Origin of the sequence: Pandoraea pnomenusa, assembly GCF_040391475.1 — a bacterium.
In the GTDB taxonomy this organism is placed as follows: domain Bacteria; phylum Pseudomonadota; class Gammaproteobacteria; order Burkholderiales; family Burkholderiaceae; genus Pandoraea; species Pandoraea pnomenusa_C.
Genome location: NZ_JBEBXS010000004.1, coordinates 115,344 through 229,713, shown reverse-complemented (window position 1 = coordinate 229,713; position 114,370 = coordinate 115,344). Strand labels below are relative to the sequence as shown.

Genomic DNA, 114,370 nt, shown 5'->3' with positions numbered 1-114,370 from the left:
CTGCAGGCCGTCGCTTTGCAGATGGTCGCGCTCGCGTGCGGCGATCACGGCGGTCGGCTCCTGATGCGAGTCGGCCAGATAGGCGATCGGCGCGAAGGTCGCGCTTTCGCCGTCGTCACTGTGACCTTCGAGGGCGATATCGCCACCCGACATGCGCGTTTCCATCTCGATGACGTCTTCACGCTTGACGTTCAGGTCGCGTGCGACCTGATCGATTTCTTCCGGCGTGAAGGCCTGCAGGCCTTGCTTCTGGCTGCGCAGGTTGAAGAACAACTTGCGCTGGGCCTTGGTCGTGGCGACCTTGACCGTGCGCCAGTTGCGCAGCACGTACTCGTGAATCTCGGCCTTGATCCAGTGCATGGCGTACGACACGAGTCGGACACCCTGCGTCGGGTCGAAGCGCTTGACGGCCTTCATCAGGCCGATATTGCCTTCCTGGATCAGGTCGGCATGCGGCAGACCGTACCCGAGGTAGTTACGCGCGATCGATACCACCAGACGCAGGTGCGAGAGCACCAGCTGACGAGCAGCTTCGAGATCGTCGCTCTCACGCAGGCGCTTGGCGAGCGACTGCTCTTCCTCGGCGCTCAGCAGCGGAATGCGGTGGACAGCCTGAATATAGCTGTCGATATTGCCCAGACTGCCCGGCAGCATCAAAGCCGACGGGGCAAGAGCTAGGGCACGCGAAGTCGGCGCCGTGCCGGTGGCCGGCGTCGTCGGATGCAAAGTGGCGGCAGTACTCAAGTGGTGGACTCCTGGTTAGCCTCTGGGAAAACATTTTAGCACTCTCTTTCGATGAGTGCTAAAGACGTTAGAACCCTTACCGGACGGGAAGTTTCCGGCATCTCGGGGTTTTCCAGCACCCTCCGTCAAACGGTAGAAAGCACTGGCGCAAACGTCACGTGGATGGTGTAAATTGCAACCCAAGCCGCGCGCGTTTCGGGTGGCGAAGACGGGAGGTCAGCATGGCTGGGACGCATATTGACGCGGTACGTGAGCTCGAATCGGCGCGCTTTGACGCGATGATCGAGTGCGACGTCGAACAACTGGACGCGCTGCTGGCAGACGGTCTTCACTACGTGCATTCGAACGGCAAACGCGAGACCAAACGCGAATTTCTCGACGCGCTCAGCTCGGGCCGCCGACGCTACATCGACATCGACGTCAAGGCGCAGGAACTGCGCCAGTTCGGCGATACCGTGGTGGTCACCGGCAAGCTGCGTGTCGAGCTGGAAACGGCGACCGGCTCGCTCGAATCGCAAATGACCTATACGGCGGTTCACGTGCTCGAGGCCGATGTCTGGCACCTCATCTCGTGGCAGGCGACGCGCATGGCGTCGGCCGACTGAACGGCATACCCACTTCACACGACATCCGGCAATCGCCGGATTTCCCTTTCAAACAGGATGTTTGACGTGTTTCGGAATAAAATGTTCCGGAAAGTGCGTTAGCTTCTGTGAAGTTAAACGACGTGTTCGAATATCGGGCGAACGATGGTCCGGTGCGTCCGATGAATGTCCGAATGTCGACTGCAGGACATTTCGACGCCAGCCGGTGGGTTCAGGCAAGCCCCAATGCCTGACGGATCACTTCGACCTGCCGTGCGATCGGGGCCGGGACGGCGACGTCACCGGCCAGGACGGCCTCGATCCACCGGGCGGTGGTCGGGGCGTCGGCTGAGGGCAGCGTCGGTGGCGCGCCCGTAGCGCCTTCTTCTGCCGCTTGCCACAGCCGATGCGTGCCGTCGGAGAAGCCATCGATGGCTGCCTGGCGGCGGGCATCCGCGACGGGTTCACCTTCCGTGCCGCGCGAGAGCAGGACGCCCGGCGCCGGGCTGTTGACGGGCACGGCAAACAGCTCGCCGAGCGTGTCGTGATACTCCGGGTGTGTGTAGTTCACCAGCCGCAGGGCCGGTCCGGCGAACGGTTGCAGCAATTTCACGACCGTATGCCCGGAGTTGCGCACCCCCAGCGTGGCGCGCATTTCCAGCAGGCGTTCCAGCGCGGGCGACAGCGCCGCGATCGGCAGGTAGGCTACCCGGCGCGAGCGCAGCGCCGCTTCGGCCTCGTCGGCCGACTGGCAGGCGGCGTGGCCCAATTCGGCGAAGATGGCCTGCGTGCCGACGCGATTGGCACCGCTGTGATGCTGGCCGTGCACGAGCACGGGAATGCCCTCGCGGGCGAGCAGCAGCGCGAGCAGAGGCGTCAGGTTCGGTTGCTTGCGCGCGCCGTTGTAGCTGGGCAGCAGCACGGGCGGCGGGGCGTCGGCAGGGGCGGCGAGCGGCGTGAAGGTCGCATGCGCCGCATCGAGCATCGCGCGCAACTCGACGGGTGTCTCGCCCTTGATCCGGTAGGCGATCAGCACGCCGCCCAACGCCGCCGGCGTCACGCGGTCGGCGAGGATGGCATCGAAAAGCGTACGCGTTTCCTCCGCGCTGAGCGCGCGCGCCCCCTTGGCCCCGCGGGCGATGATTTTCAGAAGCGGCGCGCAGGCGAACGGCTCGGCAGAGGTCATGACACGTGGAGTCCGGATGGGTGAAGCGCCGGCGCGACACAGGTCGACGTTCCGGCACGAATCGATCCGCTCATGATACGCACTTGAGTGTCCCTGCGCCCAGCGCTTGCAGTACCATCTCGTGTTCGGACGCGACGCCCGATGCGCGCCATCGTCGCCAATGTTGCCGGGGTTCCCGGACTCCGGTGCCTGCCGCGTCCTCCCGTCGATTGCCCAACGTTAAACGCTTTCCGATTACCGAGGTTTGTCATGCCTACGCTGTACAGCTATTTCCGCAGTTCCGCCGCCTATCGCGTGCGGATTGCCCTGAACCTGAAGGGACTCGATTACGACACGGTGCCGGTGCATCTGGTGCGTGACGGCGGCGAGCAGCTCAAACCGGCGTATCGCGCACTGAACGTCAATGCGCTGGTGCCCACGTTTGTCGACGATGGCGTGAATCTGCACCAGTCGCTGGCCATCATCGAGTATCTGGAAGACGTGCACCCGACGCCCGCCCTGCTGCCGGCCGATCCGGTCGCACGCGCACAGGTGCGTGCCTTGTCGCTCGACATCGCCGCCGACATCCACCCGATCGACAACCTGCGCGTGCTGCGCTACCTCAAGCACGACCTGGGTGTGAGCGAGGACCAGAAGAACGCGTGGTACGTGCATTGGGTGACGGAAGGTTTCAAGGCGCTCGAGGCACGTCTGGCCGCACGTCCGACGCCGGGGACGTTCGTGTTCGGCGACACGCCGACGATGGCCGATTGCTGTCTGGTGCCGCAGGTGTACAACGCCACCCGCTTCAAGGTGGACATGACGCCGTTCCCGAACATCGCCGCCATCGACGCCCATTGCCAGACGCTCGACGCGTTCCGCCGCGCCGCGCCGGAAGCGCAACCGGACGCCGAGTAACCGGGGAGCGAGTCAGATTCAGATGATCGATCCGGCTTACTGGCGGGGCATGGCGCTCGGCGCCAGCCTCATCATCGCCATTGGCGCGCAGAATGCGTTCGTGTTGCGCCAGGGCATTCTCAGGCGTCACGTGGGCGTGGTCGTTGCCGTGTGCGCGATCTGCGACATGGTGCTGATCGCGGCGGGCGTGGCGGGCATGGGCGGGCTGATCGCGGCCTATCCGCGCTTCCTCACGGCGGTCACATGGGGTGGTGCGGCGTTCCTGTTCTGGTACGGCCTGCGCGCGTGGCGGGCGGCGTTTCGCGGTGCCGGCGCATTGCAGGCCGACGGCAGCCGCGCGGCCACGCAGGACATGAGCTGGCAGCGTGCGCTCGTGCTGGTGCTGATGCTCTCGCTGCTGAACCCGCATGTCTATCTCGACACGGTGATTCTGCTCGGCGGCATCGGTGCGCGCGAGGCGGCGCCGGGCAACGTCTGGTTCGCCGCGGGTGCGATGACGGCGTCCGTGCTGTGGTTCACCTTGCTGGGCTACGGGGCGCGCCTGCTCGCGCCGCTGTTTTCGCGAGCGCGCGCCTGGCAGATTCTCGATGGCGTCGTCGGTACGATGATGTGGGGACTCTGCGCGGGACTCATCGCCCAGCAACTGTAGCGACACTCGAGGCGGCGCTGTCGTCTCGCGTCACCCTGAAAACACAACGGCCCGCCACGTGAAGTGTGCGGGCCGTTGTGTTTTGCGGCATTACGCTCCGTTCGGCTCCGATGGGCGTCGAGGCGCGCTGGTGCCTGGCGCTTACCCGAGCAGGGCGTCGGCGAATTCGCGCGCCGAGAACGGCTGAAGGTCTTCGACCTTCTCGCCCACGCCGATGAAGTACACCGGCACCGGGCGTTGACGCGCAATCGCGGCCAGAATGCCGCCCTTGGCCGTGCCGTCGAGCTTGGTGACGATGAGGCCGGTGAGTTGCAGCGCGTCGTCGAAGGCCTTGACCTGCGCGAGAGCGTTCTGGCCGGTGTTGGCGTCGATCACGAGCAGCACTTCGTGCGGGGCGCCTTCGGCCGCCTTGGCCAGCACGCGCTTGATCTTCTTGAGCTCTTCCATCAGGTGAAGCTGCGTGGGCAGGCGACCGGCGGTGTCGGCCATCACGATGTCGATCTTGCGCGCGCGTGCGGCGTTCACGGCATCGAACACCACGGCTGCGGGGTCGCCACTTTCCTGTGCGACGACGGCAACGTTGTTGCGTTCGCCCCAGATCGTCAGTTGCTCGCGGGCCGCCGCGCGGAACGTGTCGCCCGCAGCGAGCAGCACGGACTGATCGTAATGCTGGAAGTGCTTGGCGAGCTTGCCGATGCTGGTCGTCTTGCCTGCGCCGTTCACGCCGGCAATCATCACGACCATCGGGGCGTCGCGGCCCAGCACGAGGCTCTGTTCGAGGGGTTGCAGCAACTCGACGAGCAGATCGTGCAAGGCACGCTTGACCTGTTCGCCTTCCGTCAGTCGTTCGGCCTTGACCTTCTTGCGCAGGGCGTCGATCAGGAACGCGGTGGCTTCCACACCGGCGTCGCTCATCAGCAGCGCGCCTTCGAGTTCTTCGAACAGGTTCTCGTCGACCTTCACGCCAACGAAGATGCCGGTGAGTCCGGCGCTGGTCTTGGACAGCCCGGCCTTCAGGCGGGTGAGCCACGAGCGCTTGGCCGCCGGCGCCGGGGCCGGGGCGGCCACGATCTCGCCGATGGCTTCACCGCTGGCGTCCTTCACGACGACCGGTGCAGGCGCAGGCGCCGGTTCGGGCGCAGCGGCCGTTGGGACATTCACCTTAACGGGTTCGGACTGCGCCGCATTTTCGGGGGCAGGCCGGGCCGTGCTTGCCGGGGCGGGGGCCGGTTGCGGGGCGGCGGGCGCCGGGGCATTCACCGGTGCTACGGGGGCGACAGGCTCGACGGGGCGGACCGGCTCGATCGGTGCGGCCGGGACGACAGGCGTGGCCGGCGCTTCAGGCTCCGGCGCAGGGGGCGGGGCGCTGTCGGGGTTGACGGTGCCGCCTTGCGGGACGGGCGATTGCGGTGTTTCCGGGGTTTGCGACCGGGCGGCCGTCGCGGCCGGTTCAACCGGTTCAATCGGCGCCACGGGCTCGACTGGTGCTACGGGGGACGCGGGGGAATCGACCGGTGCGGGACTCGTCTCGGCGGCTTTGTTACCGCCCGACTTGAAGCGCTTGAAGAAGCTGAACATTGGGTGACGAACTCGACGTGGGGGCGCGCAATCGGCGTGCGACTGTGATTTGACTAGCGATTCGCGCCGCACAAAACGCCCTACAATGGGCGGGTCGTTGTTTCCGACGCGGGAAATGCGACGTATTTTATCAGACGCGAATCGACGTCCACGACGGGCGAAAGGGGATCCATGACGGGAACCATGCGCTGGCGGCATGCCTTGGTCGGACTGACCGTGGCCGGGGTAATGAGCCTGAGCCATGCGGCCGACACGACGGGCAGCAAAACGACCGACAACACGTCGGAATTCACGTTATCGAACGGCCTGCGGCTGATCGTGCGCGAAGATCACCGGGCGCCGACGGTGGCCCATGTGGTCTGGTACCGCGCGGGCTCGATCGACGAGTTCAACGGCACCACGGGCGTGGCCCACGCCCTGGAGCACATGATGTTCAAGGGCACCAATACGGTGGGCGCGGGCCAGTTCTCGCGTCAGGTTGCCGCGCTCGGTGGACGTGAGAACGCCTTCACGAGCAAGGATTACACCGGCTACTTCGAGCAGACCGAGAAGTCGCGTCTGCCGGAAATGATGCGGCTCGAAGCTGACCGCATGGCCAACCTGACGCTCTCGGCGGAGGAATTCGCCAAGGAGATCCAGGTTGTCATGGAGGAGCGGCGTTTGCGGACCGACGATCAGCCGCGTGCGCTGCTGTACGAGCAGCTCATGGCGTCGGCATTGATCGCCAATCCGTACCGCCGTCCTATCGTCGGCTGGATGGACGATCTCCAGCACATGACCGTGCAGGACACGCGCGATTGGTACGAGCGCTGGTATGCGCCGAACAACGCCGTGGTCGTGGTGAGCGGCGACGTGGACGCCGCGCAGGTCAAGCAGATGGCGGAGAAGTACTACGGTCCGATCAAGTCGCACGTGTTGCCCGAGCGGCGCCCGCAGAACGAACCGGGCCAACTCGGCGTGCGTCGCATCTTCGTGAAGGCACCCGCCGAGAATCCGCACGTGATGCTCGCGTGGCGTGCGCCGCGGCTGACCGACATCGAGAAGGACGACGACGTCTATGCCCTGCAGGTGCTCTCCGCTGTACTCGACGGCTACGGCAATGCGCGTCTGACGAGCCGCCTGGTGCGTGAGCAGCGCATCGCGAACGACGTTGGTGCGAGCTATGACGGCGTGGGCCGCGGACCGCAGTTCTTCCTCCTTGACGGCACGCCTGCCCAGGGCAAGACCCCGGAGCAGATCGAGAAGGCGTTGCGTGCGCAGGTGGCCGATATCGCGGCGCACGGCGTGACGGAGGCGGAACTCAAGCGCGTGAAGGCGCAGGTGATCGCCGGGCAGATTTACAAACGCGACTCGGTATTCGGTCAGGCGATGGAAATCGGCGTGAACGAGATGTCGGGGATTTCCTGGCGACAGATCGACCGCATGCTCGAAAAGGTGAAGGCGGTAACGCCCGCACAGGTGCAGGCGGTGGCCGGCAAGTACTTCGGCGAAGACTCGTTGACGGTGGCGACACTGGTGCCGCAGCCGATCGACGAAGCGACACGCAAGCGCCGCGCCCAAGGGGCGGAAGACCTGAAGAACATGCGCTGAGAGGGCCACACGATGATGAAGATTTCTGCACTGTTGCGTGCGTTTTCCGTCCCCGCGCGCACGGGGTTGATGGCGGGTGTCGCCGCTGGCGCGCTCGTGGTTGCTGCGCCGTCGGCGCAGGCGGCGCTGCCGATTCAGAGCTGGATTGCGCCGTCCGGCGCGAAGGTGATGTTCGTGGAGAGCCGTTCGATCCCGATGATCGACCTGAACATCGATTTCGACGCAGGCAGCCGTTACGATCCGGCGGGCAAGTCAGGGCTGGCGCTGCTCACGGCCGGTCTGCTCGACTCGGGCGCGGCGGCAGCGGGGGGGCGTCCGGCAATGACCGAGGCGCAGATCGCCGACCGTTTCGCCGACGTAGGCGCCATGGAAGCGACGAGCGCCGGTCGCGACGCCGCGACGGTGACCATGCGCACGCTGTCGTCTGCCACCGAGCGCGATGCGGCGGTCAGTACGCTGGCGCAGTTCCTGCAGCACCCGACGTTCCCCGACGCCGTACTCAAGCGCGAAGCGGCGCGTCTGTCGGCGGCGATTGCCGAATCCGACACCAAGCCGGAGGCGATTGTGGAGAAGGCATTCCGCAGCGCCATCTACGGCAGCCATCCGTACGGCGTGACGCCCACCGTGGCCAGCGTGGGTGCGGTCAAGCGTGACGATCTCGTGCGTTTCTACCGCGATATGTACAGCCCGAAGCGGGCCGTCGTGACCATCGTCGGGGACATCGATCGTGCGCAGGCCGAGAAGCTCGTGTCATCGCTGACCGACGCCATGCCTGCGGGTATCACGCCGCCGGCCATGCCGCCGGTGGCGCCGCTGCGCAGTGCCGTTCAGATCGACCTGCCGCACCCGGCGGAACAGGCGCATATCGTGACGGGGCAGGCATCCTTCGCGCGCAACGACCCCGACTACTTCCCGCTGCTGGTGGGGAACTACGTGCTCGGTGGTGGCGGTTTCGTGTCGCGGCTGACGGCCGAAGTGCGCGAGAAGCGTGGCCTGACGTATGGCGTGTCGAGCAGCTTTTCGCCGCAGTTGCAGGAGGGGCCGTTCGAGATCAGTCTGCAGACGCGTCGCGAGCAGGCGCCCGAAGCACTGCGCGTCGTGCGCGAGACACTGGCGACGTTTGTGCAGGGCGGTCCGACCGATGCCGAGATTCAGGCCGCGAAGGACAACCTGACCAACGGGTTCCCGCTGCGCCTCGACAGCAACCGCAAGTTGCTGGCGAACGTGGCAGCCATCGGCTTCTACAACCTGCCGCTCGATTACCTCGACACGTGGACGCGCAATGTCGAGGCCGTGACTGCCGCGCAGGTGAAGGCGGCGTTTGCACGTCATGTGCAGCCGGATCGACTGGCCACCGTCGTGGTGGGGCCGAGCAACGTCTTCGGCACGGCGAGTGCCGGGGCGGCGGCGCCGAGCGGCGCTCAGCCTGCGACTGGCGCCAAAGCGAAATGATGGCGGCATCGTGAATGCGCGTGCGTCGCGCTGACGCACGCATCGCGGCACTGTCATCGCGCAGATCGCGCTAAAGGCAAAACGGCACCGGGGTCTTTCCGGTCCCGGTTTGCATTAATGCCTGCGATGCCTGCGATGCCTGCGATGCCTGCGATGCCTGCGATGCCTGCGATGCCCAGGGCGACTGCGACGCGCCGTGGCGCTACCGCAAGATTCGGCGGCGCAGGAGCACGAGCGCAACGGCGAAACCCACCACCGCGTAGACGAGCAGCGCGCCCGCGTGCAGCCACGGCAGATCGATGGTGCGTCCGAGCATCGCGGGGCGGATCAACGCCACGGCGTGCGCGAGCGGCAACCACTCCGTCACGTGACGCGCCGCTGCAGGCAATTGCGATAGCGGGAAGAAGACCCCCGAGAGCAACAGCATCGGTGTCATGACAAGCGTCTGGTAGAACATGAAGAAGTCGTAGCTCGGCGCGAGTGCCGTCATGACCATCGCCAGACTCGCGAACGCCAGACCCGCGAGGGCAATCGCGGGTAACACGACGGGCAGGCTGTCCAGGCGCGCGTAGCCCAGCACGCTGGCCACCAGCAGGATCGCAATGCCCGAGAGCACCGCCTTGCTCGCCGCCCACACGACTTCACCGAGTACGACGTCGCCCAACGTGAGCGGCGTGTGCATGAGTGCCTCCCACGTACGTTGCACATGCATGCGCGAGAAGCCCGAATACATCGACTCGAAGCTCGCCGAGAACATCACGCTGGAGCCGACCGTGCCCGCAGCGAGAAACGCGATGTACGACGTGCCGTCGACTTCGCCGACCATCATGCCGAGACCGAAGCCGAGACCGAACAGGTAGATCATCGGGTCGGCCAGATTGCCGAACATCGATGCGATGGCGAGCTTGCGCCAGACCAGGAAGTTGCGCCGCCAGACTCCCATCCAGGACATCGCATTCGGCAAGTAGCGCGGCGTTTGCGGCGAGCGTATGTGCGACGCGGTGGCAGCTGCCGGTCGTGCGCCGTGACGGTTCGCGTCCGTCGCTTCAGTCAGCCCGCCGGGTGGCTGGCGATCATCTTCAGTCATCGCGCATCTCCCGTCCGGTGAGTTTGAGGAAGACGTCCTCGAGGTTGGCGCGTCGGTGGAGATAACGCACACCGGGTTGATCCTGCAGAGCGTTCACGAGCGGCGCGGCATCGCGCACGTAGCAGAAGTGCGTCTCGCCGCTCGTCTCGATGCGCACGGCCAGCGGCGCCAGGTGTGCGAGCAGCGCGGGCGGTACGTCGCCGAAGACTTCCACGACGTCGCAACCGATCTCGCGTGCAATGAGTTCGGGCGGGGTGCCTTGTGCGATCTTGCGTCCGGCATCGATCACGCACAGCCGATGACACAGACGCTCGGCTTCCTCCATGAAATGGGTCGTGAGCAGAATCGTCTTGCCTTCGTTCATCAGCGACTTGAGACGCTCCCAGATCAGGTGCCGCGCCTGCGGATCGAGACCCGTGGTGGGCTCGTCGAGGATCAGCAGGTCGGGGTTGTTGATGAGGGCACGCGCGAGCGTGAGACGCCGCTTCATGCCGCCCGAGAGCTGGCCCACGCGGGCATCGGCCTTCGATTCGAGGCGCGCAAAGGCGAGCAGGGCGGGCACGCGCTCGCGAATATCGGCGGAGGAGAGTCCGAAATAGCGACCGAACACGGCCAGATTCTCGCGAACGGTGAAGTCGGGGTCCAGATTGTCGAACTGCGGCACGACACCGACTCGACGCCGGGCTTCCGGGGCGAGGCGAGGGACGGGCATGCCGCCGAGGCGTATCTCGCCGGCGTCCGGGGTGACCAGGCCGAGCATCATGCGCAGCGTGGTGGTCTTGCCCGCGCCGTTGGGGCCCAGCAGGCCGAAACACTCGCCGGGCGCCACCTGCAGTGACAGATGATCGACGACAGGGCGGCCGTCGTAGGCCTTGCATAGCTCAACTACCTCGATGGCGGCTTCGGTCATGGCGGATCGGGCGGTCTCCTGTGGGGCGGCCGGGCGTTCTCATGCGTTCACCCGCCGGGATTGGCGCATCGTCGTGTTCCTCGTTAGCCCTTATGGGGCATGGGACAGGGGCGATGTGGTATGTTTCGCCTCAACAATGTAGCGTGAATTGTCATGATTTTGGATTTTGTGCGTGCGCCGTGGGGCGTGCGATCTCATTCTCGCACCGGTGATGGTGCGTCCGGCAACGCTGCGCAACGGGGGAAGGTATGAAGTCCGGGGCAGGCAACGTGGCTCGCGGCGCACCGCAGCAGGTGCGCATCATCGGCGGACAGTGGAAACGAACGCCCCTCCCGGTGCCGCCGGGGGACGGGCTGCGTCCCACGCCGGACCGTGTGCGCGAGACGCTCTTCAACTGGCTCGGGCAGGACCTGAGCGGCATGCAGTGCCTCGACGCATTCGCCGGCAGCGGTGCGCTGGGTTTCGAGGCGGCTTCGCGTGGTGCCTCGCGGGTGCTGATGGTCGAGTATGCCGCGCCGGCGGTGCGTCAGTTGCGCGCGAATCAGGCCAAACTCGGTGCCGATCAGATCGAGATCGTGCAGGCCGACGCGAGACGCCTGATAACCACACTGGCGCCCGGGGCTTTTGACGTGATCTTTCTCGATCCGCCGTTTGCCAGCGGATGGCTGAACGACTTGCTGGCTCCGGCGGCACGGCTGCTCACGCCGAACGGCGTGATCTACGCGGAATCCGACGTGCCGCTGGAAGACGACGCGCTGGCCGCGCTCGACCTTGCGTGTCTGCGCCGGGCGAAAGCCGGAGCGGTGCATTATCATTTGCTTGAATCGATTCCGAAAACCTAGAGACCACAATGAACAAGTACGCAGTATCGGTCCCCAGCCGCGAGGAGACGTTGGCATGGTAGTGGCGATCTATCCGGGGACGTTCGACCCGCTCACCCGAGGACACGAGGATCTGGTTCGCCGCGCGGCGGGCATCTTCGACAAGCTCATCGTGGGCGTGGCGGACAGCAAGAACAAGAAGCCGTTCTTCACGCTGGAAGAGCGCATCGACATTGCACGTGAAGTGCTGGGTCACTATCCGAACGTCAGCGTCGAAGGGTTTTCCGGGTTGCTCAAGGACTTCGTGCGCAAGCACCAGGCCCGCGTGATCGTGCGTGGCCTGCGCGCCGTGTCGGACTTCGAGTACGAGTTTCAGATGGCGGGCATGAACCGCTACCTGCTGCCCGATGTGGAAACGATGTTCATGACGCCGTCGGACCAGTACCAGTTCATCTCGGGCACGATCGTGCGCGAGATCGCGCAGTTGGGCGGCGATGTCAGCAAGTTTGTGTTCCCCTCCGTCGAAAAATGGCTGGTGACGAAAGTCGGCGGCCAGGCGTCGCAGGGATAAGTATCGTGCGCCGGTCCGGTCCTTGCCGCTGACCGGCGTCGCGATACGGCTGGAGGTGCCGTATGGCCTTGATGATTACCGATGAATGCATCAATTGCGACGTGTGCGAGCCGGAGTGCCCGAACGACGCAATTTCGATGGGGGTCGAGATCTATGAGATCGATCCGAACAAGTGCACCGAATGTGTCGGGCACTTCGATGAACCGCAGTGTGTGCAGGTATGTCCGGTGGAGTGCATCCCCATCAATCCGGAACATGTCGAAACGCCCGAGCAGTTGCTCGAGAAGTACACGCATCTGCAAGCGGCCAAATCGGTCTGAGCGGTGCGTAAGCGGGCCGCTACGGCCTGCCGAGTTCTCGCTGAGGGGCTCCCGTGCACCGAGAGGCGGCACGGCGTAGCGCCCTGAAATGAGCGGCCTGTGCGCCGCTCATTTTCATTTCCGGTCTTACTTCCCCGGCGTGGCGTGCAAACGCATCATCGCCTTTTCCATGTCGCCCTTGACGACCAGATCGACGATGTCGAGCGAGCGCGACATCGCGTCGTCGATTTGCGCCTGCTCTTCCTTGCGCGGCGGCTTGAGCACGAAGTCCACCACCTGCTGCTGGCTACCGGCAGGCTGAAGCGTGCGCGGGTGACCGATGCCCAGACGCAGGCGCCAGAATTCGGGCGTGGTCAGGTGCGCGGCAATGTCCTTCAGGCCGTTGTGACCGCCGCTGCCGCCCCCGCGCTTGAGCTTTACCGTACCCGGCAGCAGATCGAGCTCGTCGTGCACCACGAGGATCTCGTCCGGCAGGATCTTGTAGAAGCGCGCGAGCGCCACCACCGATTGCCCCGAGCGGTTCATGAAGGTCTGCGGTTCGAGCAGCCACACTTCCTGACCGGCGATGCGCGCACGCGCGGAGAAGCCGTGGAAGCTCTTCTGATGGGAGAGCGATGCACCGCATTGCTGCGCCAACGCGTCGACGAACCAGAAGCCCGCGTTGTGACGCGTCGCTGTATATTCGGCGCCCGGGTTGCCGAGCCCTACGATCAGCTTGATCATTTCGGTATCAGGTTGCTGGCGCGCACCGCCATGGCTTGCGCGCCGCCATAAAAAAACCCGCCGGACATGAAGTCGCGGCGGGTCTTGCGTCCAGCGTCGCCGCTGAAGGCTAACGCGCGAGGCTTAGGCAGCCGGCGTTTCGCCTTCGGCAGCCGGAGCGGCCGCTTCGTCAGCAGCTGCGCCAGCCGGTTGGACGGCTTGTGCCACCACCGGGTTTTCCTGCTCGACGTGCAGCGTCAGCGTCACGCCGGCGGGCAGCTTGACGTCCTTGGCGTGCACCGTCTTGCCGGCTTCCAGCGTCGACAGGTCGACTTCCAGGAATTCCGGCAGCTTGCCCGGCAGGCAGCTGACGTCCAGTTCGTTCACGGTGTGGCTGATCACGTTGGCAGCCAGCTTCACGGCCGGGGCGTTCTCGGCGCCCAGGAAGTGCAGGGGCACCTTCACGTGGATCGGCTTGTTCGGATCGACACGTTGGAAATCCACGTGCAGAACCAGCTGCTTGAACGGGTGATATTGCACATCGCGCAGCAGCACTTGTTCGGTCTTGCCAGCGACTTCCAGCTCGAGGATCGACGAGTGGAAGGCTTCCTTGCGGAGGGCGTGCCACAGTGCATTGTGATCCAGCTCGATCAACTTCGGATCGACGTTACCACCATACACGATGCCTGCGGTCTTACCGGCATTGCGCAGGCGGCGGCTCGCACCCGTACCTTGCAGATTACGCTCAAAAGCGACGACTTTCATAACAACTCCTTGGACTGCCCGCGACCAGGCAGCGATTTCTTCCTGAAAAACACGTCAAAAACGCGAGCTTCAGGAACGACAAAGGCGGGGATGTGCTCCCCGCCAACATAACAACGGCGCCAAACCGGCGCCGTCGCAAAATTCTACCGAACGCTTACTCCGCGAACAGCGACATCACCGAGTCGCCACGACGGATACGCGAGAACGTCTCGGCCAGCAGATTGGCGCAGCTCAGCTGGCGAATCTTGCCGCCCTTCGAGTCGTCGCGCAGCGGGATCGTATCCGTCACGACCACTTCGTCGAGCTCCGAGGCGTTGATGCGGGCGGCTGCACCGCCGGAGAGCACCGGATGCGTACAGTACGCATACACCTTCTGTGCACCACGCTCCTTGAGCACTTGCGCGGCCTTGCACAGCGTACCGGCGGTGTCGACCATGTCGTCCATGATGACGCAGGTGCGGCCTTCGACTTCACCGATGATGTTCATCACTTCGGCGACGTTCGCCTTCGGACGACGCTTGTCGATGATGGCCAGATCGCAATGCAGCTGCTTGGCAAGGGCACGGGCACGCACCACGCCGCCAACGTCCGGCGACACCACCAGCAGGTTTTCGTGGTTCTGCTCGCGCACATCGGCCAGCAGCAGCGGCGATGCGTAGATATTGTCGACCGGGATATCGAAGAAGCCTTGAATCTGGTCGGCGTGCAGGTCCATCGTGATGATGCGCTCGACGCCTGCGATTTGCAGCATGTTGGCCACGACCTTCGCCGAGATCGCCACGCGCGCCGAACGGGGGCGGCGATCTTGACGGGCATAGCCGAAATACGGAATGGCAGCAGTGATGCGACCGGCCGAAGCGCGCTTGAGCGCGTCGACCATGATCATCAGCTCCATCAGGTTGTCGTTGGTCGGTGCGCAGGTCGACTGGAGGACGAAGACGTCCTTGCCGCGCACGTTTTCCTGGATTTCAACCTGAATTTCACCGTCAGAGAACCGGCTGGCCATGGCTTTGCCGAGCGGGATTCCGAGGGTGTCGACGACCGCTTGGGCCAGGGCGGGATTGGCGTTCCCGGTGAATACCATTAGGTTATCACTACTCATCTGGCTACCTGCGGGACGTTTGGATGCTGAAACTTTACGACAGAGAAATTGGCAGGGGAGGAAGGACTCGAACCCTCGCATGCCGGAATCAAAATCCGGTGCCTTAACCAACTTGGCGACTCCCCTACACTAACCATTGCCCTTGTTGCATCGTAGGAAATGCAACAAAGTAAAACCTTTTCACGCGAAGGCGAACAGCGGGTGTTCGGCCAGGCTGGTGGTCACCTGACCGATCCAGCGCTCTGGCAATCGCTTGCATGCCGCTTCCGCACCTGCCTTCGTGTCGAATACTGCAAACACGCTGGCGCCGGATCCCGTCATGCGTGCCGTGGTGAAGGTTCTGAACCAGTCAATCACAGCAGCGACTTCCGCGTATTCTCGAGTAACTACCGCCTGCATGTCGTTACGGAAGATTTCATCCGTTTCGAACACGTTTTTGTTGGCGTGCTCAAGAAAGAACGCCATTGTGACGATCTTCGAATCCCTTGTCAACAGGGGATCGCGAAATATTTTGTCGGTTGCGACGTGTACGCGCGGGTTCACCACGAGGAAGTGCCACTGAGGCAGATCCACCGCGTGCAATTCCTCGCCCAATCCCTCGGCAAACGCGTTACGGCCGAACACGAAGAACGGCACGTCGGCGCCCAGCTTCATGGCAAGCGCCTGAAGTTCGGCGCGCGGCAGGTTCAACTGCCACATGCGGTTCAGTGCCAGGAGGGTGGTGGCCGCGTCGGAACTGCCGCCGCCGATACCGCCGCCGGCCGGCAGGCGCTTCTCGATGGCGATATCCACCCCGAAGCGCACGCCGCAGTGGGCTTGCAGAAGACGCGCCGCACGCACCGTCAGATCGGTCTCGGGCGGCACGCCCGGCAGCGGATTCGTATGCACGATCTCACCGTCGTTGCGACGCTCGAAATGCAGCGTGTCGGCCCAGTCGATCAGTTGGAAGACGGTTTGCAGTTCGTGATAGCCATTCGGCCGGCGTCCCACGATATGCAGGAACAGGTTCAGCTTGGCCGGGGCCGGACAGTCGCGCAGGATTTCGTACATGGCGAGGCGAAACGAAGGTTACCGAATACCGTTGAAGCCACTGTCGGCAAGCGATAACCGGAAATGAGGTGAGTTGCGAGTTGCCCAATGGCGCGCAATGCGCGGGATCGGGCGGCGCCAAGGATAGCACCGACCGGTCCTGAGTGTCCGAAGTGTCCGGAAGCGGCGCGCCCGTCGGCCGGTGCGCGCCGATGACATGCCGGAGACTTATTCGTCGATCACGAGCCGCACCGCGAGCGGCGAGCCGTCGAGATCGCGCGACAGATCGATGCGTTTGACGCGCAGCGGCGTGCTGTCGAAATATGCCTGATAGTCGATTGTCCAGCCGTCCTGCTTCAAATGCACCGGACGTTGCGTTTGCGGGTCGCGCTCGATGCTGGCCTGCGAGCCCGGGGCACTTTGCATGCGCAGCCAGTAGCGCAGGCCACCAACGGGCAGTGCGAACCCGAGCGCGTCGTGCATCACATCTTCGAGACGCGGCCCCGTCAGGGGCGCCTTGCCGGGCAATTCGAGCGACGCGCTGCGCGGATTCTCGCGCACGATTGCCTGCGTCTGCCCCAGCGGGTCGAGCAGTTGGACGGTGGCATTCTCGCCGTTTTGCTGCCAGTCGAAATTGCCGTAGGTGTTGCGCGGCTCGCCATTCTGCTCGTAGCGCACGGAGAAGCGGCCGCGGTAATGCTCGACGCTCGCGCCCGCCGACGTATCGACGGGCGAGGGCGGTGCGAGACTCGCGCAACCGGTCGCGAGTACCGCGACCGAGCAGGCCAGCGCCACGGCCGCGGCACGCGTGACGCGAATCACGGCAAACGAAGACGACACGTCGGACAGCGAAAACTTCAACATCTCACGCATGCGCTGCCTCAGGGTGCCACGTTGTAGCGCTTCATGGTCGAGCGCAGCGTGTCGTCGTCACTGTCGAGCTTGAGGGCCTCGCGCCAGGTCTTGCGCGCTTCGTCCTGCTGGCCCGTTTCCCACAGCACTTCGCCGAGGTGCGCGCCGATTTCGGCCTGCGCCTGGATGCCGTAGGCGCGGCGCAGCAGTTCGAGCGCCTGCTGCTTGTCGCCGAGGCGGTACTTGACCCACGCCAGGCTGTCCATGATGTACGGATCTTCCGGTGCGAGCGTCGACGCCTTCTGCAGCAACTTGAGCGCTTCCGGCAAACGCGTATTGCGCTCGGTGAGCGAATAGCCCAGCGCGTTGTAGGCCTGCGCGTTTTCCGGCTGCGACGTCATCACGCGGCGCATCGCCTTTTCCATGACGTCGTAGTGCTTGTTCAATTCGGCGACCATGCCGTACTGATACAGCAGGTCCATGTCGTCAGGATGGTCCTTGACCTCGGCCGCGAGCAGCTTCTCGGCCTCGTCGTAGCGCTTGGCCTTCACGAGCAGGTCGGATTCGGCGCGCTTGAGTGCGAGTTGCTCACGCGGGTCGCTCGACTTGATGCCGTGAAGCAGCGTGCGGCCTTCGTCGACCTTGCCCTGATCGGCGAGCAATTGTGCGCGTCCGATTTGCGCCGGCAGGTACGCGTTGCTGTCCTCGCGAATCTTCGAGAGCCACTTGTCGGCGGCCGGATAGTCCTTGCGGTCCTGGGCGATCTGCGCGAGGTACACGTAGGCTTGTGCGCCGTCGGTGTTTTGCGCTTCGGCTTCGGTCGCGTACTTCTGCAGATACTGCTCGGAGACTTCCGGATGCTTTGCGTGCAGGTTGAGCAACGCCAGCGCCATCAGCGTGGAGAGTTCGTGCGGGTAGCGCTTTTCCAGCGTTTCGAACTGCTTCTGCGCAGCATCGAGCTGGTTATCGGCAAGCAGCAGTTTCGCGTAGGCGAAGCGCGCTTCCTTGGCGTTCGGATTGCGATCGAGGAACGTCTTGAGTCCGGCGATGGCGCTGGTGCGCTCCTCTGGCCCCATCTGTCCGTAAAGCAACGCGGCGGCTTCGTAATCGGGCTTGAGCTTGAGCGCGGTCTCGAGCGACGCACGCGCGCCGGCGGTGTCACCGGCGTCGAGTTGCGAGCGGGCGATGGCCAGTTGCGCTTCGGGGCGCTGCATGTCGTTGGCCAGCATGCGCTTGAGCGAGTCGATGCCTGTCGCTCGCTCGGGGCCGCGCGCGATCATCTGCTGGAGTTCCAGGATGGCCTGGCCGCGGCGCGCTTCCGGCACCTTGTTCAGTTCATCGGTGAGCAGGGGCTCGGCTTCGGCGAGATGGCCGGTGCCGACTTCGAGGCTGGCGAGCAATTGCGTGCCCGGACGCCACGACGGATCGAGCTGATGCCACAGGCGCGCCGCGATGAGCGCATCGCCGAGCTGACGCGCGCCGAGCGCGATCTCGACGGCGCGGCGGGCCATGCGCGGGTCTTTCGTGCGATTGGCCAGTGCGATGTAGGTATTGAAGGCGGGGGCGAGGTTGCCCTGTTGCAGGCTCAGCTCGGCGGCCGTCACTTCGAAGACGATCTCGCTCGACAGCGCGACGTTCGGGAGTTTCTCGTGCGGGACGTTCGCATTGGGCGGCACGTCTTCGCTGTCGACATCGTCATTTGCCTTGGCGTCGCTGGCGGCGCCCGGTGCGCCGGTCTTGGCGGGGGCTGCGGCCGGAGCACTGGCCGGCCCGGGGGCTTTCGGCGCGCTCTGGGCGGCCGGTCCGGTCTGCGCGAAAGCACTCGAAGATGGCAGAAATGCCATGATGGCGCTCGCACAGGTCACGCCAAGCGCCGTGGCGCCGGCCCAGGCCCCGCGCGACAAGGCGCCGCGAAGGCGCAAAACCACGGGTGCCGCCGGGTTGGCGACGGCGGAAATGGACTGGATTCGGGTGTTCGGCATAGGGATCCACGGCAGGTTTCGAGCGATTGTAGCGCGCCCGATACAATAGAGTCTAAATCCTCAGCAAACGTTCGCAGGCATGCCTGAACTCCCGGAAGTCGAAGTCACCCGCCGCGGTATCGTGCCGCACGTGGCGGGCACACGCATCGCCCGCATCGACGTGCGCAATGCCGCATTGCGCTGGCCGGTACCCAGCGGCCTCGACGCGCTCCTGCGGGGCGAAACGCTCATCGGCGTTACCCGTCGAGGCAAATATCTATTGCTCGAATACGCACCCGGCTGGCTGCTCGTGCATCTGGGCATGACGGGGACGCTGCGCGTCATGCCCGAGCCCGAAGCGCTCCCGGCCGCGGGCGTACACGACCACATCGATCTCGTGTTCGAGCGCTGCGCGCTGCGCTATCGCGACCCGCGCCGCTTCGGCGCCGTGCTGTTCCACCCGCGTGCGTCGGGCGACGTGCTGGCGCATCCGCTGCTTGCCAGCCTCGGCGTCGAACCGCTGACGGACGACTTCGACGGTCCGTGGCTTTACGCAGGCACACGCGGGCGTACCGTCTCGATCAAGCAGGCGTTGCTCGCGGGCAGCATCGTGGTCGGCGTGGGCAACATCTACGCCTCGGAGAGCCTGTTTCGTGCGGGCATCCATCCGCGCATGCCGGCGGGTAAGCTTTCGCGTCCGCGTGCGGAAAAGCTCGCGAAGGCCGTCAAGGACGTCCTCGCCGCCGCGATCGAGAAGGGCGGCAGCACCTTGCGTGACTTCGTCGGCAGCGATGGCAAAAGTGGCTACTTCCAGCAGGAGTACTTCGTCTACGATCGCGCCGGCGCGCCGTGCCGTGTGTGCGGCACGGCGATCCGGCAGATCGTGCAGGGCCAGCGCTCCACGTTCTTCTGCCCGCATTGTCAGAAATAACGCACGTGTGATGCATGCGGCGGCGGCTTTCACGAGCGTCGTCCACTGCACATGACGTCCCCCCGAAAACGCATATGACCGATTCCCACAACGCCGCCGACTCGCTGGCCACCACCTTCGCCGAACGGCTGATCGCCTGGCAGGCCGAACACGGCCGCCACGATCTGCCGTGGCAGAACACGCGCGACGCCTATCGCATCTGGCTCTCCGAAATCATGCTGCAGCAGACGCAGGTCGCCACGGTGATCCCGTATTACGCGCGTTTTCTCGAGCGATTTCCCGATGTCGCCGCGCTCGCCGTCGCGCCGCAGGACGACGTCATGGCGCTGTGGAGCGGCCTGGGCTACTACTCGCGCGCGCGCAACCTGCATCGCTGCGCACAGGTCGTGGTCGCAGAGCATGGCGGACATTTCCCGTCCGATCCCGAGACGCTCGCCACGCTGCCCGGCATCGGCCGGTCGACCGCTGCCGCGATTGCCGCATTCGCCTACGATGCGCACGCGGCGATTCTCGACGGCAACGTCAAACGCGTGTTGGCCCGGGTGTTCGGCATCGAAGGTTTTCCCGGTACGCCGAAGATCGAGCGTGAGATGTGGGCACTGGCCGAATCGCTGCTGCCGGAACGCGACCTGCCGGCCTACACGCAAGGGATGATGGATCTGGGGGCCACGCTTTGCGGCCGCGGCAAGCCACGTTGCGGCGAGTGTCCGTTCGACAGCGACTGCGCGGCCCACGCTACGGGACGCGAGCGCACGTTGCCGACATCCAAGCCGAAGAAGGTGCAGCCGCAGCGTTATGTCGACGTGCTTGTGATTCATGCCGGTGAGCGGGTGTTGTTCGAGCGTCGCCCGGACAGCGGCATCTGGGGCGGTCTGTGGAGTCTGCCGGAACTCACGCCTCCCGCCGACGCCGCCGAGACCGACGACGCTTCGCTACGCGAGCGCCTGATCGCGCATGCCGTGGGTTTGCGTGCCGAAGGGGACGCGGGGGCGCGAATGGCCGGTGAGCAGACGACGCCGTCGCTCGTCCCGTTGCAGGGGCTCACGCACGTTTTCACGCACTTCAAATTGCATTTGCGCCCGTGGCTGGTGACCTTCCCGACAGACCGCGCAGATGACGGAAACCGGGGGAACGGGGGGCGCTACGCGTGGTTGAGTACGGATGGCGTTGCCGCCGCAGGTTTGCCGTCGCCGATTCGCAAGATCGCTGACGCGCTCTCACTGGCCACGCAAGATGATGGGCAACTTCGCTTGCCCGCCTGAGGGCACGCTTCACGCCGAATTCCCGCCGAACGCGCGCGGGACGAGATCGCCTTGGGGCTTGCTTTCGTCGCTCAGGGGGCCTCGACAGGCGAAAGCTCGCGATGCCGCACCAGCACGCTGGCTTCGCTGCGAAAGCGCTCGCTCAGCCGTTCGGCAATGAAGACCGAGCGGTGCTGCCCGCCCGTACAGCCGATGGCAACCGTCAGATAGCTGCGGTTGTCGCGCATGTAGCTCGGCAGCCATTTCATCAGGTAATTGCCAATATCGTTGATCATCTCGTCGACTTCCGGAATGGCCGAGAGGAAGTCGATGACCGGCTGATCGCGCCCGGTCAGCGGACGCAACTGCGTGTCGTAGTACGGATTGGGCAGCGAGCGGACGTCGAACACGAGGTCGGCGTCGAGCGGCACGCCGTGCTTGAAGCCGAACGACTCGAACATCAGCGTGAGTCCGGTGTGATCGTGCTGCACGAATTCGCGTATCCAGCGGCGCAGGGCACTGGCGCGCAGGTTGCTGGTATCGATCTGGTGACCGAGTTCGGTCACGCTGTTGAGCATCTCGCGCTCTTTCTCGATGGCCTCGATGAGCGAGCCGTTGGCCGAGACGGTATCGTCGCCCACTACCGACAGCGGATGCCGACGGCGGGTCTCGGAGAAGCGCTGCACGAGCGTTTGCGTCGTGGCGTTGAGGAACAGCACGCGCACGTCGTGGCCGAAGCGTCGCAGGCCACCGATGATGGGCGGCAGATCGGCGAGCGAGCCGCCGCTGCGCGCGTCGATGGCGACTGCGAGACGAGTGTAGTTCTGGGTTTCGAGGTATTCGGCGAGTTCAGGCAGGAACCGCGACGGCAGATTGTCGACGCAGTAGTAGCCCGCATCCTCGAGCACATTCAGTGCGAGCGATTTGCCGGAGCCTGAAACGCCGGTAATCAATACGATCTTCATGACATTTCCCGGATACAACCATCATGGTAAGCGATTGTGTCGTACGGGTGTCGAGCCGCAGAAGACGAGAATGTTCCGTAAGTTTTCTTACGGATGACGCCAAACGGCGCAACGCCAACGAAAACGGCGCCCGCTGGGGGCGCCGTCAGGCAGAATTCGGCGCGTGAAAACCCTCAGGCTGCCGGCTTGTTCGACAGGCAGGACTTCATGAACGCTTTGCGATCGTCGCCCTTCTTGTCGCCAGCTTGCGCGTTGCAGGTCTTCATTTTTTCCTGCTGCGTCTGCTTGGCCGCCGGGGCGGGCTTGTTCGACAGGCATTCCTTCATGAACGCCTTGCGATCGTCGCCCTTCTTGTCGCCGGCCTGTGTGTTGCAGGCGCCCATCTTGTTCTGCTGGGCATTGGCTGCCTTGGGGGCAGGGGCGGGTGCGGCCGTCTGGGCAAACACGGGCGATGCGAGCAGCGGGGATACCAGGAGCAATGCAGCAAGTGCTTTCTTCATGATCGTCTCTCCATAAGGTCGACACGCACGGGAAGGAACCGCGTGGCGATTACAACATGAAAGAAAACGCGCCGCAATCGCGCGGCGTTGACAGAAAAACGCAGAAACTGCGGTAAACCCGGGGAAATCGCCGCTCAGAGCAGCTTGCCCTGCATGCCGTCCGGATCCTGCATGGCCTGACGCTGGCGCTCCATGAAGTCCTTGAGCGTGTCGATGCCGCGCAGTTGCAGGATCGTGTTGCGTACGGCGGCCTCGACCAGCACGGCGAGGTTTCGCCCGGCCGCCACTTGCAGAATCACCTTGTTGATGGGCAGGCCCAGCACGTCGACGGTCTGCGCTTCAAGCGGCAGGCGCTGGAACTCACCGTCGGGGCGGCGTACCAGTTGCACGATCAGCTTGAGCTTCATCTTTCGGCGCACGGCGGTCTCACCGAAGATCGTCTTGATGTCGAGAAGCCCCAGGCCGCGCACTTCCAGCAGGTTCTGGAGCAGCGGCGGGCAGCGGCCTTCGACAAAATCGGGCCCGAGACGTACGAAATCGACGGCATCGTCCGCCACCAGTCCGTGGCCACGGCTGATGAGTTCCAGGCCGAGTTCGCTCTTGCCCAGGCCGGAGTCGCCGGTGAGCAGCACGCCCATGCCCAGAATGTCGATAAAGACCCCGTGCATCGTGCATCGCGGGGCGAACACGCGCGAAATGTACAGGCGCAGGCTGTCGATGACGGCTGCCGTCGACATCGGGGTGGTGAACAACGGGGTGGAGGAGCGGGTACAGCGCAGCACCAGGTCGGGCGGCGCTTCCAGGCCATCGGCGACCACCAGGAACGGCGGTTCGAGCGCGATGACTTCGCCCATGTGACGCTTGCGGTTTTCGTCGGTCAGCCGCTGGTAGTAGCGCAGTTCGGCTTCCCCGAGCACCTGAATCCGGTTCGGGTGGATCAGGTTCAAGTGGCCCACGAGGTCGGCGCTCGACGTGGCGGTAGCCACGCTCTCGGGGGTGAAGCCTCGCTCCCATCCCTCATGCCCGGTCAGCCACGACAAGCGCAGCGTGGCGGCGTTGTCGTCGAAAATGCTCTGCGCGTTGATGCCGGTCAGTTCCACCGCGTCGCCTCGTTGGGTTGGGTGTGGGGGCTACGGAAGTCGTCTGCCGTTGGGCGGCGATACCGTGAATCTCGAAGCCAATCGGTGCACCGGCGCCGGCTCAGGGCTGCCAGTTCGCCAGCGCCGTGTGAATCTCGTCCGCGCTCGGCGCGCTCGTCAATGTCTCGCGCATCGAGCGATCGGAGAGCAACTGTGCGATTTCGGACAGAATCTCCAGATGCTGCTGCGTCGCCTGCTCCGGTACCAGTAGGAAAAACAGCAGGGAGACGGGCTGGCCGTCGGGTGCTTCGAAGGGAATCGGGTCGTCCAGGCGGATGAACGCGGCCATCGGGTGCTTCAGGCCCTTGATGCGGCCGTGCGGAATGGCAACGCCTTCGCCAAGCCCGGTGGAGCCGAGGCGCTCGCGCGCGAACAGGTTGTCGGTCACAAGGGCGCGGGTCAGGCCGGCATTGCTCTCGAAGAGCAGCCCGGCTTGCTCGAAGACGCGCTTCTTGCTGGTGACGGACAGTCCAAGCAGGATGTTGGACGCAGGTAAGAGTTTGACTAAACGATTCATCTTGTAATGCGGGCGAACGCTAGTCGCCCTCCAACCCCCGATTGACCTCGCATTATAGACCACCCGTCGCTGTGCTCACGCCAAAGCGCGGAACTCGGCGGGACCATACAAAAGGGGCCGTTCAACGGCCCCGCGGTGGGTGATGCCAGACTTATGACAGACGTCGCTTTGCGCGTGAGGTTCCGCGCGGCGTTTCGTCAGTGTCGGTCAATGCGACGACCACGCCCGGACGAACTTATTGCAACGGTTCAGCCTCGGGTGGGTTTTGGTGCTTGAGCGCCTCGCGCCCGTGGTCCTGCAGCCTTTCCTTGCGCTCCATGACCTTGCGGTCGAGCTTGTCGATCAGCAAATCGATCGCGGCGTACATATTTTCGTCACAACTCTCGGCGAAAATGTCCTTGCCCTTGAGATTCAGCGTGACGCTGGCGACCTGCCCCTTGGATTTCTCCTTACTCTTGTCGACAGTAAGAATCACCTCGGCGCTAATCACCTGATCGAAATGCCTCAACACGCGTTCGAGCTTGTTGATGACAAATTCGCGCAGTGCAGGCGTAACTTCGACGTGATGTCCACTGATCTTCAGATTCATAGCTGCTCTCCTTGCTGAAATGCCGAAGTGCAGGCCGCGTCACGAGCGACGCCGGCTACGAGAGCCATTGGCGTGACGCAATGTCGCACTGCGGCGTAATGCCCCAGCGAGCCAACATGGCGCACCAGGACCGTACTACAAAGATTTGCGCAAGTTCACTGCGGGGATTCGCATGGCCTCGCGGTACTTCGCGACAGTGCGCCGCGCCACCACGAACCCTTGCTCTGCCAGCAGTTCCGCGATACGGCTATCGGAAAGGGGGCTCTGCGGGTCTTCTGCTCCTATCAGTTGCTTGATGAGGGCGCGGATGGCGGTCGATGACGCTGCGCCCCCCGCTTCCGTGGCCACATGTGAACCGAAGAAGTACTTAAGCTCGAAAGTTCCGAACGGAGTGAGCATGTACTTACTTGTCGTCACCCGTGAAATCGTGGATTCATGTAAACCCAGCGTATCAGCAATCTCACGTAAAACCAAGGGCCGCATGCCGATTTCGCCGTGCGTAAAGAAGTTCTTTTGACGCTCGACAATGGCCTGTGCGACACGCAGGATCGTGTCGAACCTTTGCTGAATGTTCTTGATCAGCCAGCGTGCTTCCTGAAGCTGCTGTTGGAGGTTGCCGGTACCCGGGTCGTTGCGGTTGTTGCGCAGGATTCGCGCGTACATCTCGTTGATGCGCAGGCGCGGCATGACCTCGGGATTGAGCTCGGCGGTCCAGTTGCTGCCCTGCTTGCGCACGAGCACGTCGGGCACGACATAGTCGGCCTGCGGCGCGCCATAGGCGGCGCCCGGGAACGGATCGAGCGAGCGAATCAGGTGATGCGCCGCGCGCAGGCCGTCTTCGCTCACGCCCAGCAGGCGGCGCAAGCGCGTGTAATCGCGCGCAGCGAGCAATTCCAGGTGATCGGAGACGATGCGTAGCGACAGCGTGCGAACGCTGCTCGCGGGCAGGCGTTGGAGCTGCAGACGCAGGCATTCGGCCGGGGTGCGGGCACCTACGCCTGCCGGATCGAAGCTTTGCAGCAGCGCCAGTGCGGCGTTGATCTCTTCGGTTTCGAGGGCCAGCTCTTCGGGCATGTCCGCCTGAATCTCGTCGAGCATCGTGCCGAGATAGCCGTCTTCGTCGAGCGATTCGATCAGGAATTCCACTAGCGCGCGGTCGCGCGGACCGGCCTTGGTCAAGCGCAATTGCGCCAGCAGGTGTTCCCGCAGATTCGGATGGTCGACGTGCAGTTGCGGACGCGCGTTGTCGTCGTCGTCCGAGGCGCTGCCCGAGCGGGCGAAATCGTTAAGACTCCAATCGCCGCCGTTGTCCTGCGCGTTATCGTCGAAGCGGGCTTCGCCGTCGAGTTCGCGGGCCTCGTCGTGGCCGTTGGTCGACTCCGGGCCATCGCTGCCGTTGCTGGTCGACGTGCTCCGCTCGTTGCGCAGGGACCCGTCGGTGCCCACACGTACCGAACCCGCGAGCCAGTCGTCCTCGCGTTCGAGCATCGGGTTCTGGGTGAGGGCGTGCTCGACTTCCTGCTGAAGTTCGAGCGTCGACAGTTGCAACAACCGGATCGATTGCTGCAACTGCGGCGTGAGGGTCAGGTGCTGCGAGGTGCGGAGTTGAAGAGTCGGTTTCATAGCGTGTCTCGCCTTCATTGTAGAGGCTTTGTCACGCCAGCGGAACCGGCCTTGCCCCCTATCGGAGGCAGGGTTTACATGCGAAAAATTAGCTTTACATCCGGAAATTTTCGCCCAGATACACGCGGCGGACACCCTCGTCGGCCACGATCTGGTCAGGCGTGCCGGCGGCGAGCACCGAGCCTTCGCTGATGATGTAGGCGTGGTCGCAAATGCCCAGCGTTTCACGCACGTTGTGGTCGGTAATCAGGACACCGATGCCACGATCCTTCAGAAAGCGCACGATCCGCTGAATCTCCAGCACTGCGATCGGATCGACGCCCGCGAACGGCTCGTCGAGCAGAATGAAGCGCGGTTGCGTGGCCAGTGCGCGGGCGATTTCCACGCGGCGGCGCTCGCCACCCGAGAGCGACATGGCCGGATTCTCGCGCAGATGGCTCACCTGAAGCTCGTCGAGCAGCGCTTCGATGCGGCGCTCGATCTCGTCGCGCTTGAGCGGTTTGCCGTGTGCGTCGACCTGCAATTCGAGCACGGCGCGAATGTTGTCCTCGACCGTGAGCTTGCGGAATACCGACGCTTCCTGCGGCAGGTACGAGACCCCCATGCGGGCGCGTTCGTGAATCGGCAGTTCGCTGATCAGGTTGCCGTCGAGCTGGATTTCGCCGTCGTCGGCGGGCACGAGACCCACGATCATGTAGAACGACGTGGTCTTGCCTGCGCCGTTCGGCCCGAGCAGGCCCACGACTTCGCCGCTCTTCACATCGAGCGACACGTCCTTGACGACCGTACGGGCACCGTACTGTTTCTTGAGCGAGCGCACGACGAGCGCGCTCGGCTTGCCCGCCGGGCCGGCGCCCGGATTGATGGCCGAGGCGTTGCTGTTCTCAGAATTACTCACGCGGATTCCCGATGCTTTTGGAGGGAGACAGCGGCGGCAGATCGCCCTTGGGCGCTGCGGCCGGCTTGCTCGCGCCGCCTTGTTGCGCAGGGCCACCCGTCGCATTGCGCGGGGCGAGCGTGGCGCGCACACGTCCGCTCGGATTGTTGGCGTTGACCTGATCGGGTCCGCTGTTCGCCGTATAGACCTCGTTGTACGTGTCGTACGTGATCACGCTGCCGTGGATCTCGTCGAGCACACGCGTGCCGCCGGCCAGGCGCTTGAGCGTGGCCTGCGTCGTCAGCGTGGCGATTTCGGTCTTGCCGTCGTAGTGAATCGTCTGGGCCCAGCCGTCGATGTACTCGTCGAGGCCGTCGCGCTTCTGGCGCATGTAGGCGAGCGGGCCGCCCGGCTTGTAGAACGCCGTGGCGTACTGGTAGCCCTCCGGGTCCTGGGTCACTTCGACGCGATCGGCCTTGAGGATGATCGTCCCCTTGGTCATCGTCACGTTGCCGGTGAAGATGTTGACCTGCTTGAGGTCGTCGTAGCTCATGTGGTCCGACTCGACATTGAGCGGCTTGTCGCGGTCGGCACGTTCGGCGTGCGCCAGCGGCGACGCGAGTGCACCGAGCACGGCGAAGGCGGCGGCCAGCGCGCGCAGGGCGCGCAGCGATGCGGAAACGGGTCGCGGGTTGCGGCGATCGGTCATGGGGTCTTGGAGCCCTGATTGGTCTGGGATGGCGCACTGGGCGCGGCGGGCGGTGCCGGGGGATTCTTGCTGCCCAGCTCTGCCGGCTGAATCGTGCCGTGCACGTTGCCGAGCAATTGTACGGCGCGCGAGATGTTATTGAAAATCATGCCGTCGCCGTACATCACGGAGGCCCCGCGGAAGAGCTGAACCGGCAATTCCGTGCGTACGATGTCTTCGTTCACGAGCACCTGGAAGTGCTCCGACAACGCGCGCATTTCCGGGTCGCGCGGCCCCGGCTGGCGTACCACGACGGCGTTCTCGTAGAGGTCGACGACCGACATGTCGGCATTGAGCGTGCCGCGCTTGCCGGTGGCGGTCACTTCCGGCTGGTCCGGCGTGAAGGCCCGCACGGCGGGCATCGTCATGGCCGTGGTCTGGTCGTCTTCGAAGTGCGTCATGTGCACGGCGTTGACGCGGTACTGCGTCATGCCGCTGGCCGACAGCATGGAGATCACCATGTTGTCGGCGTAGTAATCCGGAATGTGCTGCTTGACGTATGGCGCGTGGTCGTCATCGGAGGGCAGCGTGCGCTGCACCAGCCAGTAGGTGCCGGCGGCGAGGCCTGCCAGCACGGCAATGGCGATGAGCGAGGCGGGCGAGACACGTTGAATGGCCATGAGTGATCGGTTCCCTCGACGCGTCAGGCCAGCGCTTCGGCGAGCAGGGCGTCGTAACGTCCCTGGGCACGCAGGATGAAGTCGCACAGTTCGCGCACGGCGCCTTCGCCGCCACGGGCTTGCGCGATCCAGTGTGTGCGCGTCTTCACTTCAACATGGGCATTGGCGGGGCAGGCGGCAAAGCCCACGCGCGTGAGGACGGGCAGATCGGGCCAGTCGTCGCCGACATGGCCGCAGACATCGGCGCTCACGCCGAGCTTGCCGCACAGGTCCTCAAAGGCGGCGCGCTTGTCGTGCACACCCTGATAGACATGGGCGACGCGCAGATCCGCCGCGCGTTTGGCCACGATATCGGACTGACGCCCGGTGATGATGGCCGTGACGATACCCGCCTCGGCCAGCAGCTTCAGGCCGTGGCCGTCGAGCGAATCGAACGTCTTGATGACCTCGCCGGCCGGACCGTAACGCAGGCCGCCGTCGGTGAGGACACCGTCGACGTCGAACACCATGACCCGGAGCCGGGCGGCGCGCTCGGTCGCAGCAACGAGATCGACCGCGAAGGCGGCGGGTTGGGCGTGGGCGATACTGGAGTGACTCATGGACAGAAGACTCACACGACCTTGGCGGCGAACAGATCGTGGACGTTCAGCGCACCCACGAGGCGGCCGTTCTCGGTCACGAGCAATTGCGTGATGCCGAAACGCTCCATCAGCTCGGCGGCTTCTGCGGCGAGCTGATCGGGGCCGATGGTGCGCGGGCCGGCCTTCATCACATCGGCCAGCTTGAGCGTGCTGAAGTCGAGTGTACGCTTGAACAAACGGCGCAGATCGCCGTCGGTGAAGATACCCACGACGTGGTCGTCGCCGTCGACGATGGCCGTCATGCCGAGACCCTTGGCGGTCATCTCGAGCAGGGCCTCGGACAGGCTGGCGTCGGAGCGTACGCGCGGAATCCGGTCGCCGGTGCGCATTACGTCGCGCACGAAAGTCAGCAGACGGCGGCCGAGCGCGCCGCCCGGGTGCGAGCGGGCGAAGTCGTCGGCGCCGAAGCCGCGGGCGTCGAGCAGCGCGACGGCAAGGGCATCGCCCAGCGCCAGCGCGGCGGTCGTGCTGGCCGTGGGGGCGAGCCCCAGCGGGCAGGCTTCGCGGTCCACGTGCGCGTCGAGGTGGACGTCCGACAGGCGTCCGAGGCTCGATGCGGCATTGCCCGTCATGGCGATGAGCTTGGCGCCGATGCGCTTGATCATCGGCAGGATGCTGACGATTTCGCCGGTTTCGCCGGAGTTGGACAGGGCGACGACAACATCGCCGGCCGTGATCATGCCCAAGTCGCCGTGGCTGGCTTCGGCGGGGTGAACGAAGAATGCGGGCGTGCCGGTGCTGGCGAACGTGGCGGCCAGTTTGCGGCCGATGTGGCCCGATTTGCCCATCCCGGTGACGACCACACGTCCGCGGCACGCGAGCAGCAGCGAGACCGCTTCGAAGAAGCTGTCGTCGAGGTGCGCGGAGACGCGTTCGATGGCGTCGGCTTCCGTGCGCAACACCTCCCGGGCGACCTCGAGTGCCCGGCCTGGATTGATTTTCGCTATCATGCGCGGAGTATATCAAAACGGACGCCACGCGCAGGACAGCCCCACCGGGCTTGACCTTGCGCGATCCGGGCCTTCGCCCGGCGCGTCCCGGTTTTTCCTTCGGGCAGCCGTGCAAGCACGAACTGGCACGGGCCTTGCATGAGACGTGCCACGCCTTCCGAACCACTCAGGAAACCCGCCCCAGCCGATGGCATCTCCCCTCGAACTCACTCTCGTTCTGCTGTTTGCCGCCTGCGTCGGGGTGGTGCTGTTCCGCATGCTGCATCTGCCGCCGATGCTTGGCTACCTGAGTGTGGGCATCGTCATCGGCCCGCATGCACTCGGTCTGGCGTCCGACTCGCAGCGCGTGCAGTACCTCGCCGAGTTCGGCGTCGTGTTCCTGATGTTCTCCATCGGCATCGAATTCTCGCTGCCCAAGCTCAAGAGCATGCGGCGCGTGGTGCTCGGACTCGGGGTGTCCCAGGTGATGGGAACTCTGCTCGTGGCCGTGGGACTCGGGGCGCTCGTCAATCTGTTCTGGTCGTTCTCATGGCAGGCGTCGGTGGCGCTGGGCGGCGCGCTGGCCATGTCGTCGACGGCCATCGTCACCAAGATGCTGGCCGAGCGGCTCGAACTGGAGACGGAGCATGGCCGCAACATCATGGGCGTGTTGCTGTTCCAGGATCTGGCGGTCGTGCCCTTGCTGATCGTGATTTCCGCACTGGGCGGTAATCCGAAGGCGCTGGTGCTCGCGTTGTCGCTCGCCGCGCTCAAGATCACGGGCGCGCTCGCCCTGCTGCTGTGGGTCGGCCAGCGAATGGTCGGCCGCTGGTTCCACATCGTGGCGGCGCGACGCTCGCAAGAGCTTTTCATGCTCAACCTGCTGTTGCTCACGCTGGGGCTGGCTTACGTCACCGAGCATCTCGGCCTGTCGATGGCGCTGGGCGCGTTCATTGCGGGCATGCTGATCGCCGAGACGCCGTTCCGCCATCAGGTGGAAGACGACATCAAGCCGTTTCGCGACGTGCTGCTCGGCCTGTTCTTCATCACGACCGGCATGTTGCTCGACCCCGCCATCGTCATGAAGCAGCCGCTGCTCGTGCTGCTGTTCTTCGTGGGGCCGCTCGTCGTCAAGTTCACGCTCATCGCGGGATTGGCGCGGCTCTTCGGCAGCCCGCCCGGCACGGCGATCCGTACCGGCCTGGGACTGGCGCAGGCCGGCGAATTCGGCTTCGTGCTGCTCAATCTCGTGATCGACCGACACCTGCTCGACCCGTCGCTCTCGCAGGCGGTGCTTGCGGGCATGCTGCTTTCGATGCTGTGTGCGCCGTTCCTGATCATCAACGCCGATCGCATTGCGCTGCGCTTCGTCGCCAACGAATGGATGATGCAGTCGTTGCAGATGACGAAAATCGCCACGCAGAGCATCAAGACGTCGGGGCACGTCATCATCTGCGGTTACGGCCGTTGCGGCCAGAACCTGGCGCGCATGCTTGAACAGGAAGGCATCGGTTACGTGGCGCTCGATCTCGATCCCGACCGCGTGATGGAGGCGGCCAGTTCCGGCGAGACGGTCGTATTCGGCGACGCCGCCCGGCGCGAAGCGCTGGTCGCGGCGGGGATTCACCGTGCGGCCGGTATCGTGGTGACCTACGACAGCACGCCGGCCGCGCTGAAGGTGCTCGCGCAGGTGCAGGCGCTGGAGCCGACGTTGCCGGTCGTGGTGCGCACCGTCGACGACACGCACATCGACGATCTCATCGCCGCCGGGGCCACCGAAGTCGTGCCCGAGATCGTCGAGGGCAGCCTCATGCTTGCGTCGCATGCGCTGGTGCTCATGGGAGTGCCGATGCGCCGCGTGCTGCGTCGCGTGGCGCAGGCGCGTAACGAACGCTACAGCCTGTTGCGCGGCTACTTCCACGGTTTGGACGACGAAGACGAAGGCGGCGAACGTGAGCAGGTGCGTCTGCAATCGGTGCCCTTGCCGCTCAACGCCGACGCCGTGGGGCGTACCCTGGGCGAGCTTCGCCTCGACAAACTCGGCGTGACGGTCACGGCGATCCGTCGTCACGGAATCCGGGGCGTGGAACCGGTCGCGGAAACCCGCCTGATGGCCGAGGACATCGTGGTGCTGCGCGGACTGCCGGAAAAGCTGGTGGCGGCCGAGGCGCGTCTGTTGGGCCGGGAAGCAGAAAAGCGACGGTAATCCGCCGTCGCCGGATCGTCATCGGCCTGATGACGGCCGGATCGCAGTCCGGGCGGGTCGGGGCAGAACAGGGCAGATCAGGGCGTCGGCGAACCGTCCTGACGTCTGTCATCGGCGCCCCGGGTCTTTTTGGCATAATGTGGCGTGTTCTCTATCAGTACCCCACGAAGGATCCCCGTGCAGATCGACGAGTCCCCTGCCGCCTATATCAAGAGCCAGATTCGCACCGTACCGGACTGGCCCGCCCCCGGCGTGCAGTTCCGCGACATTACGCCCTTGCTCAAGAACCCGCGTACGTTGCGTGTGCTCATCGATGTGTTCGTGCATCGCTACATGGCGCAGCGTCCCGACTACATTGCCGGTCTCGATGCGCGGGGCTTCATCCTCGGCTCGATCCTGGCCTACGAGCTGAACATCGGCTTCATTCCGATCCGCAAGAAGGGCAAGCTGCCGTACCAGACGGTCGCCGAAGAGTACGAACTCGAGTACGGCAGTGCGACGGTCGAGATCCATGCCGACGCGTGCGGCCCGGGCGACCGTGTGCTGCTCATCGACGATCTGGTCGCCACCGGCGGCACGATGCTCGCAGGCAAGAAGCTGCTCGAACGCCTTGGCGCAACGGTCATCGAAGGTGCGGCCATCGTCGACCTGCCGGAGCTCGGCGGCTCGCGCATGATTCGCGACGCCGGCCTGTCGCTCTTCCTGTTGTGCTCCTTTGAGGGCCACTGATCCCGGCGTCCCCCGACCGAGCCTGACGATACCCTGACGTTTCCTCCCACGACCCGGACGCACCGATGCCCAATCTCTGGCTGTTCCTGCTGACCTCGGTGGCGATCACGCTCGCCCCGGGCCCGGACAACATGCAGGTCATCGCGCGCGGCATTGCGCAGGGGCGACGTGCGGGGCTGGCTGCGGCGGCGGGCTTTACCTCCGGTTGTCTGTTCCATACGACCATCGCGGCCGTCGGGCTGGCAGCCGTGCTGCGTTCGTCGCCGTGGGCGTTCGAAGCGATCAAGCTCGCGGGGGCGGCCTATCTCGTTTGGATCGGCATCAAGGCACTGCGCGCGCGCGGTGCGATGGCCACCGCGAGCGACACCACGCCACAACCGCTCGGCGCCGTCTTCCGCCAGAGCGTGTTCGCGAACATGCTCAACCCGAAGGTCACGCTGTTCTTCCTCGTGTTCCTGCCGCAGTTCGTGAGCGCCGACGCGGCGCATCCGGGCTGGCAGATGCTGCTGCTCGGCCTCGTGTTCATGGCGCAGACGATCGTCGTCTTCAGCGCGTATGGCTGGTTTGCGGGCGTGCTGGGGGGATGGCTCAAGCGTCGTCCCGGGGCGGGGCGCTGGCTCGATCGCGTGGCAGGTGCCATCTTCATCGGGCTGGGGTTGCGCGTCGCGTTGCAGGGATAATCGGGCAACGCGTCACTTCCGTCATCGCTTAGGCGCGGCATCCCGGATGCCATCAAGATTTCGTAGTCCAACCGACATTGTCCGACCATGCTTGCCGAACAACGCCAACAGTACGTGCTCGAACAACTCGCCAAGACCGGGGCGCTCGCCATCAGCGACCTGGTGCGTGAATTGGGGGTCTCGCGAGAGACGGTCCGACGTGACCTGAATACGCTCGCCGCCCGCGGGCTGTTGCTCATGACGCACGGTGGCGCGCTGGCCGCCGACCGCAGCGAGCCCGACTGGACACTGCGCGAGAACGTCAACGCCGTGGGCAAGCGCGCCATTGGCGTGCGAGCCGCAGAGCTGGTGCCCGACGGGGCGTCGGTCATCATCGATTACGGCACCACCACGCGCGCGGTGGCGCAGGCACTGCTGTCCAAACACCGGTTGCGCATCTACACGAACGACTGGCAGATTGCGCGTCTGCTCGGCCGCCATCACGACAACCGCGTGACGTTGCTCGGCGGCGAATTGCAGGACAACGAAGATGCCGTGCAGGGCTGGGATGCCATCAACCAGATCGCGCAATACCATGCCGACTTCGCGTTCATCGGCGTGGGCGGCGTGACGGAAGATGGCGGCATCACCGACTTCAACCGCGCAGCGGCCGAACTTCGTGCGCGCATGCTGCTGTGTGCGAACGTCTCGGCCGTGGTGGCCGACCACACCAAGTTCGGACGCGTCACCCCGGTGCGCATTCGCCACTTCGAAGCGGCACGCTACCTCATCAGCGACGCCGCACCGCACAAGAGCATGCTCGCGCAGTTGCGCGCGCGCGGTCCGGAACTCCTGATCGCCTGATCCCGAGGCGGTGCTCCCACCGCAATCGCCGTCGCGACGTGCGGTGGCAAGCAAAACGGCATATCTCCGTGGATATGCCGTTTTGCGTTTCGACGTCGATCTCGTCGTGCCGCGTTGCCCGGCACACCGATCCTTCATACGTCCGCTTGATCGCGCCTTAGATCGCCACGGCTCGCCACACGTCGCCAAGCGGGATTGCGCCCGGCGTCGGGCGCCCTGACGCCCGGGCCGGCGCGACGCTTGTCGCGAGGCCTCGCCCGCCGACATCGTGGCAATTTGCGCTGCCGGCCCCCTCCGAAAGATGTAGACAAAATCGTCCGTCGTTCTCGTGACTGATGATGTCCCGTCTCGCCGGAAGTGACTGTGACGTCCTCGCGACAGCACCCGGCACTCTCCCGAAAACGTTGCCAAATCATTGAGCCGATAAGGGTTTTCCGTCGCCCGGGAAAAGCTGGTCGATTGTCACCGTGTTGTCATCGAGTCTTTTTAGACTGCGTTCACTTTTGGCACAAATTGCCACAAAACAGCTAGTCGAGCGATGCAGGCGATGCGCCCCTCCCCGTGGGGTGCTGACCAACGCGGCAGGCGGCCCGGCTGGCGATCTGACTGACAGGTGAACCGTGGACGAAGCGATTCGAATCGAGCGACTGACCAAGACTTTCGGCGGCGGACGACGTGCGCTTGACGAAGTGGCGCTCAAAGTGATGCCCGGCGAAATGATCGCCCTCATCGGCGCGTCGGGCTCGGGCAAGTCGACGTTGATGCGTCACATTGCGGGCTTCGTCGCGGCCGACCAGCAACCGGGCAGCATCGAGATCCTGGGCCGCCCGATTCAGCGCGATGGCCGCATCGTGCGTGAAGTGCGCCAGATCCGTCGCGACATCGGTTTTGTCTTCCAGCAATTCAACCTGGTGGGCCGCCTGCCGGTCATTACCAACGTGCTCACGGGCCTGCTCGCTCGCGTGCCGCTGTGGCGCAGCCTGATGTTCCGCTTCACGTCGGCGGAGCGTCAGACCGCGATTGCGGCGCTTGCCGAAGTTGGTATCGCCGATCTGGCGTTCCAGCGCGCAAGCACGCTCTCGGGCGGTCAGCAGCAGCGCGCGGCACTGGCGCGCACGCTGGTGCAGGGCGCCAAGATCATTCTCGCGGACGAACCGATCGCCTCGCTCGACCCGGAGTCGGCACGCAAGGTGATGGACATGCTGGCCCGCATGAACCGCGATCACAAACTGACGGTTGTCGTCTCGCTGCACCAGGTGGATGTGGCGATGCGCTACTGCGTGCGCACCGTAGCCCTGCATCAGGGGCGCGTGGTGTACGACGGCCCGTCTTCGGCGCTCACGCCCGACCTGCTGCGTCGCCTGTACGGCGTGCAGGCCAGCGAGTTGCTCAACGAAACGTCGGAAACCTCGGAAAGCACGGACGGCGCGAACGGCGGCACGAACGCCAAGCCTGCCGATGCGGAAGCACCCTTTCTCACCTCGATGTCCCTCAGCCTGAACTGACCTGGAGCTTGCTCTCATGAAACTGTGGAAAACCCTGCTGGCCGGTGCGGCCATGATCGCCTCGGTCGCGGCGGCACACGCGCAGGAAATCAACTTCGGCATCATCTCGACCGATTCCAGCGCGGCCCTGCGCCAACGCTGGCAGCCGCTGATCGACGACATGGAGAAGCAAACGGGTCTGAAGGTGACCCCGTTCTTCGCCACCGACTACGCCGGCGTGATCGAAGGCATGCGCTTCAACAAGGTGCAACTCGCGTGGATGGGCAACAAGGGCGCGATGGAAGCCGTGGACCGCTCGCAAGGTGAAGTCTTCGCGAAGATCCAGTACGCCGACGGCACCGAAGGCTACTACTCGCTGCTGATCTCGAACGCCGCTAGCCCGTACAAGACGCTCGACGACGTGATCAAGAACGGCAAGAAGATCAACTTCGGCCTGGGCGATCCGACCTCGACGTCGGGCACGCTGGTGCCGGGCTACTACGTGTTCGCGAAGAACAACATCGACCCGCGCACGTACTTCAAGACGGCGCGCAGCTCGAACCACGGCGCCAACCTGATGGCCGTGATCAACAACCAGGTCGACGTGGCCACCAACAACACGGAAGAGCTCAACAAGCTCGAAGCCACGCAGCCGGAGAAGGCCAAGCTGGTGCACGTGATCTGGAAGTCGCCGCTGATTCCGTCGGACCCGCTGCTGTGGCGCAAGGACCTGCCGGACGGCACGAAGAAGAAGATTCGCGACTTCTTCCTCGCCTACGGCAAGGACGCGCATGAGAAGGAAGTGCTGAAGAACATCTACAACTACGGCGGTTTCCGCGCGTCGTCGGATGCTCAGCTGCTGCCGATCCGCCAACTGGAACTGTTCAAGCAGAAGACCCAGCTCGAAGCCGACACGAGCGTCGACGCTGCCAAGAAGAAGGCGCAACTGGCCGACATCGAAAGCAAGCTCGCCGCGCTCGACCAGCAACTCAGCAAGACGAAGTAAGCGTAGCACGCTTCGGAAGTGGTTTGACGTAGTTTGACGTTGTCTTGTGGGGCGGTGCATGTGAAATGCGCCGCCCCGCCATCGAAGACGGCGGGCCTGTGGATGGTGTGGTGCGGCCCGTCGCCTCCTTTGCTGTCCGAATTTTCACCGGTGGTCTGGCGCGACATTGCATGGCATTGCGCGGTACGACGGCCGGTATGACCTGTGGTACTCGACATGAACACCAGCGTTCCCCTCAATGCAAATGGCCGCCTGCCGGGCGAGCCGCCCAAGCGTTCCTGGTTGTCCCTGATCGGCTGGGGTGCGTTCTTCCTGATCCTGGTGTGGTCGTGGAGCGGCGCGGACATGCGCCCGCTCGATCTGTTCCGCGACTCGGGCAACATGAGCCAGTTCGCGCACGACTTCTTCCCGCCGGACTTCAAGGACTGGCGCGTGTATGTGAACGAGATGATGGTGACGATCCACATCGCGGTGTGGGGCACGGTGCTCGCCGTGGTGTGCTCGATTCCGATGGGGTTGCTCTCGGCATCGAACATGGTGCCCGCGTGGGTGTACCAGCCGGTGCGCCGCGTGATGGATGCGTGCCGCGCGATTAACGAGATGGTGTTCGCGATGCTGTTCATCGTGGCGGTGGGCCTGGGGCCGTTCGCCGGTGTGCTCGCGTTGTGGGTGCATACGACGGGCACGCTCTCGAAGCTGTTCGCCGAAGCGGTCGAGGCGATCGATCCGCGTCCGGTGGAAGGTGTGCGGGCCACGGGCGCGCGCGCCATCGACGAAATCCTGTACGGCGTGCTGCCGCAGGTCATGCCGCTGTGGATTTCGTACACGCTGTACCGCTTCGAGTCGAACGTGCGTTCGGCGTCGGTGGTAGGCATGGTGGGTGCCGGCGGCATCGGCGTGGTGCTCTACGAAGTGATTCGCAGCTTCCAGTACGCGCAGACGTGTGCCGTGATGCTGATCATGATCGTCGTGGTCACCTGCATCGACGTGTTCTCGGCACGCGTGCGCAAGATGGTGATCTGACGCGGACGGCGTCTGGCAGCAATGAACAAGGGCGCTTCGGCGCCCTTCGTCGTTTCCGTCGCTTCCGTCGCTTCCGTCGCAGCCGTCATTGCCGTGTCGCTTGCGTCCGATGTTCGAGATCGGGTAAGGCATGTAAAAAGGGCGCCGAAGCGCCCTTTGCTACGTGTCGCAGCCGGCTGGGTTCAAGCGATCCGAGCGCCTTCCAGATACGTTGCACGCGGCACCGGCGGCATGCCCGGACGCACGGCCACGCGCACCATATCGGCGCGCAGTCCCGGCGCGATACCGCCGCGATCCGTGAGGCCCGCCGACTGTGCCGGATTCCACGACACGGTGCGCATCGCCTTCGACAGCGACCAGCCGATGTCCGTGTGCAGCTGGAACGCCGCCTGCATCAGGCTCGACGGCACATAGTCCGACGACAGAATGTCGAGTACGTCCTCGCGAGCGAGATCGGCGGCAGCGACATTGCCCGAGTGAGAGCCGCCGCGCACGATGTTCGGTGCGCCCATGATGACCCCGATCGACTGCTCATGCGCACCTCGTGCCGCAGCAAGCGTCGTCGGGAATTCAGAGATCGCCACGCCGTCGCGCACCGCTTCTTCCACGTGCTCGAGCGACGTGTCGTCATGGCTCGCCAGCGGCAGGCCACGCGTGCGGCAGATCTCCACGATCTTGCGGCGATGCGGCAGTGCATACGCTTCCTGATGTGCAATCAGCTCGGTGAGCATCGCCTCCCAGGTCTCGTCCGACACTTTGCCATTGCGCTCGTGGTACTGACGGTACATCACCGGGTCGTGCCACTGGCGCTGCCCCGGCGTGTGATCCATGAGAGAGACGAGGCGCAGCAGCGGGTGGTCGCACATCTCGACGAACGCGTCGGCGGCATCGTGCGTCGCCACTTCGCAGCGCAGATGCAGGAAGTGATCGGCGCGAAAGAGTCCGGCGGCTGCTGTGTCGAGCAGTGCCTGTCCGCACTCGTGCTGCACCTTGCGGCTGCGCAGCCCGAAGCCGTCGCGCTCGCCGATGACCAGCGAATCGAAGACGGTGGTGATCCCGGCGGCGGCGACCTGGGCGTCGTGAATGGCAAACGCGGCGTGCGTGTTCCAGATCACGCCGGGGCGCGGCGCGAGATGCTTCTCCAGGTTGTCCGTGTGCAGCTCGACCAGACCGGCGATCAGGTGATCGCCCTGCCAGTCGATGGCCTCCGGCACTTGCGTGGTGCCTTCTTCCACGGAATGAATGCGGCCCTCGCGCACTTCGAGCACGCCGGTGAAGGTGGTCTCGGGGGTGACGATGCGGGCGTTCTTGATGAGCATGAACAGACTCCGGGGATCAATGAGCGGGGCGAAGCACGGGCCGCATGGCCAGCGTGCGTGTGGCGACCTCGTCGCGGGTCGCCTCGTCGTGGAAGATGCCGACGATCGCGCTGCCGGCGGCGCGCGCTTCGGTAATCAGTGCGCAGACCACGGCGCGGTTCTGGGCGTCGAGCGAGGCCGTCGGCTCGTCGAGCAGCAGCACCGGCGCGGCGGCAATCAGCCCGCGCGCGATGTTGATGCGCTGCTGCTCGCCGCCGGAGAACGTCGCCGGGGCGAGCGACCAGAGCCGCTCGGGAATGTTCAGGCGCGCGAGCAGGTCACGCGCGCGTCCGGCCGCATCGCGCTCGTCGTGACCGAGGCGGCGCAGCGGCTCGGCCACGATGTCGAGCGTGCTCACGCGCGGAATCACGCGCAGGAACTGGCTGACGTAGCCGAGCGTGGTGCGGCGCACCGAGAGCACTTCGCGTGCGGTGGCGCTCGTGAGTTCCACCCAGCGCTCGCCGCGTCCGTCGTCATGACGAATCTCGATGCGGCCTTCGCCCACGAGGTAATTGCCGTACAGGCAGCGCAGCAGCGTGCTCTTGCCTGCCCCGGAGGGCCCGACGAGGGCGACGCATTCACCGCGTCGCACCGTGAGGTCCACGCCCTCGAGCGCGGGAATGGCGGTGCCGCCCTGGGCGTGCAGCCGGAACGTCTTGTGCAGGTCCTGCGCACGCAGCATCACGTCGTGCTCGCGCGTGACGAGCGTGCTTGATGCCTGGCGCAGCGCGGCCGCGTTGGGAGTGTTCGTTGCGAGCGTCATACGGGCAGCACCGAGGAGACCAGCAGTTGCGTGTAGGGGTGTTGGGGATCGTCGAGTACCTGATCGGTCAGCCCGGCTTCGACCACACGGCCCGCCTGCATCACGATCAGTCGGTGCGCAATCAGTCGCGCGACCCCGATATCGTGCGTGACGATGATGGCGGCCAGATGAAGGCGTTCCACGAGCGAGCGCAGCAGGTCGAGCAGACGTGCCTGCACCGACACGTCGAGACCGGCGGTCGGTTCGTCCATGAAGACGAGCCGCGGCTCGGTCACGAGGTTGCGGGCGATCTGCAGGCGCTGCTGCATGCCGCCGGAGAACGCGCCGGGCATCTCGTCGACGCGCGCCGGATCGAGCTCGACCTGCGCCATCCAGTGACTGGCCTTCGCGCGGATATCGCCGAAGTGGCGTGCGCCCACCGCCATCAACCGGTCGCCGATGTTGCCGCCGGCCGACACGTTCATGCGCAGACCGTCGCGCGGGTTTTGCTCCACGAAGCCCCATTCGGTGCGCAGCAGGCGGCGCTTGTGCGCTTCGTCGAGCGTGCGCAGGTCGTGCAGCGTGCCGTCGGTGCCGCGATAGTGCAGTGCGCCCGCATCGATCTCGTGACGCAGTGCGAGCGTGTTGAGCAGTGTCGACTTGCCCGAACCGGACTCCCCGACCACGCACACGACTTCGCCGGGCCACAGATCGAACGTCACGTCGGCGCAGCCGATGCGATCGCCGTAGCGCTTGCCGAGGCCCGCCACACGCAGCAGCGGTTCGTCCATCGGCAACGCGCCCCGCGTTGCGTTATCCACGAGCGCGTTCATGCGTTCTCCTCCGCGTCGGTGCGGCTGCCGCAATAGTCGCTGTCGGAGCAGACGTGCATGCGCGTGCCGGCGTCGTCCGTGATGACTTCGTCGAGGAAGCTGTCGGTCGCGCCGCACAGGGCGCAGTGGGCGTCCCACTTCTGGATCTCGAACGGGTGGTCGTCGAAGTCGAGACTCTCGACGGGCGTGTACGGCGGAATCGCGTACAGGCGCCGCTCGCGTCCCGCCCCGAACAGTTGCAGCGCCGGGTTCATATGCAGCTTGGGGTTGTCGAACTTCGGAATCGGGGAGGGCGACGTGAGATAGCGCCCGTTCACGATAACCGGATAGTCGTAAGTGGTCGCGATCGCGCCGTGGCGCACGATGTCCTCGTAAAGACGCACACGCATGAGGCCGTACTCGCCGAGCGCGTGAAGCTTGCGCGACTCTGCAATGCGCGGTTCGAGCCGGAACATCGGTTCGGGCATCGGCACTTGATAGACCATGATCTGGCCTTCGTGCAGCGCGGCTTCGGGAATGCGGTGACGGGTCTGGATGACCGTGGCGTCGGCCGTCTTCGTCGTGGTGGCGACACCGGCGGTGCGCGCGAAGAAGCGACGGATGTTCACGGCGTTGGTCGTGTCGTCGGCGCCCTGGTCGATCACCTTGAGCGTGTCGTCGGCACCGATTACGGCGGCGCTGACCTGAATGCCACCCGTGCCCCAGCCATAGGGCAGCGGCATCTCGCGGCTGCCGAACGGCACCTGATAGCCGGGAATCGCCACCGCCTTGAGCAGGCTGCGGCGAATCATGCGTTTGGTCTGTTCGTCGAGGAACGCGAAGTTGTAGCCGTCGAAGGTGGCAGCGGGTGCGGTGGATGACCCGGGGCGCGATGTGGGGAGTGAAGTAGGAAGTGAAGCGGCCTGATTCATGCAGCCTCCTGAGTGTTCTGATCGCCGGCGCGTACTTCACCCTCGGTGGCCGGCGTTCCGTATTTCGCGGCATGCTCTGCGCGCAAGCGGCGCACCAGTTCCAGTTCCGCCTGGAAGTCGACGTAGTGCGGCAGCTTCAGGTGCTGCACGAAGCCTGACGCTTCGACGTTGTCGCTGTGATAGAGCACGAATTCCTGTTGTTGCGCGGGCGACGTGATCTCGTCGCCCAGTTCCTGCGTGCGCAGCGCGCGGTCGACGAGCGACATCGCGAGCGCCTTGCGTTCGTTGTGTCCGAAGGCGAGACCGTAGCCCTGTGTGAACTGCGGCGGCACGTCCTGATTGCCGCCGAACTGCGTGACCATCTGGCATTCCGTCACGGCGATTTCGCCAATGTCGATGGCGAAGCCGAGTTCTTCCGGCACGATTTCGACGGCCACGTGGCCAATACGGATTTCGCCCGCGAACGGATGGTCGTTGCCGTAGCCACGCTGTGTGGAGTAGCCGAGCGCGAGCAGGAAACCTTCGTCGCCGCGCGCGAGGTTCTGCAAGCGCGCCGTGCGTGACGCCGGGGTGAACAACGGCGAGTGCACGAGATCGTGCGGCTCGGGGTCGGTGTCGTCGGCGCTGAGCGATTCGAGCAGGCCGTCGCGCTTCATGATGTCCGTCACGCGCGGCGTGGTCGCGATGGGCGGCACCGGCGGAATGCCGGGAGTGCCGAGCGCCGTCGCCACGGGAGTCGACGTGTTCGCTGCGACGGATGTCGGGGCGTCGTCCGACGTGTTGTCTTGCGTTTCCCCCGGCAGCGGAGCTCGCGCCGCACTCCCCGGGGTTTCGCCTTCCGCCAGCAGCGCGAAATCGAGCAGCCGCTGTGTGTAATCGTAGGTGGCGCCGAGCACCTGTCCGCCCGGCACGTCCTTGAACGTTGCGGAGATGCGGCGTGACAGGCGCATGGCTGCGGTGTCGATGGGACGCGTCGTGCCCAGGCGCGGCAGTGTCGTGCGATAGGCGCGCAACAGGAAGATCGCCTCGACCAGATCGCCCGCGGCCTGTTTGATGGCCAGCGCGGCAAGTGTCTCGTCATGCAGCGCGCCTTCGCTCATCACGCGCGAGACGGCCAGACGCATCTGCTCGCGAATCTGCGTCACGGTGAGCGCGGGAATCTCGGGATTGCCGCGTCGCGCCTTGGCGAGCAGATCCCACGATTGTTCGATGGCGCGCTCGCCACCTTTGACTGCGACGTACATCAGCAAACCTCCACATGCGTGGTGCGCGGTAGCCCGAGCACAGCGTCGCCCGACGCAATCAGCAGATCGAGCCCGGCGGGAAAGCGCGGTGCCAGTGCGGCACGCGCCTGCCAGAAAGCGGCGTCGAGGCCACCGACGGTCACATCCGTATGCGTTGCGATGCCGGGGCCACGCAACCGCAGGTGCAGTCCGTCGCGATGCGTGTCATTCGCCGCATGGCCAGCGGCGAGTGTCGGCACGTCGACGATCAGCGTGGCGCTGTGTTCCGGCGACTCGGCCGTGCCGAAGGCGAACCGCGCCAGCGCCGGGCAACGCGTGGGGTCGGTGAGCAACGCAAATTGCGCACGTGGCAGTTCGGCTTCGCCGCACAGCAGCGGCGCGCCGGTGTGAAAGCGCAATGCACTCGCCACTTCGGGCAGCGGCGCTTGCAGCCACACAGCGGTGGTGGCGTCGGCCAGGGCGAGCAGCGTGGCGCGCGCAGCGATGCTGGCTTCCTCGCTCTCTGCGAGCCGGCTGCCGACACTGCGGAGTTGGCCCGGGCGCGCAAGCGCATCGAGTACGGCACGGAACACGCGCTGGGCGTCGTGCACCGGGTCGGCGAAGCCGGGCTGAAGCTGCGACCAGTCAGGTGTCGAGGGTGTCAACATTCAGGCCTCCCGAACCATCGTGAAGAACTCGACGCGGCTGGCGGCCGTGTCGGCGTCGTTCTGCGCAGCGGTGGCGGCCAGCCGCTGCGAGATCGCGACGAGCGGCCCGACCGCGATCGTGGCGTGGTGCTGCGGCATCTGCATGAGTGCGTCGAGACGCGCCACGCGTACCGCGCGTTCCGCATCGCGGCCCAGCACGTAGCCGGTGCCGACCACGCCGTCGCGTTGACGCAACGTGCAGCGCGTCACCGTCGTCTCGCCGAGGTTGAATCGGTCACCGCTGCCGCCGACGCGGCCCTGCACCAGCACGAGGCCGGTCTGCGGGGCGCGTAGCCAGACGAAGTCGGGGGCGTCGGGACAGCGCGCGATGGCGTCGTCGAGCTCGTCGCGCGTGGCGCGGGCGAACAACGCGAGCCATTGCGCGCGTGCCGGCGGGGCAGCGGTGCCCGCGTCATGCGCCGTGAAGGAAGTTGAGTTCGTCATGATTGTCTAGTCGTATAGACGTGTGTATGATCGCAATGACACCGATTGGGGTAATGCACGCGACCTCATTACAACTTTCGCGGGTGTCAATTTGATGACAGCACAACTCGAACGTGGCAGCGGCGTCGCCGTCTGGCGGCAGATTGCGCAGATTCTTGCCACGGAAATCGGCCAGCGCCGTTATGGCGAAGGCCTGCCTGACGATCGTCTGCCGAGCGAGACCGATCTCGCGCAGCGTTTTGGCGTGAACCGTCACACCGTGCGTCGCGCGATTCTCGGGCTGGCGGAGCAAGGGCTGGTGAACGTGGAGCACGGACGTGGCACCTTCGTGCAGGCGGGGGCCATCGGCTACGTCATCGGGCGGCGTACGCGCTTCACGGAAAACCTGTCGCAGAACAATCTCAAGACGGCGCAGCAGATCGTGTCGGCACAGAAGGTAAAAGCCGAAGCGAACGTTGCGCATGCACTCGAACTGCCCGCGGGGGCACTCGTCTATCGCGTTGAACTCACACGCCGCAGTCTCGATGCGCAAGGCATCGAGCTGCCGCTCGCGTACAGCGAGAACTGGTTTCCGGCAACGCGCTTTCCCGACTTTCCCGACGTCTTCGCGCAGCACACGTCGATCAGTGCCGCACTCGCGACGTTCGGTGTGACGGATTACACCCGCCGCGAAAGTCGCATCGGGGCGCGCTTGCCCGACGCGGACATTGCGCGCCACCTCGGCATCAATCGTCAGCAACCGGTGCTGAGCGTGGAGAGTACCGACGTGGACGTGGCGGACAAGCCGATCAAGTACGGCGTTGCCTACTTCCCGGCCGATCGCATGCAGTTGGTGGTGCAAGGGGACGGACAATGAGCGAGGTGTTCTCCGCAGAAGTCCCGGCGTTCGATCCGACGACGGCGCGTTTCGCCATCTACTACGCACCGCCCGCCGGCTCGTGCTGGTGGAACGAAGGCAGCCGATGGCTCGGGCGCGATGCGATCACCGGCCGTGCGCTCAACGCGCCGCAGGTGCCGGGCCTGTCGCGCGCATTGCATGACGTGACCGTCGACCCGCGCCGCTACGGCTTGCACGCGACGCTCAAGGCACCGATGCGGCTCACGCCCGTTGCACGGTTGGCTGATCTGCGCGACGTCGCTGTGGCCGTGGCGTCGCGTCACGCGCCGTTCGATCTCGTCGTGCGCACCGATGTTGTCGACGCCGACAACGGCAAGCGGCCGGGCTTCGTGGCGTTGCGCCCCGCCGTGGGCGCTTCGCAGGCGACGGCGGTCGACGCGCTCGCGGCCGACTGCGTGCGAGCATTCGATGAACTGCGTGCGCCGCTTGCCGACGTCGAACTCGCAAAACGTCTCGCGCAGCCGTTGTCGTCGCAGCAACGCGAGCGGCTCATGCAATGGGGCTACCCCTACGTGCTCGACGAGTTCCGCTTTCACGTGACGCTGTCGGATCGCGTCGATGCCAACGATGCCGCGGCCATCATCGAATGGTGGCAGCCGCGCGTCCAGGCGCTGGGACCGATGCGCGTGGACAGCCTGGCGATCTTCGTGGAGCCGACGCCCGGCGCGCCATTCGTACTGCTCGACCGTTTCACGTTGCGAGGTGCCGCATGAATCACGCACGCCTTTTCTACGTGATGGGGCCATCGGGCGCGGGGAAAGATTCGCTACTCGCCTACGCACGCGAACGGGTCGGTACGCCGCAGACCGGTGCGGCGCCGGTGCTCTTTGCGCACCGCTACATCACGCGTGCGCCGGCGGACGGGGAAAACCACGTGGCGCTCACGCACGCCGAATTCGCGACGCGGCAGTCGCTCGGATGCTTCGCGCTCGATTGGGAAAGTCACGATTGCCGATATGGCATCGGCATCGAAATCGATGCCTGGATGGCAGCGGGAGCGAATGTCGTCGTGAATGGCTCGCGCGCGTTTCTCGATCAGGTCGTGCAGCGTTATGGCGAACGCGTGCATCTCGTGGAGGTTCGGGTCGATCCCAAAGTGCGGGCGCTGCGCCTCGCCAGTCGTGGGCGGGAAACGGGCGACGCGCTGGACAGGCGCGTCGCACACCGCGTCGAGTGAGCCCCGCCCGACGGCGTACCGCTCTCGGTCGTCACCAACAATGGCGCGCTCGCCCAGGCCGGAGAGCAACTGCTGGCACTGCTCTCGCAGCGACGCGAAGCCTGAGTCCCATCCCGCTCCGAAGCGCTCCGTATCGTCGCCAGTACGCCTTGGCATTGACGCGGAGCGCGAAACCGAACCGGCGTCAGGTCGACGTTGCGCTAAGGCGATCCAGAAGGACACCCAGGGCCTGACGATAGTGGTCGTCGGGCGCAGCCTGCTGCGCATCGCCAGTCTGCGCGACGGGCAGTGCGCTGCCATGGGCGTGATCGATCAGGATGTCGCGCCACAGCACGGGCGCGTCCGTCATGTCGGCGAGCAACACGGTCAGACGATCGGTGATCTCCCGCGTCACCCCGGCAAACGCCGCCGGCGTGGCGAAGATGGCCAGCGTCAATTGCGGATGTCGGCGTACTGCCTCGTGATAGCGAAGCAAGAGGGCGTGGACCTCGGCCCGGCCGGACAGTCCCGCTTCGATGTTCGCAAGCACCTCGGCATATACCTTGTCCGAAAGCGCGCGCAGCAGGCCCGCGTGGTCTTCCACGTGGTGATACAAGCTCATGGGTGTGACACCGAGCCGGGCGGCCAATGCACGCATGCTCAGCCCTTGCCCGCCTTCGTCGAGCAGCTCGAGCGCTGTCGACAGGATGATGTCACGCGTGACCCCGGCACCACGCGCGGGGCGTCCGCGCGGGCGCATCACGAGACGACCTCGTAAGTCGTTTGCACCAGCCCGGAAGGGAAGCTCCGGCTACCCGTCAATCGCAACTCCACGTCCTTCGCCAACGCACCGAACAAAGGCCTTCCTGAACCGATCAGCACCGGCATCGTGGTGACGATCATGTCGGCGATCAAGCCGTCTCGCAGGAACGACTGCACCACTTTTCCGCCGTCTACGTAGATCTTGCCCACGTTCTCGCGGGACAGTTGTTCGATCAAGCCTCGCGGCGTGTCACCGGAAAACCGCACCTTGCCTTCGAGGGCATCGGGCACCGGCGTGTCGGCCAGTTGCCGGGAGAGCACGATCACCGGCAATTCGTAAGCCCAAGGGCCGAGGCTGAGCATCTTCTCGAAGGTGCCTCGCCCCATCACGATCATGTCCTTGTCGGCAATGAAGGCCGGGTAGCCATGGTCCTCGTCCGGATCGTCGCGCTGCAAAAGCCAGTCGATGTCGCCGTCGGGCCGGGCGATGAAGCCGTCGAGGCTCGCGGCGATGAATACATGGGCGGTGGTCATGGCAAGAAACCATTAAATATACGTCGTATATTTTTGCGTCAATTCCATGGGAATGCAAGGCGGCTTATGTCATGACCTGCCGTTTGTCGGACGGGCGCGGTGAGGCAGAGAGCGGCCGCCAGCCTTGATGTCACCGATGTGTCGATGCTTGTTGTTTTGCAATATGTGTATTAATTTTGCAAATTATTGCAAAGGTGGCGTGCTTTGCGTAATCTCACGTCATCGCACATGACATCGCCTGCGCCGACGCCTCGTCATCGGTTGCGGGCCCCCTTCGGAGCCCTCTCATGACTTCAGCATTGCCCACGCACGCCCGCGTCGTCATCGTCGGCGGCGGCATCGTCGGCTGTTCGGTGGCCTATCACCTCGCGAAACTCGGTTGGACGGACGTCGTTCTGCTGGAGCAGGGGCAACTGTCGTGCGGCACGACATGGCACGCGGCCGGACTCGTCGGCCAGTTGCGCTCGCAGGAGAGCATGACGAAGCTGATCCGCTACTCGACGAAGCTCTACAGTGAGCTGGAAGCGGAAACGGGACTCGGCACGGGCTGGAAGCAATGCGGCTCACTGTCGGTGGCGCGCACGCACGAACGCATGACGCAACTCAAGCGCACGGCAGCCGTGGCGCGCGCGTACGGTGTGCAATGCGATGTGATCTCGCCGCGCGACGCGGGCGAACTCTGGCCGGTCATGCGCACCGACGACCTCGTCGGCGCGGTGTGGCTGCCCGGCGACGGCAAGGCCAATCCGACCGACCTCACGCAAGCGCTGGCACGCGGAGCGCGCAGCCGGGGCGTACGCATTGCCGAGAACACGCGTATCACGGAGATTCACACGGCGTCACCCAACGGTATTCGCACGGCGACGGGCGTATCGTGGCGCAACAAGGACGGCGCGAGTGGCCGCATCGATGCCGAGATCGTCGTCAACTGCGCGGGGCAATGGGCCAAGGCCGTCGGCCGGATGTGCGGCGTGACGGTGCCGCTGCACTCGGCCGAGCACTATTACATCGTGACCGAGCGTGTTCCCGGGGTACACACCGATCTGCCGGTGATGCGCGACCCCGACGGCTACATCTACTTCAAGGAGGAAGTCGGCGGCCTGGTGATGGGCGGCTTCGAGCCGAATGCCAAGCCATGGGGCATGAACGGCATTCCGGAGAATTTCGAATTCCAGTTGCTGCCCGACGACTGGGATCAGTTCGAGATTCTCATGGAGAACGCGCTGATTCGCGTGCCTGCGCTGGAAACGGCGCAGATTCGCCAGTTCTACAACGGCCCGGAATCGTTCACGCCGGACAACAACTTCATCCTTGGCGAAGCGCCCGAGCTGCGCAATTTCTACGTCGGTGCGGGATTCAATTCGATGGGGATCGCGTCGGCTGGCGGCGCGGGGATGGCGCTGGCCGAATGGATCGTGGCAGGCGAGCCGACGATGGATCTGTGGCCCGTCGACATTCGCCGCTTTGCAGGCTTCAACGGCAACGACACCTGGTTGCACGACCGCGTGAAGGAAACGCTCGGCCTGCACTACGCGATGCCGTGGCCGAACCGAGAACTCGATACGGCACGGCCGTTCCGGCGCTCGCCGCTGTATGCGACGCTGCTCGCCAAGGGCGCCTGCTTCGGCAGCAAGATGGGCTGGGAGCGGCCGAACTTCTTTGCGCCGTCGCGAGACGAGGCGCGCATCGACTACAGCTTCGGTCAGCAGAACTGGCATGCGTGGAGCGGTGCCGAGCATCGTGCATGCCGCGATGCCGTCGCCCTTTTCGACATGAGTTCGTTCTCGAAGCTGCTCATCAAGGGGCGCGATGCCGAGCGGGTGCTGCAAACGCTGTGCGCGAACGATGTCGCCGTGGCGCCGGGGCGCACCGTCTACACGGCCATGCTCAACGAACGCGGCGGCTACGAATCGGATTTCACGCTCACGCGGCTTGCGCCCGACCAGTACCTGATGGTGACCGGTTCGGCGCAGGCCACGCGCGACATGGACTATCTCGAGCGGCGCATTGCCGGTCTGCCCGACGATCCGCGCTGCACTGTCGTCGACGTCACCGGGCAATACGCCGTGCTGGCGCTGATGGGGCCGAATTCGCGAGCGTTGTTGCAGCAAGTGTCCAAGGCAGATTTTTCCAACGAGGCCTTTCCTTTCGGCACGAGCCGCGAGATCGATCTGGGCTATGCGACAGTGCGCGCGACGCGTCTGACCTACGTCGGCGAGCTGGGCTGGGAGTTGTATGTGCCGGTGGAATTCGCCGTCGGCGTGTATGAGACGCTGCATGCTGCGGGGCCTGCGTTCGGCCTCAAGGACGCGGGCTACTACGCCATCGACTCGTTGCGCATCGAGAAGGGCTACCGCGCGTGGGGCCGCGAGCTGACGCCGGACATCAATCCGGTGGAAGCAGGGCTCACGTTCGCGTGCAAGCTGGCGAGCGATCTGCCGTTTGCCGGACGTACTGCGCTTGAGTTGGCGAAATCCCAGGGCGTGCGTCGCAGGCTCGTGAGCGTGGCGCTCGACGGCGCGCATGACAGGATGCTCTGGGGCGGTGAGGCGGTGTTGCGCGACGGGCAACCCGTGGGGTTCATTTCGTCGGCGGCATTCGGCCACACCATCGATGCGCCGGTCGGCCTCGCCTACCTGACGAACCCGGACGGCGCGGTCTCGGCCGACTACGTGGAAGCGGGCCGCTATCAGGTCGATCTGGCGGGGGAGCTGATCGACGCGCGGGTGCAACTGCGGGCGCTCTACGACCCGAAGGGCGAGCGCGTGAGGGCGTGACCGGGGCGGGGCGTCGCGGGCGATTCGGATAATTCGGGTGCCCGTCGGCAGCGCTTCCGGGCAGCGTGCCCCATGCATTTGCGCGGGCGTGAATCACGTGCCGGCCGTTCTCCAGCAGTGTTCTAGGGCCGGGTGCGCCGCGCCCCGGCACGGATGTGAATCGCGCGCCGGGGCACCTGCCACGGGCGGACTCGTCGCCGCTTCTGTAAAATGCCGCTTTTGCCTCGAATTCGCGTGCCCCTGACGGGGGCGCGTTCGGTCTCTGACGTATGTCTTTTGCTTGTATTGCCGCGGCACGCCGCTTCGACGACAGGGCGCATCTGCCGCTCGTGATCGGTTCGCAGCGTTACGGATGGATTCGGCGTAGCGATGTCGAGTCGTTGTGCCGCTGGCCCGACGTCTTCGAGATCAGCTCGTTGGCCGTGCGCATCCATCCGCGTCACGACACCTGCGAAGCGCGCACGGCGGCGCTGGCGCCGGTGATCGAGACATTGGCCGCCGAAGGGCGCATCACTGGATGGCGCAACGAGCGTTATGCCATTCGCCAGCGCCTGTACGACACGCCGCTCGCCTGGATCGAACGCGCCGCGTCGCGCTTTTTCGGCACGCGCACGTTCGCGGTTCACGTGAACGCGTTCGTGCCGGCGCGCTTCGTCGGCGAAGCACCGAAGCTGTGGATTGCGCGCCGTAGCGTGCTCAAGGCGACCGACCCGGGCTGCCTCGACAATGCGGCGGCGGGCGGTATCGGTAATGGCATCGGCGTGGGCGACACGCTCGTCAAGGAGTGCTGGGAAGAAGCGGGGATTCCGGCGCACTTTGCGAACGAAGCGCGTCCGGGACGCACGCTGCATATTCTCGCGGAGATTCCCGAGGGCGTGCAGTCCGAGCAGATCTTCGTCTACGATCTTGCGCTGCCGCGCGGCTTCGTCCCCGAGAATCAGGACGGTGAGGCGAGTGCGCACTGGCTGTGTTCGGCCAGCAATGTGCGCGACGTGATCGCGCGCGGCAAGATGACCGTGGACGCGAGCCTTGCGAGTCTCGACTTCCTGCTGCGCGAAGGCGCGATCCGCGTGAAGGACTGCGCCGGTATCGAGGCGCTGTTCAAGCCGGCAGAAGAGTAACGGCATCACGGGAACGGCACGGATCGAGGCAAGGGCGGCATGCTGCCGCGCGGCCGGACGGTCGCAGCATCGACCACACACGAATTTCAACACTGCAACGACATTGCAAGCCTTTGCCCAGGAGCAATCATGGCACCGATCGAAAATAGCTACATCCTGAAGTTGTCCTGCCCGGACCGTCCCGGCATCGTCCACGCGGTGGCCGGTTTCCTGGTCGAGCGCGGCGGCAACATTATCGACTCGGCCCAGTTCAACGATCGCTTCACGGGCGGCTTCTTCATGCGCGTGCATTTCCAGCAACTGCCGGGGCAGACCGATCTCGCCACGCTGCAAGGCGACTTCGCGCCGCTGGCAACGGCGTTCGAGATGCAATGGGAGCTGGTCGACGCCGCCATCAAGCCGCGTGTGCTGCTCATGGTCTCGAAGATCGGCCATTGCCTGAACGATCTGCTGTTCCGCTACAAGACCGGCCAACTGAACATCGAAATCCCGGCGATCGTGTCGAACCACAAGGATTTCTATCAACTGGCGGCGAGCTACAACATTCCGTTCCATCACCTGCCGCTCATGAACGCGACGCCGGAAGCCAAGGCGGCGCAAGAAGCGAAGGTGTACGAGCTTGTCGAGGACAACAACATCGATCTCGTGGTGCTCGCGCGCTACATGCAGGTGCTCTCGAGCGATCTGTGCAAGAAGCTGGCGGGTCGTGCGATCAACATTCACCACTCGTTCCTGCCGAGCTTCAAGGGGGCGAAGCCGTACTATCAGGCGTTTGACCGCGGCGTGAAGCTGATCGGGGCGACGGCGCACTACGTGACGTCCGATCTCGACGAAGGTCCGATCATCGAGCAGGAAGTCGAGCGCGTGGATCACACGATGGATCCGGAGCAACTGACGGCGATCGGTCGCGACGTCGAGTGTGTGGCGCTCGCGCGTGCGGTGCGTTACCACGCAGAGCACCGCATTCTGCTCAACGGCCACAAGACGGTGATCTTCCGCTAAGCGTGACAGCACGCCATCCAATGCAAAACGCCCGGGATATCCCGGGCGTTTTTGTTTCCGACTGCGAGTGATACGGATCGGCTGGCGTGTCGTCAGCGCGCCCTGCGTTGCGCGAGTTCGCTGCCCGCGTCGCGTGTGAGTCGGGAAATGGAGAGGGTGGAACTGACCGCAATCAGGCCGACCACGAGAAACGCCCATGGGAAATCGACATTCGTGACGTGATCGCGGCCGTGCAGCCAGGACGACGTCTGCAACACCGCAGCGCCGATGGTGATGCCCAGTGTGAGCGAGACCTGCTGAGCGACACTGGCCAGGCTGGTCGCCTGACTCATGCGCTGTGAGGGCACGTCGGCATACGAAATCGCGTTCAGGCTTGTGAACTGGAGTGAGCGGAAGCAGCCGCCGAACAGCAGGGTGCCGAGAATCACCAGATGCGAGGTCTGGTCGGTAAACAAGCCATAAGCGCCAATCGTGGCCGAGGCGATCAGGGCATTCGTCATGAGCACTTTGCGGAAGCCCCAGCGCTGGAGGATACGCAGCGAAAGCGTCTTCATGAACATCGCGCCGGCGGCCGAAATGAAGGTAAGCGCCCCCGATTCCATCGGTGTCATGCCGAAGCCGAGTTGCAGCATGAGCGGCAGCAGAAACGGTGTCGCGCCCACGCCGATGCGGAACAGCGTGCCGCCTCCCACACCGGCGCGGAAGGTCGGAATGCGGAAGAGGTCGAGCCGCAGCAACGGGTGCGCGAGCCCCTTCGCGTGACGCAGGTACCCCACGAGTAACGCCGCCCCCAATGCTACGAGCCCCAACGCGAGCGGAGTCGGCACCAGGTGACGGCCAATGGTGGACAGCCCCAGCATCAGGATCGACAGGCCGAGTCCCGAGAGCACGAAGCCTCTGATATCGAGCGGCGGTACATTTTCTTCGTAAAGATCGGGAATGTACTTCGTCGCCAGAATGAAGCCGAGCACGCCGATGGGAATGTTGATGAAGAAGATCCAGCGCCAGTGCCAGAACGTGGTGATGAAGCCGCCGAGCGGCGGACCGAGCACCGGGCCGACCAGCGCGGGAATCGTGAGGTAATTCAGGGCGCGCACCATGTCGCGTTTCTCGACGGACTTGAGCAGCGCGAGACGGCCGACGGGCACCATCATTGCGCCGCCCATGCCCTGCACGAAGCGTGCGATCACGAGTTCCGGCAAGTTGGTCGAGATACCGCAGGCGATCGAGCTCAGCACGAAGACGCCGATGGCTGTGCGAAACACGTTGCGCGTGCCGAAGCGATCGGCGATCCAGCCGCTTACCGGGATGAAGACGGCCAGGCTGATGAGATAGGTCGTGAGGGCGAGCTTGAGCGTGATCGGGCTCTCACCGAGATCCCTGGCGATCAACGGCAATGAGGTGGACAACACGGTCGAATCCATGTTCTCCATGAACAGCGCACAGGCAACGATCAGTGGAACGAGCATGAGGCAAGGCGATGCCGTCGCGGCAACGCGGATAAACACACGAGGTATGGCACTACGGGCGGCACGCCGGGGCGTGTGGCGCACGTCGTCTGGGAAATCCGATGAAACGGAAGCGGTGCCGCGCGAGCGCAATTCCACGGCGGCACAGTGAGCGTTATAGCAAACTTCCCCGCCGGGCGCCCCGTTCGCGAGAAAACCCAGGCCCCATGCGGGGTTCCGCGAGGTGAGCACGATTCGACGGCGTTTTGAAGGGCGGAATGCTGTGTTATGTCCCGATACGGTGTTTTGTCCGATGAATCGACCTCGCAGTCGCTTCGGTCGTTTAGGTCGTTTCGTTGACTTCGTTTGCCTCGCCGACTTCGCTTACTTCGCTTCGAGAAAGTCGCGCAGCACATCGAGGTGCGTGTGGGTGCCGTCGTCGACCAGTCGATGAGCGGCGGTGAGCAGGGTGACCGGGCCTTGTGTCAGACGCGTGCGCAGTTCGGTGAGCATGGCGTTGTGATCGGCGTCGAGCACGGCGAGTTCTTCGAGATACTGATCGCGAAACGCGTTGAATTGCTCGGGGTGCTCGTGGAACCACTTGCGCAGCGGCGTGCTGGGTGTGACGTCTTTTGCCCAGAAATCGATCTGCGCCTTGGCTTTGGCAAGGCCTCGCGGCCAGAGCCGGTCGGCGAGCACGCGCTGTCCGTCGGCGGGATCGGGCGCGTCGTAGACGCGCTTGAAGTGGATGTCGAGGTGTTTGGCGCTGCGCTTGCGGGGAGCGCTGGCAGTGCTGGCCGTTTTGGTTTTTGCGGGTGCAGCGGCACCAGTGGCTTTCGACGACGGCATGGGGGGACAGCCTCCGGTAAGGCGCGCGCCTGCGCGCAACATTCAGAGCTTACCGGAGGCGGTGCGGGTAGGCGAGTCCCTGTCCTCGGTCAGAACCGCCACTTGAGATTACCGAACACCGTGTTGTCGGTGAGCTTGCCTGCGAACTGGCCCACGTAGCTCACGCCAACCGTGAGGGCCGGGCCGACGAACGCGTCGACACCCGCGCTGACAACGGCTGCGTCGCGAGCGATAGGCACGCCGCCCACCGTGAACGCTGCCGATGTGCCGGAAAAGGCGAGCTGCATATCCGGCGAGTTTGCGCCGTAGGCGTGGCGCCAGCCGGCCGACAGACGAATGCGCCCGGCTGCCGGTCCTGCCCCGAAGGGCAGTTCGCCCCGCAGACCGGCGGTGGAGAACGTGACGCCCTGCGATTGCGCGTCGGCATGCAGTGCTGCGATGCTGCCCGATTCGTCGAACGCATCGGTGCGCACCCGTGCATACGCGACGTTGGCGAACGGCTCCACGCTCGCAGCCCCCGCGTCGACGCGCCAGGCCGCTTCGGCGACGACTTGCCAGACCGACGCATCGTAACTGGCACGCGCAGTCTGCATGATCGGGCCAATGGCAATGCCGCGTTGCGAACTGATCTGCTGCCATGCGTAGGCGCCGCCGAGCGTCACGCCGAAGCGTCCGAAGCGTCGATTCACGTAAGCCCCGATCTGCGCGTCGTTGGTATTGCCGGACGCCCCCGGTCCGGTGTTGAACGTGCTGTGCCCCAGGCCGGCGAATGCGCCTGCACGCCAGTCGTCGGCGAGTGGGGCGTCGACGCCGGCCAGCACACCCATGCCGCGTCGATGCAGGGTGCTTGCGCCCGAGCCGCCATCGGCGACGGAGCGTGCGCGCATCTGGCCATCGTTGCCGTAGATCGACGCCCACGCCTGGGTGGCCTTGGGCGACTTGCGGCAGTCGGGGCCTTCCGTTCCCGGCACGGTTGTCGTCATCACGTCGCTGCAATCTCGCACCGAGGTCAGGCTTTCGCTCAGCCGCTGTGACACGGCATCTCGTGCGATCTGACTTTGCGCCAGCAACATCGACGTCACCGACGCATACAGGCTGCCGTCGAGACTCGCGAAGGCGGCGGGCGCCGTGTCGGCGGTGAGTTGGAGGGCGGCCTGATAAAGCGGGCTGCTCGTGCCAAGCGCCGCGACGGCCGACGCCACCGAGCGTTGATTCGGCGTGACGCCCCCTGCGGGAAGCGGTGTGCCGTTGGGCGCGAACGATAGCAGTACCGAAGTGGGGGTGTAGCTGACTTGGGGCGTGAGATAGAGCAGGTTGGTCGATGTCGATGCGAACTGACCCGACACGCCTCCCGCCGCGGAGACGATAACAGCGTTGGCGGCGTCGCTCGTTTGCGTGCCCGGTGCGGCATTGACGACGAGATTGCTGCCCGCGACCGACGCACTGCCGCTCGCGTTCACCTGACTGGGGGCAACGCCCGGGCCCGCGCTGATCTGCAACGTCGAGCCTGTCGCCAGCGTGAGATTGCCGTTCGTGGTCAACGTCGCGCCCGGCGCACTGACGACGACCGTGCCGCCACTTTGCGTCGTCAATGATCCGGTCTGCGGGTTCGTGCCGCCACCGCTTGTTGACGTCGGTGTCGCCAGCGTGGCACCGCCCTGCACGGTGACAGGCGAGTTGGGGAGCGCGCCGATGGTGAGCGTGCCGCCGGCCACGGTCGTGGGTCCGGTCAGCGAGTTCTGGGCGCCGAGTGTCAATGAGCCGTCGCCTGTCTTCGTCAGCCCGCCCGTGCCGGAAACGCTGCCCGCGAAGCTGCCCGACGACACGGTCACCGAACCGCCATTGATCGCCAGCGCCCCTTGCGCCGCACCGTTGAGCGAAGGCACCGCGATGCTCACACCTTGCGTCGCCACCGTGCCTTGTGAAACGGTGAGTCCACCGGTCCCGAGTCCGGCAGGCGAGGTCACGACGAGCGTGCCGCCGTTGACAGTGGTTCCGCCCGAGTAGCTGTTGTTGCCGCCCAGTGTGACGCTCGCGGGACCTTGCAGCACGACACCTCCTGTGCCGCCGACTGTGCCGTTGAATACGCTGCTCGTTGCGCCGCCCAAACGCAGCGTCTGACTGCCGAGCGATACGGTGCTGTTCGCTACGCCATTCAAGCTGCCCGCTGAGACGGCCGTCGAGGCGGCGCGCGAAATGTCGAACGATGTTCCGGGGGATAGCGTGATGTCGTTCGCACCCGAAAGCGCCCCGCCGGCGTCTATGGCAAGGGTGCCGGTGCTCACGTTGATCCCGCCCGTGAAGGTGTTCTGCCCGGACAGCGCCAGTGTGCCTGCCCCGAGCTTGACGATGCCGCCAGACCCGGCGACAGACGCCGCCAGCGATTGGCTCGCGTCGCCCGTCAGCGTCAATGTGTTGCCGCCGAGATTGACTGCGCCCCCCGTGCCGCTCAGCGATGCGAGCGTTTGATTCCCGGCAGCGGCGATATCGAACTTCGCGTTGCCGCCGGTCAATACGACGTTTGCACCGTTCGCGAGTTGTCCTGTCGCACCAAGGGCGAGTGTTCCATCTGCGATGGTGGTGGTGCCGGTGAATTGCTGCGGCCCCGTCAACGTCTGCGTACCGCTGCCTTGTTTGACGATACCGCCAGTGCCGGAAATCGTGCCGCTCACGGTGTGGCTCGACGCATCGCCGAACCGCAGTGTCTGGGCGCCGAGGACAATGCGAGTGTTCGCCTGTGCCGTCAACGCGCCGATGGAGCGCTCGCCATTGGCCCCCGAGATGTCGAGCGTCGTCCCGGCGTTCTGAAGCGTGATCGCCCCGGACGCCGCGAGCGTTCCTGCGCCGCCCAGCGCGAGCGTGCCACCCTGAACGACGGTGCCGCCGGTGAAGGTATTCGTGCCGGTCATCGTCTCGATACCGGCGCCCACTTTCACGAGGGTGCCGCTGCCGGTCACGCTTCCGCTGTAGGTCTCGTCGGCGCCACTCGAACCGACTTCGAGCGTGTTGCTGCCCATGTTGACGGTGCCGCCGCCGGTCAGTGTGCCGAACGTCTGCGTGCCGTTGCCGGCAGACAGATCGAACGTCGCGCCCGTCTGCACGTCGACGATGCCTGCGGCGTCGAGACTGGCGCCCGCGCCGAGCGCCAGCGTGCCGGCATCGATGTTGGTCGCGCCGGCATACGTGTTCTGCCCATTGAGGGTGAGCGTGGCACCGCCGGTCTTCGTGATTCCGCCTGCGCCGCTGACGGCACCGTTGAGCGAGAGATCGTGCGAGCCGAGGACATTGAGATTGCCCGCCAGCGTAATCTGATTGCCCAGGGTGGTCGTTTGCGTGGCATCGAGCGAAGTGCCGTCGGCGAAGCTGGCTGTGCCCGAGCCGAGCGCACTGTCGCTGCCGACCGAAATGCCCCCCGAACGAACATCGATGCCGCCCGTAAAATCGCTGTTTCCGGCGAGGGTCTGCACGCCGTTGCCGAGCTTGATCAGGCCGCCGCCTGCGCCGTGGATGTCGGCGGAGAGGGCATTGGTTGCGGCGTCGGCCAGGGTGAGCGTCGTGTTGCCGAGATCGATGGCGCTGCCTGCCACGCCGGAGATCGACGCCACGGTTTGATTCGGCCCGGTCGAAATGTCGAGTACACCGGTTGTGCCCGCAAGGGTGACGTTCTGACCGCCGAGTTGTGTCCCGTTGCGCAACGCCAGCGTGCCCGCGTCGATAAGCACGTCGCCACCGAGCGCGGCACCGCCGTTCAGCGTTTGTGTACCGGCGCCTTGCTTGATGAGCCCGCCGGTGCCGCTTATCGTGCCGCTGAATGTTCCGTTACCGGCGTTGCCCAGTGTTAGCGATTGCGTACCGGTCGCCAACAGGCTTCCCGTCGCGCCGTTGAGCACGCCGATGACCGGCGAGGCGGCGGCGCTGACGTCGAACGTCGCGCCGGTCGCGAGTGTGACGTCGTTCGCACTCGACAATTCGCCCCCGGCGCCCAAAGCAAGGGTCCCGCTGTCCACGCCGACGCCACCGGTCGACGCGTTCCGCGCGGTCAACGTGACGCGTCCGCTGCCGGTCATGACGAACGACCCGCTACCGGAGAACGCGCTCGCCAGCGTCGCGTTGTCGCTGTTGGAAAAGCGTAGCGTATTGGCGCCAAGCGCGATGCTCCCGCCCGTTCCCGAAAGATGCGCCAACGATGCGCCACCGGAAGCGCTGACGTCGAAAACGGCGCCGACACCCGCCAGATCGACCGTGCCGCCCGGGCCGAGTGTCCCGCCGGCACCGAGGGCCAGTGTGCCGTCTCTAATCGTCGTCGTTCCTGTGTATTGCTGGATACCGAGTAACGTGGTGGTGCCGCTGCCCTGCTTCACGACGGAACCGGTTCCGTGAAGGATGGCGCCAACGGTATGGCTGGTGGCGTCACCGAATGTCAGTGTGTTGCCGCCCAGTTGGATTTGGGTGCCGACGTCGGCGGATAGCGCACCGATGGTACGTGCGCCGTTGGCGCCAGCGATGTCGAACGTCGAACCGACGTTGTTCAGTGTGAGCGCGCCTCCCGCGGCAAGTGTCCCTGTCCCCCCCAACGCGAGCGTGCCTGCCTGAACGACGGTGCCGCCGGTGTACGCATTCTGTCCCGTCAGGGTTTCGGTCCCGGCACCGATTTTCACTACCGACCCTGTGCCGGTCAGGCTGCCGCTGAACGTATCGCTGCCAGTTCCGCCGAGTTGTGTGACCAGTGCCCCGATGTTGACGGTCCCTGCGCCATCGATGGCGCCGATCGCCTGTGTGCCGTTGCCCGCCGAGAGATCGAGCGTGGCGCCGGCCGCGACACTGATCGTGCCGGACGTGTTGAGCGACGCACCTGCGCCCAGTGCCAGAGTTCCGGCATTGATTACGGTGGCGCCGGCATAGGTGTTGCTGCCGCCGAGCGTGAGCGTCGCCGCACCCGCCTTGGTCAATCCCCCCATGCCGGACAGCACACCGTTCAGCGTGACGTCGTGACTGCCGAGCACGGTCAGCGTACCGCTCAGGCCAACGTTGTTGCCGAGCGTGATCGCCTGTGTGCTGTCGAGCGACACATTGCCGTTGACGGTCAGCGGACCCGTACCCAATGCGAGCGCGTTGCCCAGCGACAGTCCCCCTGCCGTCACGGTGACGCCACCGCTGAAGTCGCTCGCGCCGGAGAGTGTCTGGACGCCCGCGCCTTGCTTGACGATGGCGCCAGTGCCGTGAATCGTGCCGCCGAACGTGGCGTCGGCACCCGTGCCGAACGTCAGCGTGTTGCTGCCCAGTGCGATGACGCCGGCTGTACCCGACAGCGCGCCGACCGTCTGGGCTGCTGCAGCCGCGGAGATGTCAAGCGTGGCCGCCGCGCCATTGAGCGTGACATTCCCCTGCGCAGCGAGTGATCCCGTGGCACCGACGGCGAGCGTGCCGGCGTTGATCGTGGTGCCGGCCGCCCATCCTCCCGCGCCTTGCAGCGTCAGCGTCGCGGCGCCGGACTTTTGCAATGCCCCGGAACCGTTGACGTTGCCGGTCAGTGTGAGGTCGTTGTTGCCCGCGACGATGGCCGTGCCATTGAGCGTGACATTGTTCGTAAGTGTCAGTGCCTGTGTGGTATCGAGCGTTGTCTGATCGGCCAGCGTGAGCGTACCGGATCCGGCTGCGCTCGCATTGCCCAGCACCAGGCCGCCGGCAGACACCGTCAAACCGCCGCTGAAGTCGCTGGCGCCGCCCAGCGTTTGCACACCGGTGCCGCGTTTGACCAGGGTGCCGACCCCGTGAATGCTGCCATCGAAGGTCGCATTATTGGCGTCGCCAAACGTCAGTGCGTTGCTCCCCAATGTGATCGATGTGCCGGCAATGCCCGACATCGCCCCGATCGTCTGTGCGGCCGCCTGGCTCACGTCGAATGTCGTGCCTGCGCCCGTCATCGACACGGCCCCCGTGCTCGCGAGCGAGCCACCGGCACCGAGTGCAACGCCCCCGGCACTGATCGTGGTGCCGCCGGAAAACGTATTGGCCCCGGTCAGGGTCTGCGTCCCGCCGTTTGCCTTGATGACGCCACCGGTGCCCGTGATCGCGCCTGCAAAGGTGCTGGCGCCGTTGCCGCCCAGTGTCAGGTTGTGGCCACCGAGCGCAATCTGCGCACCGGCAACACCGGACAGGGCGCCGATCGTACGGTCGCCGCTGGCGTTCGAGATATCGAAGACGGTACCCGCTCCGGACAGCGTGACCAATGTCGCCGCTGTCGACAACGCGCCAGCGCCCCCCAGTGAGACAGTCCCCGCTGCGATATTGAGTCCGCCGCCGAACGTGTTGACGCCCGTCAGGGTCAAGGACTGCGTGCCTTGTTTCACGAGGCTGCCGGCTCCCGTGATCGGGCCCCCGAGTGTGAGCGCCGCGCCGCCGCCGATCGTCAGTGAGCTACCGTTTCCGAGCACCACGCCGTTTGCCAGCGAGAGCGGTGCGCTGGCATCCAGTGCGCCCGTCGTACCGGACACCTGAATCGGCGCGCTACCCAGCGCAGCGCTATTTCCCGCGATCAACGTGCCGCCCGAGATCGTTGTGCCGCCCGCGTAGGTATTGTTTGCCGAGAGCGTAAGACTGCCGGTGCCGGAGAGTGCGATACCGCCCGTGCCACTGATCGTTCCGCCTATCGTCATCGGATTTGCGCCCGATACCGACAGTCCGTTCGTGCCGAGCGTGACGGGCAATGTGACGGAGAGTCCCGCGCTGGCCGCCTGCATCGCGCCGCCATTGATCGTGAGCGAGCCGGTGCCGAAGCTGCCCGGGTCGTCGAAGATCGCGAGACCGCCGTTGAGCGCGGTCGAGGCGATACCGAGCGGGCCGTGAAGCGTCCAGGTGCCGCCGTTCACCGCAAGGCTGGAAAAATTCAGATAACTCGCACCATTGAGGGTGCCGCTGCCCGTTGTCGAGACGTCGCCGGCTGCGTTGCGCAACACCAGCGCGTTGGTGCCGCCCGCGCCGCCATCGACGACGCCAGCTGCTGCGAAGCCGAGATTGAAGCCGGTGACGCTCAGCGCACCAACGCCGACGCTACCGCCGTCATTGAACGTGGACCCGGTGACGGCAGTGTACGTATTGGTGCTGTTGGCGCCGAGCGAGACACTGCCACTTAGCGTTCCGTTGTTCGTAAAGGTGTTGCCCGTGCCAGGGGTGCCGCTCGCCTGCATGGCGATGCGTCCGAGAATGGTGCCGGTGTTGTTGAAGCTCGTCGCACCGCCGCCGTAGGTCGCCGCGACGGGGGCACTGCCGGTGCCGGTCAGGGAGATACCGAGCAAAGGCGTGGCCCCTAGCGTGCCGCCGTTGTTGACGGTCGTGGTGCCGCCCGCGCCGTTCTGGACGGTCAGCGCCAGTCCGCTGAGTCCGGGAAGCACGAGACCGAGCACCCCCACCGTGCCACGCATGATGCCCGTGTTCGTCACGCTGTGTGTGCTGGCGCTGGCATTGCCGATGACGGTGCCACCCGACAGGATGCCGATGCCACCGAGCAGCGATGGATCGACGGTGCCGGCGTTCGCGAATGTGACGTTGTTGCCCGTCAACGACATGGCCGTTCCGCCAATGCCGAGCAATACGCCCACCGAGGCACCGCTTGCGACGTTCACCTGCAGACCGTTCGCAGAATTCGTATACGAAGGCGCGAGCGGATTCGCCGCGCCGCTGCAAACCACGACGCTTCCCGTCGCCGAACAGGTGGCCCACGCCGACATCGGCATCGCCGATCCGAGCAGCGCCAGGCACGCGAGGCAGACGCGAGTGAACGCAGGCCAGCGCAACGCACCAGGCGCCGCGACGCGCCGCCGGCGAGGCAGCGTCCTTCCGTTGCGTTGACGCGCCGTCTCGGGCGCCGGGACGATATCGACGCGGCAGTACCGCCAGACCAACCGGTAAAGATGCTTGTTCATCGCGCTCGGGTTCCCAAAGGCTATGTAGGCAGGGCGGGCTACACGCGTAACAACGGCGCGCGCCCAGGACGGGCGACATTCGGGGGGAGCGACGACAACGGCGCAAGCGAACGCGGGACACGCGCAGAACGACGTGGCTTGCACACCGGATGACGCGCCAATGCGCAATCTCAGTGCGAGCCATTCTAGGAAGCGAGATGGGAAAGTGCCCGTTGGGGCGAGTTGACGAGGGCTGCCCGCATCAGGGGCCGAAGCGAGGATTCGGCCAAGGAATCAAGGCCGTGCCGGGCGCGAAGGGGAGGCGATGACGCGCTTGCCGCGCCGTCAGAAAAAGAGAGATTCGGAAGATTCCCTAAATCGCGGGAACCCTCCGAAGGCGGGTGACCCGAAGGGCCCCCCATCCGATAACAGGCAACGCGTCGGCTCCGGCCGACGCGGATCCACAGGTTACGCCGCGCGCGTGAGCGGTGCTACCTGACGGATGCCAAGCGACGCCAGCGCCTGCGAGATCGCCGTGACGACGTTACGCATTTCGTTGTCGTCGATGGCGCCGATGCAGCCCACGCGGAACGTTTCGATTTGCGTGAGCTTGCCCGGGTACAGGATGTAACCTCGCTCGCGCACGGCCGCGTAGAACGCCTTGAAGTCGTATTTGGGGTCGGTCGGTGCGTGGAACGTCACGATCACGGGCGCCTGCACTTCGGGCGCCAGAAATGGCCGGAAGCCCAGCGAGGCCATGCCGTCGACCAGCGTGCGGCAGTTCTTGCGATACCGCTCGCCGCGTACCGGTTGCCCGCCTTCGGCGAGGAACTGATCGACGGCGGCGCGCAGGGCGGCCACCACGTGCGTGGGCGGCGTGAAGCGCCACTGCGTGGTCTTCTGCATGTAAGCGTGCTGGTCGTGCAGATCCATGGCCAGCGAGTGGCTGTTGCCCGCGCTCGCGTCGAGCACCGACTTCTTCGCGATCACGAAGCCCATGCCCGGCACGCCCTCCAGGCATTTGCCGCTTGCCGCGATGAGCGCGTCGAACGGCATCGACCGCACATCGATCTCCACCGCGCCAAACGAACTCATCGCGTCGACGATCAGCCCCTTGCCATGTTTCTGGCAAACGCGTGCGATGTCCGCGAGCGGATTGAGGACGCCCGCACCGGTCTCGAGATGCACCTGCGCCACGTGTGTGATCGACGGATCACGCGTGAGGGCCTCGTCGATGGCGGCGGCACTGGCGGCGGCATCTTCGGCAATGGGCAGCGCGACGGCGTCGCGTCCGAGATAGCGGCAGATCTTCAGAATGCGCTGGCAATACGCGCCGTTATCCGGCACGAGAATGCGCGCGTTGCGTGGCGTGAGCGTGCCGATGGCCGCTTCGACCGAGAACGTGCCCGAGCCTTGCAGCGGCACGCACACGTAGTCGTCGCCACCATGCACGATGTCTACGAGATCGCGGCACAGCGTAGCGGTAATGCGGTTGAACTGGGCGTCCCACGACCCCCAGTCGCGCAGCATGGCCTGTCGGGTAGCCGGCGACGTGGTGAGCGGGCCGGGGGTGAGCAGAATCGGTTCCTGACCGAGAATCATGACCGCCTCCTATCAAGCGGGTAATCAAGCGAGAGAAGTAACAACGCCGTCAACATCGTGTGTGGCGGAAATCTTGTGGGCGGCGCACACCGCCCGTGACATCAATGACCTTTCCTGACCATGCCGGACGGCCGCCGCCACGCCTGCGTGTAGCGCTCCACCACGATCTGGATGCCGTGATAAAGCAGGCAGACCAGCATCGAGGTCAGCACCACCAGCGTGGCCATCGCGGCGGCGGGGCCGATGGAGCCGGTCTCGTCCATGTTGACGATGGCCACCGAGGCGAGCGACGTATCCGCCGAGTAGAGGAAGACGACGGCCGACACGGTCGTCATCGCGTTCACGAACAGATAGCGACTGATGTCGATGATCGACGGCAGGCAGATCGGCGCCGACACGCGCCAGAAGGTGCGATAGAACGGCACCTTGAGCGACGCCGACACGTACTCGAACTCCGGATCGATCTGCTTGAGCGCGGTGACCGCCGTGAGGTGACTCGACGAGTAGTAATGCACCACGTTCACGATCACGAGAATCGCAAGCGTGCCGTAGAGGCCATGCAGCGGATTGGCTTCCGAGACGAAAAAGAAGATGTAGCCGAGGCCGAGCACGAGACCGGGCACGCCCATCGGCAGCACTGCCATCATGCGAATGAGTCCGCGTACCCATGCCATGCCGCGCGTCTTTTCCAGCAGATACGCAATGACGAAGATCACCGCCGTGCCCCAAACGGCGCACCAGAACGCCATCTGCAAACTGTTCACATAGGAATCGAACGCGCCGCTCTCGATCAGCCCGAAGCGGTAATGGCCCAGAGACAGGCTGAAGTTGTACGGCCAGAACTTCACGAACGACGCGTACACCGCCATGCCGAGAATCGCGAGCATGATCGCGGCCATTCCCCAGCAGAGCACGGTCATCAGTGCATCGAAGCCGCGCGACGGCTTCGGCACGTAGGGCACGGCGCGGGCGGAGAGCAGCGCCTGCTGTTTGCGCTGCACGACCGAGTCGACGAGATACGTGATGCCGACCGGCACGAGCAGCACCAGACCCACGACGGCACCCTTCGAGAAGTCCTGCTGACCGATCACCAGCTTGTAGATGTCGGTCGCGAGCACGTTGAAGTCGCCGCCGATCACTTTCGGAATCCCGAAGTCCGAGATCGCGTAGGTGAAGACGATCATTGCCGCGCTGATCACGCCGTACTTCGCGCCCGGCAGCGTGATGGTGAGAAAGCGCCGCAGCATCGGCGTGCCGAGCGCGTCGGCCGCTTCGTACAGACGCGCGTCGGTAAGCGAGAGCGCCGTAATCAGAATCATCAGCGCGTGCGGGAACGTGGCGTTCACCAGCGACATCACGATACCTAGCGGCCCGTAGATGTCGATCGTCCCCATGAAGGGCCGCAGGAGCCCCTGATTGCCGAACCAGAAGATGAACGAGATCGCAGGCAGCAAGGTGGGACCGAGAATCGGAATGAGCGCGATATTGCGTAGTAGCGTTTTGCCGCGAATGCAACTGCGGGTGAGTGCGTAGGCGAAGACGAAGGCGAGCGGCACGGTAATGCACGTCGTCACCATCGAGATCCACACGCTGTTCCAGATCGAGCCGAGCAGGGCGGGCGAATGGAGGTACTCGCGAAAGTGCAGCAACCCGACGAAATGGCCGTCGCTGTCCTGCACGCTCTTGATGAGAATCGCCGCCATCGGCGCGAGCAGGAAAAGCACGCCCGCCGCGGCGGCGACAAGCAACAGCGCCTGGGCAAGACGATCGGTCCAGTGCGACGCGAGCCGTACCGGTCGCGCCACCGATGGCGGCGGACGATCCAGCGACTCGGCGCCGGCCTGCGCTCGCGACGCGTGCGGTGCGTTAGATAACGTAGAGGGCAAGGAACTCATCGCGGCTCACCCCTGACGGAAGATACGCACGGCGGCGCTCGGCACGGCAAAGCGCAGTGCGCTGCCCGTGGCCGGTCGCAGGGCCTGCATGTCGGCAGGGGAGAGATCGGCATACAGCGGGTGCTCGCACGCGTGCATGCGAAGCGTCACGCGCGAGAATGCGCCGAGGAATTCGATCTTCTCGACGGCGCCGTCGAACACGTTCGCTTCGTCGTCGAGGTCGTCGAGATCGCGTACGCGGATGTCTTCCGGGCGGAAGAACACGCGAATGTCCTCGCCGGTGCGGCAGCCGTTGAGCGTGCCGCAGGTGAGCTCGTACTGCCCGACGCGAACGCGACCCGCGTCGCCCAGACGCGCGGGCAGGATGTTGGTCTTGCCGACGAAATCCGCAACGAACGGCGTAGCGGGGTGTTGATAGATCTCACCGGGGGTGCCGACCTGTTCGATCACGCCCTGATTCATCACCACGATGCGGTCGGCCATCGACAGCGCTTCTTCCTGATCGTGCGTGACGAGAATCGTGGTGATACCGAGCCGTTGCTGCAGCGCGCGAATTTCGCTGCGCAGCCGCACGCGCACGCGTGCGTCGAGGGCCGAGAGCGGTTCGTCGAGCAACAGCAGGCCGGGCGAGGTGGCCAGCGCGCGCGCGATGGCAATGCGCTGCTGCTGCCCGCCGGAGAGCTGGCCGGGGAACTTCCCGCCCGCATCGGGCAGGCCGACCATGGCGAGCAGTTCGGCCACGCGCGCGTCGCGCTCGACGCGTGGCACGCGTCGGTTGGTCAGCCCGTAGGCCACGTTCTGCGCGACGCTCAGGTTGGGGAACAGCGCGTACGACTGGAAGACGATGCCGTAATCGCGCTGCATGGGCGGTAACGTGGAGATATCGCGGCCGTTCTGCGACAGCGTTCCCTGCGTCTGTGCCTCGAGGCCGGCGATGATGCGCAGCAGCGTTGTCTTGCCGCAGCCCGACGGGCCGAGGAAACACAACATTTCGCCACGCCGCACGCTGAGGTGGATGTCGTGCAGCACCACGGTGCTTTCGAAGCGTTTGTGGATGCCGGCGAGATTCAGATACGTGTCGTCGCTCATTCGAGGGACCTCCTGCAGGGTTCGCGTTGCCCGATGGGCCGGATGCTTCCGAGGCTTACTTCTTCTCGGACTTCGCGCCGTAGCGCTTCTGCCACTCGCTGAGCACCGGCTCGCGGCTCTTCGCGATTTCGGTGAAGTCGTTCTTCACGAGCAGATCGGGGTAGTTCGCAGGAATGGTGTCGAACTTCTTCGCCACGCCCGGGTACGCCACGATGGCCCAGTCCTTCGCGTACATCTGGTTCGCTTCCTTGCTGGCGAGCCAGTCCATGTAGCGCTTCGCGGCGTCGAGCTTCTTGGTCGTCTTCACAATGCCGGCCGCTTCGATGTCGTACCCGAGCCCTTCCTTCGGGAAGACGAGGTCGATCGGGGCACCGGCCGCCTTGGTGCGGTGGGCATTGAATTCGAACGAGATGCCGATCGGATACTCGCCCGCACCGGCGTCGCGACACGGCTTCGAGCCCGAGTGCGTGTACTTGACGATGTTCTTGTCGAGCGCGTCCATGTACTTCCAGCCGCCGTCCTTGCCGAACATTTGCAGCCAGGCGGTCACGTCGAGAAAGCCCGTACCCGATGTGGCCGGGTTCGGCATCACGATCATCCCCTTGTAGATCGGCTTGGTCAGGTCTTCCCATGACGTGGGCTTGGGCAGATTGCGCTTGGCCGCTTCCACCGTGTTGAAGCAGACCGTGGCGCCCCACACGTCCAGCCCCACCCACGACGGCGGGTTGGCCTTGTCGCTGTACGCGCGCGTGAGCTGGTCGAAGCCCTTCGGCGTGTACGGCGTGAGCAGCCCTTCCTGCTTGATCAGCTCCAGGCTCGACGCGGCGAGTCCTGCGATCACGTCGGCCTGCGGGTTGGCTTTCTCGGCCAGCACCTTGGCGGTGACCACGCCGGTGGAGTCGCGCACGTATTTGATTTCGATGTCCGGATTCGCCTTCTGGAATGCCTCGGCGTACGGGCGCATGACTTCGACTTCCCATGCGGTGTAGACGGTCAGCGTGGTCTTGGCGAGCGCGTGACCGGCTTGGGCCGCGCAGACAAGTCCGGCGGCAAGCGAGGCGGCGACGCGTACCGCGCGGCGCAAGGATGAGTTCATGGATGGCTCCTGTGGGTCGCGACTCCAGATCGCGTTTGTGAGTCGATCAACGCCCTCTGTGGGGCAATGTGTTGCATTTTATTGGCAATTTATGTCTTCTTCTTGAAACCCTTGGCGTTTGTCATCTGTTCGTCAAATACCTCCAATAGTATGGAAATCATTGATTCAGATAGGGTTTTGTCGTTGCCGCAACCGACTCACCCCGACGTTGTTGCGAAACTTGTCTGCAATGTCGGATGTGTTTTGTTGACAATCTACAAATTGCTGTGCTTGAATGTCAACAACAAAAATAATCACGTAATGCCACAAATCGCCAAGCGAACCCCGCCAAAGCGATTTGACCGCTTCGGCGAAGGCAGCGCGCGATAGCGTCACCGTCCAGAGATAAGGAAGACCCGGTATGACTCCGAAGCCCACGTCGCCCACGGCGATCGAGTTGTTGCAGAGCCAGTCGCTCACGACACTCGTCCAGCACGAGATCGAGCGCCAGATCATGGCGGGCACCCTCACGCCCGGCACCAAGCTCAACGAGATCGAAGTGGCGGGGCGTCTGGGCGTGTCGCGCGGTCCGGTGCGAGAGGCATTCCGCGCCCTTGAGGAGGCGGGCCTGTTGCGCACCGAGAAGAATCGCGGCGTGTTCGTGCGCGTGATCTCGCTGGAAGAAGCGGAAGAGATCTACACGTTGCGCGGCGTGCTCGACGAACACGTGGCCCGCACGCTGGCCGAGGCGATCTCGTCGGAGCAACTCACGCGGCTGCGCGAGTCGGTGGAGGCGATGCACCAGGCGGTGGAGGCCGGCGACAGCGAGGCGTACTACCAACTGAACCTGGCGTTTCACGATTCGCTCGTCGAGATGGTCGGCAACCGCAAGTTGCTCGAGACCTACCGTCGACTGGTCAAGGAATTGAGCCTGTTCCGTCACGAGGCACTCACGGGCGATACCTCTGCGCCACCGAAGTCGGAGCGCGAACACCGCGAAATCGTGAGTGCGATCGCCTCGCGCGATCCGGAGCGAGCCGCACAGGTCACGCGCGAGCACCTGTCGCGCGGCCGGGCGCGCATTCGCGAAGCACTTGCCCGTGCGCCCGGCGCATCGACGCAGGCGAAGGCCGGATGAGGGCGAGACATGCGCCCCCTGACCGACGGATTTTGAATTGAACACCCGGCTGCCCGAAGGATGTCGCCCCCACGACGACGCCCAAGGCAGTCAACCCAGTTGCTCTCGAGGAGACCCGACGTGAATCAGCCCGTACAGATCCAAGTGAACGGCCGCCAGTACCGGTTGCCGCAACAGCCGACCGTCATCGTGTGCGTCGACGGTTGCCAGTTCGAATATCTGGAGGCCGCCGCCGCCGCTGGCGTCGCGCCGTACCTCAAGCATCTGCTCAAGGACGGTGCCGTGTTCCAGGGCGACTGCGTCGTGCCGTCGTTCACGAACCCGAACAACCTGTCCATCGTGACCGGTGCGCCTCCGGCCGTGCACGGCATCTGCGGCAACTACTTCTTCGATCCGGCGGCCGACGGCGGCCGCGGTGCGGAAGTGATGATGAACGACCCCGCCTATCTGCGTGCGGGCACCGTACTCGCCGCCGCTGCCGACGCCGGCGCGAGCGTCGCCGTCGTCACGGCCAAGGACAAGCTGCGCAAGCTGCTCGGCCATCGCATGAAGGGCATCTGCTTCTCGTCCGAGAAGGCCGATCAGGTCTCGCTCGCCGAGAACGGCATCGACGACGTGCTCGGCCTCGTCGGCATGCCCGTGCCGGACGTCTACAGCGCGGCGTTGTCCGAATTCGTGTTCGCCTCGGGCGTTCGTCTGCTCGAAACGCGTCACATCGACCTGATGTATCTCTCGACGACCGACTACGTGCAGCACAAGTGGGCGCCGGGCACGGAAGGCGCGAACGCCTTCTACGCGATGATGGACAAGTACCTGCGTCGCATGGACGAACTGGGCGCGGTGATCGGTCTGACGGCCGACCACGGCATGAACGCCAAGCACGATCCGAAGACCGGACAACCCAACGTCGTCTATCTGCAGGATCTGCTCGACGACTGGCTCGGCAAGGGCGTGGAAGCGGGCGGTGCGCGTGTGATTCTGCCGATCACCGATCCGTACGTCGTGCATCACGGCGCGCTCGGCTCCTACGCCACGATCTATCTGCCGCGTGACGTGGATCGCGACGCCATCCGTGCGCGCATTGCCGCGCTGCCGGGCATCGAAGTGGTGCTCACCAATGCCGAGGCTTGCGCCCGCTTCGAGTTGCCGCCCGATCGCGTGGGCGATCTCGTGGTCGTGAGCGATCAGTCGGTGGTGCTGGGTACGAGTGCGAGCCGTCACGACCTGACCGGCCTGACAGTGCCGCTGCGCTCGCATGGCGGGATCTCCGAACAAACGGTGCCGCTGCTCTTCAACCGCAAGACCGAAGGCATTCCGGGCAAGGCGCGTCTGCGCAACTTCGACATTCTCGACGTGGCGCTGAACCACGTCTGATGTCTGCCCCGAACGATTTCTGATGAGAACCAACGGCGCGCTAGCGGGCACACGCTTGCGTCGCCGGGCCCCTGTCCAGTTGGATACGCTGTGGAGAACCCCATGAACGCGCCGCACAAGCTGCACCCCGAGTTCCGCGCCGAAGCGCTTCGCATCGGTGGCGAAAAAGTGACCCGCGAACGGATCATCGAAGTCTTCAATCCGTACTCGGGCGATCTGGTCGGTACCGTGCCGAAAGCGTCGCTTGAAGACGTGCGTCGCGCGTTCTCGATCGCCAAGCAGTTCCGCTCCACGCTCACGCGCTTCGAGCGCGCCAACATCCTCGAGAAGGCCGCCGCGCTGCTGCGCGAGCGTACCGCCGAGGCCGCCGCCATCATCACGATGGAATCGGGGCTGTGCAAGAAGGACGCTGTCTACGAAATCGGTCGCGTGGCCGATGTGCTCGGCTTTGCTGCCGGTGAAGCACTGAAGGACGACGGTCAGGCGTTCTCGTGCGATCTCACGCCGCACGGCAAGAAGCGTCGCGTGGTCACGCAGCGCGAGCCGTTGCTCGGTGCGATCTCGGCGATCACGCCGTTCAATCACCCCATGAACCAGGTGGCGCACAAGGTGGCGCCGTCGATCGCGACCAACAACCGGATGGTGCTGAAGCCGTCGGAAAAGGTGCCGCTCTCGGCGTACTACCTGGCCGATACGTTGTACGAGGCCGGTTTGCCGCCTGAAATGTTGCAGGTCATCACGGGCGATCCGATGGAGATCGCCGACGAGCTGATCACGAACGAGAACATCGACATGATCACGTTCACGGGCGGCGTGTCGATCGGCAAATACATTGCATCGAAGGCGGGCTATCGCCGCATCGTGCTGGAGCTGGGCGGCAACGACCCGCTGATCGTGATGGAAGACGCCGACCTCGACCGCGCGACGGATCTGGCCGTGCAAGGCTCGTACAAGAACTCCGGACAGCGCTGCACCGCCGTCAAGCGCATGCTGGTCCACAAGGACATCGCGGCGCAGTTCACTGAACTCGTTGTCGAAAAGACGCGCGCCTGGAAGTACGGCGATCCGGCCGACGGCAGCAACGACATGGGCACGGTGATCGACGAGGGGGCTGCGCGTCTGTTCGAGGCGCGCGTGAACGAAGCGGTCGCGCAGGGCGCACGATTGCTCGTGGGCAACAAGCGCGACGGCGCGCTTTACTCGCCGACCGTCATCGACCGCGTCGATCCGAAGATGACCGTGGTGCGTGAAGAGACCTTCGGGCCGGTCTCGCCGATCCTGACGTTCGGCAGCATCGACGAAGCCATCGCCATCTCGAATGGCACGGCCTTCGGGCTGTCCTCGGGCGTGTGCACGAACCGGCTCGACTACGTGACGCGCTTCACCAACGAGTTGCAGGTCGGTACCGTCAACGTCTGGGAAGTGCCGGGCTATCGCATCGAGCTCACGCCGTTCGGCGGTATCAAGGACTCGGGCCTGGGCTACAAGGAGGGGGTTCAGGAGGCGATGAAGAGCTTCACGAACACGAAGACGTTCACGCTGCCGTGGGGTGTCTGACGTCAGCGCCTTCCGTGAAGTGCGTGGTCAAAATCGGGTGACCTGAAGTCTGGTCACCCGGCTGTCGGCCTTATGCAACAAGGCTTAGCAGAATCGCTGCAAAAATTGTGACAAATTGATGACACGATTGTTGCGGTGGTCGATTTGGTGTACGGTGTACCGATTGGGGATACGCATGACGTGCGAACTTCATACGCATCCCGACGCCAGTGATGGACTGACGCGGGATGCCGGTTTGGCAAACCAGCGGGCGCGTCATGCCGGCGGCGCACGGCGCCGCCAGTCCCGTCGACAAGAAGATCACGGATCACTGGCATGCTGACACTACTCAACCTCCTTTCCGGCGTAGCGATGCTGATTTGGGGTACGCATATCGTGCGTACCGGCGTCCTGCGCGTCTACGGTGCCGATCTGCGGCGCATTCTGTCGCACAGCATTTCCAATCGCTTTCTCGCGTTTGCTGCGGGTGTACTCGTCACGGGTCTCGTGCAGAGCAGTAACGCCACGGCGTTGATCGTGTCGTCGTTCGGCGCGCAGGGGCTGATTGCACTCTCGCCGGCGCTGTCGATCATGCTCGGGGCCGACGTCGGTACGGCGCTCATGGCGCGGGTGCTGACGTTCGACCTGCACTGGCTTTCGCCGCTGCTGATCTTCTTCGGTGTCATCTTCTTCCTGTCGCGCAAGCAGACACAGGCGGGCCAGCTCGGCCGCGTGTCGATCGGGCTCGGTCTCATCATTCTCGCGCTGCAGCTGATCGTGGCGGCGACCACGCCCATGACCGAAGCGGCAGGCGTCAAGGTGCTGTTCGGCTCGCTCACGGGCGACGTCATGCTCGACACCCTGATCGGCGCGCTCTTCGCGATGGTGTCGTATTCGAGCCTGGCGGCCGTGCTGCTGACCGCGACGCTGGCGTCGTCGGGGGTGATTTCGCTGAAGGTCGCGCTGTGTCTCGTGATCGGCGCGAATCTGGGCAGCGGCATGCTGGCCATGCTCACGTCGGCCGGACAGAATGCCGCCGGCCGCCGCGTCGTGTTCGGCAGCCTCATCTTCAAGCTGATCGGCTGCGTGCTGGTGCTGCCGTTCATCGACTACGCGCCGCATCTCGTGAACTGGATCTCCGATCAGCCTGCGCAGGCGGTCGTCAACTTCCATGTGCTGTACAACCTGATTCGCTGCGCGGTGTTCCTGGCGTTCACCGATCCGATGGCGCGACTGTGCGAGCGGTTGCTGGCCGAGAAGCCGGAGGCCGACGGCACGACGCGTGCGCGCCATCTGGACGAGAGCGCACTGGAAATGCCGTCGCTGGCGCTGGCCAACGCCACGCGCGAAACGCTGCGCATGGGCGATATCGTCGAGCAGATGCTCAACGGTCTGCTCGAAGTGATTCGCAGCAACGATGTGGCGCGTGCGAGAGAGACACGGCGTCTGGACGACGACGTCGATCACCTCTATACGGCCGTGAAGATGTACCTCACGCGCGTGTCGCGTGAGAATCTCAGCGAGCAGGACAGCCGCCGCTGGACCGACATCATCTCGCTCACGATCAACCTCGAGCATGCGGGCGACATCATCGAGCGCATGGTGACGGAGGTCGAGGAGAAGAAGATCTCGCACAAGCTGTCGTTCTCCGAGGCGGGGTTGCAGGAAATCTGCGACATGCACGCGCGGCTGGTGACCAACCTGCAGCTCGGCCTGTCGGTGTTCCTGAATACGGATCTCAAGAGTGCGCAGCGTCTGATGGCCGAGAAGGAGAGCTTCCGCGATCTGGAGCGCGCTTACTCGTACACGCACCTGAATCGTCTGGCAGGACAGTCGGTGCAGAGTATCGAGACGAGTTCGCTGCACCTGGACATCATCAGCGACATGAAGCGCCTCAATTCGCTGTTCTGCTCGACGGCGTACCCGGTGCTCGACGACGCGGGTGCGCTGCGCAAGAGCCGCATGCGCGACAAGCCGAAGGATACGACCAAGCCGCCCAAGGAAACGAAGGCGTCGAAGCTGGCGGCACTTGCCGATGTCGCGACGGCGGCCGCTCCCGGATCTCGCGACGACAACGAGAGTTCTCACGATGGCCCTGAGCCTGCCGGACATCCGCACCCTGTTCGATAAATTCGGTTCGCTCGCCTACAGCGGCGAGCCCGTCACCCAACTGGAGCACGCGTTGCAATGCGGCGCGCTTGCTGAAGCCGAGGGCGCCGACGAGGCGCTCGTCGCGGCCAGTTTCCTTCACGATCTCGGTCATCTGCTCAATCTTCAGGGCGAGACGCCCACCGAGCGCGGGATCGACGATCTGCACCAGTACTACGCCTTACCGTTCCTGCGGCCGCTGTTCAGCGACGCCGTGCTCGATCCGATCCGTCTGCACGTCGACGCCAAACGGTGCCTGTGCGCCATCGATGCCGAGTACTTCGGCAAGCTCTCCGTGGATTCCGTGCGCAGTCTGGCGTTACAAGGCGGGGTGTTCAGCGAGGACGAGGCAAAGACGTTCCTTGCGCGGGACCACGCCGACGCCGCGATGCGTCTTCGCCGCTGGGACGACCGCGCGAAAGTGGCCGGCATGGTAACGCCGTCGCTCGATCACTACATGTCGGTGCTGGCGCGTGTGACGCTGCAATAGTCGTCGCCGAACATCAGGGATAAAAAATGGCCGCACCGGAAAACCGGCGCGGCCATTTTCATTTGACGCGGAGGCTGGCGATCAGCGCGGCAGCCGGGCGCGCCACGCGGCGGGCAACAGCCGCAGCACCGCATTGCGCGACGGCTGCCAGAACACGGACAACAGCAGTAACGAGCCGCCAACCACGACCGCGACCATCGGCAGCGAGAGGTCCGGCACGACGAACGACTCGCCCGGCACGCCGGTACCGTCGGCAGACGGGGTCATCGTCAACCGCAACATCGCGCCCATGACGTACAGCAGCGACGACAGCATCAGTGCGCGACGATCGATGGCGAGCGACACGGCCGTCAGCAGGAAGAACACCGCGATCACGGCGCCCGGATGGTGGGGCGCCAGCACCCAGAAGACCGGGTGCGTGACCATGCAGGCCGCGAGCAGATGAAGCCAGAAGGCGACGTCGGAGCGGATGGTCGTGCGTTGCGGGTCCTGTGCGTCCCAGCGCAGCGCCCAGACGAAGATCGCGAGGCCTGCGAGGACATTGGCGATCAACAGCCATCCGCTGACGCTCTCCTTGAGCACGATCACATGGGCCCAGGCGACGATGACCATGCCGGCCAATCCCATCGCAATGACGGCCGGAACACGGAAGCGCCACCAGTAGAGGGCGGCGCTCAGTACCGTACACACGGAGGTGGCGATGAGTGTCCACACGCCCATCGAGGCACGCACGCCCTCGCTTCCGCCATGCAGCAGCGAGGCATTGCCGAAGCCCAGCATCGTGGCCGTGCTCACGAAGCTGAACGCGAAGCAAAGGGCGGGCAGCGCCATGCGACGTCGCCGCACGAAGATCTCGGAGAGTCCCCAGGTGATGGCGGCGGCGATGAGCATTTGCTGCCACGCGGGCAGCGCGGCCGTCAGCCAGACGGTGCCGAAGGAGAGCAGCCACGAGGCGATGACGACGAAGATATCGTTGAAGCTCGTGACAAGCCGCAATGGCTCGTCGTCGGCGCGCTGCTGTGGCACCGGGTTGCGCGTGGCGGCCTGCGGGTCAGGCTGTGAGTCGGGCTGTACGCGGGGCTGCACGCGGGGCTGTGCACCGGGCGGCAAATCGGGGCGGGGATCCGCGGGGGTGTCGGGTGTTGTCATGGCGTGGTGATCGTTGGCATTCGTGGCCGGAAGTGTAGCCGTCAGACCGACCTTCGCGGGCAAGAATTCCAACGCCCCCGCAATTTGCGTAAATTTGAGTCTTTACCCAGCCAGCGCCATCGCCTCGATCTCGACGGCCACACCGTGGCTCAACGCGGGCACCGGCACCACGGCGCGGGCGGGCTTGGCGTCGCCGGCCCACGCCGCATAGACCTCGTTGAACGGCCCCCAGTCGTCGACGTTCGTGATGTACACGCGCACCTGCACCAACCGGGCCACGCTCGTGTTGCACGCGGCAAGGATCGCCGCCACGTTGTCGAGCGCCTGCTGGGCCTGCACCGCGAATGGCGCGTCGACGAGGCGCTCGCCTTCCGGCGTGATGGGCAATTGCCCGGAGACGAAAACGAAACCGCCGGCGCAAACGCCGTGCGAGTAATGTCCGCGCGGCGGTTGCAGCGTCGGGACGTTTATCGCTTCGATACCGCGTTCCTGGGCGCTCATGCGACCTCCCCTAGGGTGAGTTTGGCGAAGCGCGCCATGTCGACGTTGCCGCCCGACAGGATGATGCCCACGCGCTTGCCCTTTACGTCGATCTTCTTTTGCAGCACGGCGGCCGCGGCCAGACAACCGGTCGGCTCGACCACGATCTTCATGCGGCTTGCGAAGAACTGCATCGTTTGCACGAGTTCGTCGTCGGTGACCGTCAGGATGTCGTCGACGAGCGAGCGAATCACCGGGAACGTGAATTCGCCGAGATGCTGGGTCTGTGCGCCGTCGGCAATCGTGCGCGGCGTGTCGATGTGAACGATCTTGCCGCTGCGCAAGCTCTGCTGGCCGTCGTTGCCCGCTTCCGGTTCCACGCCATAGATCTCGATATTCGGATTGAGCGCGCGCGCCGCGACCGCGCTGCCCGAGAGCAGCCCGCCGCCGCCAAGACACACCACGAGCATGTCGAGCTCGCCGGCGTCTTCGATCAGCTCCTTGGTCGCCGTGCCCTGACCGGCCATCACGTGCGGATGGTCGTAAGGCGGGATCAGTGTCATGCCGCGCTCGTCGGCCAGACGCTTCGACAGCGCCTCGCGATCTTCCTTGTAGCGGTCGTACAGAATCACTTCGGCGCCGTAGCCGCGTGTGGCGTCGATCTTCATCTGCGGCGCGTCTTGCGGCATCAGGATGACCGCAGGCACGCCGAGTTCGCGCGCCGACAGGGCGATTGCTTGCGCGTGATTGCCCGACGAGAAGGCGAGCACCCCGGCGCGACGCTGCTCGGCCGTGAATTGCGAAATCGCGTTGTAAGCGCCGCGGAACTTGAAGGCGCCCATGCGCTGGAAGTTCTCGGCCTTGAAGAACAGGCTTGCGCCGGTGAGGGCGTCGGCCGTGCGCGAGGTGAGTACCGGCGTGCGATGGGCGGCTTCGCGAATCCGGTCGTGGGCGGCGACGACGTCGCCGTAGGTAATCGCCAGCGGGGCAGGGGTCATGATGCGCCTTTGGGGTCGGAGAGGTACGTGTAGACGGTCGAGCGGGCCACGCCCAATGTGCGGGCCACCTCGGCATGTGCGTGGCGCAGGTCGAGCAGCCCGCGCGCTTCGATAAGACGGATCGCTTCGCGCCGTTGTGCGAGCGTCAGGCCTTGCGGCGTGGTGTTGCGCTGCGCGGCGAAGTCGGCGATGAGCGGGGCGATGTCGTCGAGCCGCCGGTTGGAGAGCGTCTCGCGCACCGGGGCGGGCGCCTGGGTCGACACACTGACCAACTGTTGAACGCTGGCGGCTGCGGCGGCGAGCATCGAAATATCCATGTTCAGGCAGATCGCGGCGACATACTCGCCGCGGCTGTTCTTCAAGCCGATCGACGTGCTCTTGGCCGGACGTCCGTCCGGAAACCGGTTCGCATAGTTGGCAATGACTTCGGGAAACGCCGGGTCGGCGATGCGCGCGAGGCCCATTTCCGTGACCGCGTCGCCGGGCTCGCGGCCTGACAGATTGTTGGCGATGGCCACGATGGCGTTGTCCGGATCGGTCAGGTCGTGCAGCACCACTTCGACCAGCGGCGCGAACGTCTGGCCGAGGGCCTCGACGATCTTGCGACCCTCTCGCAGCAGCAGGGTGTTCTCGTCGAGCTTGCTGGCGACGGGCAAGGCGATGGGTGATTTTGCGGATTTCATGATTTGACATTATGTCACTGGGTGACGAAATGTCAAATCTCGTACCGAAATAAGCCCGATGACGACTGTCCCCGGATCGGGGCAACCGCTATCGGGCGATGCGGCGTGCCTGGCGCGAGAGCGCTACACGAGCTACACGAGCTTCTTGTCGGCCAGTTCGCTCTTGAGATAGCCGTAGTAGATCGGTGCGGCCACGAGCCCGGGGAGTCCGAATGCGGCCTCCATCACGATCATGGCGAGCAGCAGCTCCCATGCTCGCGACTGGATCTGCGTGCCGACGATGCGGGCATTCAGGAAGTATTCGAGCTTGTGGATGACGATCAGGAAGACCAGCGCCGTGATCGCCACGTACAGCGACACCGACAGCCCGAGGACCACGATGAACGTATTCGAGATCAGGTTGCCGATGACCGGCAGCAGGCCGACGACGAACGTCACGATGATCATCGTCTTGCGTAGCGGCAGGTGGATGCCGAAGATCGGCAGTATCGCGAGCAGGAAGATGGCGGTGAAGAGCGTGTTGATCGCCGAAATCTTGAGTTGCGCGAAAACGATGCGCCGGAAGGCGTCGCCGAACAGCGTGACCCGGCGCGTGAGGGCGGCGGCCAGCGGTTGCATGTGCTGGACCGGTCGCACGGACGAGAGTGCCACGAGCGCGCCGAGCACCAGGCCGACGATGATATGCACCATCGCGTTGAGCGCTTCCTTGCCGACCAGCGACATCTCCTGCGTGTGGTCCTTCAGGTAGCCGGTGACGGCCTGATGGATGTCGTCGCTATCGGCGGGCATGCGATCCGTCACCCACACCGGCAACTGCGTGCGAGCCTGTTCGATCGCTTCCATCATGCGACCGTTGATGTGCTCGAGGTGTCCGGCATCGCTGCGGAAGAACGCGATGATGCCGAAGATCAGCGCGGCCATCAGCGCGACAATGATGGCCGAGAGTAGCGCCACGGCCACCAGTCGCGCCCGCTCGCTGGAGATGCGCAGTTGCAGGCGAGGGCTGAGCACATGCACGAGCTGATACACCACCATGCCCGCGAGCACCGCCGAGAGCAGATGGATGCTGAGAATCAGCCACAGGCTGACGGCGGCGAACACGTAGCTCGCCAGTTCGACCCAGAATTGCCGGTCCGGATTCCAGCCAGAGCGCGGTTCCATGCGATGACGTCCTAAATTAAACCTGCCAAACACTACGTCGCGACTGCGCGACTGCGCGACTGCGCGATTGCGCGGTCGCGCTCACGCCATCACTTCGCGCGCGCGAGCAGCGGCGCGAGGTATTTGCCGGTAAAGCTGGCCTTGCTCGCCGCCACTTGCTCGGGTGTGCCCTGCGCGATGATCTGACCGCCGCCCGCACCGCCTTCCGGTCCGAGGTCGATCACCCAGTCGGCCGTTTTGATGACGTCGAGATTGTGCTCGATGATGACGACCGTGTTGCCCTGGTCGCGCAGCCGGTGAATCACCGTGAGCAGCAGTTCGATATCGTGAAAATGCAACCCGGTGGTCGGTTCGTCAAGGATATACAGCGTGCGTCCGGTGTCGCGCTTGGACAGTTCGAGCGAGAGCTTCACGCGCTGCGCCTCGCCGCCCGAGAGCGTGGTGGCCGACTGGCCGAGGCGGATGTACCCGAGGCCCACGTCGAGCAGCGTCTTGAGCTTGCGCGCGACCACCGGCACCGGCTTGAAGAACTCGTGCGCCTGCTCGACCGTCATGTCGAGCACTTCCGAGATGTTGCGGCCCTTGTACTGGACTTCGAGCGTCTCGCGGTTGTAGCGCTTGCCGTGGCAAACGTCGCACGGCACGTACACGTCCGGCAGGAAGTGCATCTCGACCTTGATGACGCCGTCGCCCTGGCACGCTTCGCAGCGACCGCCCTTCACGTTGAACGAGAAGCGGCCCGGATCGTAGCCGCGCTCCTTGGCCGCCGGCACGCCCGCGAACAGCTCGCGAATCGGCGTGAAGACGCCCGTGTAGGTGGCCGGGTTCGAGCGCGGCGTGCGTCCGATGGGCGACTGGTCGACGTTGATGACCTTGTCGAAGTGCTCCAGCCCTTCGATCTGTTCGTAAGGGGCCGGCTCCGCCGACGAGCCGTACAGGTGACGCGCGACCGCGTGATACAGCGTGTCGTTGATCAGCGTGGACTTGCCCGAGCCGGAGACGCCCGTCACGCAGGTGAGCAGGCCGACCGGCAGGTCGAGGTTCACGTGTTTGAGGTTGTTGCCCGTGGCGTCGAGAATGCGCAGATGATCTTCGCCGGGCGCGTGACGCTCGGCCGGGACCTCGATGCGACGCGCACCGGACAGGTACTGGCCGGTGAGCGATTCCGGCGCGTTCTCGATCTGCGTGGGGCTGCCTTGCGCGATGACCGTGCCGCCGTGAATCCCGGCGCCCAGTCCCATGTCGACGACGTAGTCGCTCGCGAGAATCATGTCCTCGTCGTGTTCGACCACGATCACCGAGTTGCCGAGGTCGCGCAGGTGCTTGAGCGTGCCGATCAGGCGATCGTTATCGCGTTGATGCAGGCCGATGGACGGCTCGTCGAGCACGTACATCACGCCCGTCAGGCCGGAGCCGATCTGCGACGCCAGACGAATCCGTTGCGCTTCGCCGCCCGAGAGCGTATCGGCGCTGCGTTCCAGCGACAGATAGTCGAGGCCGACGTTGTTCAGGAACGTGAGACGCGCCACGATTTCCTTCACGATCTTGTCGGCGATCTCGCGCTTGGCGCCATGCAGCACCAGTTCGTGGAAGTAGCCCAGCGTTTCGCGCAGCGGCAGGTTGCCGATCTCGTAGATCGCGCGAGCCTGCTTGTCCTCGCCCACCTTGACGAAACGCGCTTCGCGGCGCAGACGGCTGCCCTCGCAGTCGGGGCACGCGCGGTTGTTCTGGTACTTCGCGAGTTCTTCACGCACGGCGACCGAATCCGTCTCGCGATAACGGCGCTCCAGATTCGGGATGATGCCTTCGAAGGCATGCGAGCGTACCGACGTGCGGCCCTTTTCGTTCACGTACGTGAACGGGATTTCCTGGTCCCCGGAGCCGTACAGCACGATCTTTTGCGTGTCTTCCGGCAATTCCTCGAAGGCCGTGTCGACGTCGAAGTCGTAGAACGCGGCGAGGCTTTGCAGCATCTGGAAGTAGAACTGGTTGCGGCGATCCCAGCCCTTGATCGCGCCCGATGCGAGCGAGAGTGCTGGGAAGGCCACGACGCGCTTCGGATCGAAGAACGTCATTTGTCCGAGACCGTCGCAGGTCGGGCAGGCGCCCATCGGGTTGTTGAACGAGAACAGGCGCGGCTCGAGTTCCTGAAGCGAGTACGAGCACACCGGGCATGCGAACTTGGAGCTGAAAACGTGCTCCTTGTCGGTGTCCATTTCGAGGGCGATGGCGCGGCCGTCGGCCAGGCGCAGTGCCGTCTCGAACGATTCCGCCAGACGCTGCTTCAGATCGACGCGCACCTTCACGCGGTCGATGACCACGTCGACCGAGTGCTTTTCCGTCTTCTTGAGCTTGGGCAGGGCGTCGATGTCATAGACGCGCGCCGTGCCTTCGTTGGCGGCGCCGCCGCCCGAGCGAATGCGAAAACGCACGAAGCCCTGCGCCTGCATCGACTCGAACAGGTCGGCGTGTTCGCCTTTGCGGTCGACGACGATCGGCGCGAGGATCATCAACTTGGTGTCTTCGGGCAGCGCGAGCACGGCGTCGACCATCTGCGAGACGCTTTGCGATTCGAGCGGCAGGCCGTGATCGGGGCAGTAGGGCGTGCCGACGCGGGCGTACAGCAGACGCAGGTAGTCGTGGATTTCCGTGACCGTGCCGACCGTCGAGCGCGGGTTGTGCGACGTGGCCTTCTGCTCGATGGAGATCGCGGGCGACAGGCCCTCGATCAGATCGACGTCGGGCTTCTCCATCAGTTGCAGGAACTGACGGGCGTAGGCCGACAGGCTCTCGACGTAGCGGCGCTGACCTTCCGCGTAGAGCGTGTCGAAGGCGAGCGACGACTTGCCGGAGCCCGACAGGCCGGTGATCACCACGAGCTGGTGACGCGGCAAGTCGAGATTGACGTTCTTGAGGTTGTGGGTACGTGCCCCACGAATACGAATGGTTTCCATTGACGGTTCCGGGTCGTCGCCGAGGAATCCGCGCGGCGAATTGTCGCGGGGCGGGTTCCGGCCCCCAAGAGTCCGAATTTCCCGGGACGTCGCGCAGTGTCGGCACGGCATTGGCCGGGCATCGACACGACAGGCGGCGGGAGCGGTCGGGCGGGCCGCTGGGGGGAAATCCGGGCGGCTAAACCTGCTAATATACCTAAGTTTGATTGCCAGGGCTGAACCGGCTGACGGGCTGTCTCGCACAGCACGGCGGCACGGGGCACAGATGGGGACGAACCGCCCGATTTCCAGAGGCCGGCGTCCGACCGTCGACCCGACAGCGATCGCGGCGCCTTTGGGGCGGCCGTGCGGGGTGTCCGGGGGGCAATCATCGGACGATTCCGAGGCCGTTCGAGGCTTTTCGATAGCGAAACCCTGCCTGCGCGCGCTTTTTTCATCTCTCACGTCGTAATGCCTACCGATTCCGTGACTTCCGCTTCTCCTGCCTCGACACGCGGCCGCGGTGGCCGCATGACCCCGCTAGAAGTGCGTGCGAGCGCGTCGCTCGCGGGGATTTTTGCCCTGCGTATGCTCGGCCTGTTTCTCATCATGCCGGTCTTCTCCGTCTTCGCGCAGACGATCCCGGGCGGCAACAATACCTTCCTCGTGGGGCTGGCCATCGGCATTTACGGCCTGACGCAGTCGCTGCTGTATATCCCGTATGGCTGGGCATCCGACCGGTTGGGGCGCAAGCCTGTCATCATCTTCGGCCTGATCGTGTTTGCGATCGGCTCGCTGGTGGCGGCGATGGCACACGATCTGACGTGGATCATCGTTGGCCGGGCGATCCAGGGGGCGGGGGCCATCTCGTCGGCGGTCATGGCCTGCGTGGCCGACCTCACGAGCGACGCGAACCGCACCAAGGCGATGGCGATGATCGGCGGGAGCATCGGCATCTCGTTTGCCGTGGCCATCGTGTGTGCGCCGTTCCTGTACCACTGGCTGGGCATGAGCGGGCTGTTTACGGCCATTGGCGTGCTGTCGGTGCTGGCGATCTTTGTGGTGTTGTGGGTCGTGCCCACGCCGCCGGTGCATCCGAAGGCGGGGCCTGCGCCATTTTCCGAGGTGCTGCACAACCCGGAGCTGCTTCGCCTGAACTTCGGTGTGTTCATTCTGCACGCCACGCAGACGGCGCTTTTCGTGGCCATGCCGCGCATGCTCGTGGCTGCGGGGCTGCCCGTGGCGCAGCACTGGGAGATCTATCTGCCTGTGATGGGCCTGTCGTTCGTGGCGATGGTTCCTGCGATCATTGCCGCGGAAAAGCGGGGAAAGATGAAGGCGGTGCTGCTCTCGGCGATTGCGCTGGTGGCGGTGGCGCAGGTGGCGTTGAGCGGATTGCCGCCGACGGTGGGGGTGATCGCGGTGGTGCTGTTCGTGTACTTCCTCGGCTTCAATGTGCTCGAAGCGTCGCAGCCGTCGCTGGTCTCGAAGCTGGCACCGGGGCAGCGCAAAGGCGCGGCGGTGGGTGTCTACAATACGACTCAGGCCCTCGGATTGTTTACCGGTGGTGCGCTTGGGGGGTATCTGATGACCCACTTCGGACAGAACGCAATCTTCATGGCCTGTGCGGCCGGCGCTTTCCTGTGGCTTATAATCGCCGCACCGATGAGGACGCCAGCGCCTCGTCAATCCTGAACGGATTTCAGCAATACCGGAGAAAGATTTATGGCATCAGTCAACAAAGTGATCCTGGTCGGCAACCTTGGCGCCGACCCCGAAGTCCGCTACATGCCGAGCGGCGATGCGGTCGCGAACATTCGTCTGGCGACGACCGATCGTTACAAGGACAAGCAGTCCGGCGAGTTCAAGGAAATGACGGAATGGCACCGTGTGTCGTTCTTCGGTCGCCTGGCCGAGATCGTCAACGAATACCTGAAGAAGGGTTCGTCGGTGTATATCGAAGGCCGTATCCGCACGCGCAAGTACCAGGCGCAGGACGGCACGGACCGTTACAGCACGGAAATCGTGGCTGACCAGATGCAGATGCTGGGCGGCCGCAGCGGCGGCGGTGAAGGCGGCGGCGGTGGTGGCGGTGGCTACTCGCGCGGCGGTGACGAAGGTGGCGGCGGCGGTGGCTATTCGCGCGGTGGCGGCGGTGGCGGCGGTGGCCGTCAGCAAGCCCCGGCCAAGCAATCCGGCGGCGGCTTCGACGACATGGACGACGATATTCCGTTCTGATCGCACGGACGGATCCGTCTCACAAAAAACGGGGGCTCGATGCTCCCGTTTTTTTTGGGTACGCGATATGCGCGCCGCGATACATACGCGAAACGCTTACTGAGTGACGTGGGGACGATGGGCCTCGCCTGCCTCGACGGGTATGCCAAAAAGTATACGTTTACGTGAAATTGTATAATCGCCGCGAGTCCCACTCCGGATCCTGTCCGACGCCACCGTGACCGCCACCGACACCGCTTCGCTCTCCACCACGGAACGCGCCTACGCGTCCATTCGCCAGCAGATCCTGTCCGGCGAACTGGCGGACGGCGCCCCGATCCGGCAGGACGACATCGCGGCACAGATCGGCATCAGCAAGATTCCGGTGCGCGAAGCGCTGATGCGTCTGCAATCCGAGGGATGGGTCACGCTCAAGCGCAACGCGGGCGCGATCGTCACGCCGCTGACCGCGAGCGATTGCGTCGAGATGCTCGACATGCGCGTCGCGCTTGAATGTCGTGCGCTCGAAATCGCCGTGCCCAACATGGCGCCGAGCGATCTCGCACTCGCCGAACAACTGCTCAAGCGTTACGCCAAAGCCGACACGCCGCAGTCGTGGAGCGATCTGAACCTCGCTTTCCATCAGGCACTCTACGCGCCGGCAAATCGTCCGCGTCTGGTCGCGACGGCACAAGCCGCGCAAGAACGCATGGGACGTTTCCTGCGCATGCACCTCTCGGCGGTGAACGACCATCAGCGCTCCACCGACGAGCACCTCGCGATCCATCAAGCCTGCGCTACGGGCGACACCAAAACCGCCGTGCGCCTGCTTCGCAAACACCTTGAACAGACGCAGCGCGAAGTCATGGCGTATTTCCGCCTGAACGCCAGAACGTAAGCCGATTTGGCACGAACACCGAAGCACCGCTTTCGTCCCGTCACGCGAGAAATCGTATACGAATTTAATAAATGATATACGCGCACGTTGGTGATCGCGTATAGTTGCGGCGCAAAGACGCCTCCTCGACGTGTTGTTTTCCGGGGCTGGGACTTTCCCTGATAGGACGCTTCCCCCGATTGCCCGCATCGAAAAACTGGATGTATTGTATGTACATGTATATACAAACCAGGGCGAGCGACTAGTCACATCTATCTATCAGGAGGGTTTCATGTCCGAGTCCAAGCCGTTGCAGGGCGCAAGCGCCTGGCGAGGTGCCGAGATGCTGAACAACGACCGCTGGATCAAGACGTTCCCGGCGATCGTGCTCGATCAGATCGACGCTGCCGTTGCTGCCACCGAATCCATCGCATGGCGCGACATCAATCGCCAGAACTTCCCGCTGCCCGATGCCCGGGCGTTTTTCGACGACGTGCGCGAAGAGCTCGAAAACGGCTCCGGCATGGCGAAGATTCGCGGGCTCGACGTGACCCGCTACAACGCAGAACAACTGCGCCGCATCTGGTACGCACTGGGTGCGCATCTGGGTACGCCGATGTTCCAGAACTATCGCGGCGAAGTCATGCGCGAGATCAAGGACGAAGGCGCCGGCGTCGGTGCCAAGCTCTACGGCGCGACCGTCGACAGCTCGGGCAAGCAATTCCTCTCCTCGGGTGCCCGCACCCTCTCGCCCGGACAACTGCGTTTCCACACGGATCGTTGCGACGTCGTCGGGCTGCTCTGCGTGCGTCAGGCCTCCGAGGGCGGCGTGAGCAAGCTGGCCAGCAGCGTGACGGTCTACAACGAAATGCTCAAGCGCCGTCCGGACCTTCACGCACTGCTGTGCCAGGCGATTCCGCGCAGCCGCTTCGGCGAGGAAGCCGGCGGCGAGCACGTCGCGTACGACTTGCCGATCTTTGGCGTGCGCGACGGCAAGTTCACCAGCCACTTCTCGCTCACCTACATCGAGAACGCCCAGATGCTGCCGGGCGTGCGCAAGCTCAGCGACGCGGAACACGAAGCGATTCGCATGCTCATGGCCGTGGCCGAAGAAGAGTGCTTCGAGATGCGTTTCGCGCCGGGCGATATCCAACTGCTGAACAACCACATCGTTTATCACGGCCGTACGGCGTTCAAGGACGACGTGCAGACTGGTCAGGACCGCATGCTCATGCGCTTGTGGCTGTCGATGCCGAATTCGCGCGCCCTGCCCGACGATCACGCGGTACTCTGGGGCGATGTCGGCGCGGGCAAACCGCACGGCGGCATTGCCCAGCAGGCTGCGGCGCTGCCCGTCTGGTCGGTCTGACGGCTGTCCGGCAGCCTTTGAACATCGCTTGATGCGCGCCGTCGCTGCGACGGTGCGCGTGCGACACCCATCGATTCACGACAACTTTCCGAAGCCATGCGGCGGCAGGGCGTGTACCCGCGACAGCGAAACGCCCCATCGCCCGTGCTTTCGATGTAGTTTTACGCAACCAAGGACGCAAGGAGACTTCCCCATGAAAACGATCGAACGGCAAGACAAGAAGCGCGCAAGCCGCAAGCTGTCCCATCTGCGCATGCTGCTCATTCCGCTCGTGCTGGGCGGCCTTTCGGCGGGCGCTTCGGCGGCGCCGGACTTCGGCAAGTGCGAAGTGACCGGCACGCGTGGCTCGGTCAAACTCGAAACGGTCACGCCGGGCGCGCTGTCCGTGCGCCCCGTGCTGCCTGCACCGGGCTGGTGGAACGGCGACTCGCCCGACACCATCAAGGACGGCTTCGAATACTGCATGGCCGCGAACATGGCCTACCGTGCCGGTCTGGATCGCGTGATCGTGGTGAACCGTTCGTTCGCCCAGGTCGTCACCGGTCAGGCGAAGGGCTTCGACATTGCCCTGAGCGAAATCACCATCACCGACGACCGCAAGAAGGTCGTGAACTTCACCGATCCGTACTTCAGCTCGGATCAGGGCGTGCTCGTGAAGACCGGCACGAAGGTCGACAAGGACAGCATCAAGAAGATGCGCCTGGGCGTGAAGCAAGGCACGACCATCCTGCCGTACCTGACGGACAAGGTGAAGGTTGCCGAACACCCGAAGGTCTACACCGACGCCGCCGCCATGTACGCCGCACTGGCCGCTGGTCAGGTCGACGCCGTGCTGTACGACACGCCCAACGTGCTGTCGATCGCGAAGAAGTCGGAAGGCCGTTTCGAAGTCGTCGGCCGTTACGACACGAGCGAACAGTGGGGCGGTCTGGTCAACAAGGACTCGCCGAACCTCGCGGCCTTCAACAAGCTGATCGCCGAGATGAAGAAGGACGGCACGTTCGATCGTCTTGCCACGCAGTATCTGGTGCCGAGCCTCGGCGCCGATCCTGCCAAGGTGCCCGTACTGACGCCGTGAGGCCGACACGACCATGAGCGAATCCACTGAGAAGGCGCCCAGCGCTGTCCTTGGCATGATGGGGCGCGAGCGCCGTCTGAACATCGGCGGCATGCCGAGCGCACCGACGATGCTGTGCCTGTTTGCCCTGCTGGGCGCGGCGATTGCCGTCGCGAGCAGCGGGTACACGATCGCTGCCATGCGCGAAGCGCTGCTCGCCAACCAGCTCGACGGCTGGTGGGTATCCGTGGGCGCCGTGGTCCTCGGACTGGCGTCGCTGGTGGTGCTCGTGCCGCTCGCCCGCGCCTTCGGGCGCTGGCGGGCGTTCAGTCGTGCCCGCGCGAAACGCGACATCGTCGCCGCGCGTGTCGCGCGCGCCGAAGCCAGCGTGCATAGCTGGATCACGCTGGGCTACACGCTCGCGCAGGTCATCGTCGTGCTCGCGCTGCAGTTCGTGCTGGCCAACAACATGGCGGTTGCGAAGACCTTCTTCTTCGTCCCGCTGATCGTCAAGACGTTTCCGCTCGTACTCGACGCCTTCTGGGTCAACGTGAAGATCTTCGTGATCGCGGAAGTCTTCGTGCTGATCTGGGGGCTGATCGTGGCGCTGGCGATGTTCGCGCCGGGGGCGGCGGGCAAGCCCTTGCGTGTCATCGCGACGGCCTACGTCGACGTGTTCCGCGCCATGCCCGCCGTACTGGTGATCTATCTGGTCGGCTTCGGCCTGCCGCTCACCGGTGTGCCGATCCTCAAGGATCTGTCGCTGACGACCTACGTCGTGATCGCACTCACGCTCACGGTGGGTGCTTACGTGGCGGAGATCTACCGGGCAGGGATTCAGGGCGTGCACTGGAGTCAGGTGGCTGCGGCGCGCTCGCTCGGCTTGTCGTACACGCAGACGCTGCGCTTCGTGGTGCTGCCGCAGGGCATTCGCCAGATCATTCCGCCGCTGCTCAATGCATTTATCGCGTTGCAGAAGGACACGGCGCTGGTCAACGTCGTGGGCGTGATCGATTCCTTCAACCAGTCGATGGTGATCGCGTCGAACCACTACAACCTGTCGGCGGCAACGACGGTGGCCATTCTGTTCATCATCATCTCGATTCCGCAGGTGCGCTTCGTGGAGCGCATGGCCAGACGCGACCGCGCCCGCATGCGGGCCGGCGGGGCCTGAGGAGCGAAAGACCATGTCATTCATCGAGATTCGCGACATCGTCAAATCTTACGGCGACGTGCCGGTCATCAAGGGGCTCGACATGTCGGTGGAGGAGCATCAGGTCGTGTGCCTGATCGGTCCGTCCGGCTCCGGCAAGTCGACGCTGCTGCGCTGTATCAACGGGCTGGAACCCATCGATGCCGGCGAGATCCTGGTGCACGGCGACCGCATTACCGGCCCGGGCGTGGACGTCAACTCGTTGCGGCGCGATATCGGCATCGTGTTCCAGGGCTACAACCTGTTCCCGCACATGACCGTGCTGGAGAACGTGACGCTCGCGCCGATCCGCGTGCTCAAACAGCCCAAGCGGGAAGCCGAAGCCCGCGCGATGGCGCTGCTCGAGCGCTTCGGTCTTGCGCACAAGGCGGGCGAGTATCCGGATCGCATGTCGGGCGGACAGCAGCAACGCGTGGCTATCGTGCGCGCGTTGGCGATGGACCCGATGGTGCTGCTGCTCGACGAGATCACGTCGGCGCTCGACCCGGAACTGGTCTCCGAAGTGCTCAACATCGTGCGCGATCTCGCGCATGAGGGCATGACGATGCTGCTCGCGACGCACGAGATGGGTTTTGCGCGCGAGGTCGCGTCGAAGGTCTGTTTCCTGTGCGACGGCGCCGTCTGCGAAGAAGGGCCGCCGGAACAGATTTTCGGTGACCCGCAGCAGGAGCGCACGCGCGCTTTCCTGCGCAGCATCCGTCAGGCAAAGCGGCTGTAGATTCGGCGACAGGCTCGCCACGCTGCCTGCCTCACGAACGAACCCCGGTGCACCGAAAGGTCACCGGGGTTTTTCTTGTCGGCTGTCGGTAGAATCGAGGGCATTCCTTCGCCGTTCACGTTATTGCCATGCTTGCGCACGCCTTCGCTCCCTACGAATCCACGATTGCCGCCGTTCTCGACGTGCTGGGCATCGCTGCGCAAGACGACAGCGACGACGGCTCGCACGACGGGTCGCATCTGATTCGCGTGTGGAAACTGGTGAAGGAAATCACCGCTGACGCCGCTGACGTCGATCTCGAGATGCTTGCTGTCGCCACGCTGCTGCACGATTGCGTGGCGGTGGAAAAGAACGATCCGCGTCGCGCGCAGGCGTCACGTCTGTCGGCCGACAAGGCGCGAGCGGTCTTGCAGACGATCGGATGGAACGCCGCGCGCATCGACGCGACGGCGCACGTCATCGAGGCGCACAGCTTTTCCGCAGGCATCGCACCGCAATCGTTCGAGGCGGGTGTGTTGCGCGATGCGGACCGGCTCGACGCTATCGGCGCCATCGGCATTGCGCGCACGTTCTACGTGGCGGGCCGCATGGGATCGCGGTTGTACGAGCCGATGGATCCATTCGCCGCGCACCGTTCCCTCGACGACCGTCGCTACGCGCTCGATCATTTCGAGACCAAGCTCTTTCATCTCGCGGACGGCCTCATGACGCCGGCGGCCCGGAGGATTGGCGAGCGTCGCCTCGCCGCGATGCGCGCCTTCATCGACGTGCTGCGCGAAGAAATCGCGCCGTCGTCGTAAGTGCGGCGCGCCGACCAGGGCACGTGCACGAGGCGTATTACGACTTCCCGGCCACGGCGTCGAGCGGCACTTCTAGCCCGACCTTCACATTGCTCATCGACACGAGTGTCTTGAAGCGCTTCACGTTGTTGCTCTCGAAGAACAAGGCGCGCGTCAGCTCGGTGTATTGCGCCATGTTCTGCACGACCATGATCACCACGAAGTCGCATTCGCCCGCGACGTAGTAGCACTGCTGCACCTGCGGGCAGGCGAGAAAGCTGCGCTTCATGGCGTCGAGCAGGTCGAGTCGTTCGTTCTCGACCTCGACCTCGGTGATGATGGTGAGCGGGTAGCCCACACTGGCCTGATCGACGAGCGCCACCGTGCCGCGCGTGACCCCTTCGTCGGCCAGCTTCTTCAGGCGACGGTTGACTGCCGCAGACGACAGGTTCACCTGCGCACCCAGCGCATGTTGAGGTGTCGTCGCGTCCTGCTGAATCGCCGCGAGCAGGGCGATGTCGAAACTGTCGAGGCTCATGGTGCGCAATAAAAATTCGATTCGAAGACCAAAAACGCGTAAATCGTACGCGCTCGACGGAATATTATTCAGGCTGACCGATGATACTCCGCGAGCGTCGACATCCGTATCGACACGACCCTCTCCAACCACTGCCCCATGTCCGAAATGAAAACCCCCGCGCTTGAACTGAATGGCCCGCGTCTTTTGCAGCAGCTTCGCGAACTGGGCGAAATCGGTGCCGATCCCGTTGCGGGTGGGCGCACCCGCGTGGCCCTGACCGACGATGAGAAGGCCGGCCGCGATCAGGTCGTTGCCTGGATGCGCGAACTCGATCTCGACGTGCAGATCGATCGCATCGGCAATATCTTCGGCACGCTGGCGTCGTCCGAGCACGACGCGCGTCCGCTCATGATGGGCTCGCACATCGACACCGTCATCAACGCCGGGGCGCTGGATGGTTGCTACGGCGTGCTCGGCGGCCTGGCCGTCGCTCGCGCGTTCCGCGATGCGGGCATCGTGCCCTCGCGGCCGATCACCGTCGCGGCGTTCACCAATGAGGAGGGCGCGCGCTTTCACCCGGACATGATGGGCTCGCTGGTGCATGCGGGCGGCCTGCCGCTCGACGAAGCGCTCGACGCGATTGGCACCGACGGCGCGCGCCTGGGCGACGAACTCGTGCGCATCGGCTACGCGGGCGACATGACGCCGGGCACGCTCGTGCCGCACGAGTATCTCGAACTGCACATCGAACAGGGCCCGATTCTCGAAGCGGAAGGGCTGGAGATCGGCGTTGTCGAGAACCTTCAGGGGATCTCGTGGCAACAGGTGACGGTGCAAGGCAACGCCAATCACGCGGGCACGACGCCGACGCGTCTGCGTCACGACGCCGGCTATGTCGCGGCCGCGGCGGTCGCCGAGTTGCGCAATATCGCCGTCACGTCGGGCACCACGCTCGCGACCGTCGGCACGATGAAGGTCGAACCGGGCGTCATCAACGTGATTCCTCGCAAGGCGGTGTTTACCGTCGACATGCGCGATCCGAGCGAAGAAACACTCGCCGCGAGCGAGGCGCGTTTCGCCGAATTCCTCACGAAGATCGCCGCGCAGGAGGGCGTGCGCATCTCTACGGAGCGTCTCGCACGATTCACGCCGGTGATCTTCAATGCCGAACTGACGGATGTGATCGAAGCCTGCACGCAGCGTCGCGGCCTCTCGTACAAGCGCATGACGTCGGGTGCCGGTCACGACGCGCAGATGATTGCGCGCATCGCCCCGGCCGCGATGATCTTTGTGCCGAGCCGTGGCGGTATCAGCCACAACCCGCGCGAGCACACCGACGATGATCAACTCGTACGCGGTGCGCAAGTGCTGCTCGACGTGGTCGCGCAGCGTCTCGGTGTGTCGCAGTAAGGTCACGCCGACCCAACCCCTCGTTTCACTCGCAACACCGGAGCCCCCCATGCTGTACGTCAACCCGCGCGCCACGCGCTCGCCTTACCCGGCGGACCTTCAGGACATCATGAGCATCGCTCGCGCGCAGCAGAGCCGCGAGTGGCTGGCCCATTGGCGCGGCCTCACGCCCGGCAGCACGCCGCTGCGGGCGCTGCCCGATCTGGCCGCGTCGTTGGGTGTGGGCAGCGTGTTGGTGAAGGACGAAGCCTTGCGCTCGGCATTGGGCAGCTTCAAGGCGCTCGGCGCGCCGATTGCGCTGGTGCGTCTGCTGTTGCGCGAATTCGAGGGGCGAGGGTTCACGGCGAAGACGTTGCTCGACGGCGCGCATCGCGAGGTCCTTGGCGGATTTACGGCCATCAGTGCGACGGACGGCAATCACGGCCGCGCACTCGCCGCCGCAGCGCAAAGCATCGGCTGCCGTTGCGTGATCGTGCTGCACGCGCACGTGAGTCAGGAGCGCGAGCAGGCCATCGCGGCCTATGGCGCCGAAATCGTGCGCATCGCGGGCAACTACGACGCCTCGGTGGAAGAAGCGGCGGCGCTGGCCGAACGTCACGGCTGGCATGTGGTTTCGGATACGTCCTACGACGGTTACGAAGCCATTCCGCGCGACGTCATGCAGGGCTACGGCACGGTGGCAGCCGAAGTCGTCGAGACGCTCGAAGGCGATGCGGGGCGCAAGGACGACGTCTGCCCGATCACGCACGTCTTCCTGCAGGGCGGCGTGGGCGGACTGGCGGCCGGCGTCGTGAGTTATCTTTGGGAGCGGTGGGGCGAGCGGCGTCCGACGTTTGTCGTGGTGGAGCCGGCGCAAGCCGATTGTCTGTATCAGAGCGCGTTGGCGGGCAAGGTGGCGTCGGCCTCCGGCTCGGTCGATTCGGTCATGGCCGGACTGGCGTGTGGTGAGACATCGCCGCTCGCCTGGCGTTTCCTCGCGTCGTCGGTCGATGCCTTCATGACGGTCTCCGATACGCAGGCCGTCGAGGCGATGCAACGTCTGGCCCGGGGCAGCGAGCGCGATGTGCCGTTCGTCGCCGGAGAGTCGGGCGTGGCCGGTCTGGCCGGGCTGATCGAGGCAGCCGCAACACCGGCGGTGGCATCGGCCATCGGGTTGACGGCTGACTCGCGTGTCCTGCTCATCAGCACCGAGGGCGCGACGGCTCCGTCGGTGTATGCAGAACTCGTCGGCGAGACGGCCGACGCGGTCGCCACGCGGCAACAGGCGTGGCTGCCCCGCTGAACCTCCCATCGCCATCGCACAGAGAGATTCCGAGGAGCCTCGCATGACACAGGACACCTACTTCGCCAAGGCACTTGCCGGGTGGCGGCACGCGTTTCACCGGGAGCCGGAAACGGGATTCGAGGAAGTCGGCACGTCGCAGCGTGTGGCAACGATTCTCGAGAGCCTCGGCCTCGACGTGCATCGCGGCATCGGCGGCACGGGCATCGTGGCGAACCTGCGCGTGGGCAACGGCACCGGTGCCATCGGCATTCGCGCCGACATGGACGCGCTGCTGATCGCCGAGCAGGCGCCGGGGCGCGATTACGCGTCGCAGGTGGCGGGCAAGATGCACGCCTGCGGTCACGACGGCCACATGTCGATGGTGCTGGGCGCCGCCCAACTGCTGGCCGAGTCGCGTGACTTCAACGGCACCGTGCGTTTCATCTTTCAACCGGCCGAAGAACATGGTCGCGGCGCGAAGGCGATGATCGCCGACGGGTTGCTCGAACGCTTCCCGATCGATGCGATCTACGGCGTGCACAACATGCCGGGTATTGCGGCCGGACAATTCGCCACGCGTACAGGCGGCATCATGGCGAGCGAAGACAACTTCGTCATTCGGATTCGCGGTAAGGGCACGCATGCGGCGCGTCCGCACATGGGCATCGATCCCCTCGTCATCGGCGCCGAGATCGTGGTGGCGCTACAGACGGTCGTGTCGCGCAACGTGGACCCGGGGCTGTCGGCGGTCGTGTCGTGTACGGAATTCATCACCGACGGGATTCGCAACGCCATACCGACGAACGTCGTCATCAAGGGCGACACGCGCAGCTATACGCCGGACGTGCAACAACTGCTCGAATCGCGCATGCGCGACATTTGCATGGGGATCTGCGCAATGCACGGCGCGCATTGCGAGTTCGAGTACACGCACGAATTCGCGCCGACGGTGAACTGGACGGACAACACGGCCGTTGCCGTGCGCGCGGCGCGCTCGGTGGCGGGGGACGCGATGGTGGATGCGGATGTCGCGCCGATGATGGCGTCGGAGGACTTCGGCGTGTTCCTGCAACACGTGCCGGGCAACTTCACGTTCATCGGCAACGGCAGCGGCGACGAACCGGGAGCGATCCCGTTGCACAACGCCTGCTACGACTTCAATGACGCGATCCTGCCGCTCGGCGCGCGCTACTTCGCGCAGATCGTGCGAGATAGCTTGCCGGGCTGAGTATTCCCCCTTCGCGCCGGCCGGTGCGGTATGGCTTAACGTACCGGCGTGAGCGGCACCGTCCCGGCATTGACGACGGCGTCGGGCAATTCGCGGACCGCCTCGAGTGTCTTGCGAATGTGTGCCGCGAGCAAGGCCGACGCCTTGTCGGCGTCGCGCGCGAGGCACGCGTCGAAGATCGCCTGATGTTCTTCGTGGACGTCGCGCGGCACCGGACGGTGCGTGATCGACAGCCGACGGTAGCGTTCCGACTGACGATAGAGAATCGCGAGGAAGTGATGCAGCCAGCGCGACGGACACGCGCGAATCAGCACTTCATGAAACGCGCGATTGCGGGCTTCCCATTGGGCGAACAGGCTGCTGTCGCCGTGTTGCCCGTGTGCCCCATCTCCCAGCCGTTCCTCGGCAAGCGTGAGCAAATGAAACGCACTCGCCAGATCGGCTTCCCAGGCGTCGTCGCCCAGTGCGACCGACTGACGTAGCGCCTCTGTCTCCAACTGCACGCGCGTCTCGGTGATGTCGATGAAATCGGCCAGCGATATGGGCGTGACCCGAAATCCCCGATGACCCTGCTGGACGACGAGCGCGTCGGCCACCAGCAGCGCCAGCGCTTCGCGCAGCGTACCCGCACCGACCTCGTAACGATCCTTCAGATGCTCCACACGCAGCTTCTCCCCCGGCGCGAGATGTCCCTCGACGATGTCGCTGCGCAGGCGCATGTAGGCGCTCTGGGCGAGCGTGGCGTCGGCGCTCGGAAGGGAAGACGAAGTCGGACTGTGCATGGTCGAACCGTGAAAAGCGGGCAGGGAAGACGTCGCCGCAGCAACGGCGTGGCGAGATTATAAGCAGCTTGCCGTCGATTGTCGCAAAGCGTCTATAAAATCGAGACAAATAAAAATTCTCGAGAAAATGTTGACGCGCACCCGAAGGTCGCCGTATCGTGTGCCCCATGCCGCCACGGGGATGTCTGGCGTCTCCGGCATGGCGCCGTCCCGAACCATCAGACAGAACGAGAGAGAGACATGAAGGATTTCCAGAACTTCATCAACGGTGAGTGGGTGTCGAGCGCCCGCACCTTCGAGAACCGCAATCCGGTCGACAACACCCTGATCGGCCACGTGCACGAAGCCGGCCGCGCCGAAGTGGATGCTGCCGTGCGCGCCGCACGCGCCGCGCTGCAAGGCCCGTGGGGCAAGATGACGGTGGCGCAGCGTGTCGAGCTGCTGCACGCCGTCGCCGACGGCATCAACCGTCGCTTCGACGATTTCCTTGCGGCGGAAATTGCCGACACCGGCAAGCCGCACGGCCTGGCGAGCCATCTGGACATTCCGCGTGGCGCCGCGAACTTCAAGGTCTTCGCGGACATGATCAAGAACGTGCCCACCGAGTCGTTCGCGATGACCACGCCTGACGGCGGCAACGCCCTGAACTATGGGGTGCGTACGCCGCGCGGCGTGATCGCCGTGGTGTGCCCGTGGAACCTGCCGCTGTTGCTCATGACGTGGAAGGTCGGCCCGGCACTGGCGTTCGGCAACACGGTCGTGGTCAAGCCGTCCGAGGAGACGCCCGCAACGGCCACGCTGCTCGGTGAAGTGATGAACGAAGTCGGCGTGCCCGCCGGCGTCTACAACGTGGTGCACGGCTTCGGCCCCGACTCGGCCGGCGCATTCCTGACGGAGCATCCGGGCGTGAACGGCATCACGTTCACGGGCGAGACGCGCACCGGTGAAGCGATCATGAAGGCCGCGGCCAATGGCGTGCGTCCGGTGTCGTTCGAATTGGGCGGCAAGAACCCGGGCATCGTGTTCGCCGATGCGGACTTCGACAAGGCCGTCGCCGGGATTACGCGCTCCGCGTTCGATAACAGCGGGCAGGTATGTCTGGGGACGGAGCGCGTGTATGTGCAGCGCCCGATCTTCGAGCGCTTCGTGGCCGCGCTCAAGGCGCGTGCCGAGTCGCTGAAGCTGGGCGACCCGTACGCCGAGGGCACCAACTTCGGTCCGCTCGTCTCGCAAGTGCATCGCGAGAAGGTGCTGTCGTACTACGCCAAGGCGCGCGAAGAGGGCGCGACGGTCGTGACCGGTGGCGGCGTGCCGGACATGCCGGCATCGATGAAGGACGGCGCATGGGTGCAGCCGACGATCTGGACGGGCCTGCCGGAGACGGCATCGGTCATCCGCGAAGAGATCTTCGGGCCGTGCTGCCACATTGCGCCGTTCGACACGGAGGAAGAAGTGATCGCGATGGCGAACGCCACGCCGTATGGCCTCGCCGCCACGGTCTGGACCAGCGACGTGAGCCGTGCCCATCGCATGGGTGCCGCACTGGAAGTGGGCGTGTGCTGGATCAACGCGTGGTTCCTGCGCGATCTGCGCACGGCGTTCGGGGGGGCGAAGCAGTCGGGTATCGGCCGCGAGGGCGGCGTCCACTCGCTGGAGTTCTACACGGAACTGCGCAACGTCTGCGTGAAGCTTTGATCGGCTGATACCCAACGATCAAGGGCCTCGCCGGTTGCCCCCTCGAAGGGCGGCCAGCGAGGCCCTTGTCGTTTGATGGGCGAACTACCGGCCCGCTGCCTGCATGGCGCGTGCGAGACGCGCCACGCCTTCCTCGATGGCCGTCACGCCCGGCGCGGCGAACGACAGACGCAGCGACGCTTCGTCCGCCTGCTCCGCGAAGAAGGCGGTTCCCGGCACGAACAAGACTTTCTCGGCAATGGCGTGCGGCAGCAGGTCGCTCGTCTTCACGGCTGCGAGGCGCGCCCACACGAACATGCCGCCTTGCGGCGCGTGGAATTCGATCGCGTCGCCCAGCTTCGCGCGCAACGCGTCGCACATCGCCTCGCACTTGAGGCGATACGCTTCGGTGATCTTCGGCAGATGCCGCGTCAATGCGCCGTGCGCGAGATACTCGGCGGCGATGGCCTGTGTCCATGGCACGCTGCACAGGTCGACCGTCTGCTTGGCAACGACACAGCGACGCGCGATCTCCGGCGGCGCTATCGTCCAGCCCACACGCAGTCCCGGTGCGACGATCTTCGACAAGCTCGAGAAATGCACGATCCAGTCGCGCGATCCCGGGACTTCGGACGTCAGGCCGAGCATGGTTGGTACCGTGTCGCCCGCAAAGCGCAAATCGCCGTAAGGGTCGTCTTCGACGATCACGAAGCGGTACTCGACGGCGAGCTTGAGCAGCGCCACGCGGCGCTCGCGAGAGAGCGTAGCACCCGTCGGATTGGCGAACGTCGGCACGGTGTACAGGAGTTTGGGGGCCGCAATCCTGCCTTCGCGCAGCAGCGTGCCGAGGTGCTCGACGTCCAGGCCGTCGGCATCGACTGGCACTGTCACGATCTTCGCTTGCTGGAGACGCAGCGCCTGCAGCGTGGCGGGATACGCGGGTTGTTCGGTGACGACGACATCGCCGGGTGCGACCATCACACGCAGTAGCAGATCGAGCCCTTGCTGCGAGCCCGTCGTCACAACAAGCGCCTCGGCGCTGCACGGCGCGCCGCGTGAGGCCATCAGCGCGATGAGCTGCGCCTTGAGTTCCGCGAGGCCATCGGTCGGGCCGTATTGCAGGCAGCGCGTCGGTTGCGCGAAGGCGCGGGTCTGCGCGGCGGCGAGCCCGTCGGCATCGAACAGATCGCTGGCCGGGTAGCCGCCTGCGAACGAGATCATGCCCGGCTCGGCGAGGTATTTGAATAATTCGCGAATCGGCGAGCCGGTCGGGTTGGCGAATGCAGAAGTGAAGGCGTACATAGGGGCCTCGCTAACGAAAGCGTAATGGCGTGCGGCGTGTGACGTGTGGCGTGGGTGAGCTATGGGTGAGCCGAAGGCAGCGCTGCCCTCGGCGACCCATGCGGCGATGTCCCGGGCGTCGCGCATGAGGCGATGCGAGCCCGGGACTCGCTATCGCGACTTCACTCGATCGAGAAGTCGATGCCTTGCGCGAGCGGCAGGGCGGAGGAGTAGTTGACGGTGTTCGTGGCGCGGCGCATGTAGCCCTTCCACGCGTCGGAGCCCGACTCGCGGCCGCCACCGGTTTCCTTTTCGCCGCCGAATGCGCCGCCGATCTCCGCGCCGCTCGGGCCGATGTTGACGTTGGCGATACCGCAGTCGCTACCGGCGGACGACGTGAAGCGCTCGGCCTCGCGCAGGTCGTTCGTGAACACGCACGACGACAGGCCGTGCGACGAAGCGTTGTTGGCGTCGATGGCTTCGGAGAAGTCGCGGTACTTGAGCACGTACAGAATCGGCGCGAAGGTTTCGGTCAGCACGACTTCCGTCTGCGACGGCATTTCGACGATGGCCGGCTTCACGTAGAAGCCGTTCTCCAGACCGGCCACGGCATGACGCTCGCCACCGGTGACCTTGCCGCCCTGCGCACGTGCCTGGTCGAGCGCACCCTGCATGCGCTTGAAGGCGCCTTCGTCGATCAGCGGGCCCATCAGCGTGCCGCGTTCGAGCGGGTTGCCGATGGCGACCTTGCCGTACAGCGTCTTCAGGCGCTCGACGGTCGGTTCGTACACGCTCTCGTGGACGAACAGGCGGCGCAGCGTGGTGCAACGCTGACCGGCGGTGCCCACGGCAGAGAACAGAATGCCGCGCAGCGCGAGTTCCATGTTGGCGCTGTCGGTCACGATCCCGGCGTTGTTGCCGCCGAGTTCGAGAATCGAGCGGCCGAAACGACGCGCCACTTCCACGCCGACCTTGCGGCCCATTTCGGTGCTGCCTGTGGCGCTCACGATGGCCGAGCGCGGATCGGCGACCAGCGCTTCGCCCACGTCGCGGCCACCGATGATCAGGGCGGTCAGGCCTTCCGGCGCGTCGCCGAATTCGGCGATCACTTCTTCCATCAGCTTGTTGACGGCCAGCGCGGTGAGCGGCGTCTTTTCCGACGGCTTCCACACCACGGCGTTGCCGCACACGAGCGCGAGCGCTGCGTTCCATGACCACACGGCGACGGGGAAGTTGAAGGCGGAGATGACGGTGCACACGCCCATCGGATGCCACGTCTCGGCCATGCGGTGACCCGGACGCTCCGAGGCGATCGTCAGACCGTACAGCTGGCGCGACAGGCCGACCGCGAAGTCGCAGATGTCGATCATTTCCTGCACTTCGCCCAGCCCTTCCTGCAGGATCTTGCCCGCTTCGAGCGTGACGAGCGCGCCGAGTGCCTGTTTGCGCTCGCGCAGCTTCTCGCCGAGCAGGCGCACCAGTTCGCCACGGCGCGGCGCGGGGACATTGCGCCACGCGGTGAAGGCCGATTGCGCGCGGGCCAGCGCGGCCTGCGCATCGGCGACCGACGCACTGGCCACGCGGCCGATCAGTTCGCCGTTGATCGGCGAGTGCACGGCGATGTCGCCCGTCTCGGCCAGTTTGGCAATGCCCAGTTCGTTGAGGATGGAAGTCGCGTTCACGTTGATACCCCTAGGAAATTCGGTGTTGGCCGCCGGTGACGATCACCGGTGTCGGCAAGTGCGGCTGCGGCACGGGCACACAAACGTATTGTGCGCCGGTGCACGCCTTTGCATGCCTTTGCAACTACTTGGCGTTGGCCGTCATCTTGAAGATGCCTTGCGCATTGCCCGCGTCGAAGCGCAGATCGAGCTTCCAGGCACGCGTTGCGGTGTCGTACTCGCGATGGCGGGTGATGAATTCGTAGAACGAGCCCGGCACGTCGCGCGTGACGATCTCGCCGTTCTTGCCACGGAATTCGCGGCGCACGGTGTCGGCGCGATAGGCGGTCTGGAACACGCGCCCCGAGCGCGAACGCTCGACTTCCGGCTTCATCGGGCGGCCTTTCGCCTTCTCGGCGTCGGACAGCGCGTACACGTCTTCGACGCGGTCGGTGGCGTGGTTGAACGCGTTGCCTTCGGTCGCGATCCATGCCATCTCGGCCGATTCGGCCAGCAGCAGTTCGTAATCGGCCTCATCCGGCACGTCGTGCTGACGTGCGAACGCGCCCACGATCACCGGCAACAGTGCCTGTGCGGTTTCGAGCGGCAGCGTGCCGTCGCGCTCCAGTTCCCAGAGCTGACCCACGGCGGCGGGCGTGAGCGGATCCTTCGACGTACCGACTACGCGCGACACGGCTTGCTGGAACGTTTCGGAGAAGCGCTCCGGATGCAACTCGCTCACGAAGAACTGGGAGATCTCGTCGGGCGCGTCTTCATGGGCGTAGGCCCGGCCGGTCATGCCGAGACGGTCGAGCGGATAACGACCGTTCAAACGGAAGCCCAGCGGACGCAGAATGCGCGTGAACGCGGCCTCGCCCGGGGGCAGCGCGCCATTCTCGGACCAACGCACGGTGCGCAGCGCGCCGTGATCGAAGTAGACGCTGCCGCCCGCGGCGATCGTCTCCTCGGTATAGGTGCGGCCGTTGGGCGAGCGGGCCAGCAGCCCTTCGAACAGGGCCATGTTCATCGCTTGCGCCAGCTCGGCGCGCGTGACGCGTCCCGGCTCGCAATCGGCCAGTGCCGACGGTGAATTGAGCGTGGTGAACAGCGCGTCGGTACGCGCCTGTCCGATCAGGGAAACCAGCAAGGACTGCACATTGGCGTTGCGCATCGATTTGTCTCGCAGGGGGACGCCGTCTCGGGCGGCGTCGCAGGGTATCGGGGCACGGCACGGGACGCCTGGTCCCACACCGTCTTGCAGTGACAGCATTATTGGAACGGATGCCACGCCCGTAAAGCGAGATAAAATTGCCACTTGATGCATTTTTGGAATCAAGATGCGCAAGTTCAAGACCCCCGGGACAGCCGCGCTGCTGGCCTTCGAAGCCGCCGCCCGCCATGAGAGCTTCACCCATGCGGCGCGCGAGCTGTTTCTGACGGAAAGCGCGGTGTCGCGCCAGATCGCCACGCTGGAGACGCAACTGGGCGTACGCCTGTTCGTGCGCGCCAAGCAGCGCGTGGTGCTCACGCGTGCCGGACGCCTGTACAGCACACAAGTGCGCCGCACGCTCGAGCAACTCGACCGCGACACGCTGTCGATCATGGCGCACGGCAGCGGCGGTGGCTACCTGGAGCTGGCGGTGCTGCCGACGTTCGCGTCGGAGTGGTTGATTCCGAGAATGAAAGACTTCGACGACCGACACCCGGATGTTCGGGTGAACATGGGCGTGCACACCGACCTCTTTACGTTCGACGACACGCACTTCGAAGCGGCCATCCACTTCGGCCAGCCGACGTGGCCGGGCACGTCGTCGGACTACTTGTTCGGTGAGGAGGTGGTGCCGGTGTGCCGCGCGTCGCTGCTACGCGGCCCGGTGCGTTCGGCGGGCGACCTGCTGACGTATCCGCTGCTGCACTCGACCACGCGCCCGAGTGCATGGACGCAATGGTTCGCCGAGCAGCGTATCGAAGACAACCGCACGCTGCAGGGCGTGCGTTACGAGTTGCATACGATGCTGATCGCGGGGGCGGCTGCGGGGCTCGGCATCGCGCTCGTGCCGAAGTTCTTCGTCGAGGGCCAGTTGAAGACGCTCGGCCTCACGATCCCGTTCGATGTGAAAAGCGTGGCCGGATCGGCCTACTATCTCGTCTACCCGACCGAACTGACGCACGGGCAGCCACTCAGCGTCTTCCGCGAGTGGCTGCTGGGGCAGGCGAGTGCTTACCGGCCGCAGGCACGGTAGCGACAGGTTCAGCGTCCGGTATAACGGCCCGGGCGATGCCACGCCACGACCATGCCGCTCATGGCGACCGCCGACAGGGCGGACCAGGCGACGCGTCCGGCCGGAATCGTGGCGAGCGAGGCGAGCAGGATCGTCGCGTCGATACACACCTGCGAGATACCTGCGTTGATGCCGCGCTTGCGTTGCAGCCACAGCGTGACGATGCCGGTGCCACCGACGCCCGCGCCATGACGTGCGAGCGCGAGTATGCCCATGCCGCACAGCGTGCCGCCCACGAACGAGGCGAACAGCGGATTCACGAAGGCGACGTTGAACGTCTGCGGCATGGCCGCGAGGGCGAAGGTAATGCCGAAGCTCGCGACCGTCGACTTGAGCGCGAAGCGGGCGCCCATCGTGAAGTACGCGAACAGGAAGAACGGTATGTTCACCAGCGTGAAGATGGTGCCAACCGGTAGCGGAAAAATGTAGGAAGCGAGCAGCGCAATGCCGGCTACGCCGCCGGTGACCAACCCGGCAGCCTTGAGCAGCACCAGACCGACCACCACAAATGCCATGCCGATGACGATCGCATAGATGTCTTCGAGCACGGAGTGCGGCACGCCGATTGTGTCGGCAGCCGCCACGACGCTGGATACAGCGCCCGTATCGTGTTTCATGATCTGCAAGTCAAGTACAACAAGACGGCGCGTCCGGCTCTCCTGATGCCGGGGCGCGCCGCCCATGATTTCCCGCGTCGCTGTCTCGGGCGACGCGCAGCTTCACAGCTTGTTATGTCGATTCGGTGTCGCGTGGGCCGTCGGGTAGACGGCGCGGGTCACGCGGATCGCGAACTTACGCGACGTGATGCACCCAGCCGAACGGATCGGCGACCTTGCCACGTTGAATGCCCGTGAGCTGGTCGCGAATGCGCTTGGTGACCGGGCCTTCGCCGCCGTCGCCGATGGTGAACTCGCCGTTCGCGTGACGCACCTGACCGATGGCCGTGACGACCGCTGCCGTGCCGCAGGCAAACGTTTCCTTCACGCGGCCGCTGGCGGCGTCGGCTTGCCACTGGGCGAATTCGTACGGCGTTTCGTTGACCGTGAGGCCTTCGCGCTTGGCGAATTCGATGATCGAGGCGCGGGTGATACCCGGCAGGATCGTGCCGGACAGCGGCGGCGTCTGGAGCGAGCCGTCGTCCATCACGAAGAAGACGTTCATGCCGCCGAGTTCTTCGATCCAGCGATGTTGTGCGGCGTCGAGGAACACGACCTGGTCACAGCCCTTGGCGCTGGCTTCGGTCTGGGCGATCAGGCTGGCGGCGTAGTTGCCGCCGCACTTGGCCGCGCCGGTACCGCCGGGTGCCGCGCGCGTGTACTGGTCCGAGACCCACACGGTCACGGCCGACTTGCCGGGCTTGAAGTACGGACCGACCGGACAGGCGATCACGCAGAAAATGTATTCATGCGCAGCACGCACGCCGAGGAAGCTCTCCGAGGCGAACATGAACGGGCGGATGTACAGGCTGCTGCCTTCGGTGCCCGGGATCCATGCGCGGTCGATGTCGACCAGCTTTTCCACGGCTTCCAGGAACACGGCTTCCGGCAGATCGGCCATCGACATGCGCTGGGCCGATTCACGGAAACGCTTGGCGTTGGCTTGCGGACGGAACAGCGAAATCTTGCCGTCTTCACCGCGATAGGCCTTCATGCCTTCGAAGATTTCCTGCGCATAGTGAAGCACGGCGCAAGCCGGATCGATCTGGAACGGACGGCGCGCCTCGACCTTCGCATCATGCCAGCCCGTGCCTTCGGTCCAGCGGATCGTGACCATGTGATCCGTGAATACACGGCCAAACACCGGGTTCGCCAGCTTGGCGGCGATCTGGTCGGCGGGGGTGGGGTTGGCGTGCGGCTCCACGACAAAACGCAACGGGTTATTGGCGCTCATGTTTCTTCAATGTCTCGGCAGAGGTGGCTTCAATCGTCAGTGCCGTTAACGTAAACGGCAAGGTGGCGATATTTTCCTCCTTTCGGGGCCTGCCTGTCGACTGAATTCACCCAGAAAGCCGCGCCCACGGGCGTTTGCGCGCCTTGGCGCCGAAAAAACTCGGAATTCGGCCATTTTTCGCAAGAAATATGCGGGATTTTCGTCAGGATTGCGCACCGCGCCATTGCCACGGCCGGCGGCGGACGAGGGTAACAGTGTGTAAAAAATCGTTTCGGGTCACAGGGACACCGGCTCTGGACATTTAAGATCGGAAGCGGATGATGGCGGGAACACCGCGACGATCGACGGGCCGCATGGTAAATCGGGGCCCGGCGACGCCAGACGTTCCTGTCCGTCGAGAGCAAAGGGAGGGGAGCCGAATGAAATCGACAACGATTCGGATGTTGCGCGCCTATCTGCTTGTGGCCTCGCTCGGGGCCGTGTGCATCGATGCCTGCGTGGTAATCGCCATGCTCGTGTTCGACGTGCCGGAATACGTCTTCACGTCTGCCGACTTTCGCATTGCCATGGCTGGGTCGCTGCTGCTGTTGATGCTGGCGGCGCGCTCACTCGCCGGCGCGGCGTTTCAGGCGGCGCTCGCCAGTCGCCACGCCACCGTGGACAGCGAACCGGGCGGGCGCAACGTCGCGTTGCGCGACGATTGCCCACACCGGTGGCTCGTCCTGTTTCACATCGTCATTCACCGTCAGCGCCTGGCGATGGTTGCTGCCTGACGGGCAACCGGCTCAGGCAGCGGCCTTGCCGTTCGCCGGCTCGACAAGATCAACCGCACGCGGCGGACGCGTCATGGCGAGCCATTCCTGCACGGCCGGTCGCGCAAACTGGCGACGTGCATAGTCGACCAGGGGTTGCGGCACCACATCGTCGTTATAGATCAGGCGATTGAGCATCAGCGCCAGATCGACGTCGGCGATACACCATTGGTCGAACAGCGAGAGACGGCCGTCCGGCAGCAGGCTCTGTGCGATCGCGATCAGCTTGCTCGCGGCCGTGTATCCCGCATCGGACAACGGCTGCGTCGACGGGCGATAGAAAATCACTTCCGTCGAGCGCTCCTCACGCAATGTCCCCAGATCGCTGCGCAGCCAGGCTTGCACCTGACGCGCCCGGGCGCGCTCGCGCGCATCCACCGGATAAACGGGCACTGCTGGCGCAATGGCTTCAAGGTACTCGCTGATCGCCGACGATTCCGAGAGCGTGAAGTCGCCGTGCACGAGCGTCGGCACGCGACGCGTGAGCGACATGTCCGCGAAGTGGGTTTCGTGGTGCGCGCCTTGCACCAGGTCGACAGTCTTCAGGTCGAACGGCAGCCCTTTTTCGCGCAGGGTGACGAACACGGAGAGGGCGTAGGGGCTGGTGAATTGCGCGTCCACGTAGAGCGTGAACGAGGCGGGGGCAGCGGCTGACACGATGAGCTCCTGAAAAGGGAAGGCGGGCGGCGGCAACAGGCATTCGACGCGGCCTGTTTCATTGGGGCGACGGCCCGCAGATGCTTATCTTGCCGTACACGAGCGGTGATAAGCTACTGCACAAATCGCTGGCAAGCTGTGAATCACACTCACACCTCGCGGCGGTGACTGAATCCCTCCCTTCTCCGCTGCGTCAGATGACTACTTCGCCCCGCGCCCGCCCGCCGCTCGCCAATCTCGAGACCGTTTGCCTCGTCGCCCGTCACGGCTCGTTTACTGCGGCGGCCGAAGCGAGCGGTCTCACGCACGGCGCGATCAGCCGCCGGGTGGGGGCCGTCGAGAATTGGCTCGGTTGCGCGCTGTTCGAGCGGCACGGACGCGGTGTGAGCCTCACCTGCGACGGCCAGCGCTTTCTGGGACGCATCGAGCACGCGTTCGATGTGATCGACGCCGCCGCCGACCAGTGGCATCAGGCCCGCAAGGTGCCGGCAGTGCGCCTGAGCGTGGTGCCGTCGTTTGCCAAGCTCTGGTTGCTCGAACGTTTGCAGAAGCTCCAGGCCGGGCAGCCGTTCATCGACATCCAGGTCACGACCGAACATCGCAATGCGGATGTCGGCGCCGGCGAGGTCGACATCGCGCTGCGCTACGGGCGTGGCGGATGGACGAGCGTCGATTCGGAACCGTTGATGTCCGAAGTGCTCTATCCCGTCGCCTCACCGGAAATGGCCGGGCGCCTCAAAGGGGCGAGCGTTGCCGAAATGCTGGCGCAACCACTGTTGCACGACTCCGATCTGACGGGCTGGCGTGCCTGGTGCGGCGCGCAAGGCGTGTCGTTGCGCCCGCGTGCGCGTGACCGTCGCTTCGAGGATTACACCATCGTGCTTGCCGCGGCCGAGGCCGGACTGGGCATCGCCCTCGCCCGCGCGCCGCTGGCCGACGACTGCATCGCTCGCAGCCGTCTCATTCGCCTGTCCGATGTCGAGGTCGCCTGCCCGTTGCAGTACCACGTGGTGACGGCCAAGCGGGAGAAGCGGCCCGAGGTGCTTGAAGTCATCTCGCGCCTTCACGCCGCAGCATGTGCCGACGCGCGCACGTGAATACCACGAACGCACGAGCGGGCATGGGCGGGTTTTCCGCACTGCGCATACCGTCGGGCGTTGCCTAGAATGCGGGAGCTTCTTGCAGGACGGTATGCTGGGGATGAACTTACGCTCGCTCGATCTTAATTTGTTGCTCGTGTTCGAGTCGTTGCTGCGCACCCGCAGCACGACGGTCACGGCCGAGGAACTGAACCTCACGCAATCGGCCGTGAGCAATGCGCTCAAGCGTTTGCGGCTCGCGTTCGGCGACCCGTTGTTCGTCAAGACGCCGCAAGGCATGCTGCCGACCGATCTCGCCAACTCCCTCGCCCCGCCCGTCACCGAAGGCCTCGCCCTGATTCGCAGCGCGGTGGAAGCACCGCAGGACTTCCTGCCGGCCAAAGCACAGCGCACCTTCCGGCTGTACCTGAGCGACATCGGCCAATTGATCTTCATGCCGAAGCTCATGGCGACGCTCGCCGCCGAAGCGCCGGGTGTGCGTATCGTGACGGTCGACACCACGCCGCGTGAAGCGCAGAACGCCATGGCGATGGGCGATATCGATCTCACGTTGGGCCTGTTCACGCGCTTCTCGTCGGGCTTTCACCAGCAGCGCCTGTTCCGTGAGCACTACGTCGCGCTGGTGCGCGACGCTCACCCCACGGTCCGAGACGAACTGACCGGCGAAGCGTTCCTCGACGCCGCACACGCGGTCTATCGCCCGACGGCGGGCAATCACGATGTCTTCGAGACCGCCGTCGAGCAGTGGTTTGCGCGGGCCGGACGCCAGCGCCACGTGGCGCTGCGCATGGCGCACTCGATGGGGCTTTCGGCGCTCATTGCCGCGAGCGATCTCGTGGTGTGCGTGCCGACCCGTCTCGGGCGCGCGCTTCAGGCGGCCGCCGAACTGCGCGCGTATGCGTTGCCCTTCGACGGTCCCGAGTTCGACATCTCCCAGCTCTGGCACGAGCGATTTCACGCCGACGCCGGTCATCGCTGGCTGCGCAGCACCATCTTCCGCCTCTTCCACGGCGAAGACTGATCCCCACCGACTGTCGTGATCGACCGACATCCCTGCTGTTCGATACGGCAGGGCGGCAGTCACGCGTCTCGCCAATGCTGCACCCCCAATTCACGCCGTAAATACCGCGCATTTACGCAATTTGTTGGCGTCATGCGATGCCGATCCTTATCGTATCCCTCACGACATGAAGTCACCGGGTAATCCGCCCGGGACACGAACAATATCCGCAGGAGACAAGCGGTGATCAATCTGCACGACATTCGATACGTGCGGCTGGGCACGCGCGACCTCGAAGGTGCCACGCGTTACGCGCGCACCATTCTCGGGTTGCAGGAAGTGCGCCGGGAGGCCGGTTACGTATTTCTTCGCAGCGACAGCCGCGATCATTCCGTGTGTTATTTCGAAGGCGATCCCGCCGACCACACGGTCGCGTTCGACGTCGCGAGCGACGCGCATTTCGACGCCGCTGCCGCACAACTCGACGCCATGAAGATCGCGTTTCGCCGTGGCACGCGTGATGAGGCCGACATGCGTCGCGTGGCGGACTTCCTGACGTTTCGCGACCCCACTGGCAACCAGATCGAACTGGTCCTGCGTGCGGCGCAGACGGGACGCGGCTATCACGGCGAGCGCGACGCGGGCATCGACTCCTTCAGCCATGTGGGGTTGTGCACGACCGACGCGCGTCGCGACGAAGCGTTCTGGACGAGCGTGTGCAACGCGCGTGTCTCGGACCGCATCGGCGATGCGCCGCTGCTGCGCATCGACGACGTCCACCACAAGATCGCGCTGTTCCCGGCCAAGCGTGCCGGCATCCAGCACGTGAACTTCCAGGTGAACGGCATCGATGACCTGATGCGTTCGTGGTACTTCCTTCGCGAACAGGGCGTGCCGATTCGCTTCGGTCCGGGGCGTCACCCGACCTCGCATGCCATGTTCCTGTACTTCGCCGGACCTGACGGCATGGTCTACGAATACTCCACAGGTGTCCGCAAGATTGCGCCGGAAGACGAAGCGACCTACGTGCCGCGTCAGTTTCCGTTCGATCCGACGGGCTTCTGCATGTGGGGTGCCAAGCCCGAAATCCCCGAGTTTTCGGCCTGACACGACGCGTCGATTCCGATTGGCGGCGAGAGGCGTCGCGTTTCCCATGACACATCACACATTCGACGGCGCGCTCGACGCCGTCACCGTTGCCGATCTTGATCGCGCCGTGCGCGTGGCGGCGCGCACGCTGGCGCGCGCCGGGCTGGCGCACGCCTATGGCCATTGCAGCGCGCGCCTCGACGCCGATCACTTCGTCGTTTGCGCGGCGCGTCCGATGGGGCTGCTCGGCGTGGGCGAGGCAGGTACCGTGGTGCCGGTCGAAGGGCCGTTGCCCGACGGTGTCCTCGGTGAGGTTCGTCTGCATCAGAAGATCTACCGCTCGCGACCGGATATCGGCGCCGTGGCGCGCACCATGCCGCCCAAGACCATGTCGCTCTCCACGCTGCGTCGCACGCCGCGCGCATTGCACGGCCCCGGCACGTACTTCGCGCCGGGCGTGCCGCTGTGGGACGACCCGCAACTGATTCGCTCCGACGCACAGGCCGAAGCCGTCATCGCCACGATGGGCACCAACGCGGCCGTCGTCATGCGTGGCAATGGCGCCGTGGTGGCGGCCGACACGCTCGAGGCGATGGTCGCGCTCACCTGGTACCTGGAAGACGCGGCGCGCGTCGACCTCGACGTACTCGCGCTGGAAGGCGCGTTCCCGGCGGCCGTGCTGGAGGCTGAGGAATGCCGCGCGCGTGCCACGCGCTCGGGCCGGATCATCGAACGCATGTGGGAGTACCTCTCGGCGGGCGATCCGGAGTTGTCCGCGACCGAATGAAAGCCAGGACGCGAGCGTGAGATTCGTCATCCGAAACGTCATGCGCAGTTGCCGGAGTTGTTTTACGTAATCGCCCCCAACCGGCGGCGTGGCCCTTTACAGAGCGTCGAGAACAGACGCCACGGCCCGTCGCTTTGCCTGCGGTCGCTACCGCACAGGAGACAGACATGGAAATATCCGCATTGATGAACCGCAGGGGGATCACGCCGTTTCAATGGCGCGTGATCGCCCTGTGTTTTTTGATCGTCACGCTCGACGGTTTCGACACGGCCGCCATCGGCTATCTCGCCCCGGCCATTCGCAGCGAATGGACGATGGCGACGACCAGCCTCGGCACGGTGTTCGGCGCCGGGCTCGGCGGTCTCATGCTGGGCTGCTTCATCTTCGGGCCGCTCGCCGACCGCATCGGCCGCAAGCGCGTGCTGATCCTCTCGGTCGTGCTGTTCTCGCTCGGCAGCATTGCGTCGGCGTTCGTGCATAGCCCGACCGAACTGGCCGTCATGCGCTTCCTCACCGGCATCGGTCTCGGTGGCGCCATGCCCAATGCCATCACCCTGAGCTCTGAATACTGCGCCGAGCGCATGCGTTCGCTGCTGGTGACGGCCACCTTCTGCGGCTTCACGCTGGGCTTTGCCATCGGTGGCGAGATCGTGGCGCAGACGCTCCCGCACATCGGCTGGCGCGGCGTGCTGATCGCCGGCGGCGTGGTGCCGCTCGCCATCGTGCCCGTGCTCATGCGTTGGTTGCCGGAGTCGATGCGCTATCTCGCCGCACGCGGCGACCGGGGCGATCAACTGCTCGCCATTGCACGTCACATCGATCCGCAGGTCACGCGCATCGATCCGGAAGTGGCCCCGGCAGGCGCCGTGAACTCGGCCGTGGGCGGTCTGTTTGCGCGCCGTTACGTCGTGGGCACGATGCTGCTTTGGGCCACGTACTTCTGCACGCTGTGCGCGTTCTATCTGCTCACCAGCTGGCTGCCGCTCATCGTGAAGGATTCCGGCTACACGCTCGCCGAGGCGGCCCGGATCGGCGCGATGCTGCCGCTCGGCGGCACCGTGGGCGCCGTGCTGATCGGCTTCGCGATGGACCGCACGAGCCCGTATCGCGTGCTGGCAGCGTCGTACGTGATGGCGGGTATCGCGCTGTGCGTGCTCGGCTCGGTCACGCATCAGGCGGGCTGGCTGATGCTGGTCGTGTTCCTCGCGGGCTTCGGCGTGGCCGGCTCGCAAACCGGGGCCAACGCGCTGACGGCGGCCTACTATCCGACGGCCTCGCGTGCGACGGGTGTGGCGTGGGCGCTGGGCGTGGGGCGTCTCGGCTCGATTCTCGGGTCGAGCCTCGGTGGCGTGCTGATCGCCACGGCGTCGAGCACCGCACAGGCCTTCCAGATCGTGGCCATTCCCGCCTTCCTTGCCGCCGGTCTCATGCTGGTGATGCGTCGGCGCGTGAGCTACAACGGCGCACAAACGCCCGCTGCCAAGTCCGCCGCCGGCGCCGTCTGATCCTTCCCGTTTTCGTTGTACCCATCGCGCTGCCGTCCCCCGACGGCGACGCGATGGCGCTTCTCGCGCGTCACCGGCCGGTACAGGCCGGACCACCACACGATTCAATGGAGACATCACCGTGACCCACAAGGGACTGCCTGCGCTCGCTGCCGGCATCACACTGGCCGCCAGCCTTGCACTGGCGCACACATCGGCTTCGGCACAAAGCGTTACGCTCTACGGCATTCTGGACACCGGCGTCGAGTACCTTTCGCACGCGGGCACCAACAACAGTTCGCTCGTGCGCATGCCGGGCAATACCGGGTCGTTGCCGTCGCGCTGGGGTCTGCGCGGCGATGAAGACCTCGGGGGCGGCTTGCATACCGTGTTCGCGCTGGAGAGCGGTTTCAACGTGCGCGCCGGTGATCTCAATCAGGGCGGACGCCTGTTCGGGCGTCAGGCGTGGGTCGGGTTGTCGAACCAATACGGCACGTTGTCGTTCGGGCGTCAGTACTCGATGACGTTCTGGGTCATGGGCGACGCCGACATTCTTGGGCCCGATCTCTACGGTAGCGGCTCGCTCGACAGCTACATTCCCAATGCGCGCAGCGACAATACGGTGGCCTACAAGGGCGTGTTCAAAGGCCTGACGGTGGGCGCGACATACTCGTTCGGCCGTGACAGCGGGGGTACCGGCAACTCGCCGGGGCAGGGCACTTGTGCCGGCCAGACGCCCGGCCAGATGACGGCGTGCCGTCAGATCTCGACCATGCTCAAGTACGACACCGCGTGGTTCGGCGTGGCCGGTGCATGGGACGAACAGCGCGGCGGTACCGGTGCGGCGGCAAGCTTCTTCAATGGCGCCGCTGCGGTGCCGCTCACCCGCTCGTCGGACAAGGACACCCGCTGGCAGTTGAACGGCTATGTGAAGGGCGGCAGTTGGAAGGCGGGCGCGGGCTGGCTGGGCCGTCGCGTACAGACGGCGTCGGCCGGTGGCGTGAACTCGGACATGTTCTACATCGGCGCCCTGTACCAGTTCACCCCGGCGTTCGCCGTCGATGGCGAAGTGTTCCGCATGCTCAATGCGCGGCAGAACACCCGGGCGACGATGGCGACGCTGCGCGGCACGTACTTCCTCTCGAAGCGTACGGCCGTCTACACGCAGGTGGCATGGCTCGGCAACAGCGAGCACGCCGCTTACTCGGTCAGTTCGGGCGGTGCGGGTGGTTCGCCCAACGCCGGTACGAATCAACTGGGCGTGAACATCGGCATGCGTCACACGTTCTGATGGCGTGATGCAAAAGCAAACGGCGCACCGCTCTCATGGTGCGCCGTTTGTCGTTTACCGCTTGACGTTCGCCATCTGGCGGTCGTGCGGCTTACAGCAGACCGGCTTCCGCGAGTTGTGCGCGACGCGGATCGCCCTGGCGCGAGAGCATCCAGCCTGGATACTCGCTCGGCAGTGCACTGGCGGCGTTGATCGCGGACAGTTCGCGCTCGTTGAGCGTGACACGCGTCGCAGCGATGTTGTCGTCGAGCTGATCGATGCGCTTGGCCCCGATGATGACCGACGTGACGACCGGTTGTGCGAGCAGCCATGCAAGTGCGATCTGCGCGACGGAAACACCTTTCTCGGTGGCGATGCTGCGCATGACGTCGATGGCGTCGTAGGCGCGTTCCACGTCGACCGGCGGGAAGTCGAAGGACTGGCGGCGACTGCCCGCTTCCGACTGACCGTCACGCGTGTACTTGCCCGAAAGCAGCCCCCCGGCGAGCGGGCTCCACACCATCAGGCCGACGTTTTCGCTGCGCAGCATCGGCACGATCTCGCGCTCCAGGTCGCGGCCGGCCACGGTGTAGTAGGCCTGCAACGACGCGAAGCTCGCCAGATTCAGGCGGGCCGAAATGCCCAGTGCCTTGGCGATCTGCCAGGCCGCCCAGTTCGAGACACCGATGTAGCGCACATGCCCTTGGCGCACCAGTGTGTCGAGCGCGCCGAGCGTCTCTTCGATCGGCGTGGCCGGGTCGAAGCCGTGCACCTGATACAGGTCGATGTGATCGAGCTGCAGGCGCTGGAGGCTGGCCTTGACGCCGTCCATGATGTGGTAACGCGACAGGCCGCGCGAGTTGGTGCTTTGCCCGCCCGTCGCACCGAATACCTTCGTGGCGACCACGACGTTATCGCGCGGCACCTTGAGGTTGCGCAGCGCCTGGCCGGTCAGGACTTCGGACTGGCCTTCCGAGTAGACATCGGCGGTGTCGATGAAGTTGATGCCGGCATCGAGCGCACGTCCTACCAGGGCGTCGACATCGTTTTGCTGCAGGTGCCCGATCTTGCTCCACAGTTCGCCTTGTCCGCCGAAGGTCATGGTGCCGAGGCACAGTTCCGAGACGAAGAGGCCGGTGTTGCCAAGTTTCCGTTGTCGCATTGCATCGCTCCGTTGAAATTGCCGCCCGTCGCATGGGAAAGGTCCGGGGGGACGTCCTGCACGGGATGGGACAGATTATGCGTCGTGGGGCATCAGGCAAGCAGTACCTGTTCCTGCACATTTCCTGCCTGATCCTGCAAGCGATGACGTCATCGTCGTTGTCATGCCCCGTCGATCGGCTGAAAAGCATTGTCAAATATGACGTTGACGTGAAAGTGGGCGATGCCTGATCGACCGGGTGGCGGGTGTCGATGGCGTGATTCTTGCCGGATTCTCCGG

At 64.9% G+C, this 114,370-nt stretch carries 101 protein-coding genes, 1 tRNA gene and 1 pseudogene (1 of these 103 running past the window's edge); 49 read left to right on the top strand and 54 right to left on the bottom strand.

Features of this window, described 5'->3' with window-relative positions:
- On the bottom strand, positions 1–744 hold the 5' portion of the coding sequence (gene rpoH, locus ABWO90_RS06730) for an RNA polymerase sigma factor RpoH (RefSeq protein WP_353190422.1). Its footprint begins 195 nt before the window's first position; only the first 744 of its 939 coding nucleotides appear in the window; its start codon is at positions 742–744; its stop codon lies off the left edge, out of view.
- Positions 745–965: 221 nt separating this feature from the next.
- On the opposite strand from rpoH, the gene ABWO90_RS06725 reads away from it, so the two are divergent.
- Positions 966–1,349: a nuclear transport factor 2 family protein gene (locus tag ABWO90_RS06725; RefSeq protein WP_353190421.1), complete on the top strand. Its 384-nt coding sequence runs from the start codon at positions 966–968 to the stop codon at positions 1,347–1,349.
- A 211-nt stretch (positions 1,350–1,560) separates the two neighbouring features.
- On the opposite strand, the gene ybiB is transcribed toward ABWO90_RS06725, so the two are convergent.
- Positions 1,561–2,514: a DNA-binding protein YbiB gene (gene ybiB, locus ABWO90_RS06720; RefSeq protein WP_353190420.1), complete on the bottom strand. Its 954-nt coding sequence runs from the start codon at positions 2,512–2,514 to the stop codon at positions 1,561–1,563.
- Positions 2,515–2,763: 249 nt separating this feature from the next.
- On the opposite strand from ybiB, the gene maiA reads away from it, so the two are divergent.
- Together maiA and ABWO90_RS06710 are read left to right on the top strand one after the other, a co-directional pair.
- A complete protein-coding gene (maiA, locus tag ABWO90_RS06715) occupies positions 2,764–3,411 on the top strand; it encodes a maleylacetoacetate isomerase (RefSeq protein ID WP_353190419.1) in 648 nt (215 codons plus the stop codon).
- A 22-nt stretch (positions 3,412–3,433) separates the two neighbouring features.
- Positions 3,434–4,060 carry a LysE/ArgO family amino acid transporter gene (locus ABWO90_RS06710; protein ID WP_353190418.1) on the top strand — a complete coding sequence of 209 codons (627 nt, stop codon included), beginning with the start codon at positions 3,434–3,436 and terminating at the stop codon, positions 4,058–4,060.
- 141 nt (positions 4,061–4,201) lie between these two features.
- Here ABWO90_RS06710 and ftsY read toward each other — a convergent pair whose 3' ends face one another.
- A complete protein-coding gene (ftsY, locus tag ABWO90_RS06705) occupies positions 4,202–5,638 on the bottom strand; it encodes a signal recognition particle-docking protein FtsY (RefSeq protein WP_353190417.1) in 1,437 nt (478 codons plus the stop codon).
- A gap of 171 nt (positions 5,639–5,809) precedes the next feature.
- Between ftsY and ABWO90_RS06700 the strand changes: the two genes are divergently transcribed.
- Both ABWO90_RS06700 and ABWO90_RS06695 read left to right on the top strand, forming a co-directional pair.
- Positions 5,810–7,228, top strand: a complete 1,419-nt coding sequence (locus tag ABWO90_RS06700) for a M16 family metallopeptidase (RefSeq protein WP_502922554.1) — start codon at positions 5,810–5,812, stop codon at positions 7,226–7,228.
- Positions 7,229–7,240: 12 nt separating this feature from the next.
- A complete protein-coding gene (locus ABWO90_RS06695) occupies positions 7,241–8,680 on the top strand; it encodes a M16 family metallopeptidase (protein WP_353190416.1) in 1,440 nt (479 codons plus the stop codon).
- Positions 8,681–8,882: 202 nt separating this feature from the next.
- On the opposite strand, the gene ABWO90_RS06690 is transcribed toward ABWO90_RS06695, so the two are convergent.
- Together ABWO90_RS06690 and nodI are read right to left on the bottom strand one after the other, a co-directional pair.
- Entirely contained in the window at positions 8,883–9,767 is an 885-nt protein-coding gene (locus ABWO90_RS06690) for an ABC transporter permease (protein ID WP_353190415.1), read from the bottom strand.
- Complete coding sequence (gene nodI, locus ABWO90_RS06685; RefSeq protein WP_353190414.1) at positions 9,760–10,677, bottom strand: nodulation factor ABC transporter ATP-binding protein NodI; 918 nt, start codon at positions 10,675–10,677, stop codon at positions 9,760–9,762. The genes ABWO90_RS06690 and nodI overlap by 8 nt, the downstream gene beginning before the upstream one ends.
- A 248-nt stretch (positions 10,678–10,925) precedes the next feature.
- Between nodI and rsmD the strand changes: the two genes are divergently transcribed.
- The 3 genes from rsmD (at position 10,926) to ABWO90_RS06670 (ending at position 12,389) form a co-directional block, all read left to right on the top strand.
- Positions 10,926–11,519: a 16S rRNA (guanine(966)-N(2))-methyltransferase RsmD gene (gene rsmD, locus ABWO90_RS06680; protein ID WP_353190413.1), complete on the top strand. Its 594-nt coding sequence runs from the start codon at positions 10,926–10,928 to the stop codon at positions 11,517–11,519.
- Between the two features lie 55 nt (positions 11,520–11,574).
- Positions 11,575–12,069, top strand: a complete 495-nt coding sequence (gene coaD / locus ABWO90_RS06675) for a pantetheine-phosphate adenylyltransferase (protein WP_353190412.1) — start codon at positions 11,575–11,577, stop codon at positions 12,067–12,069.
- Between the two features lie 62 nt (positions 12,070–12,131).
- Positions 12,132–12,389 carry a YfhL family 4Fe-4S dicluster ferredoxin gene (locus tag ABWO90_RS06670; RefSeq protein ID WP_353190411.1) on the top strand — a complete coding sequence of 86 codons (258 nt, stop codon included), beginning with the start codon at positions 12,132–12,134 and terminating at the stop codon, positions 12,387–12,389.
- A gap of 126 nt (positions 12,390–12,515) precedes the next feature.
- On the opposite strand, the gene pth is transcribed toward ABWO90_RS06670, so the two are convergent.
- The 5 genes from pth to ispE all read right to left on the bottom strand — a co-directional run bounded on the left by pth (position 12,516) and on the right by ispE (position 15,948).
- Positions 12,516–13,112: an aminoacyl-tRNA hydrolase gene (pth, locus tag ABWO90_RS06665; RefSeq protein ID WP_353190410.1), complete on the bottom strand. Its 597-nt coding sequence runs from the start codon at positions 13,110–13,112 to the stop codon at positions 12,516–12,518.
- A 123-nt stretch (positions 13,113–13,235) separates the two neighbouring features.
- Positions 13,236–13,856: a 50S ribosomal protein L25/general stress protein Ctc gene (locus ABWO90_RS06660; protein ID WP_353190409.1), complete on the bottom strand. Its 621-nt coding sequence runs from the start codon at positions 13,854–13,856 to the stop codon at positions 13,236–13,238.
- Between the two features lie 154 nt (positions 13,857–14,010).
- Positions 14,011–14,958, bottom strand: a complete 948-nt coding sequence (locus tag ABWO90_RS06655) for a ribose-phosphate pyrophosphokinase (protein WP_039407842.1) — start codon at positions 14,956–14,958, stop codon at positions 14,011–14,013.
- 49 nt (positions 14,959–15,007) lie between these two features.
- Positions 15,008–15,084: transfer RNA gene (locus tag ABWO90_RS06650), tRNA-Gln, on the bottom strand.
- A 54-nt stretch (positions 15,085–15,138) separates the two neighbouring features.
- Complete coding sequence (ispE, locus tag ABWO90_RS06645; protein ID WP_353190505.1) at positions 15,139–15,948, bottom strand: 4-(cytidine 5'-diphospho)-2-C-methyl-D-erythritol kinase; 810 nt, start codon at positions 15,946–15,948, stop codon at positions 15,139–15,141.
- On the opposite strand from ispE, the gene ABWO90_RS06640 reads away from it, so the two are divergent.
- Positions 15,841–16,065 (top strand): hypothetical protein, encoded by a 225-nt coding sequence (locus tag ABWO90_RS06640; protein ID WP_353190512.1) that lies wholly within the window; start codon positions 15,841–15,843, stop codon positions 16,063–16,065. The two genes, ispE and ABWO90_RS06640, sit on opposite strands and share 108 nt — an antisense overlap.
- Before the next feature lie 150 nt (positions 16,066–16,215).
- Here ABWO90_RS06640 and ABWO90_RS06635 read toward each other — a convergent pair whose 3' ends face one another.
- Positions 16,216–16,860, bottom strand: a complete 645-nt coding sequence (locus tag ABWO90_RS06635) for an outer membrane lipoprotein LolB (RefSeq protein WP_353190408.1) — start codon at positions 16,858–16,860, stop codon at positions 16,216–16,218.
- A gap of 8 nt (positions 16,861–16,868) precedes the next feature.
- Positions 16,869–18,821 (bottom strand): tetratricopeptide repeat protein, encoded by a 1,953-nt coding sequence (locus ABWO90_RS06630; protein WP_353190407.1) that lies wholly within the window; start codon positions 18,819–18,821, stop codon positions 16,869–16,871.
- A 79-nt stretch (positions 18,822–18,900) separates the two neighbouring features.
- Between ABWO90_RS06630 and mutM the strand changes: the two genes are divergently transcribed.
- The gene (gene mutM / locus ABWO90_RS06625) at positions 18,901–19,731 is read left to right on the top strand and encodes a bifunctional DNA-formamidopyrimidine glycosylase/DNA-(apurinic or apyrimidinic site) lyase (protein ID WP_353190406.1); all 831 of its coding nucleotides are present in this window, start codon (positions 18,901–18,903) and stop codon (positions 19,729–19,731) included.
- Positions 19,732–19,805: 74 nt separating this feature from the next.
- Positions 19,806–20,993, top strand: coding sequence for an A/G-specific adenine glycosylase (mutY, locus tag ABWO90_RS06620; protein ID WP_353190405.1), 1,188 nt, complete (start codon positions 19,806–19,808; stop codon positions 20,991–20,993).
- A gap of 71 nt (positions 20,994–21,064) precedes the next feature.
- On the opposite strand, the gene rapZ is transcribed toward mutY, so the two are convergent.
- From rapZ to ABWO90_RS06565, 11 genes are all read right to left on the bottom strand, one after another.
- The gene (rapZ, locus tag ABWO90_RS06615) at positions 21,065–21,937 is read right to left on the bottom strand and encodes an RNase adapter RapZ (RefSeq protein ID WP_353190404.1); all 873 of its coding nucleotides are present in this window, start codon (positions 21,935–21,937) and stop codon (positions 21,065–21,067) included.
- 173 nt (positions 21,938–22,110) lie between these two features.
- Entirely contained in the window at positions 22,111–22,437 is a 327-nt protein-coding gene (locus ABWO90_RS06610; RefSeq protein ID WP_353190403.1) for a PsiF family protein, read from the bottom strand.
- Between the two features lie 134 nt (positions 22,438–22,571).
- On the bottom strand, positions 22,572–23,537 hold the full coding sequence (gene hprK, locus ABWO90_RS06605; RefSeq protein WP_023597764.1) for an HPr(Ser) kinase/phosphatase: 966 nt from the start codon (positions 23,535–23,537) through the stop codon (positions 22,572–22,574).
- Between the two features lie 100 nt (positions 23,538–23,637).
- The gene (gene ptsN, locus ABWO90_RS06600; RefSeq protein WP_353190402.1) at positions 23,638–24,093 is read right to left on the bottom strand and encodes a PTS IIA-like nitrogen regulatory protein PtsN; all 456 of its coding nucleotides are present in this window, start codon (positions 24,091–24,093) and stop codon (positions 23,638–23,640) included.
- 235 nt (positions 24,094–24,328) lie between these two features.
- On the bottom strand, positions 24,329–24,682 hold the full coding sequence (hpf, locus tag ABWO90_RS06595; protein WP_353190401.1) for a ribosome hibernation-promoting factor, HPF/YfiA family: 354 nt from the start codon (positions 24,680–24,682) through the stop codon (positions 24,329–24,331).
- A 135-nt stretch (positions 24,683–24,817) separates the two neighbouring features.
- Positions 24,818–26,305 (bottom strand): RNA polymerase factor sigma-54, encoded by a 1,488-nt coding sequence (locus tag ABWO90_RS06590; protein WP_353190400.1) that lies wholly within the window; start codon positions 26,303–26,305, stop codon positions 24,818–24,820.
- Between the two features lie 94 nt (positions 26,306–26,399).
- On the bottom strand, positions 26,400–27,170 hold the full coding sequence (gene lptB, locus ABWO90_RS06585) for an LPS export ABC transporter ATP-binding protein (RefSeq protein ID WP_353190504.1): 771 nt from the start codon (positions 27,168–27,170) through the stop codon (positions 26,400–26,402).
- A gap of 25 nt (positions 27,171–27,195) precedes the next feature.
- Complete coding sequence (lptA, locus tag ABWO90_RS06580) at positions 27,196–27,891, bottom strand: lipopolysaccharide transport periplasmic protein LptA (protein ID WP_353190399.1); 696 nt, start codon at positions 27,889–27,891, stop codon at positions 27,196–27,198.
- Positions 27,888–28,550, bottom strand: coding sequence for an LPS export ABC transporter periplasmic protein LptC (gene lptC, locus ABWO90_RS06575; protein ID WP_353190398.1), 663 nt, complete (start codon positions 28,548–28,550; stop codon positions 27,888–27,890). The genes lptA and lptC overlap by 4 nt, the downstream gene beginning before the upstream one ends.
- A 23-nt stretch (positions 28,551–28,573) precedes the next feature.
- Positions 28,574–29,149, bottom strand: coding sequence for a KdsC family phosphatase (locus ABWO90_RS06570; protein WP_502922553.1), 576 nt, complete (start codon positions 29,147–29,149; stop codon positions 28,574–28,576).
- Between the two features lie 11 nt (positions 29,150–29,160).
- On the bottom strand, positions 29,161–30,141 hold the full coding sequence (locus ABWO90_RS06565; protein WP_353190397.1) for a KpsF/GutQ family sugar-phosphate isomerase: 981 nt from the start codon (positions 30,139–30,141) through the stop codon (positions 29,161–29,163).
- Between the two features lie 187 nt (positions 30,142–30,328).
- Between ABWO90_RS06565 and ABWO90_RS06560 the strand changes: the two genes are divergently transcribed.
- The 7 genes from ABWO90_RS06560 to phnE all read left to right on the top strand — a co-directional run bounded on the left by ABWO90_RS06560 (position 30,329) and on the right by phnE (position 38,091).
- Positions 30,329–32,326: a monovalent cation:proton antiporter family protein gene (locus ABWO90_RS06560; RefSeq protein WP_353190396.1), complete on the top strand. Its 1,998-nt coding sequence runs from the start codon at positions 30,329–30,331 to the stop codon at positions 32,324–32,326.
- Between the two features lie 177 nt (positions 32,327–32,503).
- Complete coding sequence (locus ABWO90_RS06555) at positions 32,504–33,055, top strand: adenine phosphoribosyltransferase (RefSeq protein ID WP_353190395.1); 552 nt, start codon at positions 32,504–32,506, stop codon at positions 33,053–33,055.
- A gap of 65 nt (positions 33,056–33,120) precedes the next feature.
- Positions 33,121–33,735 (top strand): LysE family translocator, encoded by a 615-nt coding sequence (locus ABWO90_RS06550; protein ID WP_353190394.1) that lies wholly within the window; start codon positions 33,121–33,123, stop codon positions 33,733–33,735.
- A gap of 87 nt (positions 33,736–33,822) precedes the next feature.
- The gene (locus ABWO90_RS06545; RefSeq protein ID WP_069340321.1) at positions 33,823–34,578 is read left to right on the top strand and encodes a DeoR/GlpR family DNA-binding transcription regulator; all 756 of its coding nucleotides are present in this window, start codon (positions 33,823–33,825) and stop codon (positions 34,576–34,578) included.
- 620 nt (positions 34,579–35,198) lie between these two features.
- On the top strand, positions 35,199–36,083 hold the full coding sequence (phnC, locus tag ABWO90_RS06540) for a phosphonate ABC transporter ATP-binding protein (protein WP_353190393.1): 885 nt from the start codon (positions 35,199–35,201) through the stop codon (positions 36,081–36,083).
- Between the two features lie 16 nt (positions 36,084–36,099).
- On the top strand, positions 36,100–37,068 hold the full coding sequence (gene phnD / locus ABWO90_RS06535; protein WP_353190392.1) for a phosphonate ABC transporter substrate-binding protein: 969 nt from the start codon (positions 36,100–36,102) through the stop codon (positions 37,066–37,068).
- Between the two features lie 216 nt (positions 37,069–37,284).
- Positions 37,285–38,091 carry a phosphonate ABC transporter, permease protein PhnE gene (gene phnE / locus ABWO90_RS06530; protein WP_353190391.1) on the top strand — a complete coding sequence of 269 codons (807 nt, stop codon included), beginning with the start codon at positions 37,285–37,287 and terminating at the stop codon, positions 38,089–38,091.
- A gap of 182 nt (positions 38,092–38,273) precedes the next feature.
- On the opposite strand, the gene ABWO90_RS06525 is transcribed toward phnE, so the two are convergent.
- The 7 genes from ABWO90_RS06525 to phnG form a co-directional block, all read right to left on the bottom strand.
- Positions 38,274–39,410: an alpha-D-ribose 1-methylphosphonate 5-triphosphate diphosphatase gene (locus ABWO90_RS06525; protein ID WP_353190390.1), complete on the bottom strand. Its 1,137-nt coding sequence runs from the start codon at positions 39,408–39,410 to the stop codon at positions 38,274–38,276.
- A 16-nt stretch (positions 39,411–39,426) separates the two neighbouring features.
- Positions 39,427–40,131: a phosphonate C-P lyase system protein PhnL gene (gene phnL, locus ABWO90_RS06520; RefSeq protein ID WP_353190502.1), complete on the bottom strand. Its 705-nt coding sequence runs from the start codon at positions 40,129–40,131 to the stop codon at positions 39,427–39,429.
- 77 nt (positions 40,132–40,208) lie between these two features.
- Positions 40,209–40,982, bottom strand: a complete 774-nt coding sequence (phnK, locus tag ABWO90_RS06515) for a phosphonate C-P lyase system protein PhnK (protein ID WP_353190501.1) — start codon at positions 40,980–40,982, stop codon at positions 40,209–40,211.
- A gap of 38 nt (positions 40,983–41,020) precedes the next feature.
- Positions 41,021–41,935 carry an alpha-D-ribose 1-methylphosphonate 5-phosphate C-P-lyase PhnJ gene (locus ABWO90_RS06510; protein WP_502922552.1) on the bottom strand — a complete coding sequence of 305 codons (915 nt, stop codon included), beginning with the start codon at positions 41,933–41,935 and terminating at the stop codon, positions 41,021–41,023.
- Positions 41,932–43,179: a carbon-phosphorus lyase complex subunit gene (locus ABWO90_RS06505; protein ID WP_353190389.1), complete on the bottom strand. Its 1,248-nt coding sequence runs from the start codon at positions 43,177–43,179 to the stop codon at positions 41,932–41,934. Before ABWO90_RS06505 ends, ABWO90_RS06510 begins: the two co-directional genes overlap by 4 nt.
- On the bottom strand, positions 43,179–43,826 hold the full coding sequence (phnH, locus tag ABWO90_RS06500) for a phosphonate C-P lyase system protein PhnH (RefSeq protein WP_353190388.1): 648 nt from the start codon (positions 43,824–43,826) through the stop codon (positions 43,179–43,181). The genes ABWO90_RS06505 and phnH overlap by 1 nt, the downstream gene beginning before the upstream one ends.
- Positions 43,827–44,309 carry a phosphonate C-P lyase system protein PhnG gene (gene phnG / locus ABWO90_RS06495; RefSeq protein ID WP_353190387.1) on the bottom strand — a complete coding sequence of 161 codons (483 nt, stop codon included), beginning with the start codon at positions 44,307–44,309 and terminating at the stop codon, positions 43,827–43,829. It lies immediately after the preceding gene.
- Positions 44,310–44,403: 94 nt separating this feature from the next.
- Here phnG and phnF point away from each other — a divergent pair, with 94 nt between their 5' ends.
- The 3 genes and pseudogenes from phnF (at position 44,404) to phnN (ending at position 46,489) form a co-directional block, all read left to right on the top strand.
- Positions 44,404–45,165 (top strand): phosphonate metabolism transcriptional regulator PhnF, encoded by a 762-nt coding sequence (gene phnF, locus ABWO90_RS06490; RefSeq protein WP_353190386.1) that lies wholly within the window; start codon positions 44,404–44,406, stop codon positions 45,163–45,165.
- Entirely contained in the window at positions 45,162–45,920 is a 759-nt protein-coding gene (locus ABWO90_RS06485; RefSeq protein WP_353190385.1) for a DUF1045 domain-containing protein, read from the top strand. The genes phnF and ABWO90_RS06485 overlap by 4 nt, the downstream gene beginning before the upstream one ends.
- Positions 45,917–46,489, top strand: a pseudogene (phnN, locus tag ABWO90_RS06480) (phosphonate metabolism protein/1,5-bisphosphokinase (PRPP-forming) PhnN). Before ABWO90_RS06485 ends, phnN begins: the two are co-directional and overlap by 4 nt.
- A 79-nt stretch (positions 46,490–46,568) precedes the next feature.
- On the opposite strand, the gene ABWO90_RS06475 reads toward phnN, so the two are convergent.
- Entirely contained in the window at positions 46,569–47,123 is a 555-nt protein-coding gene (locus ABWO90_RS06475; protein ID WP_353190499.1) for a TetR/AcrR family transcriptional regulator, read from the bottom strand.
- Positions 47,123–47,659, bottom strand: coding sequence for a dihydrofolate reductase family protein (locus ABWO90_RS06470; protein ID WP_353190384.1), 537 nt, complete (start codon positions 47,657–47,659; stop codon positions 47,123–47,125). Before ABWO90_RS06470 ends, ABWO90_RS06475 begins: the two co-directional genes overlap by 1 nt.
- 287 nt (positions 47,660–47,946) lie before the next feature.
- On the opposite strand from ABWO90_RS06470, the gene ABWO90_RS06465 reads away from it, so the two are divergent.
- From ABWO90_RS06465 to purU, 3 genes are all read left to right on the top strand, one after another.
- Entirely contained in the window at positions 47,947–50,436 is a 2,490-nt protein-coding gene (locus ABWO90_RS06465; RefSeq protein WP_353190383.1) for a GcvT family protein, read from the top strand.
- A gap of 269 nt (positions 50,437–50,705) precedes the next feature.
- Positions 50,706–51,557, top strand: a complete 852-nt coding sequence (locus ABWO90_RS06460) for an NUDIX hydrolase (protein ID WP_353190382.1) — start codon at positions 50,706–50,708, stop codon at positions 51,555–51,557.
- 129 nt (positions 51,558–51,686) lie between these two features.
- Entirely contained in the window at positions 51,687–52,559 is an 873-nt protein-coding gene (purU, locus tag ABWO90_RS06455; RefSeq protein WP_353190381.1) for a formyltetrahydrofolate deformylase, read from the top strand.
- A 92-nt stretch (positions 52,560–52,651) separates the two neighbouring features.
- Here purU and ABWO90_RS06450 read toward each other — a convergent pair whose 3' ends face one another.
- From ABWO90_RS06450 to ABWO90_RS06420, 7 genes are all read right to left on the bottom strand, one after another.
- Positions 52,652–54,028, bottom strand: a complete 1,377-nt coding sequence (locus tag ABWO90_RS06450) for an MFS transporter (protein WP_353190380.1) — start codon at positions 54,026–54,028, stop codon at positions 52,652–52,654.
- A gap of 363 nt (positions 54,029–54,391) precedes the next feature.
- Positions 54,392–54,856, bottom strand: a complete 465-nt coding sequence (locus ABWO90_RS06445; protein ID WP_353190379.1) for a DUF488 domain-containing protein — start codon at positions 54,854–54,856, stop codon at positions 54,392–54,394.
- Between the two features lie 89 nt (positions 54,857–54,945).
- Positions 54,946–62,778, bottom strand: coding sequence for an autotransporter-associated beta strand repeat-containing protein (locus ABWO90_RS06440; protein WP_353190378.1), 7,833 nt, complete (start codon positions 62,776–62,778; stop codon positions 54,946–54,948).
- Positions 62,779–63,225: 447 nt separating this feature from the next.
- Positions 63,226–64,359 carry a 2-aminoethylphosphonate--pyruvate transaminase gene (locus ABWO90_RS06435; protein WP_353190377.1) on the bottom strand — a complete coding sequence of 378 codons (1,134 nt, stop codon included), beginning with the start codon at positions 64,357–64,359 and terminating at the stop codon, positions 63,226–63,228.
- Between the two features lie 101 nt (positions 64,360–64,460).
- Positions 64,461–66,254 (bottom strand): putative 2-aminoethylphosphonate ABC transporter permease subunit, encoded by a 1,794-nt coding sequence (locus ABWO90_RS06430; protein ID WP_353190376.1) that lies wholly within the window; start codon positions 66,252–66,254, stop codon positions 64,461–64,463.
- 6 nt (positions 66,255–66,260) lie between these two features.
- Entirely contained in the window at positions 66,261–67,343 is a 1,083-nt protein-coding gene (locus tag ABWO90_RS06425; RefSeq protein ID WP_353190375.1) for a putative 2-aminoethylphosphonate ABC transporter ATP-binding protein, read from the bottom strand.
- A 55-nt stretch (positions 67,344–67,398) separates the two neighbouring features.
- Complete coding sequence (locus tag ABWO90_RS06420; RefSeq protein WP_353190374.1) at positions 67,399–68,439, bottom strand: putative 2-aminoethylphosphonate ABC transporter substrate-binding protein; 1,041 nt, start codon at positions 68,437–68,439, stop codon at positions 67,399–67,401.
- A gap of 400 nt (positions 68,440–68,839) precedes the next feature.
- Here ABWO90_RS06420 and ABWO90_RS06415 point away from each other — a divergent pair, with 400 nt between their 5' ends.
- From ABWO90_RS06415 to ABWO90_RS06395, 5 genes are all read left to right on the top strand, one after another.
- Positions 68,840–69,556: a phosphonate utilization associated transcriptional regulator gene (locus ABWO90_RS06415; protein ID WP_353190373.1), complete on the top strand. Its 717-nt coding sequence runs from the start codon at positions 68,840–68,842 to the stop codon at positions 69,554–69,556.
- Between the two features lie 120 nt (positions 69,557–69,676).
- Positions 69,677–70,930 (top strand): phosphonoacetate hydrolase, encoded by a 1,254-nt coding sequence (gene phnA, locus ABWO90_RS06410; protein WP_353190372.1) that lies wholly within the window; start codon positions 69,677–69,679, stop codon positions 70,928–70,930.
- 102 nt (positions 70,931–71,032) lie between these two features.
- Entirely contained in the window at positions 71,033–72,487 is a 1,455-nt protein-coding gene (gene phnY, locus ABWO90_RS06405; protein ID WP_353190371.1) for a phosphonoacetaldehyde dehydrogenase, read from the top strand.
- Positions 72,488–72,802: 315 nt separating this feature from the next.
- On the top strand, positions 72,803–74,596 hold the full coding sequence (locus ABWO90_RS06400) for a Na/Pi cotransporter family protein (RefSeq protein ID WP_353190370.1): 1,794 nt from the start codon (positions 72,803–72,805) through the stop codon (positions 74,594–74,596).
- Positions 74,556–75,104: a phosphonate degradation HD-domain oxygenase gene (locus ABWO90_RS06395; RefSeq protein WP_353190369.1), complete on the top strand. Its 549-nt coding sequence runs from the start codon at positions 74,556–74,558 to the stop codon at positions 75,102–75,104. The genes ABWO90_RS06400 and ABWO90_RS06395 overlap by 41 nt, the downstream gene beginning before the upstream one ends.
- Positions 75,105–75,185: 81 nt before the next feature.
- Here ABWO90_RS06395 and ABWO90_RS06390 read toward each other — a convergent pair whose 3' ends face one another.
- The 6 genes from ABWO90_RS06390 to uvrA form a co-directional block, all read right to left on the bottom strand.
- Positions 75,186–76,253 carry a hypothetical protein gene (locus ABWO90_RS06390; protein ID WP_353190368.1) on the bottom strand — a complete coding sequence of 356 codons (1,068 nt, stop codon included), beginning with the start codon at positions 76,251–76,253 and terminating at the stop codon, positions 75,186–75,188.
- 102 nt (positions 76,254–76,355) lie between these two features.
- A complete protein-coding gene (locus ABWO90_RS06385; RefSeq protein ID WP_353190367.1) occupies positions 76,356–76,754 on the bottom strand; it encodes a RidA family protein in 399 nt (132 codons plus the stop codon).
- On the bottom strand, positions 76,751–77,731 hold the full coding sequence (locus ABWO90_RS06380) for a threo-3-hydroxy-L-aspartate ammonia-lyase (protein WP_353190366.1): 981 nt from the start codon (positions 77,729–77,731) through the stop codon (positions 76,751–76,753). Before ABWO90_RS06380 ends, ABWO90_RS06385 begins: the two co-directional genes overlap by 4 nt.
- On the bottom strand, positions 77,728–78,414 hold the full coding sequence (locus ABWO90_RS06375; protein WP_353190365.1) for a helix-turn-helix transcriptional regulator: 687 nt from the start codon (positions 78,412–78,414) through the stop codon (positions 77,728–77,730). The genes ABWO90_RS06380 and ABWO90_RS06375 overlap by 4 nt, the downstream gene beginning before the upstream one ends.
- A gap of 132 nt (positions 78,415–78,546) precedes the next feature.
- The gene (locus tag ABWO90_RS06370; protein ID WP_353190364.1) at positions 78,547–79,575 is read right to left on the bottom strand and encodes an AI-2E family transporter; all 1,029 of its coding nucleotides are present in this window, start codon (positions 79,573–79,575) and stop codon (positions 78,547–78,549) included.
- 89 nt (positions 79,576–79,664) lie between these two features.
- Positions 79,665–82,529, bottom strand: coding sequence for an excinuclease ABC subunit UvrA (gene uvrA / locus ABWO90_RS06365; RefSeq protein ID WP_353190363.1), 2,865 nt, complete (start codon positions 82,527–82,529; stop codon positions 79,665–79,667).
- 450 nt (positions 82,530–82,979) lie between these two features.
- Between uvrA and ABWO90_RS06360 the strand changes: the two genes are divergently transcribed.
- The 8 genes from ABWO90_RS06360 to ABWO90_RS06325 all read left to right on the top strand — a co-directional run bounded on the left by ABWO90_RS06360 (position 82,980) and on the right by ABWO90_RS06325 (position 90,759).
- Positions 82,980–84,203, top strand: a complete 1,224-nt coding sequence (locus ABWO90_RS06360) for an MFS transporter (protein WP_502922551.1) — start codon at positions 82,980–82,982, stop codon at positions 84,201–84,203.
- 30 nt (positions 84,204–84,233) lie between these two features.
- Positions 84,234–84,746 (top strand): single-stranded DNA-binding protein, encoded by a 513-nt coding sequence (locus ABWO90_RS06355; RefSeq protein ID WP_353190361.1) that lies wholly within the window; start codon positions 84,234–84,236, stop codon positions 84,744–84,746.
- 217 nt (positions 84,747–84,963) lie between these two features.
- On the top strand, positions 84,964–85,623 hold the full coding sequence (locus tag ABWO90_RS06350; RefSeq protein WP_353190360.1) for a GntR family transcriptional regulator: 660 nt from the start codon (positions 84,964–84,966) through the stop codon (positions 85,621–85,623).
- A 271-nt stretch (positions 85,624–85,894) separates the two neighbouring features.
- On the top strand, positions 85,895–86,971 hold the full coding sequence (locus ABWO90_RS06345) for a TauD/TfdA family dioxygenase (RefSeq protein ID WP_353190359.1): 1,077 nt from the start codon (positions 85,895–85,897) through the stop codon (positions 86,969–86,971).
- A 193-nt stretch (positions 86,972–87,164) separates the two neighbouring features.
- Complete coding sequence (locus ABWO90_RS06340) at positions 87,165–88,049, top strand: ABC transporter substrate-binding protein (RefSeq protein ID WP_353190358.1); 885 nt, start codon at positions 87,165–87,167, stop codon at positions 88,047–88,049.
- 13 nt (positions 88,050–88,062) lie between these two features.
- The gene (locus tag ABWO90_RS06335) at positions 88,063–89,202 is read left to right on the top strand and encodes an amino acid ABC transporter permease (RefSeq protein WP_353190357.1); all 1,140 of its coding nucleotides are present in this window, start codon (positions 88,063–88,065) and stop codon (positions 89,200–89,202) included.
- 13 nt (positions 89,203–89,215) lie between these two features.
- On the top strand, positions 89,216–89,959 hold the full coding sequence (locus tag ABWO90_RS06330; RefSeq protein ID WP_353190356.1) for an amino acid ABC transporter ATP-binding protein: 744 nt from the start codon (positions 89,216–89,218) through the stop codon (positions 89,957–89,959).
- A gap of 128 nt (positions 89,960–90,087) precedes the next feature.
- Entirely contained in the window at positions 90,088–90,759 is a 672-nt protein-coding gene (locus ABWO90_RS06325; RefSeq protein WP_353190355.1) for an HD domain-containing protein, read from the top strand.
- Positions 90,760–90,796: 37 nt separating this feature from the next.
- On the opposite strand, the gene ABWO90_RS06320 is transcribed toward ABWO90_RS06325, so the two are convergent.
- Positions 90,797–91,276, bottom strand: coding sequence for an Lrp/AsnC family transcriptional regulator (locus ABWO90_RS06320; protein WP_353190354.1), 480 nt, complete (start codon positions 91,274–91,276; stop codon positions 90,797–90,799).
- A gap of 138 nt (positions 91,277–91,414) precedes the next feature.
- On the opposite strand from ABWO90_RS06320, the gene ABWO90_RS06315 reads away from it, so the two are divergent.
- Genes ABWO90_RS06315 through ABWO90_RS06305 form a run of 3 tightly spaced genes read left to right on the top strand, consistent with a single transcriptional unit; the run spans position 91,415 to position 95,160 of the window.
- Positions 91,415–92,668 carry a Zn-dependent hydrolase gene (locus tag ABWO90_RS06315; RefSeq protein ID WP_502922550.1) on the top strand — a complete coding sequence of 418 codons (1,254 nt, stop codon included), beginning with the start codon at positions 91,415–91,417 and terminating at the stop codon, positions 92,666–92,668.
- Between the two features lie 49 nt (positions 92,669–92,717).
- On the top strand, positions 92,718–93,950 hold the full coding sequence (locus tag ABWO90_RS06310) for a diaminopropionate ammonia-lyase (protein ID WP_353190353.1): 1,233 nt from the start codon (positions 92,718–92,720) through the stop codon (positions 93,948–93,950).
- A gap of 43 nt (positions 93,951–93,993) precedes the next feature.
- Entirely contained in the window at positions 93,994–95,160 is a 1,167-nt protein-coding gene (locus tag ABWO90_RS06305) for a M20 aminoacylase family protein (RefSeq protein WP_353190352.1), read from the top strand.
- A 35-nt stretch (positions 95,161–95,195) separates the two neighbouring features.
- Here ABWO90_RS06305 and ABWO90_RS06300 read toward each other — a convergent pair whose 3' ends face one another.
- Entirely contained in the window at positions 95,196–95,942 is a 747-nt protein-coding gene (locus ABWO90_RS06300) for a GntR family transcriptional regulator (RefSeq protein WP_353190351.1), read from the bottom strand.
- A gap of 240 nt (positions 95,943–96,182) precedes the next feature.
- On the opposite strand from ABWO90_RS06300, the gene ABWO90_RS06295 reads away from it, so the two are divergent.
- The gene (locus tag ABWO90_RS06295) at positions 96,183–97,637 is read left to right on the top strand and encodes a 2-hydroxymuconic semialdehyde dehydrogenase (protein ID WP_353190350.1); all 1,455 of its coding nucleotides are present in this window, start codon (positions 96,183–96,185) and stop codon (positions 97,635–97,637) included.
- 84 nt (positions 97,638–97,721) lie between these two features.
- Here ABWO90_RS06295 and ABWO90_RS06290 read toward each other — a convergent pair whose 3' ends face one another.
- The 3 genes from ABWO90_RS06290 to ABWO90_RS06280 all read right to left on the bottom strand — a co-directional run bounded on the left by ABWO90_RS06290 (position 97,722) and on the right by ABWO90_RS06280 (position 101,729).
- Positions 97,722–98,918, bottom strand: a complete 1,197-nt coding sequence (locus tag ABWO90_RS06290; RefSeq protein ID WP_353190349.1) for an aminotransferase-like domain-containing protein — start codon at positions 98,916–98,918, stop codon at positions 97,722–97,724.
- Positions 98,919–99,079: 161 nt separating this feature from the next.
- Positions 99,080–100,579 carry an L-piperidine-6-carboxylate dehydrogenase gene (gene amaB / locus ABWO90_RS06285; protein ID WP_353190348.1) on the bottom strand — a complete coding sequence of 500 codons (1,500 nt, stop codon included), beginning with the start codon at positions 100,577–100,579 and terminating at the stop codon, positions 99,080–99,082.
- 124 nt (positions 100,580–100,703) lie between these two features.
- Positions 100,704–101,729 carry a DUF1338 domain-containing protein gene (locus tag ABWO90_RS06280; RefSeq protein ID WP_353190347.1) on the bottom strand — a complete coding sequence of 342 codons (1,026 nt, stop codon included), beginning with the start codon at positions 101,727–101,729 and terminating at the stop codon, positions 100,704–100,706.
- A 166-nt stretch (positions 101,730–101,895) separates the two neighbouring features.
- Between ABWO90_RS06280 and ABWO90_RS06275 the strand changes: the two genes are divergently transcribed.
- Positions 101,896–102,801 (top strand): LysR substrate-binding domain-containing protein, encoded by a 906-nt coding sequence (locus ABWO90_RS06275; protein ID WP_353190346.1) that lies wholly within the window; start codon positions 101,896–101,898, stop codon positions 102,799–102,801.
- 8 nt (positions 102,802–102,809) lie between these two features.
- On the opposite strand, the gene ABWO90_RS06270 is transcribed toward ABWO90_RS06275, so the two are convergent.
- Positions 102,810–103,457, bottom strand: coding sequence for a YitT family protein (locus ABWO90_RS06270; protein WP_353190345.1), 648 nt, complete (start codon positions 103,455–103,457; stop codon positions 102,810–102,812).
- Positions 103,458–103,632: 175 nt separating this feature from the next.
- Entirely contained in the window at positions 103,633–104,730 is a 1,098-nt protein-coding gene (locus ABWO90_RS06265; protein ID WP_353190344.1) for a branched-chain amino acid aminotransferase, read from the bottom strand.
- Positions 104,731–105,149: 419 nt separating this feature from the next.
- On the opposite strand from ABWO90_RS06265, the gene ABWO90_RS06260 reads away from it, so the two are divergent.
- Positions 105,150–105,503: a hypothetical protein gene (locus ABWO90_RS06260; protein WP_353190343.1), complete on the top strand. Its 354-nt coding sequence runs from the start codon at positions 105,150–105,152 to the stop codon at positions 105,501–105,503.
- A gap of 12 nt (positions 105,504–105,515) precedes the next feature.
- Here ABWO90_RS06260 and yfcF read toward each other — a convergent pair whose 3' ends face one another.
- Positions 105,516–106,199 carry a glutathione transferase gene (gene yfcF, locus ABWO90_RS06255; RefSeq protein ID WP_353190342.1) on the bottom strand — a complete coding sequence of 228 codons (684 nt, stop codon included), beginning with the start codon at positions 106,197–106,199 and terminating at the stop codon, positions 105,516–105,518.
- A gap of 197 nt (positions 106,200–106,396) precedes the next feature.
- Here yfcF and ABWO90_RS06250 point away from each other — a divergent pair, with 197 nt between their 5' ends.
- From ABWO90_RS06250 to ABWO90_RS06225, 6 genes are all read left to right on the top strand, one after another.
- Positions 106,397–107,296: a LysR substrate-binding domain-containing protein gene (locus ABWO90_RS06250; RefSeq protein WP_353190341.1), complete on the top strand. Its 900-nt coding sequence runs from the start codon at positions 106,397–106,399 to the stop codon at positions 107,294–107,296.
- Between the two features lie 103 nt (positions 107,297–107,399).
- Positions 107,400–108,320 (top strand): LysR family transcriptional regulator, encoded by a 921-nt coding sequence (locus ABWO90_RS06245; RefSeq protein WP_353190340.1) that lies wholly within the window; start codon positions 107,400–107,402, stop codon positions 108,318–108,320.
- 222 nt (positions 108,321–108,542) lie between these two features.
- Positions 108,543–109,406, top strand: coding sequence for a VOC family protein (locus ABWO90_RS06240; protein WP_353190339.1), 864 nt, complete (start codon positions 108,543–108,545; stop codon positions 109,404–109,406).
- Positions 109,407–109,452: 46 nt separating this feature from the next.
- On the top strand, positions 109,453–110,175 hold the full coding sequence (locus ABWO90_RS06235; RefSeq protein ID WP_353190338.1) for a class II aldolase/adducin family protein: 723 nt from the start codon (positions 109,453–109,455) through the stop codon (positions 110,173–110,175).
- 167 nt (positions 110,176–110,342) lie between these two features.
- Positions 110,343–111,680, top strand: coding sequence for an MFS transporter (locus ABWO90_RS06230; RefSeq protein WP_353190337.1), 1,338 nt, complete (start codon positions 110,343–110,345; stop codon positions 111,678–111,680).
- 121 nt (positions 111,681–111,801) lie between these two features.
- Positions 111,802–112,950 (top strand): porin, encoded by a 1,149-nt coding sequence (locus ABWO90_RS06225; protein ID WP_502922549.1) that lies wholly within the window; start codon positions 111,802–111,804, stop codon positions 112,948–112,950.
- Positions 112,951–113,041: 91 nt separating this feature from the next.
- Here the strand turns inward: ABWO90_RS06225 and ABWO90_RS06220 are convergent, their stop codons facing one another.
- Positions 113,042–114,091 (bottom strand): aldo/keto reductase, encoded by a 1,050-nt coding sequence (locus ABWO90_RS06220; protein ID WP_353190336.1) that lies wholly within the window; start codon positions 114,089–114,091, stop codon positions 113,042–113,044.
- Positions 114,092–114,370: the final 279 nt, after the last annotated feature.

Excerpts from the sequence above, each read along its gene's own strand:
- ABWO90_RS06635 (WP_353190408.1), bottom strand. The coding sequence starts at position 16,860 with ATGCGTGAGATGTTGAAGTTTTCGCTGTCCGACGTGTCGTCTTCGTTT.
- ABWO90_RS06375 (WP_353190365.1), bottom strand. The coding sequence starts at position 78,414 with ATGAAATCCGCAAAATCACCCATCGCCTTGCCCGTCGCCAGCAAGCTC.
- ABWO90_RS06390 (WP_353190368.1), bottom strand. The coding sequence starts at position 76,253 with ATGACAACACCCGACACCCCCGCGGATCCCCGCCCCGATTTGCCGCCC.
- ABWO90_RS06430 (WP_353190376.1), bottom strand. The coding sequence starts at position 66,254 with ATGAGTTCCTTGCCCTCTACGTTATCTAACGCACCGCACGCGTCGCGA.
- ABWO90_RS06370 (WP_353190364.1), bottom strand. The coding sequence starts at position 79,575 with ATGGAACCGCGCTCTGGCTGGAATCCGGACCGGCAATTCTGGGTCGAA.
- ABWO90_RS06510 (WP_502922552.1), bottom strand. The coding sequence starts at position 41,935 with ATGAATCAGGCCGCTTCACTTCCTACTTCACTCCCCACATCGCGCCCC.
- phnF (WP_353190386.1), top strand. The coding sequence starts at position 44,404 with ATGACAGCACAACTCGAACGTGGCAGCGGCGTCGCCGTCTGGCGGCAG.
- ABWO90_RS06710 (WP_353190418.1), top strand. The coding sequence starts at position 3,434 with ATGATCGATCCGGCTTACTGGCGGGGCATGGCGCTCGGCGCCAGCCTC.
- phnG (WP_353190387.1), bottom strand. The coding sequence starts at position 44,309 with ATGACGAACTCAACTTCCTTCACGGCGCATGACGCGGGCACCGCTGCC.
- ABWO90_RS06235 (WP_353190338.1), top strand. The coding sequence starts at position 109,453 with ATGACACATCACACATTCGACGGCGCGCTCGACGCCGTCACCGTTGCC.
- ABWO90_RS06485 (WP_353190385.1), top strand. The coding sequence starts at position 45,162 with ATGAGCGAGGTGTTCTCCGCAGAAGTCCCGGCGTTCGATCCGACGACG.
- phnK (WP_353190501.1), bottom strand. The coding sequence starts at position 40,982 with ATGGACGAACCGCTGCTGCGTGTGGCGGGCCTCGGCAAGCGCTACGGC.
- ABWO90_RS06260 (WP_353190343.1), top strand. The coding sequence starts at position 105,150 with ATGAAATCGACAACGATTCGGATGTTGCGCGCCTATCTGCTTGTGGCC.
- ABWO90_RS06470 (WP_353190384.1), bottom strand. The coding sequence starts at position 47,659 with ATGACCACCGCCCATGTATTCATCGCCGCGAGCCTCGACGGCTTCATC.
- phnY (WP_353190371.1), top strand. The coding sequence starts at position 71,033 with ATGAACGCGCCGCACAAGCTGCACCCCGAGTTCCGCGCCGAAGCGCTT.
- ABWO90_RS06290 (WP_353190349.1), bottom strand. The coding sequence starts at position 98,918 with ATGTACGCCTTCACTTCTGCATTCGCCAACCCGACCGGCTCGCCGATT.
- ABWO90_RS06445 (WP_353190379.1), bottom strand. The coding sequence starts at position 54,856 with ATGCCGTCGTCGAAAGCCACTGGTGCCGCTGCACCCGCAAAAACCAAA.
- pth (WP_353190410.1), bottom strand. The coding sequence starts at position 13,112 with ATGATCAAGCTGATCGTAGGGCTCGGCAACCCGGGCGCCGAATATACA.
- ABWO90_RS06300 (WP_353190351.1), bottom strand. The coding sequence starts at position 95,942 with ATGCACAGTCCGACTTCGTCTTCCCTTCCGAGCGCCGACGCCACGCTC.
- ABWO90_RS06415 (WP_353190373.1), top strand. The coding sequence starts at position 68,840 with ATGACTCCGAAGCCCACGTCGCCCACGGCGATCGAGTTGTTGCAGAGC.
- rsmD (WP_353190413.1), top strand. The coding sequence starts at position 10,926 with ATGAAGTCCGGGGCAGGCAACGTGGCTCGCGGCGCACCGCAGCAGGTG.
- rapZ (WP_353190404.1), bottom strand. The coding sequence starts at position 21,937 with ATGAAGATCGTATTGATTACCGGCGTTTCAGGCTCCGGCAAATCGCTC.
- ABWO90_RS06325 (WP_353190355.1), top strand. The coding sequence starts at position 90,088 with ATGCTTGCGCACGCCTTCGCTCCCTACGAATCCACGATTGCCGCCGTT.
- ABWO90_RS06335 (WP_353190357.1), top strand. The coding sequence starts at position 88,063 with ATGAGCGAATCCACTGAGAAGGCGCCCAGCGCTGTCCTTGGCATGATG.
- ABWO90_RS06275 (WP_353190346.1), top strand. The coding sequence starts at position 101,896 with ATGCGCAAGTTCAAGACCCCCGGGACAGCCGCGCTGCTGGCCTTCGAA.
- ABWO90_RS06440 (WP_353190378.1), bottom strand. The coding sequence starts at position 62,778 with ATGAACAAGCATCTTTACCGGTTGGTCTGGCGGTACTGCCGCGTCGAT.
- ABWO90_RS06340 (WP_353190358.1), top strand. The coding sequence starts at position 87,165 with ATGAAAACGATCGAACGGCAAGACAAGAAGCGCGCAAGCCGCAAGCTG.
- ABWO90_RS06220 (WP_353190336.1), bottom strand. The coding sequence starts at position 114,091 with ATGCGACAACGGAAACTTGGCAACACCGGCCTCTTCGTCTCGGAACTG.
- ABWO90_RS06245 (WP_353190340.1), top strand. The coding sequence starts at position 107,400 with ATGAACTTACGCTCGCTCGATCTTAATTTGTTGCTCGTGTTCGAGTCG.
- ABWO90_RS06310 (WP_353190353.1), top strand. The coding sequence starts at position 92,718 with ATGCTGTACGTCAACCCGCGCGCCACGCGCTCGCCTTACCCGGCGGAC.
- ABWO90_RS06355 (WP_353190361.1), top strand. The coding sequence starts at position 84,234 with ATGGCATCAGTCAACAAAGTGATCCTGGTCGGCAACCTTGGCGCCGAC.
- ybiB (WP_353190420.1), bottom strand. The coding sequence starts at position 2,514 with ATGACCTCTGCCGAGCCGTTCGCCTGCGCGCCGCTTCTGAAAATCATC.
- purU (WP_353190381.1), top strand. The coding sequence starts at position 51,687 with ATGGCACCGATCGAAAATAGCTACATCCTGAAGTTGTCCTGCCCGGAC.
- hpf (WP_353190401.1), bottom strand. The coding sequence starts at position 24,682 with ATGAATCTGAAGATCAGTGGACATCACGTCGAAGTTACGCCTGCACTG.
- ABWO90_RS06700 (WP_502922554.1), top strand. The coding sequence starts at position 5,810 with ATGACGGGAACCATGCGCTGGCGGCATGCCTTGGTCGGACTGACCGTG.
- ABWO90_RS06425 (WP_353190375.1), bottom strand. The coding sequence starts at position 67,343 with ATGAGCGACGACACGTATCTGAATCTCGCCGGCATCCACAAACGCTTC.
- ABWO90_RS06345 (WP_353190359.1), top strand. The coding sequence starts at position 85,895 with ATGTCCGAGTCCAAGCCGTTGCAGGGCGCAAGCGCCTGGCGAGGTGCC.
- ABWO90_RS06610 (WP_353190403.1), bottom strand. The coding sequence starts at position 22,437 with ATGAAGAAAGCACTTGCTGCATTGCTCCTGGTATCCCCGCTGCTCGCA.
- maiA (WP_353190419.1), top strand. The coding sequence starts at position 2,764 with ATGCCTACGCTGTACAGCTATTTCCGCAGTTCCGCCGCCTATCGCGTG.
- ftsY (WP_353190417.1), bottom strand. The coding sequence starts at position 5,638 with ATGTTCAGCTTCTTCAAGCGCTTCAAGTCGGGCGGTAACAAAGCCGCC.
- ABWO90_RS06660 (WP_353190409.1), bottom strand. The coding sequence starts at position 13,856 with ATGAAAGTCGTCGCTTTTGAGCGTAATCTGCAAGGTACGGGTGCGAGC.
- mutY (WP_353190405.1), top strand. The coding sequence starts at position 19,806 with ATGACCGATTCCCACAACGCCGCCGACTCGCTGGCCACCACCTTCGCC.
- ABWO90_RS06385 (WP_353190367.1), bottom strand. The coding sequence starts at position 76,754 with ATGAGCGCCCAGGAACGCGGTATCGAAGCGATAAACGTCCCGACGCTG.
- ABWO90_RS06265 (WP_353190344.1), bottom strand. The coding sequence starts at position 104,730 with ATGAGCGCCAATAACCCGTTGCGTTTTGTCGTGGAGCCGCACGCCAAC.
- ABWO90_RS06450 (WP_353190380.1), bottom strand. The coding sequence starts at position 54,028 with ATGCTCGTTCCACTGATCGTTGCCTGTGCGCTGTTCATGGAGAACATG.
- ABWO90_RS06630 (WP_353190407.1), bottom strand. The coding sequence starts at position 18,821 with ATGCCGAACACCCGAATCCAGTCCATTTCCGCCGTCGCCAACCCGGCG.
- ABWO90_RS06270 (WP_353190345.1), bottom strand. The coding sequence starts at position 103,457 with ATGAAACACGATACGGGCGCTGTATCCAGCGTCGTGGCGGCTGCCGAC.
- ABWO90_RS06250 (WP_353190341.1), top strand. The coding sequence starts at position 106,397 with ATGACTACTTCGCCCCGCGCCCGCCCGCCGCTCGCCAATCTCGAGACC.
- ABWO90_RS06330 (WP_353190356.1), top strand. The coding sequence starts at position 89,216 with ATGTCATTCATCGAGATTCGCGACATCGTCAAATCTTACGGCGACGTG.
- ABWO90_RS06545 (WP_069340321.1), top strand. The coding sequence starts at position 33,823 with ATGCTTGCCGAACAACGCCAACAGTACGTGCTCGAACAACTCGCCAAG.
- ABWO90_RS06320 (WP_353190354.1), bottom strand. The coding sequence starts at position 91,276 with ATGAGCCTCGACAGTTTCGACATCGCCCTGCTCGCGGCGATTCAGCAG.
- ABWO90_RS06395 (WP_353190369.1), top strand. The coding sequence starts at position 74,556 with ATGGCCCTGAGCCTGCCGGACATCCGCACCCTGTTCGATAAATTCGGT.
- ABWO90_RS06460 (WP_353190382.1), top strand. The coding sequence starts at position 50,706 with ATGTCTTTTGCTTGTATTGCCGCGGCACGCCGCTTCGACGACAGGGCG.
- ABWO90_RS06280 (WP_353190347.1), bottom strand. The coding sequence starts at position 101,729 with ATGCGCAACGCCAATGTGCAGTCCTTGCTGGTTTCCCTGATCGGACAG.
- ABWO90_RS06570 (WP_502922553.1), bottom strand. The coding sequence starts at position 29,149 with ATGAGTCACTCCAGTATCGCCCACGCCCAACCCGCCGCCTTCGCGGTC.
- ABWO90_RS06295 (WP_353190350.1), top strand. The coding sequence starts at position 96,183 with ATGAAGGATTTCCAGAACTTCATCAACGGTGAGTGGGTGTCGAGCGCC.
- ABWO90_RS06640 (WP_353190512.1), top strand. The coding sequence starts at position 15,841 with ATGCACGATCTCACCGTCGTTGCGACGCTCGAAATGCAGCGTGTCGGC.
- ABWO90_RS06465 (WP_353190383.1), top strand. The coding sequence starts at position 47,947 with ATGACTTCAGCATTGCCCACGCACGCCCGCGTCGTCATCGTCGGCGGC.
- ABWO90_RS06590 (WP_353190400.1), bottom strand. The coding sequence starts at position 26,305 with ATGAAACCGACTCTTCAACTCCGCACCTCGCAGCACCTGACCCTCACG.
- ABWO90_RS06380 (WP_353190366.1), bottom strand. The coding sequence starts at position 77,731 with ATGACCCCTGCCCCGCTGGCGATTACCTACGGCGACGTCGTCGCCGCC.
- ABWO90_RS06230 (WP_353190337.1), top strand. The coding sequence starts at position 110,343 with ATGGAAATATCCGCATTGATGAACCGCAGGGGGATCACGCCGTTTCAA.
- phnE (WP_353190391.1), top strand. The coding sequence starts at position 37,285 with ATGAACACCAGCGTTCCCCTCAATGCAAATGGCCGCCTGCCGGGCGAG.
- phnH (WP_353190388.1), bottom strand. The coding sequence starts at position 43,826 with ATGTTGACACCCTCGACACCTGACTGGTCGCAGCTTCAGCCCGGCTTC.
- ABWO90_RS06560 (WP_353190396.1), top strand. The coding sequence starts at position 30,329 with ATGGCATCTCCCCTCGAACTCACTCTCGTTCTGCTGTTTGCCGCCTGC.
- ABWO90_RS06315 (WP_502922550.1), top strand. The coding sequence starts at position 91,415 with ATGTCCGAAATGAAAACCCCCGCGCTTGAACTGAATGGCCCGCGTCTT.
- ABWO90_RS06525 (WP_353190390.1), bottom strand. The coding sequence starts at position 39,410 with ATGCTCATCAAGAACGCCCGCATCGTCACCCCCGAGACCACCTTCACC.
- ABWO90_RS06400 (WP_353190370.1), top strand. The coding sequence starts at position 72,803 with ATGCTGACACTACTCAACCTCCTTTCCGGCGTAGCGATGCTGATTTGG.
- nodI (WP_353190414.1), bottom strand. The coding sequence starts at position 10,677 with ATGACCGAAGCCGCCATCGAGGTAGTTGAGCTATGCAAGGCCTACGAC.
- ABWO90_RS06655 (WP_039407842.1), bottom strand. The coding sequence starts at position 14,958 with ATGAGTAGTGATAACCTAATGGTATTCACCGGGAACGCCAATCCCGCC.
- ABWO90_RS06420 (WP_353190374.1), bottom strand. The coding sequence starts at position 68,439 with ATGAACTCATCCTTGCGCCGCGCGGTACGCGTCGCCGCCTCGCTTGCC.
- ptsN (WP_353190402.1), bottom strand. The coding sequence starts at position 24,093 with ATGAATCGTTTAGTCAAACTCTTACCTGCGTCCAACATCCTGCTTGGA.
- ABWO90_RS06690 (WP_353190415.1), bottom strand. The coding sequence starts at position 9,767 with ATGACTGAAGATGATCGCCAGCCACCCGGCGGGCTGACTGAAGCGACG.
- ABWO90_RS06435 (WP_353190377.1), bottom strand. The coding sequence starts at position 64,359 with ATGATTCTCGGTCAGGAACCGATTCTGCTCACCCCCGGCCCGCTCACC.
- phnD (WP_353190392.1), top strand. The coding sequence starts at position 36,100 with ATGAAACTGTGGAAAACCCTGCTGGCCGGTGCGGCCATGATCGCCTCG.
- ABWO90_RS06305 (WP_353190352.1), top strand. The coding sequence starts at position 93,994 with ATGACACAGGACACCTACTTCGCCAAGGCACTTGCCGGGTGGCGGCAC.
- ABWO90_RS06565 (WP_353190397.1), bottom strand. The coding sequence starts at position 30,141 with ATGATAGCGAAAATCAATCCAGGCCGGGCACTCGAGGTCGCCCGGGAG.
- lptA (WP_353190399.1), bottom strand. The coding sequence starts at position 27,891 with ATGACCGATCGCCGCAACCCGCGACCCGTTTCCGCATCGCTGCGCGCC.
- coaD (WP_353190412.1), top strand. The coding sequence starts at position 11,575 with ATGGTAGTGGCGATCTATCCGGGGACGTTCGACCCGCTCACCCGAGGA.
- lptC (WP_353190398.1), bottom strand. The coding sequence starts at position 28,550 with ATGGCCATTCAACGTGTCTCGCCCGCCTCGCTCATCGCCATTGCCGTG.
- ABWO90_RS06360 (WP_502922551.1), top strand. The coding sequence starts at position 82,980 with ATGCCTACCGATTCCGTGACTTCCGCTTCTCCTGCCTCGACACGCGGC.
- ABWO90_RS06475 (WP_353190499.1), bottom strand. The coding sequence starts at position 47,123 with ATGCGCCCGCGCGGACGCCCCGCGCGTGGTGCCGGGGTCACGCGTGAC.
- ABWO90_RS06670 (WP_353190411.1), top strand. The coding sequence starts at position 12,132 with ATGGCCTTGATGATTACCGATGAATGCATCAATTGCGACGTGTGCGAG.
- phnL (WP_353190502.1), bottom strand. The coding sequence starts at position 40,131 with ATGCTGCGTGCGCAGGACCTGCACAAGACGTTCCGGCTGCACGCCCAG.
- ABWO90_RS06550 (WP_353190394.1), top strand. The coding sequence starts at position 33,121 with ATGCCCAATCTCTGGCTGTTCCTGCTGACCTCGGTGGCGATCACGCTC.
- uvrA (WP_353190363.1), bottom strand. The coding sequence starts at position 82,529 with ATGGAAACCATTCGTATTCGTGGGGCACGTACCCACAACCTCAAGAAC.
- ABWO90_RS06505 (WP_353190389.1), bottom strand. The coding sequence starts at position 43,179 with ATGTACGTCGCAGTCAAAGGTGGCGAGCGCGCCATCGAACAATCGTGG.
- mutM (WP_353190406.1), top strand. The coding sequence starts at position 18,901 with ATGCCTGAACTCCCGGAAGTCGAAGTCACCCGCCGCGGTATCGTGCCG.
- ABWO90_RS06725 (WP_353190421.1), top strand. The coding sequence starts at position 966 with ATGGCTGGGACGCATATTGACGCGGTACGTGAGCTCGAATCGGCGCGC.
- ABWO90_RS06695 (WP_353190416.1), top strand. The coding sequence starts at position 7,241 with ATGATGAAGATTTCTGCACTGTTGCGTGCGTTTTCCGTCCCCGCGCGC.